At 44.6% G+C, this 115,343-nt stretch carries 115 protein-coding genes, 1 pseudogene and 1 riboswitch (1 of these 117 only partly in view); of the genes and pseudogenes, 24 read left to right on the plus strand and 92 right to left on the minus strand.

The window, feature by feature from the left end:
* Positions 1-58: 58 nt before the first annotated feature.
* From JSY36_RS08890 to JSY36_RS08925, 8 genes are all read right to left on the minus strand, one after another.
* Positions 59-1,996 (minus strand): stage V sporulation protein D, encoded by a 1,938-nt coding sequence (locus tag JSY36_RS08890; protein WP_205166420.1) that lies wholly within the window; start codon positions 1,994-1,996, stop codon positions 59-61.
* Positions 1,997-2,738: 742 nt separating this feature from the next.
* Positions 2,739-5,009: a penicillin-binding protein gene (locus tag JSY36_RS08895; RefSeq protein WP_205166115.1), complete on the minus strand. Its 2,271-nt coding sequence runs from the start codon at positions 5,007-5,009 to the stop codon at positions 2,739-2,741.
* Positions 5,010-5,026: 17 nt separating this feature from the next.
* Positions 5,027-5,392: a cell division protein FtsL gene (gene ftsL, locus JSY36_RS08900; protein ID WP_205166116.1), complete on the minus strand. Its 366-nt coding sequence runs from the start codon at positions 5,390-5,392 to the stop codon at positions 5,027-5,029.
* 221 nt (positions 5,393-5,613) lie between these two features.
* Positions 5,614-6,546 (minus strand): 16S rRNA (cytosine(1402)-N(4))-methyltransferase RsmH, encoded by a 933-nt coding sequence (gene rsmH / locus JSY36_RS08905; RefSeq protein ID WP_205166117.1) that lies wholly within the window; start codon positions 6,544-6,546, stop codon positions 5,614-5,616.
* Between the two features lie 46 nt (positions 6,547-6,592).
* Positions 6,593-7,024, minus strand: a complete 432-nt coding sequence (gene mraZ / locus JSY36_RS08910; RefSeq protein ID WP_122897210.1) for a division/cell wall cluster transcriptional repressor MraZ — start codon at positions 7,022-7,024, stop codon at positions 6,593-6,595.
* A gap of 477 nt (positions 7,025-7,501) precedes the next feature.
* Positions 7,502-9,133, minus strand: coding sequence for a bacillithiol biosynthesis cysteine-adding enzyme BshC (bshC, locus tag JSY36_RS08915; RefSeq protein ID WP_205166118.1), 1,632 nt, complete (start codon positions 9,131-9,133; stop codon positions 7,502-7,504).
* Positions 9,134-9,226: 93 nt separating this feature from the next.
* Positions 9,227-9,610: a DUF3397 domain-containing protein gene (locus JSY36_RS08920; RefSeq protein WP_236784699.1), complete on the minus strand. Its 384-nt coding sequence runs from the start codon at positions 9,608-9,610 to the stop codon at positions 9,227-9,229.
* Positions 9,600-10,511: a 2-dehydropantoate 2-reductase gene (locus JSY36_RS08925; RefSeq protein WP_205166120.1), complete on the minus strand. Its 912-nt coding sequence runs from the start codon at positions 10,509-10,511 to the stop codon at positions 9,600-9,602. Before JSY36_RS08925 ends, JSY36_RS08920 begins: the two co-directional genes overlap by 11 nt.
* Before the next feature lie 198 nt (positions 10,512-10,709).
* On the opposite strand from JSY36_RS08925, the gene JSY36_RS08930 reads away from it, so the two are divergent.
* Positions 10,710-11,192 (plus strand): N-acetyltransferase, encoded by a 483-nt coding sequence (locus JSY36_RS08930; protein ID WP_122897214.1) that lies wholly within the window; start codon positions 10,710-10,712, stop codon positions 11,190-11,192.
* Between the two features lie 89 nt (positions 11,193-11,281).
* On the opposite strand, the gene JSY36_RS20670 is transcribed toward JSY36_RS08930, so the two are convergent.
* From JSY36_RS20670 to JSY36_RS08950, 4 genes are all read right to left on the minus strand, one after another.
* Positions 11,282-11,842, minus strand: coding sequence for an RsfA family transcriptional regulator (locus JSY36_RS20670; RefSeq protein WP_205166121.1), 561 nt, complete (start codon positions 11,840-11,842; stop codon positions 11,282-11,284).
* Between the two features lie 948 nt (positions 11,843-12,790).
* Entirely contained in the window at positions 12,791-13,540 is a 750-nt protein-coding gene (locus JSY36_RS08940; protein WP_336511475.1) for an enoyl-CoA hydratase/isomerase family protein, read from the minus strand.
* 215 nt (positions 13,541-13,755) lie between these two features.
* Positions 13,756-13,929, minus strand: a complete 174-nt coding sequence (rpmF, locus tag JSY36_RS08945; RefSeq protein ID WP_026690012.1) for a 50S ribosomal protein L32 — start codon at positions 13,927-13,929, stop codon at positions 13,756-13,758.
* 49 nt (positions 13,930-13,978) lie between these two features.
* Positions 13,979-14,482, minus strand: coding sequence for a YceD family protein (locus JSY36_RS08950; protein ID WP_122897217.1), 504 nt, complete (start codon positions 14,480-14,482; stop codon positions 13,979-13,981).
* A 285-nt stretch (positions 14,483-14,767) separates the two neighbouring features.
* On the opposite strand from JSY36_RS08950, the gene JSY36_RS08955 reads away from it, so the two are divergent.
* A complete protein-coding gene (locus JSY36_RS08955; protein ID WP_205166123.1) occupies positions 14,768-16,012 on the plus strand; it encodes a nucleotidyltransferase in 1,245 nt (414 codons plus the stop codon).
* Positions 16,013-16,032: 20 nt separating this feature from the next.
* On the opposite strand, the gene JSY36_RS08960 is transcribed toward JSY36_RS08955, so the two are convergent.
* Together JSY36_RS08960 and JSY36_RS08965 are read right to left on the minus strand one after the other, a co-directional pair.
* Positions 16,033-17,082: a SepM family pheromone-processing serine protease gene (locus tag JSY36_RS08960; protein WP_205166124.1), complete on the minus strand. Its 1,050-nt coding sequence runs from the start codon at positions 17,080-17,082 to the stop codon at positions 16,033-16,035.
* Positions 17,054-17,863 (minus strand): patatin-like phospholipase family protein, encoded by an 810-nt coding sequence (locus JSY36_RS08965; RefSeq protein ID WP_122897220.1) that lies wholly within the window; start codon positions 17,861-17,863, stop codon positions 17,054-17,056. The genes JSY36_RS08960 and JSY36_RS08965 overlap by 29 nt, the downstream gene beginning before the upstream one ends.
* A gap of 120 nt (positions 17,864-17,983) precedes the next feature.
* Between JSY36_RS08965 and ylbJ the strand changes: the two genes are divergently transcribed.
* Positions 17,984-19,213, plus strand: coding sequence for a sporulation integral membrane protein YlbJ (ylbJ, locus tag JSY36_RS08970; RefSeq protein WP_419466036.1), 1,230 nt, complete (start codon positions 17,984-17,986; stop codon positions 19,211-19,213).
* A gap of 84 nt (positions 19,214-19,297) precedes the next feature.
* On the opposite strand, the gene coaD is transcribed toward ylbJ, so the two are convergent.
* The 11 genes from coaD to JSY36_RS09025 form a co-directional block, all read right to left on the minus strand.
* Positions 19,298-19,780: a pantetheine-phosphate adenylyltransferase gene (coaD, locus tag JSY36_RS08975; protein WP_122897222.1), complete on the minus strand. Its 483-nt coding sequence runs from the start codon at positions 19,778-19,780 to the stop codon at positions 19,298-19,300.
* Positions 19,773-20,345 carry a 16S rRNA (guanine(966)-N(2))-methyltransferase RsmD gene (rsmD, locus tag JSY36_RS08980; RefSeq protein WP_205166125.1) on the minus strand — a complete coding sequence of 191 codons (573 nt, stop codon included), beginning with the start codon at positions 20,343-20,345 and terminating at the stop codon, positions 19,773-19,775. The genes coaD and rsmD overlap by 8 nt, the downstream gene beginning before the upstream one ends.
* Positions 20,346-20,984: 639 nt before the next feature.
* The gene (locus JSY36_RS08985) at positions 20,985-21,260 is read right to left on the minus strand and encodes a YlbG family protein (protein ID WP_026690020.1); all 276 of its coding nucleotides are present in this window, start codon (positions 21,258-21,260) and stop codon (positions 20,985-20,987) included.
* 82 nt (positions 21,261-21,342) lie between these two features.
* Entirely contained in the window at positions 21,343-21,783 is a 441-nt protein-coding gene (locus JSY36_RS08990; RefSeq protein ID WP_122897224.1) for a YlbF/YmcA family competence regulator, read from the minus strand.
* 40 nt (positions 21,784-21,823) lie between these two features.
* Positions 21,824-22,780 (minus strand): UV DNA damage repair endonuclease UvsE, encoded by a 957-nt coding sequence (gene uvsE, locus JSY36_RS08995; protein WP_205166126.1) that lies wholly within the window; start codon positions 22,778-22,780, stop codon positions 21,824-21,826.
* The gene (locus JSY36_RS09000; protein ID WP_205166127.1) at positions 22,777-24,345 is read right to left on the minus strand and encodes a hypothetical protein; all 1,569 of its coding nucleotides are present in this window, start codon (positions 24,343-24,345) and stop codon (positions 22,777-22,779) included. Before JSY36_RS09000 ends, uvsE begins: the two co-directional genes overlap by 4 nt.
* Complete coding sequence (locus JSY36_RS09005; protein WP_122897227.1) at positions 24,342-25,988, minus strand: DNA repair helicase XPB; 1,647 nt, start codon at positions 25,986-25,988, stop codon at positions 24,342-24,344. Before JSY36_RS09005 ends, JSY36_RS09000 begins: the two co-directional genes overlap by 4 nt.
* A 409-nt stretch (positions 25,989-26,397) precedes the next feature.
* Positions 26,398-26,637: a YlbE-like family protein gene (locus JSY36_RS09010; RefSeq protein WP_122897228.1), complete on the minus strand. Its 240-nt coding sequence runs from the start codon at positions 26,635-26,637 to the stop codon at positions 26,398-26,400.
* A gap of 14 nt (positions 26,638-26,651) precedes the next feature.
* The gene (locus JSY36_RS09015) at positions 26,652-27,080 is read right to left on the minus strand and encodes a YlbD family protein (protein WP_205166128.1); all 429 of its coding nucleotides are present in this window, start codon (positions 27,078-27,080) and stop codon (positions 26,652-26,654) included.
* A 543-nt stretch (positions 27,081-27,623) separates the two neighbouring features.
* Positions 27,624-28,814, minus strand: a complete 1,191-nt coding sequence (locus tag JSY36_RS09020) for a CAP domain-containing protein (RefSeq protein WP_205166129.1) — start codon at positions 28,812-28,814, stop codon at positions 27,624-27,626.
* Positions 28,815-28,988: 174 nt separating this feature from the next.
* Positions 28,989-29,417 (minus strand): CBS domain-containing protein, encoded by a 429-nt coding sequence (locus tag JSY36_RS09025; protein ID WP_122897231.1) that lies wholly within the window; start codon positions 29,415-29,417, stop codon positions 28,989-28,991.
* Positions 29,418-29,615: 198 nt separating this feature from the next.
* Here JSY36_RS09025 and JSY36_RS09030 point away from each other — a divergent pair, with 198 nt between their 5' ends.
* Positions 29,616-29,972, plus strand: coding sequence for a YugN family protein (locus tag JSY36_RS09030; RefSeq protein ID WP_205166130.1), 357 nt, complete (start codon positions 29,616-29,618; stop codon positions 29,970-29,972).
* Between the two features lie 18 nt (positions 29,973-29,990).
* Here the strand turns inward: JSY36_RS09030 and JSY36_RS09035 are convergent, their stop codons facing one another.
* Positions 29,991-30,365, minus strand: coding sequence for an Asp23/Gls24 family envelope stress response protein (locus tag JSY36_RS09035; protein WP_205166131.1), 375 nt, complete (start codon positions 30,363-30,365; stop codon positions 29,991-29,993).
* A gap of 94 nt (positions 30,366-30,459) precedes the next feature.
* Between JSY36_RS09035 and ytvI the strand changes: the two genes are divergently transcribed.
* Complete coding sequence (gene ytvI, locus JSY36_RS09040) at positions 30,460-31,521, plus strand: sporulation integral membrane protein YtvI (protein WP_205166422.1); 1,062 nt, start codon at positions 30,460-30,462, stop codon at positions 31,519-31,521.
* A gap of 458 nt (positions 31,522-31,979) precedes the next feature.
* Here the strand turns inward: ytvI and JSY36_RS09045 are convergent, their stop codons facing one another.
* The 6 genes from JSY36_RS09045 to cyoE all read right to left on the minus strand — a co-directional run bounded on the left by JSY36_RS09045 (position 31,980) and on the right by cyoE (position 37,442).
* The gene (locus JSY36_RS09045; RefSeq protein WP_205166132.1) at positions 31,980-32,438 is read right to left on the minus strand and encodes a DUF420 domain-containing protein; all 459 of its coding nucleotides are present in this window, start codon (positions 32,436-32,438) and stop codon (positions 31,980-31,982) included.
* Between the two features lie 163 nt (positions 32,439-32,601).
* On the minus strand, positions 32,602-32,952 hold the full coding sequence (locus JSY36_RS09050) for a cytochrome C oxidase subunit IV family protein (protein WP_205166133.1): 351 nt from the start codon (positions 32,950-32,952) through the stop codon (positions 32,602-32,604).
* Between the two features lie 16 nt (positions 32,953-32,968).
* Positions 32,969-33,580, minus strand: a complete 612-nt coding sequence (locus tag JSY36_RS09055; protein WP_205166134.1) for a cytochrome (ubi)quinol oxidase subunit III — start codon at positions 33,578-33,580, stop codon at positions 32,969-32,971.
* 2 nt (positions 33,581-33,582) lie between these two features.
* Positions 33,583-35,409, minus strand: a complete 1,827-nt coding sequence (gene ctaD, locus JSY36_RS09060; protein WP_122897238.1) for a cytochrome c oxidase subunit I — start codon at positions 35,407-35,409, stop codon at positions 33,583-33,585.
* Positions 35,410-35,436: 27 nt separating this feature from the next.
* On the minus strand, positions 35,437-36,459 hold the full coding sequence (gene coxB, locus JSY36_RS09065; protein WP_205166135.1) for a cytochrome c oxidase subunit II: 1,023 nt from the start codon (positions 36,457-36,459) through the stop codon (positions 35,437-35,439).
* 47 nt (positions 36,460-36,506) lie between these two features.
* Positions 36,507-37,442 carry a heme o synthase gene (gene cyoE, locus JSY36_RS09070; protein ID WP_205166136.1) on the minus strand — a complete coding sequence of 312 codons (936 nt, stop codon included), beginning with the start codon at positions 37,440-37,442 and terminating at the stop codon, positions 36,507-36,509.
* 453 nt (positions 37,443-37,895) lie between these two features.
* On the opposite strand from cyoE, the gene JSY36_RS09075 reads away from it, so the two are divergent.
* Together JSY36_RS09075 and JSY36_RS09080 are read left to right on the plus strand one after the other, a co-directional pair.
* Positions 37,896-38,786 carry a COX15/CtaA family protein gene (locus tag JSY36_RS09075; RefSeq protein ID WP_122897241.1) on the plus strand — a complete coding sequence of 297 codons (891 nt, stop codon included), beginning with the start codon at positions 37,896-37,898 and terminating at the stop codon, positions 38,784-38,786.
* 302 nt (positions 38,787-39,088) lie between these two features.
* Positions 39,089-39,652: pseudogene (locus JSY36_RS09080) on the plus strand (transposase); the annotation flags it as partial.
* Between the two features lie 175 nt (positions 39,653-39,827).
* On the opposite strand, the gene JSY36_RS09085 reads toward JSY36_RS09080, so the two are convergent.
* From JSY36_RS09085 to glsA, 10 genes are all read right to left on the minus strand, one after another.
* On the minus strand, positions 39,828-40,274 hold the full coding sequence (locus JSY36_RS09085) for a Dps family protein (protein WP_205166137.1): 447 nt from the start codon (positions 40,272-40,274) through the stop codon (positions 39,828-39,830).
* A 122-nt stretch (positions 40,275-40,396) separates the two neighbouring features.
* A complete protein-coding gene (gene pyc / locus JSY36_RS09090) occupies positions 40,397-43,843 on the minus strand; it encodes a pyruvate carboxylase (protein ID WP_205166138.1) in 3,447 nt (1,148 codons plus the stop codon).
* A gap of 427 nt (positions 43,844-44,270) precedes the next feature.
* Complete coding sequence (locus tag JSY36_RS09095; protein ID WP_205166139.1) at positions 44,271-46,082, minus strand: IucA/IucC family protein; 1,812 nt, start codon at positions 46,080-46,082, stop codon at positions 44,271-44,273.
* Positions 46,079-47,476, minus strand: a complete 1,398-nt coding sequence (locus tag JSY36_RS09100; RefSeq protein ID WP_205166140.1) for a lysine N(6)-hydroxylase/L-ornithine N(5)-oxygenase family protein — start codon at positions 47,474-47,476, stop codon at positions 46,079-46,081. Before JSY36_RS09100 ends, JSY36_RS09095 begins: the two co-directional genes overlap by 4 nt.
* Complete coding sequence (locus tag JSY36_RS09105; RefSeq protein WP_205166141.1) at positions 47,473-48,033, minus strand: GNAT family N-acetyltransferase; 561 nt, start codon at positions 48,031-48,033, stop codon at positions 47,473-47,475. Before JSY36_RS09105 ends, JSY36_RS09100 begins: the two co-directional genes overlap by 4 nt.
* Positions 48,023-49,822, minus strand: a complete 1,800-nt coding sequence (locus JSY36_RS09110; RefSeq protein WP_205166423.1) for an IucA/IucC family protein — start codon at positions 49,820-49,822, stop codon at positions 48,023-48,025. The genes JSY36_RS09105 and JSY36_RS09110 overlap by 11 nt, the downstream gene beginning before the upstream one ends.
* Complete coding sequence (locus JSY36_RS09115; RefSeq protein ID WP_205166142.1) at positions 49,797-51,341, minus strand: pyridoxal phosphate-dependent decarboxylase family protein; 1,545 nt, start codon at positions 51,339-51,341, stop codon at positions 49,797-49,799. The genes JSY36_RS09110 and JSY36_RS09115 overlap by 26 nt, the downstream gene beginning before the upstream one ends.
* Before the next feature lie 4 nt (positions 51,342-51,345).
* Positions 51,346-52,695 carry an aspartate aminotransferase family protein gene (locus tag JSY36_RS09120; protein ID WP_205166143.1) on the minus strand — a complete coding sequence of 450 codons (1,350 nt, stop codon included), beginning with the start codon at positions 52,693-52,695 and terminating at the stop codon, positions 51,346-51,348.
* 563 nt (positions 52,696-53,258) lie between these two features.
* Positions 53,259-53,549, minus strand: coding sequence for an Fpa/YlaN family protein (locus JSY36_RS09125; RefSeq protein WP_122897250.1), 291 nt, complete (start codon positions 53,547-53,549; stop codon positions 53,259-53,261).
* A 99-nt stretch (positions 53,550-53,648) separates the two neighbouring features.
* Positions 53,649-54,578 (minus strand): glutaminase A, encoded by a 930-nt coding sequence (gene glsA, locus JSY36_RS09130; RefSeq protein WP_205166144.1) that lies wholly within the window; start codon positions 54,576-54,578, stop codon positions 53,649-53,651.
* 100 nt (positions 54,579-54,678) lie between these two features.
* Between glsA and JSY36_RS09135 the strand changes: the two genes are divergently transcribed.
* Positions 54,679-55,173: a peptidyl-prolyl cis-trans isomerase gene (locus JSY36_RS09135; RefSeq protein ID WP_205166145.1), complete on the plus strand. Its 495-nt coding sequence runs from the start codon at positions 54,679-54,681 to the stop codon at positions 55,171-55,173.
* 226 nt (positions 55,174-55,399) lie between these two features.
* Here the strand turns inward: JSY36_RS09135 and JSY36_RS09140 are convergent, their stop codons facing one another.
* On the minus strand, positions 55,400-55,588 hold the full coding sequence (locus JSY36_RS09140; protein ID WP_205166146.1) for a YjzC family protein: 189 nt from the start codon (positions 55,586-55,588) through the stop codon (positions 55,400-55,402).
* 201 nt (positions 55,589-55,789) lie between these two features.
* Between JSY36_RS09140 and JSY36_RS09145 the strand changes: the two genes are divergently transcribed.
* Complete coding sequence (locus JSY36_RS09145) at positions 55,790-56,695, plus strand: manganese catalase family protein (protein WP_205166147.1); 906 nt, start codon at positions 55,790-55,792, stop codon at positions 56,693-56,695.
* A 623-nt stretch (positions 56,696-57,318) separates the two neighbouring features.
* Here the strand turns inward: JSY36_RS09145 and JSY36_RS09150 are convergent.
* Both JSY36_RS09150 and JSY36_RS09155 read right to left on the minus strand, forming a co-directional pair.
* Complete coding sequence (locus JSY36_RS09150; RefSeq protein WP_205166148.1) at positions 57,319-58,230, minus strand: YVTN family beta-propeller repeat protein; 912 nt, start codon at positions 58,228-58,230, stop codon at positions 57,319-57,321.
* A 4-nt stretch (positions 58,231-58,234) separates the two neighbouring features.
* Positions 58,235-58,378, minus strand: a complete 144-nt coding sequence (locus JSY36_RS09155; protein ID WP_205166149.1) for a winged helix-turn-helix domain-containing protein — start codon at positions 58,376-58,378, stop codon at positions 58,235-58,237.
* Positions 58,379-59,103: 725 nt separating this feature from the next.
* Here JSY36_RS09155 and JSY36_RS09160 point away from each other — a divergent pair.
* The 3 genes from JSY36_RS09160 (at position 59,104) to JSY36_RS09170 (ending at position 61,115) form a co-directional block, all read left to right on the plus strand.
* Positions 59,104-59,478, plus strand: a complete 375-nt coding sequence (locus tag JSY36_RS09160; RefSeq protein ID WP_336511465.1) for an NAD-binding protein — start codon at positions 59,104-59,106, stop codon at positions 59,476-59,478.
* A gap of 137 nt (positions 59,479-59,615) precedes the next feature.
* The gene (locus tag JSY36_RS09165; RefSeq protein WP_236784724.1) at positions 59,616-60,032 is read left to right on the plus strand and encodes a DUF5643 domain-containing protein; all 417 of its coding nucleotides are present in this window, start codon (positions 59,616-59,618) and stop codon (positions 60,030-60,032) included.
* A gap of 417 nt (positions 60,033-60,449) precedes the next feature.
* Positions 60,450-61,115: a hypothetical protein gene (locus JSY36_RS09170; RefSeq protein ID WP_205166151.1), complete on the plus strand. Its 666-nt coding sequence runs from the start codon at positions 60,450-60,452 to the stop codon at positions 61,113-61,115.
* A 70-nt stretch (positions 61,116-61,185) separates the two neighbouring features.
* Here JSY36_RS09170 and lpdA (JSY36_RS09175) read toward each other — a convergent pair whose 3' ends face one another.
* The 7 genes from lpdA (JSY36_RS09175) to JSY36_RS09205 form a co-directional block, all read right to left on the minus strand.
* Positions 61,186-62,619 (minus strand): dihydrolipoyl dehydrogenase, encoded by a 1,434-nt coding sequence (lpdA, locus tag JSY36_RS09175; RefSeq protein ID WP_205166152.1) that lies wholly within the window; start codon positions 62,617-62,619, stop codon positions 61,186-61,188.
* A complete protein-coding gene (locus tag JSY36_RS09180) occupies positions 62,620-63,873 on the minus strand; it encodes a dihydrolipoamide acetyltransferase family protein (protein WP_205166153.1) in 1,254 nt (417 codons plus the stop codon).
* Between the two features lie 13 nt (positions 63,874-63,886).
* Complete coding sequence (locus JSY36_RS09185; protein WP_236784701.1) at positions 63,887-64,894, minus strand: alpha-ketoacid dehydrogenase subunit beta; 1,008 nt, start codon at positions 64,892-64,894, stop codon at positions 63,887-63,889.
* The gene (gene pdhA, locus JSY36_RS09190) at positions 64,891-65,955 is read right to left on the minus strand and encodes a pyruvate dehydrogenase (acetyl-transferring) E1 component subunit alpha (protein WP_205166426.1); all 1,065 of its coding nucleotides are present in this window, start codon (positions 65,953-65,955) and stop codon (positions 64,891-64,893) included. The genes JSY36_RS09185 and pdhA overlap by 4 nt, the downstream gene beginning before the upstream one ends.
* Positions 65,956-65,986: 31 nt before the next feature.
* Positions 65,987-67,093, minus strand: a complete 1,107-nt coding sequence (locus JSY36_RS09195; RefSeq protein ID WP_205166154.1) for a Leu/Phe/Val dehydrogenase — start codon at positions 67,091-67,093, stop codon at positions 65,987-65,989.
* A 78-nt stretch (positions 67,094-67,171) separates the two neighbouring features.
* Positions 67,172-67,576 carry a thioesterase family protein gene (locus tag JSY36_RS09200; protein WP_205166155.1) on the minus strand — a complete coding sequence of 135 codons (405 nt, stop codon included), beginning with the start codon at positions 67,574-67,576 and terminating at the stop codon, positions 67,172-67,174.
* A gap of 312 nt (positions 67,577-67,888) precedes the next feature.
* Positions 67,889-68,836, minus strand: coding sequence for an NAD(P)H-dependent flavin oxidoreductase (locus JSY36_RS09205; RefSeq protein ID WP_205166156.1), 948 nt, complete (start codon positions 68,834-68,836; stop codon positions 67,889-67,891).
* 64 nt (positions 68,837-68,900) lie between these two features.
* On the opposite strand from JSY36_RS09205, the gene JSY36_RS09210 reads away from it, so the two are divergent.
* On the plus strand, positions 68,901-69,416 hold the full coding sequence (locus JSY36_RS09210; protein WP_205166157.1) for a gamma carbonic anhydrase family protein: 516 nt from the start codon (positions 68,901-68,903) through the stop codon (positions 69,414-69,416).
* Positions 69,417-69,481: 65 nt separating this feature from the next.
* Here JSY36_RS09210 and JSY36_RS09215 read toward each other — a convergent pair whose 3' ends face one another.
* From JSY36_RS09215 to JSY36_RS09330, 24 genes are all read right to left on the minus strand, one after another.
* A complete protein-coding gene (locus JSY36_RS09215; protein ID WP_205166158.1) occupies positions 69,482-69,646 on the minus strand; it encodes a hypothetical protein in 165 nt (54 codons plus the stop codon).
* Positions 69,647-69,668: 22 nt separating this feature from the next.
* Positions 69,669-70,268 (minus strand): hypothetical protein, encoded by a 600-nt coding sequence (locus JSY36_RS09220; protein ID WP_205166159.1) that lies wholly within the window; start codon positions 70,266-70,268, stop codon positions 69,669-69,671.
* Positions 70,269-70,642: 374 nt separating this feature from the next.
* Entirely contained in the window at positions 70,643-70,849 is a 207-nt protein-coding gene (locus tag JSY36_RS09225) for a hypothetical protein (RefSeq protein WP_205166160.1), read from the minus strand.
* Positions 70,850-70,922: 73 nt separating this feature from the next.
* Positions 70,923-72,095: a glycoside hydrolase family 32 protein gene (locus JSY36_RS09230; RefSeq protein ID WP_205166161.1), complete on the minus strand. Its 1,173-nt coding sequence runs from the start codon at positions 72,093-72,095 to the stop codon at positions 70,923-70,925.
* Positions 72,096-72,132: 37 nt separating this feature from the next.
* Positions 72,133-72,957 carry a carbohydrate ABC transporter permease gene (locus JSY36_RS09235; protein ID WP_205166162.1) on the minus strand — a complete coding sequence of 275 codons (825 nt, stop codon included), beginning with the start codon at positions 72,955-72,957 and terminating at the stop codon, positions 72,133-72,135.
* Positions 72,958-73,839, minus strand: coding sequence for a carbohydrate ABC transporter permease (locus tag JSY36_RS09240; protein WP_205166163.1), 882 nt, complete (start codon positions 73,837-73,839; stop codon positions 72,958-72,960).
* A 65-nt stretch (positions 73,840-73,904) separates the two neighbouring features.
* Entirely contained in the window at positions 73,905-75,146 is a 1,242-nt protein-coding gene (locus tag JSY36_RS09245) for an ABC transporter substrate-binding protein (RefSeq protein ID WP_205166164.1), read from the minus strand.
* 90 nt (positions 75,147-75,236) lie between these two features.
* Positions 75,237-76,370 (minus strand): response regulator, encoded by a 1,134-nt coding sequence (locus JSY36_RS09250; RefSeq protein ID WP_205166165.1) that lies wholly within the window; start codon positions 76,368-76,370, stop codon positions 75,237-75,239.
* On the minus strand, positions 76,371-78,065 hold the full coding sequence (locus JSY36_RS20830; RefSeq protein WP_205166166.1) for a histidine kinase: 1,695 nt from the start codon (positions 78,063-78,065) through the stop codon (positions 76,371-76,373). It lies immediately after the preceding gene.
* A gap of 277 nt (positions 78,066-78,342) precedes the next feature.
* Positions 78,343-79,848, minus strand: a complete 1,506-nt coding sequence (locus JSY36_RS09260) for a phytoene desaturase family protein (RefSeq protein WP_205166167.1) — start codon at positions 79,846-79,848, stop codon at positions 78,343-78,345.
* A gap of 238 nt (positions 79,849-80,086) precedes the next feature.
* Complete coding sequence (locus JSY36_RS20835; protein ID WP_205166168.1) at positions 80,087-80,644, minus strand: methyltransferase; 558 nt, start codon at positions 80,642-80,644, stop codon at positions 80,087-80,089.
* 92 nt (positions 80,645-80,736) lie between these two features.
* Positions 80,737-81,615 (minus strand): phenylacetic acid degradation operon negative regulatory protein PaaX, encoded by an 879-nt coding sequence (paaX, locus tag JSY36_RS09270; protein ID WP_205166427.1) that lies wholly within the window; start codon positions 81,613-81,615, stop codon positions 80,737-80,739.
* A 128-nt stretch (positions 81,616-81,743) separates the two neighbouring features.
* Entirely contained in the window at positions 81,744-82,943 is a 1,200-nt protein-coding gene (locus JSY36_RS09275; RefSeq protein WP_205166169.1) for a thiolase family protein, read from the minus strand.
* Positions 82,940-83,812, minus strand: a complete 873-nt coding sequence (locus JSY36_RS09280; RefSeq protein WP_205166170.1) for a 3-hydroxyacyl-CoA dehydrogenase — start codon at positions 83,810-83,812, stop codon at positions 82,940-82,942. The genes JSY36_RS09275 and JSY36_RS09280 overlap by 4 nt, the downstream gene beginning before the upstream one ends.
* A gap of 30 nt (positions 83,813-83,842) precedes the next feature.
* Positions 83,843-84,235 (minus strand): hypothetical protein, encoded by a 393-nt coding sequence (locus JSY36_RS09285; protein WP_205166171.1) that lies wholly within the window; start codon positions 84,233-84,235, stop codon positions 83,843-83,845.
* Positions 84,236-84,265: 30 nt separating this feature from the next.
* Positions 84,266-85,783 (minus strand): aldehyde dehydrogenase family protein, encoded by a 1,518-nt coding sequence (locus JSY36_RS09290; protein ID WP_205166172.1) that lies wholly within the window; start codon positions 85,781-85,783, stop codon positions 84,266-84,268.
* Between the two features lie 20 nt (positions 85,784-85,803).
* A complete protein-coding gene (locus JSY36_RS09295; RefSeq protein WP_205166173.1) occupies positions 85,804-86,577 on the minus strand; it encodes an enoyl-CoA hydratase-related protein in 774 nt (257 codons plus the stop codon).
* 15 nt (positions 86,578-86,592) lie between these two features.
* Positions 86,593-87,369, minus strand: coding sequence for an enoyl-CoA hydratase-related protein (locus tag JSY36_RS09300; protein ID WP_205166174.1), 777 nt, complete (start codon positions 87,367-87,369; stop codon positions 86,593-86,595).
* Positions 87,359-87,670 (minus strand): EthD family reductase, encoded by a 312-nt coding sequence (locus tag JSY36_RS09305; RefSeq protein WP_122897284.1) that lies wholly within the window; start codon positions 87,668-87,670, stop codon positions 87,359-87,361. The genes JSY36_RS09300 and JSY36_RS09305 overlap by 11 nt, the downstream gene beginning before the upstream one ends.
* Positions 87,671-87,699: 29 nt before the next feature.
* Entirely contained in the window at positions 87,700-88,197 is a 498-nt protein-coding gene (gene paaD / locus JSY36_RS09310) for a 1,2-phenylacetyl-CoA epoxidase subunit PaaD (protein ID WP_249414027.1), read from the minus strand.
* An 83-nt stretch (positions 88,198-88,280) separates the two neighbouring features.
* Positions 88,281-89,102 (minus strand): 1,2-phenylacetyl-CoA epoxidase subunit PaaC, encoded by an 822-nt coding sequence (gene paaC, locus JSY36_RS09315; protein ID WP_122897286.1) that lies wholly within the window; start codon positions 89,100-89,102, stop codon positions 88,281-88,283.
* 12 nt (positions 89,103-89,114) lie between these two features.
* Positions 89,115-89,438 (minus strand): 1,2-phenylacetyl-CoA epoxidase subunit PaaB, encoded by a 324-nt coding sequence (paaB, locus tag JSY36_RS09320; RefSeq protein WP_205166175.1) that lies wholly within the window; start codon positions 89,436-89,438, stop codon positions 89,115-89,117.
* A complete protein-coding gene (gene paaA, locus JSY36_RS09325) occupies positions 89,439-90,413 on the minus strand; it encodes a 1,2-phenylacetyl-CoA epoxidase subunit PaaA (RefSeq protein ID WP_236784702.1) in 975 nt (324 codons plus the stop codon).
* Between the two features lie 518 nt (positions 90,414-90,931).
* A complete protein-coding gene (locus JSY36_RS09330; protein ID WP_205166176.1) occupies positions 90,932-92,263 on the minus strand; it encodes a PhoH family protein in 1,332 nt (443 codons plus the stop codon).
* Between the two features lie 168 nt (positions 92,264-92,431).
* Between JSY36_RS09330 and JSY36_RS09335 the strand changes: the two genes are divergently transcribed.
* Positions 92,432-93,055: a YhcN/YlaJ family sporulation lipoprotein gene (locus JSY36_RS09335; protein ID WP_122897289.1), complete on the plus strand. Its 624-nt coding sequence runs from the start codon at positions 92,432-92,434 to the stop codon at positions 93,053-93,055.
* 131 nt (positions 93,056-93,186) lie between these two features.
* Here JSY36_RS09335 and JSY36_RS09340 read toward each other — a convergent pair whose 3' ends face one another.
* Complete coding sequence (locus JSY36_RS09340; protein WP_122897290.1) at positions 93,187-93,642, minus strand: pyridoxamine 5'-phosphate oxidase family protein; 456 nt, start codon at positions 93,640-93,642, stop codon at positions 93,187-93,189.
* Between the two features lie 111 nt (positions 93,643-93,753).
* Here JSY36_RS09340 and JSY36_RS09345 point away from each other — a divergent pair, with 111 nt between their 5' ends.
* Positions 93,754-94,107, plus strand: coding sequence for a DUF5665 domain-containing protein (locus JSY36_RS09345; protein WP_205166177.1), 354 nt, complete (start codon positions 93,754-93,756; stop codon positions 94,105-94,107).
* 298 nt (positions 94,108-94,405) lie between these two features.
* Positions 94,406-94,612 (plus strand): YlaI family protein, encoded by a 207-nt coding sequence (locus JSY36_RS09350; protein WP_122897292.1) that lies wholly within the window; start codon positions 94,406-94,408, stop codon positions 94,610-94,612.
* Between the two features lie 16 nt (positions 94,613-94,628).
* Here JSY36_RS09350 and JSY36_RS09355 read toward each other — a convergent pair whose 3' ends face one another.
* From JSY36_RS09355 to JSY36_RS09370, 4 genes are all read right to left on the minus strand, one after another.
* Positions 94,629-94,991, minus strand: a complete 363-nt coding sequence (locus JSY36_RS09355; protein WP_122897293.1) for a YlaH-like family protein — start codon at positions 94,989-94,991, stop codon at positions 94,629-94,631.
* 194 nt (positions 94,992-95,185) lie between these two features.
* Positions 95,186-95,920: a glucosamine-6-phosphate deaminase gene (gene nagB, locus JSY36_RS09360; protein ID WP_205166178.1), complete on the minus strand. Its 735-nt coding sequence runs from the start codon at positions 95,918-95,920 to the stop codon at positions 95,186-95,188.
* The gene (nagA, locus tag JSY36_RS09365; protein WP_205166179.1) at positions 95,907-97,097 is read right to left on the minus strand and encodes an N-acetylglucosamine-6-phosphate deacetylase; all 1,191 of its coding nucleotides are present in this window, start codon (positions 97,095-97,097) and stop codon (positions 95,907-95,909) included. Before nagA ends, nagB begins: the two co-directional genes overlap by 14 nt.
* A gap of 194 nt (positions 97,098-97,291) precedes the next feature.
* Positions 97,292-98,011, minus strand: coding sequence for a GntR family transcriptional regulator (locus JSY36_RS09370; RefSeq protein ID WP_205166180.1), 720 nt, complete (start codon positions 98,009-98,011; stop codon positions 97,292-97,294).
* 143 nt (positions 98,012-98,154) lie between these two features.
* Between JSY36_RS09370 and JSY36_RS09375 the strand changes: the two genes are divergently transcribed.
* A complete protein-coding gene (locus tag JSY36_RS09375) occupies positions 98,155-98,334 on the plus strand; it encodes a DUF5325 family protein (RefSeq protein WP_122897297.1) in 180 nt (59 codons plus the stop codon).
* Between the two features lie 494 nt (positions 98,335-98,828).
* Here the strand turns inward: JSY36_RS09375 and JSY36_RS09380 are convergent, their stop codons facing one another.
* On the minus strand, positions 98,829-99,611 hold the full coding sequence (locus tag JSY36_RS09380; protein WP_205166181.1) for an inositol monophosphatase family protein: 783 nt from the start codon (positions 99,609-99,611) through the stop codon (positions 98,829-98,831).
* A 169-nt stretch (positions 99,612-99,780) separates the two neighbouring features.
* Positions 99,781-99,969 (minus strand): hypothetical protein, encoded by a 189-nt coding sequence (locus tag JSY36_RS09385; protein ID WP_026690079.1) that lies wholly within the window; start codon positions 99,967-99,969, stop codon positions 99,781-99,783.
* Between the two features lie 252 nt (positions 99,970-100,221).
* Between JSY36_RS09385 and JSY36_RS09390 the strand changes: the two genes are divergently transcribed.
* The 4 genes from JSY36_RS09390 to thiE all read left to right on the plus strand — a co-directional run bounded on the left by JSY36_RS09390 (position 100,222) and on the right by thiE (position 103,446).
* A complete protein-coding gene (locus tag JSY36_RS09390; protein ID WP_122897299.1) occupies positions 100,222-100,857 on the plus strand; it encodes a YktB family protein in 636 nt (211 codons plus the stop codon).
* A gap of 9 nt (positions 100,858-100,866) precedes the next feature.
* Positions 100,867-100,967, plus strand: a riboswitch (TPP riboswitch).
* Positions 100,968-101,146: 179 nt separating this feature from the next.
* Positions 101,147-101,959, plus strand: a complete 813-nt coding sequence (gene thiM / locus JSY36_RS09395; RefSeq protein ID WP_122897300.1) for a hydroxyethylthiazole kinase — start codon at positions 101,147-101,149, stop codon at positions 101,957-101,959.
* Positions 101,960-102,802: a bifunctional hydroxymethylpyrimidine kinase/phosphomethylpyrimidine kinase gene (gene thiD, locus JSY36_RS09400; RefSeq protein WP_122897301.1), complete on the plus strand. Its 843-nt coding sequence runs from the start codon at positions 101,960-101,962 to the stop codon at positions 102,800-102,802.
* Positions 102,790-103,446: a thiamine phosphate synthase gene (thiE, locus tag JSY36_RS09405; protein ID WP_205166182.1), complete on the plus strand. Its 657-nt coding sequence runs from the start codon at positions 102,790-102,792 to the stop codon at positions 103,444-103,446. Before thiD ends, thiE begins: the two co-directional genes overlap by 13 nt.
* Positions 103,447-103,547: 101 nt before the next feature.
* On the opposite strand, the gene JSY36_RS09410 is transcribed toward thiE, so the two are convergent.
* The gene (locus tag JSY36_RS09410; protein ID WP_236784703.1) at positions 103,548-103,838 is read right to left on the minus strand and encodes a UPF0223 family protein; all 291 of its coding nucleotides are present in this window, start codon (positions 103,836-103,838) and stop codon (positions 103,548-103,550) included.
* Between the two features lie 145 nt (positions 103,839-103,983).
* Between JSY36_RS09410 and JSY36_RS09415 the strand changes: the two genes are divergently transcribed.
* Entirely contained in the window at positions 103,984-105,471 is a 1,488-nt protein-coding gene (locus JSY36_RS09415; protein WP_205166183.1) for an aminotransferase class I/II-fold pyridoxal phosphate-dependent enzyme, read from the plus strand.
* A gap of 43 nt (positions 105,472-105,514) precedes the next feature.
* Here the strand turns inward: JSY36_RS09415 and JSY36_RS09420 are convergent, their stop codons facing one another.
* The 5 genes from JSY36_RS09420 to JSY36_RS09440 all read right to left on the minus strand — a co-directional run bounded on the left by JSY36_RS09420 (position 105,515) and on the right by JSY36_RS09440 (position 109,193).
* Positions 105,515-105,646 (minus strand): GapA-binding peptide SR1P, encoded by a 132-nt coding sequence (locus JSY36_RS09420; protein WP_122897304.1) that lies wholly within the window; start codon positions 105,644-105,646, stop codon positions 105,515-105,517.
* Between the two features lie 173 nt (positions 105,647-105,819).
* A complete protein-coding gene (locus JSY36_RS09425) occupies positions 105,820-106,113 on the minus strand; it encodes a DUF3055 domain-containing protein (RefSeq protein WP_122897305.1) in 294 nt (97 codons plus the stop codon).
* Between the two features lie 68 nt (positions 106,114-106,181).
* Entirely contained in the window at positions 106,182-106,619 is a 438-nt protein-coding gene (locus JSY36_RS09430) for a hypothetical protein (protein ID WP_205166184.1), read from the minus strand.
* Between the two features lie 539 nt (positions 106,620-107,158).
* Positions 107,159-108,268, minus strand: coding sequence for a M23 family metallopeptidase (locus JSY36_RS09435; protein WP_205166185.1), 1,110 nt, complete (start codon positions 108,266-108,268; stop codon positions 107,159-107,161).
* Between the two features lie 55 nt (positions 108,269-108,323).
* Complete coding sequence (locus JSY36_RS09440; RefSeq protein WP_205166186.1) at positions 108,324-109,193, minus strand: polysaccharide deacetylase family protein; 870 nt, start codon at positions 109,191-109,193, stop codon at positions 108,324-108,326.
* A 327-nt stretch (positions 109,194-109,520) separates the two neighbouring features.
* Between JSY36_RS09440 and JSY36_RS09445 the strand changes: the two genes are divergently transcribed.
* A complete protein-coding gene (locus tag JSY36_RS09445) occupies positions 109,521-111,038 on the plus strand; it encodes a glycine betaine uptake BCCT transporter (RefSeq protein ID WP_205166187.1) in 1,518 nt (505 codons plus the stop codon).
* A 479-nt stretch (positions 111,039-111,517) separates the two neighbouring features.
* Entirely contained in the window at positions 111,518-111,937 is a 420-nt protein-coding gene (locus JSY36_RS09450; protein ID WP_122897311.1) for a thioredoxin domain-containing protein, read from the plus strand.
* Between the two features lie 188 nt (positions 111,938-112,125).
* On the opposite strand, the gene lpdA (JSY36_RS09455) is transcribed toward JSY36_RS09450, so the two are convergent.
* The 3 genes from lpdA (JSY36_RS09455) to JSY36_RS09465 all read right to left on the minus strand — a co-directional run.
* Complete coding sequence (gene lpdA, locus JSY36_RS09455) at positions 112,126-113,535, minus strand: dihydrolipoyl dehydrogenase (RefSeq protein ID WP_205166188.1); 1,410 nt, start codon at positions 113,533-113,535, stop codon at positions 112,126-112,128.
* Positions 113,536-113,539: 4 nt separating this feature from the next.
* Complete coding sequence (locus JSY36_RS09460) at positions 113,540-114,844, minus strand: dihydrolipoamide acetyltransferase family protein (protein ID WP_205166189.1); 1,305 nt, start codon at positions 114,842-114,844, stop codon at positions 113,540-113,542.
* Between the two features lie 95 nt (positions 114,845-114,939).
* Positions 114,940-115,343, minus strand: partial view of an alpha-ketoacid dehydrogenase subunit beta gene (locus tag JSY36_RS09465; protein WP_205166190.1) — the 3' portion only. 574 nt of this gene lie beyond the right edge of the window; 404 of the gene's 978 nt are visible here — the last part of the coding sequence; its start codon lies beyond the right edge, outside the window; its stop codon occupies positions 114,940-114,942.

Raw genomic sequence — 115,343 nt, forward strand, 5'->3', positions numbered from 1 at the left:
CTTTCTGTATAGGAGGAGTCCCATTAAGACCCCTCCGTGGAAAGACACCGTTTCTATTTTACTGATTCTCTTCTGTTTTGTCATCCATATATATACGCACAACCGATCCTGCCTTTACTCTTGTTCCCGGGTCCGGAGATTGGAGAACTACTTCTTCTCCTTCCCCGGATACATCAAGTTTAAGCTCATAATATGCCTGGTTTATATCTTTTACAGTCCGGCCGATCAGATCAGGCACCTCAAGGATGGGTTCATCATTCCACATCCGCTCCTTTTCAATCTGATGCTCCCGTTTTTTCACTCCCATGGCAGGCAGTGCATCTTCTATAATGTTCCCAACAATAGGCGCGGCTACAATTCCACCGAACTGAAGGGTTTCTTTCGGGTTGTCTACTGCTACATAAACAACGATTTGAGGGTCATCGGCCGGAGCGAACCCGATAAACGAGACGATATGGTTATTTTCAAGATAGCGCCCGCCTTCAGCCTTTTGTGCTGTACCGGTTTTTCCGCCGACACGGTAGCCGTCTACAAACGCCCCGCGTCCGGTTCCTTTTGCTACAACGTGCTCAAGAGCATCCCGGATCTGGGCTGACGTCTCTTCTGATATCACATCTTTTTTCATTACAGGGGAGCTTCGGGAAACGACTTCTCCCGTGTCCGGATCTGTCCATTCCTTTGCGAGATATGGTGTATATAAATACCCTCCGTTCACTGCCGCAGCCACTGCTGCAACCTGCTGGATCGGCGTTACACTGACCCCCTGGCCAAAAGCGGTGGTTGCCTGCTCGAGCGGTCCGACGTTATCAAGATCAAACAATATTCCCTTAGCCTCGCCCTGAAGGTCAATTCCTGTTTTTTCACCAAATCCGAAGTCATGGATGTAGTCAAACAGTTTTTGCTTGCCCAGTCTTTCTCCCAGGACTACAAACCCCGGGTTACAGGAGTTTTGTACGACTTCAAGGAACGTCTGGGAACCATGTCCGCCCTTTTTCCAGCAGCGGAGCCTGTGTCCTGCCACTTCTATGGAACCCGGGTCATGAAAATGATCGTTTTTCAAATCGACTTTTCCTTCTTCCAGGGCGGCTGCCAAGGTGATTATTTTGAACGTTGATCCCGGTTCATACTGGCTCCAGACCGGTTTGTTCTGGTTGTAGATCTCCGGGGGGACTTCATTAAACCTTCCCGGGTCATAGTCCGGTCTCGAAGACATCCCGAGGACTTCTCCCGTATTCGGGTTCATGGCGATGGCGATGGCCCCGTCCGGGTTATAGGTCGCCTCTGCTATGTCCAGTTCCCGTTCGATTATGGTCTGAATGTTGGCATCAATGGTAAGCGTCAGATTCATCCCGTCCAGCGGCGGAGTGTATTCATCTGCCAGGTTCGGCATCCTTCTTCCCTTTGCATCGGAATAAAAAGAGACATGCCCTTCCTCTCCTTTAAGGTACTGGTCATAATACAACTCAAGGCCTGTAAGTCCCTGGTTATCAATACCTGCGAAGCCAAGGACGTGGGAAAGATATTTCCCGAAAGGATAGTGTCTGCGGTTATCTTCAGCAATATAGACGCCATCAAGCTGGAGAAGTCTCACTTCATTTGCAAGTTCATTGGAGATCTTTCTGCCCTCCGGATTGATTCGTACTATCGATTCCTTTTTTGTCACCAGTTCATACGCACGCTGGATGTCAATATTCAATACTTCTGCAAGTCCCGCTGCTGTTTTATTCGGATCCTCTACTTGTCTCGGCACAACAAGAACGCTCGGAGCACTCACATTCGTCGCCAGTGCTGTTCCGTTTCTGTCAAGAATCTCTCCACGCTTCGCTTCAAACGGAATGTTCCTGCTCCACAAGTCTGCAGCTTTTTCACTCAGTTCCTGCCCGAGCACGAGCTGGACATAACCGAGTCTTCCCGCAATGACTGAAAACACAACCAATCCGATCATCAAAGATACGATTAACCGCCTCCGCACGGTCACATTAGATACCCGCTTCATTTTCATATATGAACCTCCCACTCTATTCAAAGACCGGCTTGGTTCAGTTTTATGAAAATAAAGGACAGGTTAGAACCTGTCCTTTATGGCAGTTGATAAAGATTTTTTCTCTGTGATGGAGATTGTTCGGACATTCGGGCTTCATTTCTTTCTGTTCGACCCAAAAATGTTTGTGAAAACCACTTTCTATTTTATAACTCACGCTTAAAGAATACGTAGATTTATCGACAATCTGAAAGAGGCTGGGACATAAAGAATGTGTTTAGCTCTGAGAATCCGAACAACGCACGAACATAGCGGATGAAATATACGCAGACTCCTGCGGGATTAAAAGAAGCCACTGAAAAAGTACAAAACAACTTTTTCAGTGCCTTCGATGAAAAGCAAAGGTGAGATACCGCTGTGACGAGCCTTTACTTCATGACAATGCGACGAGTTGCTTCGACCCAGACAGCTGCAAAGGTTAGCTGGCAGAGGAAGAAGCAGGTATGCTGGAGGAGGGTAACCCGCTTCCCGCGGGAAGCGAAGTATATTTCAGGAGCGATTTATTTGTACCGCAAATGATCCGTTCGGATGCTCGTTGGCTAAAAAACTTCTGTCCCAGCCTCTATAAAGATGGATGTATCCAATTACCTTATTTCCCGAAAATGGACTGTGGGTCTGACTGCGATTCCCGCATGCTGGAGATGAGCCGCCCCACACTGTGCTGTATTTTTCAGAGCCAGTCGAAAGAGGTCTGGTGTTAATCCATAAAGAATTCGTCTTCTTCGTCTTCTTCGTCTTCTTCGTCTTCTTCGTCTTCTTCGGTTTCTTCCTCTCCGGCGCTTTCTTCGTTTTCTTCTTCCGTTTCGTACTCAGTTTCATCACCGGTATCTCCCTGCTCCGCTGCAGGTTCATCCCCGCTTCCGAGCTCCACACTTAAGTGCTGGCCCGACGTCACTTCTGTCCCCGTAGGCACACTCTGGCTTATAACAAAGCCGCTGCCGTCTATGGTAACTTCCATATCCGCCAGACGGGTCCAGGCATGTACCTGCCTTCCGGACCAACCAGACATGTCCGGAATGAGGAATTCTTCCTCATTTGTCCTCATGAATACTTTCTCATAAGGGAGAATGGACATTTCCGGGTTAGGGAACTGGGAGATGACTGTGTTTCCTTCCCCGATAATAACGGGATCGAGCCCGTAATTCTTCAATGTTTCTTCTGTTTTTTCAACGGATTCACCACTGAAGTCTTCCATAACAATACCAGCTTCCTCCACATGCTCTTCTTCCACACTTTGAGGAGTGATGTTCAGGTACTGAAGACTTTGCTGCATGACAGGTTTGAATACTTTTGACACCGGCATGGCTCCAGTTTCGTGCAGCTCAATATCAGGGCGATCCACGGCAACATAGACAATTACTTCAGGATCATCTGCCGGTGCCATTCCCATAAAGGAATATATGTGATTCCCGTGGCCTGTAAGCCTGCCAGGTCCGTCAGGGTTATTAATCTGTGCTGTACCTGTCTTACCGGCGATATCAAATCCGTCAATGGCGTATGGCTGCCCTGTTCCTGCTGATGAAGAAACAACCGTTTCAAGAAGACCGAGAACTTCCGCTGCCGTTTCTTCTGATATCGGTTCACCGACAACTTCAGGCTCAGTCTCAGAAACAATTTCACCTGAGTCTTTGTCATAAATTTTGTCAATTACGTAAGGTTTCATCATCTTACCGCCATTTGCAATAGCTGTAGCTGCCTGGACCTGCTGAATCGGAGTAATCGCCGAACCTTGTCCGAACGCGGTAGTGGCTGCATCAATCGGTCTGAAATCAGCGATGGAGCTGCCTGATTCGTTAGGAATATCAATCCCTGTAGGTTCTCTCAGCCCAAAGGCATCTACATAGTCAAAGAAGGTGTCCGGGGTGAGCTTTTCAAGTGCAAGTTTTGAAAAGGCAACGTTTGACGATCGCTGGAATCCTTCATCATAGGTGATTTCCCCCCAGCCTCTCCCGCCGTTATGGTCCGGAATACGGTCCGGACCGATCTGATACGTACCGGACTGGTAGAGTTCGTCGCCGTTGTAGACGCCTTCTTCAATCGCTGCTGCAAGGGTCAGTGCTTTAATGGTTGACCCCGGCTCAAACCGGGAGCTTACAGCATAGTTTGTGTAATTGCTTATAGATTCATAGTTGTTCGGGTTAAAGCTCGGCCGGTTACTCATAGCCAGTATTTCCCCAGTCTTCGGATCTGCAACGATACCGATCATCCGTTCCGGAGAATATTCCTCATCCACCTGAGAAAGAGCTTGTTCAAGTACCATCTGAATTTTCTTATCGATCGTTAAGTACACGTCGTTCCCATTTCGGGCCGGATTAATCAAATCCTCTGTATTAACTAGAGCCCGTCCAGCACCGTCTCGCTGATATGTGATTGATCCGTCTTCAGAACTAAGGTATTCATCAAGACTCTGCTCAAGACCCATTCTCGCTACGCTCATATCACGCTCGGTATATCCGATGAGGTGAGAAGCGAATGTCTGATTCGGGTAATAGCGCTTTGGATCCTTTCTGAAAATGATGCCGTCGATTTCAAGTTCCTCCAGGGCATCCTTTTCTTCGACACTTAAGTATCTCGCACCAGGGATCTCCACCTGCACTAAATCCTGAGAAAGACGTTCTGCAACTGCATTCGTATCGAGATCGAGGACTGAGGTGATTTTTGCCGCCGCTTCCTGCGGATCACTTACATAGCTGCCATAGCTGTCGTCAAGCACAGCAATAAGCGTATAGGATGCCACCTCTTCGGCAATTGCTTCACCTTCCCGGTCAAGTATCGATCCCCTCTTCCCTTCAATGGTGTGAGTCTGTGACCACCTTTGTTCAATAAGCGCCCGGAGGTCCTGCCCCTGAACTTCTTTCGCTGCCTGAATGTAGACAAACCTTCCGAATACAATACTGATAAAGAAAAGGAAGATTCCGAGAACCCATAGGGCACGCACGGTAATCTTCCTGTTTTTTGTAACTTCCATTTCACAACACCCGCTTATTAATCCTGATTTTGGATTACTCTTACATTTTGATCATTCAATTCCATGCCAAGCTCCGCCTGGGCAATATGGAGAATGCGGTCAGGTTCAGACAAGTCCTTCACTTGCAGGGAAAGACCTTCATTCACACTCGACTGCTCCGTAATGCTACGCTCTGTTTTCTGAATTTCGTGGTTTGCAATATAAATCGTAGCATAGTTTGATAACATCACGTAAGCCGCAAAAACGACAGCAAGAAATGCCAATGGATAAATGATCTTCTCTCCCCGTGTAATCCCGCCTTTAAAAACACGCTGTTTTTTCTGTTTCAGCTGTCTTTCAGGCTGGTGCAGCGGCTGCTGAATTTGCTGTTTTGCAAGGCTCATAGTTATACCCCTCCCAGTTTCTCTTGTCTCTTTTTTTATCTCTTTTTTATATCTTTTTCTCTTTTGGCCCTTTTAGGCCTCTATGTTGACTTCTGCTACTTGTACTCCCTTTCCACAGGCGGCTGGGAGACTGCTATGCGCTTTTGAATTCTCTTTCACGATCACGGTATTTCCCCACGAGTGTTACTCATATGCTCCAGTCAACAACGGCCTTTAACACGTCAATTCTTTTCCGCAACTCTCAGCTTTGCTGATTTCGCCCTTGAATTTCTTTCCAGTTCCGATTCGTTCGCAAGAATTGGCTTTCTTGTTACGAGTGTCAGTTCAGGTTCAAATCCTTCAGGAATGACAGGAAGTCCTTTAGGCAGCTCCGGCATAGCACTTCTCTCTTTGAACACTTTCTTGCATAAACGATCTTCTAATGAATGAAACGTAATGACGGCCAGCCGGCCTTTCGGTGCTGTGAGGTCAATTGCATCCTTCAGAGCTTCTTCAAACACGGTCAGTTCATCGTTGACAGCGATCCGGATTGCCTGGAACGTCCTCTTTGCCGGGTGCCCGCCTTTTCTTCTGGCAGGAGCCGGTATCGCATCCTTTATGACGTCTACAAGCTCTCCCGTCGTCTCAATCGGCTTCGCCTCACGTGCAGCTTCAATCTTCCGGGCAATGTTTTTGGCAAATCGTTCTTCACCATACTGGCTGATGATTTTCATCAGATCCTGGAAAGACCATTCATTTACAACTTCATATGCTGATAATTCCCGGGTCTGATCCATTCTCATATCCAGCCTGGAATCAAAGCGATAGCTGAATCCTCTGTCCGCCTCATCAAACTGAGGGGATGAAACACCAAGGTCGAACACAAATCCGTCCACGTTCGTGATGCCGAGGTTATGGAGTTCTTCTTTCAAATGGAGAAAATTCGAACGAACAAATGTGATACGTTCCCTGTAAGGTGATAATCGTTCTTTGGCAAATTCAAGTGCCCGATCATCCTGATCAAAACAAATCAATCTGCCACTTTCCCCCAACTGCTTCACAATCTGCTCACTATGGCCTCCGCCTCCCAGTGTACAATCAACATAAATCCCGTCAGGGCGGATATTAAGGCCATTAACCGTTTCTTCTTTAAGTACCGTTTCGTGTTCAAACATTTCTACACCTGTCCTTTAACTGCTTGTACAACCTTGCGTATATCTATTACAAGTCAAAATCTACAATGCCTTCGGCTATTTCTGCAAACGAGTCTTCTGATTCAGCAACATATTCTTCCCAAATCTCTTTACTCCATATTTCCACACGGTTTGAGACACCGATAATTACACATTCCTTCTCTAACTTTGCGTATGAACGGAGAACAGAAGCAATATTCGCACGCCCCTGTTTATCCAGTTCACATTCAGTAGCACCGGAAAAGAAGAATCGTGTAAAGGCCCTCGCATCTTTTTTTGTGAATGGCAAGGTTTTAAGCTTTTGCTCTAAGTGTCTCCATTCTTCTTCAGGATAAACAAACAAACATTGGTCTAACCCTCTTGTAACTACGAAGGAGGAACCGAGATTCTCACGGAATTTAGCAGGAATTATCATCCTGCCTTTCTCGTCAATATTATGGCGATATTCTCCCATGAACATCCCGGCTCACCCCCTCCCCCACTTCTTAATACTAATCTACCACATCCCCCCACTTTCCTCCACTTTCTTTTGAAAAAAGTTTTTAAACTGTAATAATCCCTCTGTCTGGACTTAGTCAAAATCCTTTGATAATGCTGTTTGACAGTGTTTACAGGGGCTGGTGGGGGATTGTGGGAGGAATGGTGGGAGAGCGTGGGGGATTTCTGGAGGGGTTAAAACAAAGGCGTTTTTTTGAAAAATGGAGCTGGTTTGTGGTGCGAAGTGGGGAGGGTTTTTTCAGAATATTTTTTTCAGGCGTCGGTTGTTCAGGATAACTGAGAATTTGTCAGACCACCATTGTCCAAAGATAAAATGAATTTCCCAAAGCACCTGAGCGAAAACCAACACTTGAATTTAACAATAATCAACTAAAAACCGGCATCAAAAGGAAATTCCTTTTGATACCGGCTTTGTAAAGTCACTATTTTTGTAAAATCACTATAAAATAACAACCGTATGCTTCTTTGGGTCGGGTCCGTTTTCCAAGACCCGGGCAGTGAGCTGCCTGATCACATCTGTGCCATAGCCATTCAGAAACGGAAGAACATTAATCGTCCGTTCCTGAAGTCCGTCCTGCGGGCGCAGAACCGTGTTAACGTAATTAAAATGATTCATTGACGGTGCAAGGGTCCGGTTTACCTGCCTGTCAACCTGGCGTTTATACCGATCCAGGACACCTTTGCCCATCCTTTGAAAACGCTCATGATCCACATCCGTTGAAGCGTGCTCCCGAAGATTGGCTGCCATTTTCTCCATGAGCGACTCAAACTCTTCTTCCGCTTTTTCAAATACCGGGTCATAATCAGCCGGCCTGTTCCAGCCATACCACTCGTCTCTTTTTTCGGAAGCTCCCTGTTCAATCGTTTTCCTGATGGAAAGGTCCCTCTTTCCAGCACGCTTTAATGCCCCTCTGTCAACAAGGGTAAACTGCATTCTTGGAATGAGGGGCGGGATCTTAAAATCAAACTCCCGAAAAACACTGCTCAGCGTCCCCCAGTATTTAATTTCACCTGCTCCTGAAATAAATCCGAGAACCGGAAGAAGCCATTCCTGCATTACAGGCCGGGAGACAACGTTATTACTCAGTTTAGCCGGATCTGTTTCAGCAATATGATGAAGCTCGTCTATCGTCCAGGATCTTGTCTTTTCTTTATTCGTAAATGCTCCTTCCCGGTCATCACTGTATAGAAGCGTTCTCTCATTGTGATCATCGAGAAAAAGGTGGGAGAGGCGCGGATCAATTGAAACAGGCTCACCAAAGCCGGCAGTTTTAAACCGTTTAGCCTGCTCTTCAAAAGCCAGACGTAATTTTCCATTCCGTTCGATCAGTTCATTGAAGAAAGGTCTCTCCAGCTTACGGACCGCTTCATCCTGGGCATCCATCAGAACGATCCCTGTTCCTTTAAAGAGGTGGTGAATCAGCTTCCCGAAAAAATCAACATAAGTTTTGGATTCATCGATCAGCTTTCCCCAGTCGGAAGCGATTATTTTTGTATCCTGGGTTTCCTGCAGGTGACGGATCGTACTCAGAAGGACCTTCTTCGCTTCTTCACGATTGAGGTTCCTGTTCGAGGCAGGTATTTTCAGATCGTTCCTTTCCTTCATAGCAAAGCGTTTCAGGTCCTGTTTATAGTAAACAAAGATATGGTTGATCTCATCAATATCGTGATCTTCTCCGGCAATCCAGAATAATGGAATGACCGGGACCCCGAGATCCTTTTCTGCTTTATCTGCATGAGCAAGTATCGAGATCACTTTGTGGACCGTATAAAGGGGTCCCGTAAATAAACCGGCCTGCTGTCCTCCGACAATCATCAGGGAACGCTCACTGGTTAATTTCCCGATTTGAGTGAAGGTTTCTTCACCTGCTCCCATCTTTTTATTAAAAGAATAAAGAACGTCCTTTAACGAACCACGGTTAAATGACCGGGCAGCCAGTTCTTTTGCCCGTTTTTTAATACTTTCATCATCATAACCGTAATCGTAAAAGGACATAAGCCGGTCGTCTGCATTTATGTATTCATCTAGGAACGGGTTCAAACCCCGTACATTTTCGTATTGGATATGCATAGGTAACAACCTCTCGCCTTCAACATTTCAGATATAACGACTCTTATTATAGCAAAATTTAAAAAGATCACCAAAGAAACAGTCTCCGGTGGGCTACGCATACATTTTCGCAGCAAAACCTACAAACATAAGCACGAAATGAAGAACGAAGAAGAGAACAAACTGAAAACGCCAGACACCTTTCATTATTCTTATAAACTGAACATCCGTATACATCCGCCAGTGGGCAATGGTAAACCCGATGGCAGTAAGAAAGAGCAGTGCAAGAACGTATCCGATTAAAGAAATACCCCAGATTTCCAGGATAAAGAAGTGCACAGAAAGAACAAAAAAGATCAGGCTGACATCTACAGCAACTTTAAGAGCAAAGACTTTATTACGCGTTACTTTAACACTGATAAGATAGACAAGATAAAGGCCGATCAGCGGCACAGTAATCAATGTAGCTATGAACCCTGCCAATAAATTACCGATCATCGTCATAACTCCTTTCAACCCCTTTTATTGAATGATGAAGAAAAGACACCAAGGGCATTGTGACTTGTCTTTTTTCCGCTAATGACAGGAGGTAACCGGTAATAGCATCAACTTCCGTCTCGCGGCCGAGACGAATATCCTCGTGCATGGATGAATGATTTTTTCTTGTATTTACGATTACCCGCTCCACCGTCTCCCACTTGAATGGGATCACTTTGGTTACTTCGTTAAATACAGCACGGGCATTTTCCTTGAATAATGGATTATCCAGGAGAGATCCGTTTTTAACCTGATAAAGGGCAGTGAGAGGGTTAATGACTGCATTTACTGCAAGCTTTTCCTCCATTAATTTTTCAATGTTTTCTTCACAGGAGCTAAAAAACCCTGCTTCCTGAAGTTTTTTCATCAAAAATTCTACAGTTTCACTTTCCCCTCTCCAGGAACCTGCCTTCCACGTGCCTTTTCCCGTATGAATGACGCCTTCATAATCGGTCGATCTTTTTGCGCCGTGTGTAAGTACACTTCCATAGAGCGGTGCATCCTTTATAGAAACCTGTGCTTTTTCCATATGACCCATCCCGTTGAGGGCAAAAATAACCGGTACCTTTATTCTCTTCTTTGAAAGAATACCGAGAACTTCATCCAGGTGCAGCTGTTTAACAGAAACAATCACTGCGTCAAGCCCTTCCGTTGTCCAAGATGATATCGGTTTAGCCGACAGACCTCTTGAGAGTGTTTCAGGGTTGTCCTGATTACTTTGTATAAGAGTCAGCCCGCTATGATTGAGCCGTATGGACTGCTCCTCACGTTTTGTAAAAAGACTGACTTTAATTCCTGCTTTCAGGGCAAAGGCAGACAAGAGCATTCCGACAGCCCCAGCCCCGATAACCGCAACCTTCATACCGCACACCTCCACTGCACCGGAACCTTTTAATTTTCAATCCGGGACTTTTACTCCATTGATTTTATCATAAATTCCATCTGTGCACGTTTTTACCTTTTTCTCGGTAAAGATTTCATGAAAGTTATAAAAATATATAGATTATTCAGTCGACATTATAGTAGAATATAAAGTAATCGATATGTTGGAGGGACAGCTATGGTTGATATTCAAGAAGTTAAGCGCTTACGTATAAACTTTAAAACCCTGGAGGAATTCGAGAACTTCCGTGAGTATGGCTTGCAGGAGTTGTCTATGAAAGAGGATCTGCAGGGAAACATCATTGATAACGACAGTGAGTCACCTTTCTATGGTGTCTATTACGGGGATAAGCTCGTAGGAAGAATGAGTCTTTATAAAGTAGATGCAAAATATGACCGGTACTTTGAGCCGCCTCAGGAATACTTCGAGCTGTGGAAGCTGGAAGTTCTGGAGCCGTATAAAGGCCGCGGTTTCGGTAAACAGCTTGTTGACTACGCAAAATCACTCGGCCTTCCTTTAAAAACAAATGCACGCCAGCGTTCCGACACTTTCTGGGAAAGAATGGGCTTTGAGCCTCTCACCTACGATACAGACCGTGACCGGGGCGAGAACCCATACGTTTGGTTTCCGCAAGGGGTAAAAGAACAAAAGCCGGAATAACACTGAAGCTTTCTGAAAACGCTTAAATGAAAATTCATCAAAAAAGAACGGTAAGGTGCGAAATACCTGACCGTTCTTTTTTAGTGGACTTAAGACGGAGACGAAGCGGTCGTTCTGTTTCGCTTCGCTGCACGCTCCACTACGTTAATCATCAGCTGATAATCATTTTTAATGAGTTCATAATCGTCTTTCATTTTTGCGAGCTCCTGACTGAGCACTGCATTTTCCTGCTTTAACGCTTCAATGGCTTCCATAAATTCCTCTGGTTCAGAAACCCCGCCATTCGTTTCAATGCATTTTTTCTGTTCGTGCAAAAACGTGATCACTTCATCAAAAGCTTCTACAACACTTTTCGAAGCCCCGTTGTCCGCTTCAGTCCGGTTTTCCGTCGCCTCTGCGAACCGCACTCCAGGTTCACTGTTTTTCACTTTCATCGTTTTTCTTTGTTTCTTAGCAAGCTGGATTGCTGTATCGTATTTTTTCCTGATCGCTGAATTCCACCGGAAACCGCACGCAGCCGGGGTTCTCGAAAGCTTATGACCAACTTCCTCAAAAGCCGCGAGCTGGGTGCTGCCTTCCCTTATGTGACGCAAAACCACCTCTGCCAATGTCAAGTCTTCATCGCTGTTCCAAGCATCCTGGCGTACCAATCGTCCGACCCCTCCTTTACTCTTCTCAATCGTTCATCCTAACTATATGCAGATGATAGAAGAGATAGACTCTTTTCTCTTATTTTCAGTATTCACCGATTATCGGTGAGTATACAAAAGGCCGGCTGCGGGGAGGAAGTACATAATAGGTGAACTTTGATAATAATTCTTGAGGGCTTCATCAATTTATGCTTCGTTGAAGGGAAGATACTCGGACTCGTCCCGAGCCATTCCATCAAGCCTTCTTCTACATGAAGTAAAGCTCGTCACTGCAGGGTGTCGTCTGTCTTACACTTCCGCAGGAGTCTCGCACCTGGATTGTTGCTAATTTCCCTTTCTATAGATTACAGGAAATAAAGGCAGTATCGGTGTGCCGGCAAGCCTCCTCAAGCTAGAGCGAGGACACTGAAAAGTGTCCATTTTTTTAAAATAGGCTCTGTTAAAGGCAGATGTTGATTTTCGCTCCTTTGGCTCCCTTTCCGCGGAGGCGCCGGTGAGCCTCCAGGAGGTTTATTCCTGCTTCTTCCTCTACCAGTAACGCTACGCAGATATGTGCGTCGAAACAACTCTCAGCTTACTTTTGGTGCGACCGCTCGTTGCTCCAACAGGAGTGTCGCCCAGTCGCTGCAATCAATGATCTTTTATATCAACAATAACTTGTAACACATCATAATAAACATAGCCCATTTATAAGCTGTTTTTGCGAAAAAATAGCATAAAAAGCTGACATTCATTTCGGATTTTGACTTTTCAGTGGCCTTCTAGAGCTTTACGGAGTCTTGTCTGGCCCTCACGGCCATAGGAATCTCAGGCACTGTTGCTTCATTACCTTTTTCAGCAAAAGCAACAATCTTTGCTAAAACAGCCCTGAGCAAAGAAAAACAGACCGTTCCCTTACGAAGGCACTGAAAAAGTTCGGTTTTAAACTTTTTCCAGTGCCTTCTTCCCTTACCGGCCTGTTTTTGATAGAAAGGCGTTAACAGCATAGTGGTGTTCGTCTTTTGCCCACAGTTTTGCACAAGCCTTTACTTCTTTATCGATATCGTTAAATAATGTATCTCTTTCTTTTTCTGTTCTCACAGCCTCTTTATATGCTCCGAGAACACTTCCAGAAACCCCATTCCACTTGCTGAGCCATTCCATAAGTTCACTCTCACTATTCAAAACCGCCTGAATCCAGCCCATATTCAGTCCCTCTTCTGCTGTAAAAAGGCGGGCTGTCGTAAGCAGCGTCAAAGCCTGCAGATAAGGAACCTTTTCTTTAAGAAGACTCGCTCCTCCCCAGCCGGTTGTAATCTGGAGTCTTCCTTGTATAAAGCCTGTTTTTGCTCCAGGATCCGCCACTCTGAAGTCACACGCTGCAGCAAGTTCGCACCCGCCGCCGACAGCATGACCGTTTATGTACGCAACAGTGAGATACGGCAGTGCAGCAATTCTTTTTAGAAGACGGCTCATAGGTACAAGCATTCCGAGAGCTTCATCCTCCGTTTTCAGGGAATGAAATTTACCGAGGTCCCCTCCGGAACAGAAAGCACTCCCTTTTCCTGTGAAAACGAGAATTCTCGTGCCCTTATCCTCTTCCAGCTTATCAAAAATCGCATTAAGTTCGTTCATGACGTCAAAATCGACCGCATTTTTGACTTCAGGTCTGTTTAGGGTAATCTTTGAAATACCATTCTTCTCATAAGACAAAATCACCTTTTTCAAAATACCGCCCCCCTGCATTGATTATGCTCATCCCTGATCAGAGGGTCAGACCCTCTGATCAGGGATGAGCATAGTTTTAACTTTGGGAGTGAAGTCTGTAATCCTTCACTTTCATCAACATTTGGATTAGAAATCACTACTACATACGTCCCGGGATAAAAAAAGGCAGGGAGGAAATGGCATCCTCCCTGCGTCAATTACGACCATTATTTGTTTACAACGTCTTTTCCTTTGTAGGATCCGCAAGCTTTACATACACGATGGGAAAGCTTAGCTTCACCGCACTCCGGACAATTTACCATGCCAGGTACGCTCAATTTGATGTGCGTACGACGCTTGTTTTTACGGGTTTTACTCGTTCTGCGAAAAGGTACTGCCATGACTGACACCTCCTTGAATATTCGTTCAATAGATAAAGCACAAACTTGGTTACTTGTCGAAAAACTTCTCCAGGTCTTTCAGCCTTGGATCGACCTTTTTTGCCTGTTCCTCGGAAGAGACCATTTCCCAGTCTTTCCCTTCGGCAGGTGCAGGGCCTTCCTTAGCTTCACTGAAAACCTGCATCGGCTTTTCAAGCAAAATACGTTCTTTTACGTAAGGCAATAAATCTACCGTGTTATCTTCCAACTCATGAACGTCATCTTCCTCTTCGAAGGTGGCCCATTCTTCCAACTTGAAAATCTCGTTGGCTTCGATTGAGAAAGGATACTCAACATCATTCAAAGTCCTTGCACACGGAAGTGTCATTGACCCGTCAATCTGCAGACGAAACGTCACAGAATCCCGGGCAAAGACGGCTTCGCCTTTCACGTGAACCGGGGTGATTTCCCGGATTTCACGATCTGTCGTTTTTACATCCGAAACATCAACCGATTCGTCGATGTGTAATCCTTTTTCCTTATAGGATAACAACTGTTGAACCGACCATTTCATTCTTTTTCACCTCAAGACAACAAATGTTATTATATCCTTGCAAAAATCGTTTGTCAAGGTAACTTCTTTACATCGTACTGATTTTTTATCATTTACGAAATCCCATCATAGCAAACATTTAATCAAAATAAAACGATTGACCACAGTATTTCACCTTCCCCGTAAAAAAACGGTTTAAACCAGCCTGTTTTTTGCTTATCCTTATAAATAGACAAGTTTTAACATGAAAACCCGTTTTGTCTCGGTTATCCTTACACTTATCCCAACATTCAGGAGGTACTTCCTTTGAAAACAGTCGGACTTGTTGTTGAATATAACCCTTTTCATAATGGACACTTGTATCACCTTACTGAATCCAAAAGAGTAACAAACGCGGACGCGGTCATCGCGGTGATGAGCGGATCGTTTCTTCAGCGTGGTGAACCGGCCCTTGTCGATAAATGGGCACGGACGAAGATGGCTCTTCTCGGAGGCTGTGATATTGTGATTGAGCTTCCTTACCTTTATGCGGTCCAGCATGCAAGCCTCTTTGCCAGAGGTGCAGTGGCGGCTCTCGATCAGCTCAAAGTTGATACCGTTGCCTTTGGCAGTGAAGACGGCAGCATTGACCGGTTTCAGGAAACAATCAGGTTTATGGAGCAGAATAAGGCGTCCTATGAAAAATATCTTCACCTCTATTTACAAAAGGGCTTTAGCTACCCGAGAGCGTCGAGTGCAGCCTACAGTGAAATCAAGCCCCCTGCCTTTAACGGGGTCGACTTGAGCGCACCCAACAATATTCTCGGAATCCAGTACTGCGAGGCGGTTAAAGATCTGGAGAGCTCTATCACGCCTTATACCATCACGCGTGAAAAAGCGGGCTATCACGACCCGGAACCGGGGGACAGTGCTATTGCCAGTGCCACTTCCATTAGAAACAGGCTCCTTTCGGAGGAGTATTCCCTTGATGATGTCCGTCCATTCGTACCGGAAACAACATTTGACGTCCTTAAGGAATTTTACAAAACTCACGGCCAGTGGCATCAGTGGAACGATTATTTCCCTTACATCCAGCATCAGCTCATTACTAAGTCCCCAAAAGAGCTCGGGTTGATTTATGAAATGGAGGAAGGGCTTGAATACCGGTTTAAAAAAGCCGTTACGAAAGCCGGTGACTTTGAATCGTTTATGGATTATGTAAAAACGAAACGCTACACACGAACGAGGCTGCAACGCTCTTTGGTTCATCTTCTTCTCGGAACCACAAAAAAGCAGGCCGGAGAGCTTGTTCATCCTCTCAGACCTGAATACATCCGGGTTCTCGGGATGAGTGAGAACGGCAGGAATTATCTGAATGGGATAAAAAAGGAGATTGACGTTCCCCTTATTTCCAATGCCAGTAAAGGTGACAGCATCCCTGCCCTGGAAAAAGATATTCAGGCTGCGACTGTCCACTATCTCCCCCTTGTTCTCAGGGGCACCGGTTCACCTGTAAGGGAATATACAGCTCATCCAATTAGGGTAAATAAAAACGAAGAAGCCTCCATTTAAGGAAAGGCTCCTTCGTTTTTTTATCCAAGTTCCTGCTCCAGGTATTCCAGGGCTTCTTCAAACGAATCAACTCCAACTACCTCCATGTCGGTACCGATCGATTCTGCTGTTTCCAGTGCAATATCGTAATTTGACCCTTCCAGTCCGTTTTCATTGGGAGCAAAAAACACTTTCGCACCTGCGCGGTCTGCTGCAATCACTTTTTGCTTGACACCGCCAATACGTCCCACTTCTCCTTCTTCACTGAGGGACCCTGTGCCGGCAATCTGGTTTCCTTTTGTAATGTCCTCTTCCACCAGCTGATTATATATCTCAAGAGCAAACATCAGACCTGCAGACGGCCCCCCGATCTGTGCAGTATCGATTGACACATCCGGATTTCTCACCAGTTCACGGTCCGTTACGGGATGTGCAATTCCGATCCCTCCCCGCTCCCCTGTCGGATCAAGCTCTTCCGGGAACTTTTCTACGGTTAAGGTTACGTCCTGTCTTTCTTCTTCCCGTTCGATCACAAGATCAACTTCGTCTCCGATATCAACTGACCCCAGTTCTTCCAGAAGATCTTCTGCCTTCAATGTTTCTGTTCCGTTCACTTCGACGATCCGATCACCAACTTCCAGTTTTCTCTCGGCATCCATTCCTTCTACGAAGCTTGTAACAAGAACACCGTAGTTTTCAAAGTAGGCTTCTTTTCCAGCCGCATTGTAGGCAATTAAAACAGCCACATCCTGAGAACTTGTCATCATCACAAGCTGACGTTGATGATACTCTTCATCTGACTCACCTTCAGGGCGGATCAGGTTCTCTGCGATCAGATCACGATCATCAGATAACAGGGACCATACATAATTTATCGTATTCGCCCTTCCCATCCTCACAGTGGTAAGGCTCAGTGTTCCTTCATAATCGTACCCTTCCTCTACTTCAATCACTTCACTGAGAACTTTTGCATCTCCCGGAATGCTGAAGTAATAGGGAAGCTGATAAAAATTCACGAACAAAAGCACCAGTATAAAGATCGTCCACCGGAAAACCGACCCTTTAATCGTTTTCCCTCTCGTCTCTCTCATGATGTTTCTCCTTCCATGCGGCTATTCTCTCTTTAAAAACATCGAGGTTTTTTTCCATCTCTTTTTCACCCTGCAGGATAATTTCTTCCACATCCGTAAACTGTGTTGCTTTAATGTGTCTGAAGATGGGCCTGATCATCAGATCCGACTCTATTTCCCGATATCTTACCATTTCTTTTTCCATGATGTCCATACTCTGGATAATCACATCGTAAATGGAAGTGATCTCGGGTTCCGTATTAAAATACGACACATCCACGGCAATGACCATGTCAGCTCCCATGCTCTTCACAACACTGACAGGGACCCTGTCAATCACACCCCCGTCAACAAACAGCCGACCGCCGATCCGTTCAGGTACGAGGATGCCGGGTATAGCAATACTTGCACGGACAGCCTGGGTAACATCCCCGTCCTTAAAAACAACTTTTTCCCCTTTTTTGAGATCCGTTGCTACAATCGCCATTTCAGGGGAGAGCTCTTCTATCTTTTTCTGCTTAACGAGCATTTTGATGATGCTTTTTGCTTTTTCCCCTTTAATAAAGCCCATTTTCGGCACAGTAAAATCAAGGAAATACTTCCGTCTGAACTGCATTGCCATTTTTTCCATCGTCTCAGGTGTATGGCCTGCTCCGAACAGGGCACCGACGAGGGCTCCCATACTGCTGCCGGCGATGTAGTCCACCTGGATGCCTTCCCGCATAAGTACCTTTAATACACCAATATGGGCAAACCCCCTCGACCCGCCTGAGCCAAGAGCCAAACCAATCTTCGGGTTCATGTCTTTCCCCCTGTTCCGTCCCGGTCGTATGTGACGTTTAAGGTCTAAACGCACTCAGTAAACGTATATTTAACCGAGGACAAGTTTATGATGATTCTGCCTGAGAGGAGGCCTGATCTTTTGACAGCCTCATCGTTTAAAACAATGGTTCTTGGAGGTACGGCCACGTTTCTGGCTGTCTCTTTTATATTGTTTCCAAAAGATGCCTATGAAGCCTCCATACGCGGCTTGAACATGTGGTGGGAGGTGGTCTTTCCTTCCCTGCTTCCATTTTTTATTATGAGTGAATTTCTTATCAGCTTTGGTGTCGTTACCTTTGTCGGTGCTTTGTTTGAGCCTGTGATGCGGCCGTTATTCAGAGTTCCCGGTGTGGGCGGTTTTGTGTGGAGCATGGGGATGGCTTCGGGTTTTCCCGCCGGGGCAAAGCTTACGGCACGTCTTCGCAAAGATAAAAAAATCACCAGAATCCAGGCTGAACGACTCGTTTCATTTTCCAATGCTTCCAACCCCATCTTTATTTTCGGAGCCATCGCCGTAGGTTTTTTCCATAACCCTGCACTTGGTTTCCTCCTCGCCGTCTGTCACTACGGAGGCAACCTTCTCGTAGGACTTGCTATGCGATTTTACGGTACGGATGAGGAGAAAGAATCCAAACAGACCACACCCCGCTTCTCACTCCGGCATGCCTTCAGGCTGATGCACCAAGAGAGAAGGAAAGATACGCGGCCTCTTGGAAAGATGATGGGTGATGCCGTTTCATCTGCGGTCACAACATTGTTAATGATTGGCGGGTTTATCATTTTATTCTCAGTATTGAATCGTCTGCTTACGGTTATGCACGTTTCTGAAATGTTAGCGATATTGATTACTATTATACTTACTATCCTTCATATTCCCAACGAATTAAGTCCTGCTCTGATCTCCGGGCTGTTTGAAATTACGCTTGGCAGCCAGATGGCCAGTGTCGCTGCAGGCACCTCTTTGTATCACCAGGTGCTCATCACAAGCTTTATTCTTGGCTTTAACGGTTTCAGTGTTCAAGCTCAGGTTGCAAGTATCCTTGCTGAAACAGACATCCGGTTTAAACCGTTCTTTTTTGCTCGTGTCCTTCACGGGTTTCTGGCTATGGTTCTGGCAGCCTTTTTATTCGAACCTTTATATACAAACGGCACAGGCCGTACAGCAACAGAGGTATTTGCTCCCGTAAATACTGAGCACGTGAACACATTTTTCATTTCTGTATATGAATGGCTCACTCATTTCGGCGGTCTGGTTACGCTGGGTGGTCTCCTCCTGTTTGTACTTCTTAAAGCAGGGCGGGCCCTAAAGGAAACGAAGAGTATTATGTAACTTCCATAGCTCTCACAGCTTAACAATGAAAAAGAGAGAGTGATTCAAGGTGGCCTTATACCTTACGAGTCACTCTCTCTTTTTTCAGCTGTTCAGTTTTTCACGCAGGGCAGTCTGCACCTGTTCAGGAACAAGATCGCTCACATCTGCATCATACTTAGCCAGTTCTTTTACAATACTTGAACTGAGATAGGAATAATGATGATTGGTCATCATAAAAAACGTTTCGATCTCTTCATCAAGCTTGCGATTGATTGAAGCCATCTGAAGCTCATACTCAAAATCAGAAACAGCACGAAGTCCTTTAATAATCGCACTCGCCTTTTTTTGCCTCGCATATTCGATAAGAAGACCATCAAAACTGTCCACTTCTACATTTTCAAGGTGAGAAGTTGTTTCCTTGATCAGCTTTACCCGCTCCTCCACAGAGAACAGGGGCTTTTTACTGCGGTTATTTAAAACGGCAATGATTACTTTATCAAAAATTTTGGCGCCTCTCGTTACAATATCGAGATGCCCCACTGTAACAGGATCAAAGCTTCCGGGGCAGATTGCAATTTTACTCATCTTCTTTTTCTCCCTTCCCGTGCATGTAAATGGATATCACTGTGTCACCGTATTTCTCCTCTCGTACTTTCACAAGTGTTTCGTATGTATCATCCAGGCTCACCCTTACATCGTGCTCTGCAATGATCTTCCCATTCTCTTCAAGAAGGTCATTGTTTGAGATAAAGCTGAGTTCTTCAGGGATCTGCTGTTTTGCATAAGGCGGGTCGAGGAAGATAAACGTGAATTGCTTTTCCCGCTTTACAAGAGCCTGAAGGGCACGTCTGGCATCATTTTTATAAACTTCAGTCCGGGATTTCAGCCCGCAGGCAGCGATGTTGGCGCGTATGGTCTGAATCGCCTTAAAGTCTCTGTCGACAAACACTGCTTTTTCAACTCCACGGCTCAGGGCTTCGATGCCAAGCCCTCCTGCTCCGCCATAGAGATCGAGAACCGTTCCCCCTTCAAAATAGGGTCCGATCATATTAAATATGGATTCTTTTACTTTATCTGTTGTCGGCCGTGTCGAATCACCAGGTACGGCTTTTAAAGACACACCTTTATTTTTACCGCTGATCACTCTCATGTTCCTGCTCCTCTGTATTGGTTCTTGTTCAGGCGACGGAATGTTTTTCTTCCGTCTCCATTATTCGTGCTTTTATCGTAGCACAAAACAGATTGAAGCAAAAATTTCCTGATACAGCATTTGTCAATCTATGTTAATTTACGTGTATAAAGATTGGGTACTTGACCATAATAAGGATAGCAACATGATACCAATGTTGCTGACAACCGCGGAGAAGACTTACGTTTCCCCATAAGTTCTTCCTCCGGTTTCTCCTCTCCCATTGCCCTGGTAAGTGTGAACCGGCTTTACGGCCGGGTGCTTATTATAGGGTACCCGCAGAAGGTTGCTTCTGCGGGATTTTTTTGTTGTTAATTCTATAATGCAGGCTACTCTGAAAAAGAATTCAAACTCAGCTTCATTGAACGGAATATACTCCCTTTCCGCGGACTCGCGCCGAGCCTCCTCTGGGCTTCTCCCATGCGGGGTCTCGCCTGTCTCGCGCTTCCGCAGGAGTCTCGTGTATTCCGTTCAACTACAATGCGCTGTAAAAATCAGAAGAAGAGGATAACTCAGTCGAGAAAAAGATCCGAGCCCGCTTGCGGAATTGAATACGAAAGTAAATACGAAATTAAAAAACCTCCGCCCAAAGGCGAAGGTTTATAATCCCATTTTATAGTCATACTCTTTTGCTTTGTCAGGCTTGGAATTTTGAAATTCCGTGTTGAGCCAGGGGCGCATGGACATGGAGACACGTTTGACAAAGTGGTAGGATTCCAGCTTTTCCATCGTCTGTTCCACTTTTTCCCCGTCGCAATACAGCACAACGTATTTCATTTTTCTTGAAACGTAATGAATGTTTCCAAATCGCCGCAGCTGTTTCACGTGCTTCAGCGACTGAATCCAGACAGCCAGTCCGACACGATTTCCAATCACGCTCTTCCCCGTCCCCTTTTCCTGTATATGTTAACGTAAGTGTAGCACTACTCCTAAAAGGTGGCAAGCGTTCCCGGTGGGATCAGGAGCAGCCGCAGCTGCCTCCGGAACCACATCCGCCACTGCACCCGTCCTGGTCAAAGAACGGATTTCCTGTAGGCACCTTCACGCTTTTGGATACCGTATCAGCGATAATCAGACTTACGTCGCGGAGCATACTTTCAAGCTCTTTTTCCGCTTTTTTATATTCTGCAATCGAATCATGCAGATCCACCATTCGCTTAGCTTCCCGGACTTCTTTTGTCACCCGTTTGTAGTCAGGGTGGTACTTCCCAAAACGTTGGACTTCGTCGTAATCTTCCTTGAGTTTCAGGAATTCACTGACGAGGCGTGCCGCCTCTTTATCCTTATCCATCCGTTTTTTTGCATCTATATAATCAACGTACACTTCTGATGAAGTAACAAAGTCTCCGAGATCGTAAGCAGAATGGAGGACGTCTGCACTTGTTGCTGTAGTAATCATAGTAAAACACCTCCGTTACCATTATAGCACGTTCCGGGTGTTACATTTCAATACTTGATTGGTTCGCCATCTTCACACCCGGATATCCCTTGATCTCAGTCATAAGCCTGAACAGGGCTTCATCCTTTTTCTTTGCTTCAATCATCACATCCAAAACGTCCACACTCCCGTTGATTTCCTGCAGGAAAGACCAGATTCTGTTTACATCAATATAATCTGCGTGACTTTTGTCCATGGGATGCTCTCTTGGACTGGATATGTGTATCTTAACTGGGAGATCACTTCCGTCCCACGTGCCGGCAACCCGGTCCCAAAACGTTTCAACCGGCGTCCCTCCGTTTACATCATGATGGTGAAGATCGAACACAAACGGTACTCCAAGCTTCTCCCCGAGATAGAGGGCATGCTCTACCGTATAATTCGTATCGTCATTTTCAAGGATCAGCATCTCACTAAGGGTTACCGGTATGTCCTGAAACCGTTCAATAAACGTTTCAAGTCCTTTTTCCACTCCTTGTTTCTTCCCGCCAATATGAAGCACACACCTGTGACGGGGGGCTTGATTCATCCCTTTTAAAAGACGGTAGTGATACATAAGAACCTGAAGTGAGCGTTTGAACACATCATCGTCGGTCGTATTAAGGACTGTGTAATGATCCGGGTGAAACCCTGTACGGATCCTGTGCCTCGTAATCAGCTCTCCCAGCTCCGCCAGTGCAGGGCGAATCGCCCTATCCCACTTCCACCCTTCAGTCAGAGGGTGTCCTGCCAGAGGAACGAGTCGGGATGATAGACGAAATAAAGCGATATCATGGGCTGCGTTATGTTTAATGAGCCTTTTGCAGTTCTCAATATTTTTAATCGAAATTCTCTCAAGCTTACGGATAGCAGCATTCCGGTTATCCAGCTTCTCAAACTGGGCGGCCGTCATCGTATGGGAAGGGGAAGCATTTGTAAGAGACATACTCATTGCAACGTATCCGAACCTGACAATCATGTAGCTTCCTCCTCTGAAAGATTATCTCCAAGTTGATCAGGGTGGATAAAGGCAATTCGTTCAATTGAATCGATCTGGATCTTCTTCTCATCAAGTGTGTGAATGTATGGCCTTCCTTCACCAAGAGCATGGATCGATTCAATTTCAATGACCGATTGCCGGCCTGCCGGATCTTCAATCAGCACAGCCGCTTCCATGATAAGTGCCTGTCGCACCAGACGTAAAAGCATTGTTTTATCATAGCCTAAAAGAGAAAACCACTGCCTCGGCAGCTGCCCGATATCTTCTTTATATGGATGCCTGTGACCGCCTGATTCCTGCACAGTCCATCCTTTGCTTCCGGTCTCTTTTTTATGTACCTTTGGAACGGACTTCGTTTCATTGAGCAGTCCTGCTTTTTTCAGAAATCCTGCTGCTTTACGCCCGTCCTGCTGAGAAACAAACAAATGATCCTGGAGGGAAAAATAATCAACTTCCTTTTTATCAAGCAGAGACATACATGTCTCCGCAGCATGGATGTCCTGGATATGGAAACAATGAAAGAGTCCCTTTTCCTTCACAGGCGTTTTCTCGTTGATCCACCGTGCAAACTGCTGCTCATAACGCTTCGGGTCAATAAAAACCCCTCTGAATTTTTCAAAGAACGTTTCCACCTCAGGACCTGCCTGAACACTTTCTTTGTTAAAAATAACATGGGCTCCCCCTGATGAAAACACTTCAGGATTTACTTGCAGACTCCCCCACCTGAGAAGATGCCAGATAACCCCGGGATTAACCCCGGAAGGTATAATCATTTCAAAGTTCCCAAGATCCATAATGTACTGTTGATCATAAAGATCAATCAATTCCAGACCACAGCCGGACAAAACGCGCCCGTCCCCCTGAATCATGACACCGTAGGAAATTAGGTCATCGTCTTCCTCACATTCAAGGGGAGTGCCGTGAATAAATGCATGGACATCCATTTTATCTTGTTTCGTTTTCAATGAAAAAAGAGCGGCTTGTTCCATGACGTCATCAAAGCGGTTATGTAAAAAAGAAAGGAGCAGGTCTTCATTCCATCTGTTATTATCAATGCAGCCGAGACGTTTCATGGCCGCAAGAACCCATTTCTCTATTGCCGTGTGGTCCTTTCTCACTTTCGTAACGTTTTGCGTATACAGACGGTTCAGGGCATTCATTGTATTCCAGAAAAAGAGCCCCGGTTCTCCGGGAGGAAGAGACCCTTCTTTATTTAAAAAAGCCCTCTTCCATTCTCTCGGGACGAGCTCGCAGTGGTGATTTTCATAGGAAAGATGAAAAATAATCCCCGCTGCTGAAAGCCGCTCCCCCGCTCTTTTATCAAGGTAGGATTCACGTTTCGCGCTCGCACCTGCATCACCGAGGTCTTTTTTTAACAGGTGTGCAAGAACATTTTTCTCGCGAACACTGAGCTTAGCCATCACAGCAGCTGCACTTTCGTGTGAAACATCTTGAAGGGGGGGAATTCCTCGGTGTTTCCTCTCTTTTTCAACAGATTCTATTTTTTCATTCCCGGTTAATGAAAGTATTGTAGCGAGTTTCACGATGTCCACTCCTCTGATTCATACTCATAGCCTTGCTCGATCATAAAAAGCTGCCGGTTTCCTGCCCTTTCCTCTTCCTTTGTGCCCGCGGTGACCAAGGAGTAAAACGTTACACTCCTGCCTTTGTCAGACAGCCGCAAAAGTCTGCCGATACGCTGTGCTTCTTCCTGACGGGACCCGTACGCCCCGGAGAGCTGAATCCCAACCTGGGCATCGGGCAAATCGAGTGCAAGGTTGGCTACTTTGCTCAGAATAAGCGTTGTGACTTTTGAATCCCTGAAAGCCTGAAACAGCCGTTCCCGTTCTTCTTTAGGCGTCTCCCCTGTAATAAGAGGAAAGCCAGTACGCTCTCTCACCTGTTTGAGCTGGTTGAGATAGCTCCCGATAACGATTATTTTTTCTCCCTGATGTCTTTCAAGAAGTGTTTCCAGAACGTCAAGTTTCTTCAGGTTTTCACTCGCATGTCGGAACTGTTCACGCTTACTTTTATACCAGTGTGCCACTGCGTCTTCTTCACTGAACTGTACTCTTATTTCTTTACATACAGGCTTTGCAATCCAATGATTTTGTTCAAGCATCTGAATCCCTGCCTCATACCGTTTCGGGCCGATGAGACTGAAAATATCTTTTTCTTTTTTATCCTCACGTACACACGTTGCCGTCAGCCCCACCCGCCTTGTGCTGTGCAGAAGAGCCGCAAAGCGAAACAGTGGTGCCGGAAGCAGGTGGACTTCATCATAAATAATCAGTCCCCACCTGCGATTCTGAAAGAGGGGAAGATGAGAAAAGCTGCCGTTCTTCGATTTCCTGTGGGTCAGCATCTGATACGTTGTAATGGTAATCGGGAACATCGTCTGCTGCCCCGGTCTGTATATGCCGACTGACCCTTCCTTTACTGTCGTTTTGTTTTTAATTTCCCTCTCCCACTGCCTGAGAGATGTATCATTAGGTGTTAATACAAGGACTTCCTGTTTGATCTCTGCCATGATTGCTAAACCGACGATCGTTTTTCCGGCACCGCATGGAAGAACGATCACCCCGTTCCCCCCGTCCAGATGCCTTCTCTTTATCAGGGATTCACAGGCTTCTCTCTGATAGGGTCTTAACATGACTTCCGGCTTAAGGCTGATGGAAGCTTCCGTGCCTTCTTCGTATCCTCCGGAATCTCTGACCGGGTACCCTGCGTCCATAAGTGTCTGTTTTATTCTGCTTCTGTCAGCAGGCCGGATGGCCATGGCTTCGTAACCGTCTTTTGTGATAAGAACCTCTTCTTTTTCACAGAACAAAGAAATAAGTAATCCCTTTTTCTTTGAAACGATGTACAGCTTACCTTTTTTTCCTTTAATTATTTCCAAAAGGTTAAAACGTTCACACTGCTCTTTTATCCAGTCCAAAAGCGCATGTGGGGGATTCACCTTGGAAAAATCAGTTAAAAAAGAAGCCAGTTCTTCATAGGTAATTCCCTGCTCGCAGGCATACCAGATAGAATATTCACTCATCCGGTAAACATGAATAGCTGAAGGTGTTTTTATAAGATCAGCAATTTCCTGAATGACAGGATGAATGATTTTGTATTCTCTGTGGTTTGTCTGAACATAGATCATCCTGTCAGCTTGTACTAAAAGGGGCCGTTCCGGATTCATTTCTATCACCCTGCTTGTCGTGACTTCTATCTGTTAATGTCTGTGATTGGTCCGATTTTTATACAGTGACAAAGTTCTTGTATGTGGTGGAAGTATTGTTTGTGCGGGGTCAAATAGTTAAGGAGATATTAAAAAGTGCGGGCCTTCTGTCGGCTGGTATAGAGGGTTAAAAAGAGTTTAAATTCCCACATATCCGGAAGGAAATCTGGAATTCTTAATATAAAATTCCCAATCCTTAATATTTGTACCTTTATTATTAACATAAATCCCCAAATAAAGATCGTTCCGAGTTGTGCCGACCAACAAACAGCAAGCAGAAAACTCTTTTCCATTTTAAAGTATTTCAAATCTTTTTAATTAAAAAAGGGAGACCCCCCTCATCTCCCCGAATTGCATTTACGTTAAATTCCTACTGCTGCTGTCCCATTTGTCTCACCATATCAAACAGCATAGCTGCCAGATTGACATTGTTTTGAATACGGTCCATTCTCTGTGGAAAGGTTTTTCCGTAGAATACCTTTGCTTCTTTTTCCATCTCACTTAATAAACCAGGATTTCTCCCTAATTTCCTGTACCATTCCGGGTGCATTCTCAAGTACTTCCATAGTTCGGGCTGGGTCCTGATATGCTGGATGACTTCTGTTCTCATTTCCACGCCTCCTTTTAATCTTCTTTATAAGAAAACGGGGACGATGAGGTATTCGTATTGGAAGGTCCGGATGAATCGGGCCTGAATGTGGATAAGAGCTGCTGGATGGATGTAAGGGCACCGTTAAATTGTGTAAGCTGATTTTGCAGATCATTCATATTCATTGATTTAATCATTGACAGAATACCGGCAGCGGTTACTGCTGACTTTGGTGAGGCTGCACCTTCTTCAGACTCCTCCTCTGGAGTTTGACTCGTTTTGGTCCCGGTAACAGATCCGGTCTTATACTCATCCCAGACCGGGTCGTCCTCTCCGAATAACACCCATTCTTCATAAAGGTCCTGAAGTGTTTTTTCCTTTGCTTTCACATCCCGCAGCACGTGTGGGTTTTCTTTAACAAACGCTTTAAATTTCAAAACATCAGGATGCAATGACTTTCCCAACGTACTCACCTCCTAAGCGAATTCCTGTTCCTTATTACTATAGTAGTAAAACGCCTATGAGAATGTGAGCCTAATTTTTTGACTGTGTTAAAGAACATTGCAGAATACACGACTAAGGGATCAAGTTGGCAGGCTGAGACTCCGGAGTGGGCTTTTCCCGGAGGAGTGTCGCACATTCGCTCCAATCACGTTTTTTAAAATAAAAATGCTCTTTTAACCAGCATACAAATAAAGCTAATTAATAATCGCTTTGAATAGCGGTTGCTGTTCAACAACAGAGCCTGAATTAATGAGATCACTTGACTTTTTCAGTGCCCTCACGGAGCACGAGGGGGTCACCGCCGCTCCGTGGGAAATGGAGTGCGATATACACAAATCAACACCCGAGTTTAACATAGCAAATTCTTAAGTGTACCAACCTGAATTCCTGGAACAAAGAGCTCTCAGGCATCTGGTTGCTGCTTATCCGAAGTGAGCTTTTGTCCATCAATCAAAAAGAAGACACTTCGAGGAATGCTCTGAAGTGTCTTCTGGTTCATCAATTTACCAAGGTGTCATAAAGTTCTGTGTGTAAAAGTCGCGGTGCACGCCGACTCCGAGGTGGGAAAGGTCTTCATTCATCAGGTTTACCCGGTGTCCTTCACTGTTCAGCCAGCCTTCCATAGCAGAAGCTGCATCAACATATCTTGCAGCAATATTTTCAGCTGCCCGCTGATACTGAACACCCCCGTTTGTAAGGCGTTCGCCAAGATCTCCCCGTGTTGGTGACTGGTGGGAAAAGTAGCCATTATCCCGCATGTCCTTACTGTGCCCATAAGCAACAAGTGACGTGTCTTCATCCCAATCGAGGGGAGGCAGGCTGTGTTTTTCCCTGAAATTGTTGGTCAGATCAAAAATCTGTCTGGCCATTCCTTCTTCAACCTTCTCCCATTCCTCTTCACTAAGAGCTGGTTTCTCGGGAAGAGACCCTCTGTAAGTAAGGGAATAGGGCTGCTGCTTCACCAGTGTTTCCGCTTCAATAAAACGGATTGAAGAGAGTTCCTCTTCAAAGGTGTCAAAATACAGCTGAACCCAGACGCCATCAATTTCAACGAGTGGGTGTGACTGAATCTCCCGTGGTGAGAGCGTAAATTGAAAGTCGCCGGAAACAGCTGCTTCCCTTTCAAACGTCCACTCTTCTTCAAGCCGGTCATAGGAATCTCCAAGATTAAACGGAGCAGTCTGGTCGTTTGGTACGTTCGTATAAATCGTAACGATACGCCCTTCTTCCACTCCTGCCTGCACATACCGGTCACTTTCATTCCATACATACCAATTATAACCATATTGGGAAGGCTCAGTACGGTCGGGTTCACCGTATTGATTAACAAGTACATCGGTATTTTCACCAATCAAATCATAAAAAGGCTCCCCCGGCGTCTCCCCATTCCGGGATTGTTCTTCGTCTGGCTCCCCATGAGGGTCGGCTGTCACTTCCTCAGATTCAATCTGCTCTTCTTCAGCATCTTCTTCGTGAAGCTCCTCTTCCTCTTCAACAGCTTCCGAGTTATTTTCAGGCACCTCTTCTTCAGGTGCATCCTCTTCGATATAGGAAGGCGTATCATCACCTACCGTGGGCATTTCTTCAGGCATTTCTTCAATTAAGTATTCTTCGGTTTGTTCATCCAGAAATAACATAAATGCAATAAGTCCAAGTCCGAATACAATAAAAACCAGTTTCAATATAATCCGCATAGTTACTCCTCTCTGATGACCCCTTACTTTAGCTCACTTCTTTTTGTTTCCAGTTAAATCCTGCCTCAAACGTAAACCTTACAAAAAATTATACATTTTGGCAACTGTCTGTTTAAATCAGCCGGCAAAAAAAGAGGCTCCCTAAAAGGAACCTCTTTTTTGGACAGACTGATTTTAATGATGAGCTTCCGGTCGCTCAGAAATTTCATTCAGTGCAAAGCTTGCTTCGTCAGTCGTTGACGTGTGGGTAGCCAGGTCTCCGAGCGACACGATACCAACCAGCTTTTGTCCGTCAACAATCGGAAGGCGGCGGATCTGTTTTTCAGCCATCATCTGAGCCGCCTGATCAACAATCATACCTGAATCAGCTGTAATGAGGTGTTCACTCATCACTTCTTTTACTTCGCAGGAGTTCGGACGTTTTTCCGCTACACCACGTAATACAATGTCACGGTCTGTAACCATGCCTAGGAGATGATCACCTTCGCACACCGGGATAGCCCCAACATCAAGGTTCTTCATTTTCGTTGCTGCCGTGTAAAGATTATCGTCCGGTTTGCAACATTCCACTTCCGCTGTCATAACGTCTCTTAAGCTTTTCATACCTTTTACCCTCCATGATCAAAATGTCATACACCGTTACTTTAACCATGAAAGCTGAATTTATTTATAAAAAGGTAGTAAACCGTGTCAAATCAGTGAATTATACATTAAAAACAGGAACGTTTCGTTGCATCCGGCGCCAATTCGTAATATGATTATAAGGAATGAACTTGAGACCGCTTTTGGGAGGTAAAACAGATGAAATTTGAAGCACATGAACTGGAAGGCCTTGAAATTGAATTTCAGGCACTGGAAAACGTTATGGACGGATTAGGTTTTACGCACGTTTGGGATTATGAGCGTGTTACCTTTGATTATAAGATTGTTGATCAAGTGCGCGATGACGTATACTATTTCCGTGTTCAGGGTTATGCCATTGAAGGTGAAATTCCTCAGCCTCACAGCATTGTGAAGATTATGAAGACATTCCTTGGCAAGCACTACTATCCACACGGTGTTGAGTATGATAACGAAGAGTTTCCAAAGCATATCGTAGAAAAGTGCAAAAAGAAAATTGCAGGTGTTCAAAAACAGCTCGCGGAAGAAGTAAACTAAGGTACATAAAACAAGCCGTTACCGAACATTACGTACGTTGCAGGACACAACACGTACATTGACTTCCTGTACAGCTACAGAAGTCATGTCGTATAAGTGATCTGCCATGTATACCTGGAGCTTTCGACACACTGAATGGATGGGATAGCCGTCTTCGATGACGACCTCCAGAGTGATCGAAAGCTTTTCTTTTTCTTCACCGCCGCAAAACCGGAGTTTAACCGATGATAAGGAATCTTTTAACCTCTGGTCCTCATTCACTAATTGTAAAAAAGGGTTTGTGGATGTCCATTCCTTAAAAAGATGGTACACGTACTGTCTGAGAGCTTTAATGGAAATGGATACATCTCCTTTAGACTTTTCGTGCGAGAGGATATGCACGTTTTTTTTCATGAAAACACTCCTTCCTGTTTTTGAATTACGACTGTCAATGACCAGGCTTTCAGTCTATAATGAGGTAGAGAGTTAAGAGCCGGAAAGGGGTTTACTGGTGACACTGAAAAACTATAAAAAGTACGTTTACATTGGTATCGGAATACTGGTTGCAGCCCTTTTTTTCTACTTCATTATGCCGGTATCAATACCTCTGATCCTAGCGCTTGTAACGGCTCTGTTTTTAACACCGGCCGTCACCGCTTTAAGTACCCGGACCCGCCTGAAGCGTAGTATATCTGTGTTTGCGGTCTTTATGATATTTTTATGTATTATCAGTTTGTCCACATACATCCTAACAACAAAGGCCGTTACCCAGGTGAACCAGTTTGTTGAAAGTCTTCCCCATACGGTCAATGAGATCGCCTTTGCATGGAACGGCTTTCTGGATAACCTGAACGAACAGCTTGGTGAAATATCCCCGGACCTTGTAAGGGAGCTTGACAGACAGGTTACCTATACGCTCGGGAACTTTCGGACGTATTTTGAAGATATCAACTTTGTGAATCATGTGACCAATTTTGTGATTAAAATACCGTCATACCTTGTTTCACTGATCGTATATTTAATTGCGCTTTACTTGTTTTTACTGGAACTGCCGCGTCTTAAGAAAAAAATGTTCTCCTATATGACTGAAAAGACGCAGGAAAAAGTCCGCTTTATGAGTTCCCGTCTATCCTATGTCATCTTCGGCTTTTTCAAGGCACAGTTTCTGGTTAGTATCATTATCTTTATTGTCACCTTTATCGGGCTTCTGTTTATAGCACCTGAAGTTGCCTTAATCATGTCCATCATCATCTGGATCATTGATTTTATCCCGATTATCGGATCGATTGCAGTACTTGCTCCATGGGCCTTGTATCACTTAATTGCAGGAAATACCATACTTGCCGTTCAGCTGCTTATTTTGGCTGCTGTACTTCTTATTATCAGGCGTACAGTGGAACCAAAGGTTATGGGACATCATATCGGGCTTTCCCCCCTTGCGACCCTGATTTCTTTGTATATTGGACTTCAGCTTATTGGAATCCTTGGTTTTATTCTCGGTCCTCTCGTTGTTATTCTGTTTACGAGTGCTAAAGAAGCCGGGATCATAAAATTTAATTTCAAAGTGTAAAACCGTTCGCTCCTTCCCCTCCGGGAAGAAGACGAACGGTTTTTTTGGTCCTTTTCCTTGTATTTTCATGCTCATCTTCGTGAACAATTTACTATTTAGGAAGAACGATGGTGTTTGCTTGAGTTATTAAAGAGTTTGCTGGGCTTTACGGAAAACTTTTCTCCGGTTATGCAGAGTTTATTGGACTTTATGGAGAACTTTCTGCCTTTTATGCAGAGTTCAAAGGACTTTATGAAGAACTTTTCGCCATATATGCAGAGTTTTAGATCATTTAAAGAGAATTCGTCATATTTCGATAACGCTCTCATTGGTCTTGATCCAGTGTTAAACTCGGATAAGGATACGTTACCTTTCTACGCCGTCCCCGCGGAAAGGGAGTGTAATCAGCCTAAATCAACACCGTGTTTAATAAAGCCTGCAAAAAAACCGGCAGTCCACTAAGGAACTGCCGGTTCTTATTAAATGCCCAGAATAGCGCGCCACACATTGGTTGTTTCACCAGGCGGGAAAATAACGTAAAGAAGGAGATACACCATAACACCGGAGCTTGCCGAGATAAACCAGACAACGGATGTCACAGGACCAAGACGTCTGTGGACACTGAGCTTGTTTTTATAGCCTGTAACAAGCGTCCAGATTCCCATTGCTGCCGCAACAGTTGCAAGGACGATGTGGAACAGGAGAAAAATTGTATAATAGATCCGGATATCGTCAGGTCCGCCGAAAGCGGTGCTGCCGATAAAGAATGTTTTGGACAAGTACGTGATAAAGAAAATAACAGCTAATACAGCCGCCCAGAACATAGCTTTCTTATGTGCTTCTATTTTACGTCTGGCAACAAGATACCAGCCCATGGCAACAAACAGTGCACTTGCTGCAATAAAGATTGTACTTACAAAAGGTAAAAAGGTATCCACCGTTTACCCACCCTTCTCATTCTTCAATTACCTCTATCATATCGAATTTTGACGAATAGCCCCAATGCTTATTGTGACAAATTAATGACAGAATAAAACCGAAAAATGTTCATAAACAAGGAGCCCGGCTTGAAGCAGGGCTCCTTGTTTTCAATTGGTTCTTTTAGTACTTTGTAACACCGATTAAAAGCATCAATGTGGCTACTGTTATTCCAGCTACTAAAAATCCTGTCCAAAGCATAATGTTGGACCAGCCGTTACCTCTTTCATTTAAGTGCATGAAATAGTAAAGCTGCATAATTACCTGAACCCCTGCGATAATCAAAATAAATGGAATCGCAAAACGGTTAGGAATGGTGTCACTTGCCACTGTCAAAAAGGCAATGGAAGTTAAAAAAATCATAAACACAAATGAAATAATTTGCTGTTTTCCTTCTCTGGCCAGTTGACGCTCCGCTTTTTTGGAAGGTTTTCCTTTAAGCGGTGCGCTTGGATCAGTTACATGTGGATCCATATTTTATTAACCCCCCTTAAACTCCCATCAAGTATACGACGGTGAAGATGAATACCCATACGACATCAATAAAGTGCCAGTACAGGGATGCTACGTAGAATTTCGGTGCGTTTGTAAGCGTTACACCAGCTTTTCTGTAGCGGATTAACAAAGTTGAAATCCAGAGAATACCAAAGAGTACGTGACCACCGTGTGTACCTACAAGGGTGTAGAATGATGATGCGAAGGCACTCGTTGTAAATCCGAGACCGTAGTTGACATACACAACAAACTCATAAATCTCAAAACCAAGGAAACATGCTCCGAGGAAAACTGTTGCCCACATCCAGATGATAAGGCCTTTAAAGTTTCCTTTTTTCATATTGATCATCGCAAATACACTTGTAAGTGAACTTGTTAATAGAAGCATTGTCATGATAAACACAAGGTCAAGGTGGAAAAGGTCAGCGGAGGTTGGACCGTCCGCTACACCATTTCTAAGACCAAGATACGTTCCGAATAAACTTGCGAACAGAACCGTCTCTCCACCGAGGAAAAACCAGAATCCAAGAAACTTGTTTTTACCTTCGAGTGTTGCTTTTTCCGGATGTGAAGGAAGGGTTTGCTCATGTTTTACTGTTTCAGCCATAATTACCCAACCCCCTCTTCTTTCTTAATGTCTTCTTTATGAATGTGGTAACCATGATCTTCCTTGATGGAACGGATGAACATGGCCCCAAGTGTAATACCGAGCCCGATTACTGTCACCGGAATTACGTGATAGATCAGTCCGAACGCTGCAATAAACAGACCAAGACTCATAAAGATCGGCAGGATTGAGCCATTAGGCATATGAATATCATCAAGTGGTTCAGCAGCCTTCAGCTTACCGTTACCGTGCATCTTTTCGTACCATAGTGCGTCAAGCTCACGAACAAGCGGAGTCTGGGCAAAGTTGTACTCAGGAGTCGGTGTAGGAATACCCCACTCAAGTGTACGGCCATCCCAAGGATCTGCTTCTGATTTGTTCTTCACAGATACAACAACGTTTACCAGGAATAGAATAAACGCCACACTCATCAGGATTGCCCCTACTGAACTTACAAAGTTCAAGCTGTCAAGTCCCTGACCCGGAAGGTAGGAAGCCACTCGACGAGGCATACCCATCAGACCAACAAAGTGCTGTACGAAGAATGTTAAGTGGAATCCGAAAAGGAATAACCAGAAGAACCACTTTCCGAGTGTTTCGTTCAGCTTGTAACCGAACATTCTTGGCCACCAGTAGAATGCACCGGCGAAAAGACCAAGTACTACCCCACCGATAATAACGTAGTGGAAGTGGGCAACAACGAAGTACGTGTCATGGAACTGGTAGTTCGCTGCACTTGTTGCAAGCATAACACCAGTTACCCCACCCATTACGAATGATGGGATGAAACCTATTGCGAAAAGATTCGCAGTTGTAAACTGGATACGTCCGCCCCACAGGGTGAAGAGCCAGTTAAAGATCTTAATACCTGTTGGTACGGCAATGGCCATTGTTGCTACTGCGAAGATCGCGTTGGCAACAGGACCGATACCCACTGTAAACATGTGGTGAGCCCAAACCATGAATCCAAGGAAACCGATGATCAGTGTAGCGAACACCATCGCAGAGTAACCGAACAGACGCTTCTTGGAGAACGTAGCCAGGATTTCAGAGAAAATACCGAATGCCGGTAAAATTAAGATATATACTTCCGGGTGTCCGAAGATCCAGAATAAGTGCTGCCAGATAACAACGTTACCGCCAAAATCAACTGCGAAGTACGTTGCACCGAACAGACGCTCAAGCATAAGGAGTAAAAGACCAACTGTAAGTGCCGGGAAGGCAAAAAGGATAAGGGCAGATGCAACAAAGCTGCTCCATGTAAACAGAGGCATACGCATCATGCTCATTCCCGGAGCACGCATGTTGATGATCGTTACAAGGAAGTTAATCCCTGATATTAATGTACCAAGACCACTGATCTGAAGACCGAGTACATAGTAATCAATACCAGTACCGGAGTATTCACTTGAAAGTGGTACATAAGCGGTCCAGCCGGCATCAGGTGCGCCGCCCAGGAACCAGCTCAGGTTAATTAAGATTCCCCCGAACAGGAACAACCAGAAACCAAGGGAGTTCAGGAACGGGAAGGCAACGTCCCGGGCTCCAATCTGGAGGGGAACGATATAGTTCATAAATCCGAATAAAAGCGGCATAGCAGCCAGGAAGATCATGGTCGTACCATGCATCGTCAGTAGTTCGTTAAATGTTTGTGCTGAAACAAAGCCAAGATTTGGGAACATTAGCTGAATACGCATTAGTATTGCTTCAAGCCCACCAAGGGCGAAGAAGAAACCACCGGAAACCAAGTAAAGAATACCGATCTTTTTATGGTCAACGGTCGTCAGCCAATCCCAAAGCACGCTTTTTTGTGCTTTTGCATTTGACACGTTGTTTACCCCCTTAAACTGTGGACATTATTCGTCGTCTAGTACTTTTAATGAGTTGAGATATTCAATGAGAGAATCCATTTCATCATCGTCAAGCTGATCGAAACCTGGCATTAAGTTACCTGGTTTTTGTTCTTCAGGATGACGAATCCATGCTTCAAGACTCTCGTCGTCGTACTCCATGAATCCTGCAATAACTGTACGTTCACCAAAGTTGGTAAGGTCTGGTCCCCCTTGTGGGTTTCCGCCTTCTCCGCCAACTGCGTGACAGGCAAGACAGTTTTGCTCAAATACTTCACGGCCTTCAGCTGCAACTTCTTCTGTAGGCTCGATAAGTTCAGAATCAGGCTCGGCCATTCCCTGTGCCCACTCATCAAATGTATCAGGATCAACGGCCACAACTTTAAAGTCCATCAGCCAGTGAGCTTCACCGCAGAGTTCTGTACATTTACCGAAGTAAACGCCTTCCTCCGGGGCTTCAATCCACATGTCATTTGTAATTCCAGGTACATTATCCTGCTTACCCGCAAGCGCCGGAATCCAGAATGAGTGGATAACATCAGATGCTTCAAGGTTAAAGACAATACGGGTATCCGTTGGGATGTAAAGATCCTGACCTGCAGTGATTTCAAGGTCCGGGTACTCAAACTCCCACCAGAACTGGTGTCCTGTAACGTTGACAACTAGTGTGTCATCATCCGTTTCTGTATCAGCCAGTGTAAACGTATCCATGACGTTCGGTACAGCAAGGATGATTAATAAAAGAATAGGAATAGCAGTCCAGATAATTTCTAGATTTTTGTTACCTTCAACCTGCTCTGGAATATGGTTGTCACCTGGTTTTTCTCTGAAGCGGATTAGTACAAAAATGTAAATTGCCGCTACGACCACGATGACAAAGACCATAATTAACAAGCTGAGTCCGATTAAAGAATGTTGCATGTCTGCCACGGGACCACGCGGATCTAAGGCAGACAGGTTTTGTTTTCCACATCCGGCTAAAAACAGCAGAATGAAAGAAAATGGAAGCACTCGCCACAAGTTCTTCATCGCGTCATAAACCCCTCTTTCTCTGTTTACTTAGTTCTTAAGAATTTTTAGAACATATGAACAATGACCATTACAGCAAAAAGAACCATCAGGTACACAAGTGAATAGATAAACATGTGTGTGGCCCACTTAATGTCATCGTCATATTTTTTATAACCAGCAAAGCCAAGTACAAGCCACCCTGCTCCAAGTACGACGGCGACTGTCGTATAAACAGCACCGAAATTGAACAGAGTAAGTGAGACCGGAATCAGTGCAGCCGTATAAAGTAGGATTTGGCGCTTAGTCACGCGGAACCCTGCTACGACCGGAAGCATTGGTATCCCGGCTGCTCGGTACTCCTCACATCTTCTCATCGCAAGGGCGAGAAAGTGAGGTGTTTGCCAGACAAACAAAATTAAAAACAGTGACCATGCGTACGGATGAAGTGAAGGATCAATCGCTGCCCACCCTATGAGCGGCGGCACCGCACCTGCAAAACTTCCGACAATCGTATTGAGTGTCGTTGTACGCTTTGTCCACATTGTGTAAAACACAACATAAATAATCAGACCCGATAAACCAATAACAGCAGTTGTCATGTTCACGGCGGCAAGCATAAGCGTACCCAGCCCTGAAATAATCAGGCCGTACCAAAGTACCTGGGATGCTGTTAATTCACCTGTAACAGACGGTCTCTCCTCTGTTCTGATCATTTTGTGGTCAATGTCGCGGTCAACATAGTTATTAAGAGCACATCCCCCTGCAATAACAAATGCAGCCCCAAGCAGTGCGAGCAGAATCGTGAGTGGTTCCTGGGAAAGTGGTGTCTGCGTGTAGTAGGCTGCAAGGAAAAGACCTGCAAACATCGTAATCAGATTGGATTTAACAATTCCCGTCTTCGAAATTGCCATATAGGAACGCCATGTTACTTTCTGGCCTGCTACCTGCTGCTCTTCAGTTTCTACAACCTCTGATGATGAAATTGTACCGGATTTATTCATTCTTTCACCCCCCGAGTCTGAGTCAGAATCTGTGTTGTACTGTAATACCCCATACAAGTCTAATCGTTTCCGGCTGCGCAGTCCAGATTAAAATTAATTTCATAATCTTCTAAAATCGGACACAGACCGTCATTGCCGGTCACAACCAGACTTCTATCTCACATTATATAGCAAGACACCATGATTTTCATCATAATATGGCGATTACATATAAGTTCCACCACACATTTTACCATATCCATCTTTCGTTATCATACGTATTTCAAAGAAACAGTTCATTTCGCTCAATTTGTTACAAATTATTGAACATGCGTTCATAATAAATTTACAGCACTGAAATCTATGAGATAATCAATGAGAAATTGACAACCGACTTATTTCTCCATAAAATGAAAAGCGGTATGTCCTTATTAATAAACCATTGAATTTATAGTATAGAAAGCCGGTGAATACATGAACAAAGGATTAAAGGTCTTTGGCATTTTTGCATCTTTGGGAATGCTTATTGTACTGATCCAGGGAGCTCTCGTTACCCAGACCGGATCCGGTGATGCATGCGGAACGTCATGGCCTCTCTGCTATGATCAGGTCATTCCGCAGTCACCAACCATTTCCACATTAATTGAATATACACACCGTCTCGTTTCAGGTGTTATGGGCCTTGTTGTTATTATTTTATCTGTCTGGGCATGGATAAAACTCGGTCATCTCAGGGAGACAAAGTTTCTTGCAGTTCTCGCTATTTTTGCTATCATCTTTCAGGGGCTGCTCGGTGCCGCAGCTGTCGTCTGGGGGCAGTCCGATGCAGTAATGGCTCTTCATTTTGGCTTTTCACTCGTATCCTTTGCCAGTGTTGTGCTGCTTTCGCTGCTTGCCTTTGAAGCAGATCAGACAGATGGACCTGTAACGGTTTCTCTGTCCGGCAGAATGCGTGGGTATATCTATTTTGTTATCACTTATATGTATTTTGTTGTGTACACCGGGGCTTTTGTAAAGCATACAGGAGCAAGCTCAGTCTGCAGAGGCTGGCCATTATGTAACGGACAGCTTATTCCACCTCTTGAAGGACGGGTAGCCGTTCAATTCGGCCACCGAGTTGCTGCAGCCCTGTTGTTTATTGTCATTTTGATTATGCTCGTGCAGCTGTGGAAAAAATACAAAACAGAAAAAGTGATTCTCTGGGTCGGTATCCTGTCATTTATCCTCGTATCGATACAGGTTGCAAGCGGAGCCGTTGTCTTATTTACCGGCTTTACTCTGTGGGCGACGTTGTTCCATGCTCTGTTTGTAAGTTTATTGTTCGCCGTTCTCAGTTACGGTGTTATGATCGTTTCAAGAAAATAAGCGCCAGAGGCTGGGACAAAACCCAGCTAAATAGAAATGGCCCTCACTTGGTGAGAGCCATTTCTTTTTTACATTTACACGGGCGTTGATTGATCAAAAATACACTCGCTTGCCGCGGGCAAGGCTTCAGCTAATCGGGGAAAGGTCACCCCGATGGATCTTCAGCTCTTGCTTTCCCGCAGGCGTCTCGTGATTTTTGTTCAATCAACTGATCTATCTTTAAGTTTGAAATTGTGTACACAAAAAGGATACCTTCTGATAAAGTTAAGTCACCACAACACAACAGAATCGGAGGTATCCTTATGTTTAAAGATTATAACATGAATCAAGTCGTTCTGCCGATGGACCTGACCTATAAACTTCAGGAAAATGATATTGCTTTTGCCGTCAATGATCTCGTCGAAGCCATACCGGAAAAAGCTTTCAGTGGTTTCCTGCGCTCAACCGGCTGCCCGGCCTACCATCCAAGAATGATGATGAAGCTGATTCTGTGCGCGTACACACAATCCACTTTCTCAGGAAGAAAGATTGAAGGACTGTTAAAAGACAGTATCCGAATGATGTGGCTGGCTCAGGGGTATGAACCAAGTTATCGTACGATCAATCGCTTTCGGGTTCATCCTGAAGCCCAGGAATTACTGCGCCAGTGCTTCGTCCAGTTCAGGTGCCAGCTGGTTGAAGAAAATGTGATTGAAGATGAGGCAATCTTCATTGATGGCACGAAAGTGGAGGCGAATGCAAATAAGTTTACGTTTGTCTGGCGCAAATCCGTTGAAAGGTACAGCTCCGGCTTAGTTGAAAAGTCCAATCAACTTTATGAGGAACTTTTGGAACAAAATATCATCCCCGCCATCGAACGGGATAACCTTCCAGTTGCTTCGACCCATTGGCTTCGAACCTGTTTGTAAGAGGAAGAAGCAGTATGTCGAGGAGGCTCCCGAACCGCCCGCGGAAAGTGCAATGAGCGGAAATCAACACCAGAGTTTAACAGAGCCATTTAAAAAGACCCGCCACTCCGGCGGGTCTTTTTGATTATTTTAGTTACTGCCCCATGTAGGAGCGCAGCATCCAGTTATGTTTTTCAAACGACTGGCGTACACCAATGAGCATGTCGGCAGTTGCTTCGTCTCCAACATGTTCTTCAAGGGTTTCAATGTCGCCTTTAAGTTCTTCAACAAGAGTGTCAAAGTCCTTTACAAGAGCTTCCACCATCTCATTCGCAGAAGATTCCCCCTCTGCTTCCTTCACGGTGGCAGTCTCAAGATATTCACGCATCGTTGCTACGGGCTTCCCCTGAACTGCAAGCAGACGCTCTGCAAGCTCGTCAATGTGGCCTGCCACTTCATTATAGAGTTCCTCAAACTTTACATGAAGGGTGAAAAAGTCAGGGCCTTTTACGAACCAGTGGTAATTATGCAGTTTGACAAAAAGGACGTTAAAATTGGATACATGCCTGTTTAAAATCTCTGTTTGTTGTTCATGTGCCATCTCTGAATCATCTCCCTTTCTCATTCCTACTTAGTTAGTTCCACTGGAAGCGGAAAAATAAACGCTCCCTTACTTTCAGTATAAACGAAAGAAGAGGCTGCCAGGCCTCTTCTTTGTGTCTGTTATTCGAATTCAATCAGGAGGTCACCCGCCTGAATACTCTCTTCATTTACAACCTGAAGGGCAGCAATTTTCCCGTCATACGGTGCCTGTACTGTCGTTTCCATTTTCATGGATTCCGTAATAATCAGGTGATCGCCTTTTTTAACTTCATCCCCTTCACTTACGAGGGTTTTGATGACCGTGCCGGGCATGGATGCGCCGATATGACGGTCGTTGTTTTTATCTGCTTTCACTTTCATCTTCACATCAGACTCAATGCTCTGATCTGTGACATACACTTCCCGGGGCTGCCCATTGAGCTCGAAGTAAATTACACGCGTGCCGTCGCGCTGTGCTTCTCCCATTGAAACGAGCTTTACAATCAGCGTTTTCCCCTGCTCAATCTCAATTTCGACTTCCTCGCCGACTCGGAGGCCGTAGAAGAAAGTTGGCGTATCCAGGACGGAAATGTCACCGTATTGCTCTACAAAGGTTTCGTTATCAAGATATACCTTCGGGTAAAGAGCATAGGAAATCAGATCATGGATGGTAACCTGCCGTCCGAGTTTTTGATAAAGTGTTTCCCTTAGTTTATTAAAATCAACAGGCTCAAGAAGCTCTCCAGGCCTTACCGTTATCGGTTTTCGGTTTTTCAGAATGACTTCCTGGAGTTTTTCCGGAAATCCCTGATACGGCTGACCGAGATAGCCTTCAAACAGTTCAATTACGCTGTCCGGAAAATCGAGGCTCATCCCTTTTTCATAAACAAGTTTTTCTGTCAGTTCGTTTTGAACCATGAACAGGGCCATATCCCCGACAACCTTTGAGGAAGGTGTGACTTTAACAATGTCGCCGAACATCTCATTTACCCGGCTGTACATCTCTTTTACTTCATCCCATCTCTCACCAAGCCCAACGGCTTTGGCCTGCTGCTGCAGGTTGCTGTACTGACCGCCCGGCATTTCGTGGGCGTATATTTCCGAGTGCGGTGCGATCATGCCGCTTTCAAAATCCTGATAGAAGTGACGGATATCTTCCCAGTACCCGTTTAAGGCATCAGCATTTTTGATCTGGAGGTCCGGCTGGCGCTCGTGCCCGCTCATAGCGTGATAAAGACTGTTCATGCTCGGCTGGCTCGTGAGGCCTGCCATCGAACTGATTGCCGTGTCCACGATGTCCACTCCTGCTTCTACTGCTCTTGCGTAGGTGAAAAGACCGTTACCGCTTGTGTCATGAGTATGAAGGTGAATCGGAATATCGATATTTTCCTTTAAGGAAGAAATCAGTTCATAAGCAGCTTTTGGCTTTAGGAGACCTGCCATATCTTTAATACCGAGAATATGAGCACCGGATGCTTCCAGCTCCTTTGCCAGGTCAATATAGTATTGGAGACTGTACTTTTGACGGGCAGGGTCCAGGATATCCCCGGTATAGCACATGCTGGCCTCAGCTATTTTACCCGAATCCCTAACTGCCTGGATGGCCGGACGCATTCCTTGAACCCAGTTCAGGCTGTCAAAAATACGAAACACATCAATACCGGCGTCTGCTGATTTTTCAACGAATTCTTCAATTACATTGTCCGGATAGTTTTTATAACCCACAGCGTTTGAGGCTCTTAGAAGCATCTGGAACAACATGTTCGGTGCTTTATCTCTTAAGATGAGCAGGCGTTTCCATGGGTCCTCATGAAGAAAGCGCATACTCACATCAAACGTTGCACCGCCCCACATCTCCATGGAAAAGAGATTTGGCAGGAGACGGGCAGTCGGTTCAGCAATGTTTTTCAGGTCCTGAGTACGAAGGCGCGTAGCCAGTAGAGACTGGTGGGCATCCCGGAACGTCGTATCTGTCAGAAGCACCTTCTTCTGTTCTTTAACCCAGTTCGCAACCCCTTCAGGCCCTTTTTCATTCAGGATCTGCTTGGTTCCATCCGGAATCGGGCTCAGCAGATCCACATCCGGTATTCGTGGCTCGTCTGTAACCGGCTTCTCTTTCCGTCCTATACCAGGGTATCCATTTACGGTTGTATATCCGATGTAACTGAGCATTTTTGTCCCCCGGTCTTTACGCTTCGGAAAGACAAACAGTTCAGGTGTTTTATCAATAAAGGACGTGTCATACTGCCCGTTAACAAATTTTTCGTGACGTACAACGTTTTCCAGGAATGCAATGTTCGTCTTTATCCCCCGGATCCGGAATTCCTTCAGGTTACGTACCATTTTATGTGCGGCATTTTCAAAAGAAAGTGCCCACGTTGATAATTTCACCAGCAAAGAATCATAGTGGGGGGAAATAACGGCACCCTGAAAACCATTACCTGCGTCAAGTCGTACGCCGAATCCACCACCGGTTCGGTAGGCCATAATTTTCCCCGTATCCGGCATAAAATCATTTACAGGGTCTTCCGTTGTAACCCGGGACTGAATGGCAAAGCCATGGGTATAGATATCTTCCTGCTTTGGGATTCCAACTTCTTTTGAATGCAGGCTTTTTCCATCTGCAATCAGAATCTGGGACTGGACAATGTCAATTCCCGTAATCATCTCTGTAATCGTATGCTCCACCTGTACACGGGGGTTAACTTCAATGAAGAAGAACTCTCCATTTTCCGTGACTAAAAATTCAACTGTTCCTGCATTCACATAATTGATGTTTTTCATAAGCTGAAGGGCTGCATCACAGATCTTTTCCCGGTTTTCATTGCTTAAAGCGACGCTTGGTGCCACTTCTACAACTTTCTGGTGACGGCGCTGCACGGAGCAGTCCCTTTCGTAAAGATGAACGATGTTTCCTTCATGGTCTCCGATAATCTGTACTTCAATGTGCTTTGGGTTTTCAACGAATTTCTCCACATACATCTCATCGCTGCCGAAAGCGGCTTTCGCTTCAGAGCGTGCACGCTCAAAAGCTTCTTTAAGATCTTTTTCAGACCGGACGATCCGCATGCCCCGTCCGCCTCCACCAAGAGAGGCTTTAATCATAAGAGGAAAGCCGTTTTCCTTTGCAAAGTCCTTCACTTCGTCAAGACCTGATACAGGGCCGTCTGTTCCGGGGATGACAGGGATACGTGCTTCAATCGCCTGCTGACGAGCCTGCACTTTATCTCCGAACATGCGGAGGTGCTCTGTATCGGGACCGATAAACGTGATCCCTTCTTCTTTACAACGCCGTGCAAATTGAATGTTTTCAGATAAAAAACCATAGCCGGGATGAACAGCGTCTACATCATTCCTCTTGGCTGTTTTAATAATGTCTTCGATATCCAGGTAGGCATCAATCGGCTTCTTTCCTGCACCTACAAGATACGCTTCATCTGCTTTATACCGGTGATAGGACCCCGTATCTTCCTTTGAGTAAATCGCTACTGTGCGGATATCCAGTTCTGTACACGCACGAAAAATACGAATCGCAATTTCTCCGCGATTGGCCACCAGTACTTTCTTTATGTTTTTTAACCGTTCCATCTTATGTAGCCTCCTCTGTTATGTTTTCTGTATGAAGTGCAATGCTAAGATACCCCGGCCGGTGTTTTCTCATTCTGCCAGGGCGTTTAAAAAACGAACTCCTTTTATACTTATACAAAATTCGATAATATCCTCTAAATTAACAGAATAAAAATACGATGGCTTATGCTTAGCAACCGAAAAAACGCATGGAGCGTCCGTCAGGGTTTCCGCAAAAAATTTCGTACTTTCAATATTCTTTTCCCTTGACGGTTCGCTCCATGCGTGTTTGACGATTCGCAGGCAAAAAGAAAAAATCCATAAAAAAAGAAGCAGCAGCAACCGGATGCTTTCCTTATGTTACTGTGTCCCCTTTCTCTAATGGGCTTTTTTTAGTACCGTAAAAAAAAGGCACAGTCTGATATTGACCATGCCCCTTAAAACATCCTTAAACAAGTACCTTTTCTTTAAATTTCGCTAACGCATTTGTCACCTTTCCAAATTCGGACGCATGAGGACGATCATCACCATCACCGTAGCCATAGTCGACCATGCGATTCCGATTTAAGCACAGCTTTGTGAGCTTCGGCTTGAAGAAATCAAACAGCTTAAAACGTTCTTTTAAGTGAGGGAAACGTTTCTGATAATGGGTTACAGCATCAGCAAGAAGTCCCCAGAAGTCTTCCTCTTTCAACAAGTTATGGTTGACGGTTATATTACTAAGGTAACGTAAGTGACAGATAAACAATCCTGTGAAGATAAACTGCGTCAATCCTTCAGGCGGCTCAGTTCTTAGAACCTCTTTAAGTTCATTCGTTACGTGCTGAATCTCCGGGAAGTTTTGGTCCGTGATATTCACGTCATCAACAAAATCCTTAATGGCAAGACGGTGTGGCTTGGCATCCTTCAAGACAAGAATCGTGTTTTGTCCATGTGGTGAGAAGACAGTTCCGTATTGGTATAAATAATGAAGGAGAGGATCCATTGTCACTTTGAAGAACTGTTTGAGCCACTCTTCCGGCTCGAGTCCTGATGCTTCAATTAAGCTCAAAACAAGCGGATGATCTTTATGGTCTTCATGAAGAAGAGCTGCCAGGGTAATCGCCTGCTCGCCATCTTCCAAATACGTATAAATACTTTCTCTCCATATCGCGCCAAGCATCTCCAGGTATTGATAAGGTACATTTTGAACCTTACTGTAATAAGGGTGATCAACATTCACACTTGCATTTTCTCCAGGTAAAACAACCCTGCATTCATCTCGCAGAAACGGGTCATTGTTACAAATGCCCTTAATGAGCTCTGTCACTTGCGGAGCAATAACAGTCCGCTCTGATGGAAGCCCTCGATAAACCAATGTATTCAAAATACTCATGGGAAGTTTCACATGATGTTTTTCTTTATTGCTTTGGTTCGCGAAAGTCCGGATCGATTGCTGAGGAAGATATACATCATCTCCTTTCCCTAAAGGAATAATTCTTTCTTTTGCGATTTCCTCAGGGAAATGTTGAATCAGCATGTTTTTCCATTGCCACTCATGAACCGGCAAGTAATAATAGTTTTCGGGATTCTTACCCTTCTTAATTAAACGATCTGAAAATCGCTCCTGTTCTTTTTCACTCAGCTCCCCGCTGATCAGTTTTTCATATGTGACATGGGAGACAGATTGAAAGCTGGCAATATCTCTATGGACTGCAGTCCATGACAATGACACTTCGTTTTGCTGCTCAGGGGCATAGGAAAGATAGTCATCATAGCCAAAGCCGATTCTCCCTTTATTATAGGTAATCCAAGGGTGTCCCTTCATGTACCCTTCCAGGAGAGCATAATCTGTCTCGATTAACTCCTTTGACGTCTTTGATGTTTTTTGCAGTAAATGGGCATCTGCAATCAATGTCGCTTGGATCTCTTTGATTAAATGGCCCGTCGTCTCAGGAGACATACCGATAATCTGCTGGAGATCAGTCAGAAGCTCAACAGCACTGTCCGCCTCTCTTACCTGTCCTTCTTCAACAACTCGTATGGTCTCCCATTTCACATCATAGCTGTCAAATAACCGCTTCTCTGCTGTAAACGCATAGTCTTTGTTTTTTCCTGTGCTAAGCTCATAATCCCCTGTCACACCTGATTCACCCGTAAGAACAGGGTGAATCATTTGCTCATAAAGATATTCGGAAAGCATTTTACCGATCAGCTTCTTATTTACCTTTTTCCAGCTTTCTTCATGAAGAACGTTAGCGACATCCTTGGAAAACATCATTTAATCCCTGCTTTCTTTTCGATTTTGTTATTAGTCGCACTGACAGGCGTAAGCGGACGCTTAGCATGTTCATGGAGACCAAACGTTTGAAACACGTTTTTTGACTGAACAGAATAAACTTCCTTCCCGGCGATTTGATTAATAATAACAGCATTCCGATGTGCCCCGAGACCGAGGTCCGGTGCGCCGACGCCGTGGGTATGAAATTCTCCGTTTTGAACAAAAATGTGATTTTCGGTTTCTAAAAACGTCTCTAATCGATAATCTTTTTTTACCCTGTACCGTCCCTGATCGTCCCAGGCAATCCAATTGTGCATCTCTTCTAAAAAATCCGGGATCTTCGGCTTGTAGCCCGTCCCTAAGATGACGCGGTCAACATCCACTTCAAAATAGCTTTCACTTACATGGTGGCAGCCGGATAGCCTGAAGTTCTCCCCCTTCTTTTCAATACCGATTATTTCTGTCATTGCTTGAAGCTGAATGTCCGAGCTATCGCTTGTGACAGAGCGTTCGTATAAATGATCGTAAATATCGGCAATCGTGTCAGCGCTTATCCCTTTATAGAGAAGGTCCTGCTCTTTTAGCAGCTTGTCCTTTTTTGATTGAGAAAGCTCGTAAAAGAAATCAGTATAGTCAGGCGAGAAATACTCGAGACCTAACTTTGAGTATTCCATTGGGAAAAATCCCTTCGACCGCGTATACCAGTGGAGGGATACGTCCGGGCCGGACTGTGCTCTTGCCAGGTCTAAAAATACTTCTGCTGCACTTTGTCCTGAACCAATAATGGCAACTTTGCCCCCCTCCTGACATTGCTCTTTATATGATAAGTATTGTGAGGTATGGAAGACAGACTCTCCTAAATACGGTTTAAACGTCTTTGGAACTGCAGGGACAGATCCGATACCGATGACAAGCTGCTTTGTCAAAAATGTCTCGACAGATAATGTTTGTTCATTTAAAACCGTCACTTCATAAATGGTCTGCCGCTCATTTTTCCCCTCAACCTGGGTCACCTTTTGCACATTCATTCCGAATCGGCATGCGTTTAGCTTCTTGCTGACCCAGCGGCAATATTGGTTGTATTCTTTACGAGGAATATGAAATTTCTCGAAAAAATAAAAATGGTACAACCGGTTGTGAGCTTGTAAATAAGCAAGGAAGCTGTATGGGCTTTGCACATCAACCATACTTACCAGGTCGGCTAAAAAAGGAACTTGCAGCGTTGTACCTTCAATGAGCATATCCGGATGCCATTGAAATTCCGGTTTCTTTTCCAAAAACAGAGCATTTATGTCTTCAATCGGTTCCAGTAATGCGGCCATCCCTAAATTAAAGGGACCAACGCCAACTCCAATCACATCAAAGACAGGCTGTTGCTCATTTATCAGGCTCAAACGTGCCACCTCCCTTCAAATTCCTTTCTTTCACAAAACATCAAAAGTCCCGTTTTATCTGGCAGTTCAATTGGTTTAATCGGCTTGAAGCCGCACTTTTTAAATACGTGAATCATCTTTTCATTTCGAATATCCGGCTCTGCCACGATCTTCTTCGTATCGTTCACTTGAAATTGAAAACGGACCATCGCCCGGAGCAAAGGAAGGGAATAGCCTTTGCCGAGGTACCTTTTTTCACCCAGAAGAAGATGTACACCTTGATCATAGGGATGTGCTGTATACGCCTTTTCAACGACATCCCCTTTCACCCAATATGCTTCCCAGTAACTTACCGCCTGGCCGTCCAGGAAGCCTAAATAAAGACTCTGATGCTTGTCCGCTAACGCCTTTTTCAAATGGGACTTAAAAGCCTTCAAAGTGATATTTAGATTCCAGAAGGGATGGACGTGTTCTTCGTTCATCCATTTGTGAATGAGCTCATCGTCATTCTCCGTTACTTGTTTGAAGGCTATCTTTTGACAGATTGAATCATCCAGGTATTCAAAATCATAAAGCATAATGAAGCTTCACCTCATTTTCCAGAGGGTTTGGAACCTTTGTATACACCGATTGCGCCTCCATTGGACCAACGAGCTCATCCATATCGTATAACCGGGTTAACAGATTGGCTTTACAAGGGAGATCGGACTCCTCCAGCAGGCTTTGCAATAATTGGCTTCCCTCTTTTGGTTCATGCTTTTCCAGCTCTGCTCTCAGTACACCAATCAGCCTTTCTTCTTTTACAAGACCATTTGCCCCGAAGGCATTGATTAACCCAAACAAATGGTTAAAGAAAAAATAATAACGAAAACGCTCGTCGGCTACATGATCTTCACATACCGTATCACTGTCTTCGTTTAACCCGGGCACCAATGCCTTAAGCTTTTCAGCAGCCGATTGACAGAAGTAGTATCCTTGGTTATCACGGTAATAGAATGTATCCGGATAGCCTCCCTTCATCTGGATAACCGAGTTTTGCTGATGGGCTTCTAAGGCAATACCGTATGTTTTATACAGCCAGAGCATGGGATCGAGGGTAATCGATAAATAATGCTTAAACCAGTCAACGCTTACTTCAGAGACAGGCCGTCCTTCCCTTTTTGCAAGATCTGTGATGATCGCATGTATCCTTGCTTTCCCTCCGTATGCATGATCCTGACATAAGGCTGCTATTACACTCGTATTTTCGCTCTTTTCATAAAATGGATTTTCCCGGATAATCATCTCAAAACCTGACACATACTCTGTTGTCTTCACATTCATGTAAGCCGGATCGTTTATAATTTGAAAGCGAGGAAACGCATCATGAAGCCTCTCGCCTACTTCTGTATTAAGAAGTCTCGATACTTCGACTCCCCTTGCCAGCTCTTTTGGCTGATTCACCCGAAGGGAATTCGTCACTTTAACAGGGACGGAAAACTTGTACATGAACGGTGACTCCGGATTGTAAACAGTACGAAATGAGGACGTGGCTGTATAAGGCTTTCCAAGAGGTCCCAGATACGTTACAGCGCCTGATTTCATCAGCTTTTGTACTTCTTGTTTTTCCAACAGAGTCTCTATTTGAAGGGGATGAGCCGGGATTAATGCCCGCCCCTCCTCTTCATTTTTTTCAAGCCACTCTTTATCAACATTGTCTGATTCATAAAGCTCATGATAAACAGCCTCTGATGCCGCTATGGATAAAGAGGAATCTTGAAGAATGTACTCTTTATCAACGCTAAAATAATGAAGGAGAAAAGTTCCTTTATATTCAGGTGAGTATTTTTCTTCTTGTTTTTCTGTCATTCCCTGCTTGCTTTTAGGTGTCGGGTGCATTAAATGACCAAAGAGCAGTGATTGCTCAGCATCAATAAAGTCAACATCTTTATTTGTCAAAGCTTCCTTATCTTTCAGCCTGTATTCTATGCTGCTCTTCGTTGTCTGACAGCTTAAGATAACCCGATGAATAAGCTCATCCTCTGCTCCTTCTTTCCCGTTTCCAATAAGCCACTCTTTGACGATAAGCGTAACTGCTGTGACATAGTCAAGTTGTTGCCATGTTTTTCGGCCTGCTGCCAGGTAATAGAGTGGAAAAGCGAACAAATGGCGCCCCGTCAGAGACCAATACTGAATTGGGAGGAGTAACGTCACTCCTTGCCTGTCCAGATCCACAGTAATGACATGCTCCCATTTCCCGGCTTGCAACGACGTGACTGCTTCCTTAAGAACGTCAGGTGCTTCCTTGCCGTTGCCCGTCTCTCTTAAATAACAATTCAAAAAGCTTTGCATCGTCGCATTTTCAGCTATCTCTTTCACATTTATCAAGTCGGTAACCTCCCAGTGCGATTTCCCTTCCGATTTCTTCAACATCGTTAATGACCTCTTTTATGTCTTGAAGATTTGTTCTTGGATTAAGCAAGGTAAACTTCAAACCTGTCCTGCCGTTAATGGATGTTTTACTAATAGCTGCTTTACCCTGGTACAGCAACTCCTGCTGAATGAGTCTGTTTAATTCATCCGTGTCCTTCACGGTTGTTTGCGGCTGAAATCGAAACACGACCGTATTCAGCTCCGGGAGAGGGTTTTCAACCAGGAATTCAGCTCGTTCATCAAGCTGTTTTGCTGCTTCACGGGCCACTTCGATGGTGTCGTCAATCATCTTTCCCAACAGGCTTGTCCCAACTGTTTTAAACGTCAGCAGCACCTTCAATGCATCAAACCTTTTCGTTGTCTGCACTGATTTATTTACGAGGTTCGATATCCCTTCTTCCTCATCTTCAACCGGATTTAAATAATCGGCGTGGTGTGAGAGGTAACGAAGGTTTTGGCGATCTGAAACGAGAAACAAGCCGCAGCTTATGGGCTGATAGAAAAGCTTGTGGAAGTCCAGTGTGATCGAATCGGCTAAGGAAAGTCCGTTCAATTTTTCCCTGTGGCTGTGACTGAACAAAAGACCACCGCCAAATGCTGCATCTACGTGCATCCACAACCCATGCTGTCTGGCCAGCCCTTTCAGCTCGATAAGGGGATCAATGCTTCCGTAATCGGTCGTTCCACAGGTAGCAACGATGGCAAAAGGAAGCAGTTCCTTGGCTTTAAGCTCTGTTAATGTATCTTCAACGTCCTCTATTTTCATGCGGTGCCTGTCATCGGTTTTTATCGTGACAACAGCCTGCTTTCCTAAACCAAGCTGTGCCGCTGACTTTTGTACTGTGAAATGAGCTTCCTCTGAGCAAAGAATCCGCAGCCTCTCAAACCCCGGTGGTAACCCTTCTTCTTGAACCAGATGATTCAAATTCCGGTGGCAGAAGTGGTCCCTTGCAAGCAAAAGACCCATATAATTAGACTGCGTCCCGCCACTCGTAAATGTGCCATCCGCTGTATCAGGAAGCTCTGCTTTTTCCGCTAATTGCCTGACCAGCTCTTTTTCTACATAAGTGGCAGCTGTGCTTTGATCCCATGAATCCATTGATTGATTTAATGCTCCGATAATAAGCTCTGCGGCAATACCGGATATAAGGGGCGGACAGTGCAAGTGAGCTATGCTTTTTCGATGCGATATGTGTAAACTGTTCTTTAAGATAGGGCCTTCAATATCATCAAGTGCTTCTTCCAGAGAATAGCCGCCATTGGAAAAACGCATCATAAACTCCACTTCATTCTTTACTTGCTGCGGGCTTTGACCGTTAAACGGTTTATCTGAGACACTGAAGACTTCTGTGAGCTTTTGAACCACGAGCCCCATTTGCTCTTGAAACGCTTTGCGTCCTTCGAAACCATGGTGGAGAAACAGGGAGTCGTAATTGTTCACGGTCTTTTGTAAATGTGATTGTAAAGCATCCATCTCCTTACCCCTTTACAGAAGCGGCAACAGCACTTCTGATAATAGCGGCCACTTCTTTTACTTGTTTTTCAGTAATAATGAGCGGAGGAAGAAGCCGGATAACTGCGCCGTGCCTTCCTCCTACTTCTAAAATCAGGCCTCGTTTAATGCATTCACTTTGAATCCGGGTTGCCAGCTCAGGGTTTGCCGGCAGACTTCCTGATGGAGACGGTGAAAAGGCCGGATCAACAACTTCTACACCGAGCATTAAGCCTCTTCCCCTTACGTCGCCGATCACTGAAAACTCTTCTTTTAATGGTGTCAGCTCTTCAATAAAAAGCTCTCCCATTTTTTTTGCATGCTGATCGAGACGTTGTTCTTTAATGTATTTCAGGCTCGCTGTTCCCGCTGCCATCGCCAGCTGATTTCCTCTGAACGTCCCAATATGAGCACCTGGTTCCCAAGCATCAAGGTCCTTATCGTAAACAACGACGGAAAGAGGAAGACTGCCACCGATTGCTTTAGATAGGACAAACACATCTGGTACAATACCGGCATGTTCAAAGGAAAACATTTTTCCTGTTCTTCCAATGCCCGTTTGTACTTCATCGATAATCAGCGGAATTCCCCGCTCTTTCGTAATTCGTCTCATTTCCTTGAGCCACTCGATTGGTGCAGGAATCGAACCGCCCTCTCCTTGTACCGTTTCAAAAATCATTGCAGCCGGTGGAAGAATCCCGCTTTCAGGGTCGTCCAGCATGTTCTCAATGTATGCACTGCTTAGGAGATGACTTTCTTCCCCTCCTTTTCCAAAGGGACAACGGTAGGTGTAAGGGTATGGTAAAAAATGTGTATCAGGCATTAGTCCTTGTACGTTTTTTTTCGGTTCCAAATTTCCGCTCACAGACATCGTTCCATGAGTCGAACCGTGATACCCTCCATGAAATGTGAGAATGCTTTGACGCCCTGTTGCTGTTTTAACCAGCTTCAGTGCTGCTTCAATCCCATCCCCTCCAGTCGGTCCGCAAAACTGAACCTTGGCCCGTTCACGAAATCCGTCTGGTAAAGAAGCGAACAATTCGTTTACAAATGCTTCTTTTACAGGCGTTGTCAGGTCTAATGTATGTAATGGTGTCTGGTCTTTCAATACCTTCTCTATAGCTTCAATTACCACGGAGTGATTATGCCCTAATGCGAGTGTCCCTGCCCCCGCTAAACAATCCAAATACTGATTCCCATCCACATCCGTCACATGAATCCCTTCTGCCTTATTCAAAGCTAACGGAATTCTTCTCGGATAAGATCTTGCATTTGATTCTCTCAGCTCCTGCTGATGAAGCAGCTCACTATTTAAACTTTGTTCCTGAACGTTCATTCTCAACATCTCCAATCTATAAAAGGGATTTAGCTTTCTTATATGGTGCATACTGCAATGTTAATTGATAATGATTCTCATAATCAATGGTAATTGAGAACTATTATCATTGTTATTTGTTAAACCAGCGTCAGTCACTATGTCACATTTCTTCACTAAAGTGTTGCTGTGATAGGAATTTGCACGAACAATAAAATAGCCACCACGATAAGATTTTAATAAACAAAACAAGTACAAAGGCCCAGGAATCAGAAGGGTATTCTTTTCCCTCTTTCGACTTGCAAAAAGTGAGCCGCTCTCTCTGGTTTAATCCATCTTTTTCATGTGCCGCATTAAAATGGAGGAAGATTAATGTTTTTTGTTATCGCAGTCGCGTAGGAAAGTTTAGGAGGAAGGTTCTCTTTTCTAACGGAGAATAGAGAAGGAAGGGTCGGGGGCGTTTTGGGTTGTACAGCCGAAGATTGCATAAACAAGTCAATGAGGTTCTTACCTTTTTATAGTTAACAAATAAAAAGACCAAGCCTGTCTTTTGACAGGCTTGGTCTTGGAATTCGTTCATGCTGCTACTTATTCTTTTCGCGCAAGCAGGCTTCGTGCAAGGCAGATAACTCCTTTTCCAGCTGATCGAGTAATCCTTTTCCCTCTTCCTCTTTAATAAGGTTCAGGCGAATGGCAAAATCGATTTCGCGGGAAAGTCCGAACATCTGTGTATCTAAAACTTCCTCATAAAGAGGACATTGAGGCATGGTTAAGTTTGACATCTGCACTTCAATGAGATTCAAAATTTTCTGAGCATCTTCTTTTAGAAGGGCATACGCTTTTTCACTCTGTCCGGATAACGTCTCAATTGACATTGTCATCCCTCCTATTATCCAAAAGAAACTATCCCTACTTATTTATATTATCTTCTACGAATAGAAAATGCAATAGTTTCGCCACCCTTTAAAGATGAATCAGAAGATGCTCAGGTCGTATCTTGATGACAGTGCTTCCAGGAGCTTCATGCCTGCAATGCTGTTTCCTTTATCATCAAGTGCAGGTCCGTAGATGCCGATTCCAAGTCCGTGGGGGATGGATGCCATGATCCCGCCGGACACCCCGCTTTTTGCCGGAATACCAACACGAATAGCAAATTCACCGGAAGCGTTATACATCCCGCAAGTAACCATAAACGTTTTTAGAATTCTCGATATGTGAAGGGGAATAATGGGACGGTGAGATTCCACGTGCCTCCCTTCATTCGCAATAACATAGCCGATTTTAGCCAGGTCCTGACAGCTCACTTCAATCGCACATTGTTTCGTGTAAAGATCTAGGAGATCTTCAACGTCATCATCAAACACACCGTGCTGTTTCATAAAGTAAGCAAGAGACCGGTTTAAATGTGCAGTAGCCAGTTCCGAATTTGCCACATGTTCATCATAGTGGATTTTCGGATTGCCTGTGAGCTCATGGATGAACGATAAAAGCCTGCCTAGTTTTTCTTCCGTTGTAGTTCCGGCAATCATGGAAGTAACAGCAAGGGCCCCCGCATTGATCATTGGATTTAACGGTTTATTCGGCTTATTTGTCTCAAGCTTAATAATGGAGTTAAACGGATCTCCCGTTGGTTCCATCCCAACCTTTGAAAAAACTTCTTCCACACCTTGATCCATTAGGGCCAGAGCCAGACTTAACACCTTGGATATACTCTGCAGTGTAAAGGTCTCCTCTACATTTCCGACTGCCGCGCACGTCTTCCCGCCATCGTATATGGCTAAAGAAAGGACAGAGGAATCCGCTTCCTTCAGTGCAGGAATATAGTCAGCTACTTTCCCATCCTTTGTATATACCCTCGCTTCTTCAATCATATAATTTAAAACTTCTTTGTCTTCACAGATCATGGATATCCCTCCTGAAAAGAATCGATATGTGACAAATCATGCTATAGCTTTTATAATTTAGAAAGTAGATCCGTTAAACCGTATTTTAGGAGTGAGTTATATGAGTCAGCAGGAAATGATTGTTACGATTACCGGAAAGACCAAACATACAATCACACTCGACCCGGGTGCGTTTATGTTTGATAAACGAAAAGTAAATATGGATGAATATCTGCAGGCGGAACCATCTGTCTATGAAGAAACAAAAGACGAAGACAACCGGTCTGCGTTGGCATGGGACAGTCACAGAAGCGGCATGAAAATACGAAACGAAAATGATATCAACGTCGACCGCAATGCCCTTAAGTCTCAGAGCTTCGGGATTCCTCTTACACCATTTTTAGAAAACGCTTCCCCCAGTCAGGAAGCTGAAACGATTGTATTCGAAAAACAAGATGGATCAGAAGTGGAAGTACCTTATGAAACACATAAGACCACAATCTTAAAGTTTTCCCACAAAGGTGGTCCGCTGAAAGAAACAGGGCCCGTGCATGTTTATGACGGAACAAACAACGAGAACCCTTACACACACGTGGTAAAAATTGTCGTACGCTGAATTAAATGTATCAATGATTTAATATTACCTAATTAATAAGTACGTAAACGTAAAGAGGTTGACTCAAAAGGTCGTTTCTTACCTTTCGAGTCAACCTCTAACCAATTAGCGGAGCCGCTGCCCTCTTTAAAGAGACCGGCAGGAGTGGTTTCTCTCCTGCCGGTCGAACAGCGTGCGCAGCTGTTGCCACTCTGCTTTGGCCTCTTGAAACCAGCCTCTTACCTTGTTACTTTACCTTCTTCCAGTACGCTGCTTCCTGACTTGATCTGAGCGGTGGAAACGTATCGCCTGATTCAAGGGTGATCTGTGATTCATGCTCGGTAGGTTCAGATTTCTTCCTTCCGTCTGTCAGACCATCAAACTCATACTTTCCATTTGCCGGCGCCTTCTCTCCTGTTTTGTAACGATCCGCCATTTTAACACTCTCCTTATAAATAGTATTGACACTCATCCTATTGCCGGGCCTTTCTGCTATTAAACCCTCAATTTACCAAATCCTTCGACAGTCCCTAGACTTTTGGATGATTTTTGAATTTTCAGGATTTTTCCGTTTTTCATACGGACAAGTCGGGAAGGTCAACCTGTGTAGTTAAATCGTTTTTAGGAGGTTTTTTTATTGTTTAAACGCATTGACCGGCTTCAAATTGACCTGCCACGCCCAAAGCACCCGGATCCTGATTCTGCCGGCGCGATTCAGGAGCTTCTCGGCGGCCGCTTTGGTGAGATGTCCACACTTAACAACTATATGTTTCAGTCCTTCAACTTTCGGAGCAAAAAGAAGTTGCGTCCCTTTTATGAGTTGATTGCCAGTATTACAGCAGAAGAAATGGGTCACGTGGAACTCGTCTCCAATACGATAAACCTCTGTCTTGACGGATCGATTGGCAACGGAAGTACAAATCCGGACGACACCCCTCTTCGGGATGCTCTTGGAATGGGAAACAAGTTTAATTTTATCTTAGGGGGACAAAATGCTGTTCCTGCAGATTCAGCAGGAAAAGCCTGGACCGGAGATAATGTTTTCTCCAGTGGTAACCTTGTAGATGACCTCCTGCATAATTTTTATTTGGAATGTGGAGCCAGAACACATAAAATGAGGGTTTATCAGATGACAGATAACGAGGCTGCCAGGGAATTAACCGGCTACCTTCTTGTCCGGGGAAGTGTTCACGCAGTTGCGTATGCAAAAGCACTTGAAACGGTAACAGGTGTAAATATGATGAAGATGCTTCCTGTCCCAAGCCTCGATAACTCCAAATTTGACTACGCCAAAAAATATGAAGACGAAGGTTCACACTTAAAGCTGTACCGCTTCAGTGATGATGACTACAACTTGCTTGACCGTATATGGAACGGTCCTACCCCGATCGGGCCTGCAGGTGAACTTGAAGTGGTTGATGGAACCCCTGAAGGCGGAGAGATACCGGATCTTCAGCAAATCCCCGAAGAGTTCGCTCCAGGGTTTGATGAAGAACAGTTCCGAGAGCTGTCCAAAAAACTAAAATATGAAGCAGGAATGTAAGAACAAATCCGCAAGCGCCTTGATCACGAGCGATAAAGAAAACTTGGCTTTTCCCAATGGTGGCGAAAGCCTTAGTTGCCCTAATGGTTTAGTACAGACATTTGAGGGAGTCCATCAGATTGAAGCCGCTATGCAGGCTTCAGCTACGAGCTTAACCTCCTGAAAAGCGGTGAGTTGCTTCGACGTTTCTCTAACCTTCCATGTATTGTCGATAGTAAATGTTTGGCTTAGTCCACGATCAATTAACCACACAGGTATAAAAGTACGATAAAAGTTAGTAAAAAAACTTCCTATTTGTGATAGGATAATTTGTTCTTCAATCAAAAAGGTATTTATTGGTTTTTACATCCAATATACCTTTTGTCATTATATTTTAAATAACAATGAGCTTCAGTAAGAGATTTCAATCCATGTAACAAAAAACGCCGTCCTTAAGATAAGGAAGTTCTCAAACTAAAGGATGCTTATCTTCCTTAAAAATGGATCTAAACAAGCCAAAAATATCCAAGTTCTTATACATAACTTGTATTTTTGGCTTGTTACTTTTTCACGATTCAAAACCTCATTTACTTATGATAAGGTTCACCTTAAACAGGGTAATATCTTGAGGTACAAATTCTCACCTAATTTAGGATCGGTGGAGAAATGACCACACCGAAAGGTGCATCCCCAACCGTAACAGTGTCAACAACAGTATTAGTAGCAGTATCGATGACCGATACCGTAAAATCAAAAAAGTTTGCAACATAAGCGCGGGTACCGTCAGGCGTAACGGCGATAATAGCCGGTACTTCACCCACTGGTATCGTGTCAATTACCGTCTCAGTTGTTGTGTCGATGACCGAAACGGAATTATCAAAGCTATTTGTGACATAAGCTCGAGTGCCATCGGGAGTGAATGCGACATAAAGCGGGAAGTCACCGACAGTTATCGTGTTATTGACCGTTTCAGTTGTTGTATTAATGACCGATACCGTATTATTAATAGAATTTGCTACATAAGCTCGAGTGCCATCGGGAGTATACGTTACACCTGTCGGTCTATCCCCAACCGTAATTGTGCCAACAACCGTATTCGTCACCGTGTTGATGACAGAGACATTATCATCTGCACTATTCGTGACATAAGCTCGAGTACCATCGGGATGAATAGCTATACTTAACGGCTCACCGCCTACCGTTATCGTATCAACGACAGTGTTGAATGTCGTGTTAATCACTGAAACAGTATTATTGCCGTTATTTACGACATACGCTCGGGTCCCATCGGGTAAAACAGCAATATCAACCGGTGCATCCCCAACCGTTATCGTGGAAAAGACTGTATTAGTAGTGGTGTCGATCACCGAGACGGTATTGTCATCCAAATTTGCAACATAGACCCGAGTACCATTAGATGAAATCACGATACCTCCGGGTAAGTTACCGACTGGTATAGTGTCAATTACCGTATTGGTAGCGGTGTCGATCACCGAGACGATATTTTCAAAAAAGACTGTCACATATGCAAATACAGATATTGGTACAATGCCCATTTTATCACCTTCCTGTTTTCATTTTTCTTATAATAACCTCTACGAGAGGAACTGGTATTTTACATTTCTTAGCAAGATCTAAATTGCTGATTTTCGGATTTTCCTTAAGTTCTTTCTCAATATTTGTGTACATGTCTTCTTTCTTCAAGTTATCCATCTCCCTATTAAAAAGTATATAATTGCTTATTACTACATTTCATTTATTTCAATATTGAAAACACACCGGCCTCATTGTCTAAAAATCATGGAAGTTGTAATTTAGCGATTTCACAAGTAGAGAATGCAACATTCACGATGGTCCCAACGTCAATATCCAATTGTCCGTAAACGATGCCAAGGACCACTCTTTTAATGGAAACCTCTTGAGCAAAGGAAGCTTGCCGCGTTCTTAGATTAACGATGGAAGTAATGAGGGTTTCCATTAACTCTCTCATCTGTCCCTCGACACTATGACATTCGCCCGGGAAATCCATCGGAGGTTCAAGCTGATTTCAGGACGGGGGAGAAACAGCTGGCCGGTAACAGGCGAAATGGTAACGACCAATGTACCGTTCGTCTCATCGGTGACAGATACTAAAAAGTCGTCCACATTGTCAATCGTGACTAAAAACAAAAATGGGAGTTCATTCGGTTAATCAGCGACCGTGGCAAGAATGACCTACTGATTGCATTCTGCATGGAGGATACAGCAGTCGCAAAGGCTGGCTTAAGGGCCGGTTGGACCAGGGATTCCGTTATGTCTGCCCATAGAGCTCACTCCTTTTGTTTATATACTGTTATTAATATGTTTTTATAGTTCAAACGTTCAAATGACCCATTATTAGAAAGGTTTAGTTTATCTGTGTTTACATACGTCTGAGAGTCTTAAGCCTCTTGACCCCTTCTCTGGCCGACTTGGTTATTGGCAGGAAAGGTTCGGGTGTCCTGCCTGCCGAAAGCAGTATAGGAATCGGCAACTTTGAACATGTGGTGGTTGCCATTGGTGATAACATACAGGCAAGTATCTTCACCACACTTGTATTAAAAGAAATAGGTGGAACGAGGGTCTGGGTAAAAGTACAAAACATGTATCATAAGAAAGTGCATGAAAAGATCGGCGCAGATCTCGTTGTTCATCCGAAATTTAATTTAGGCAAACGAATTGCCCACAATATGTCCTCGGAAAAGAACATTGATTTCATTGATTTGTCTGAGGATTACTGCATAGTGTCAGAAGCTACGGCTGGAACGGGACTGGAACTTATCTGAGCGGCTTATACGCAGGAACGATCAGTAGCCGCATAGATGACCTACCCGACACTTTTGATCTGGGCATCAGACCATTCGAAGGAAATGCCTGGTTTGTTAAAATACCTGTTGAAAAGAAAGGAGAATCAAAGACGGTACTGGTTAACACAGTGAAAGAATCTGGTGAAACCTCTCTTTCCTATAACACAGTTACCTTTCACCCTACTTCAACAGCGATTTCCATGAACAGCACCTACCATGAAGAATATAATGAGGAGTTCCACTTGCTGGACTTTCACATTATCGATGAGAGCGGCCGTAGTATTCAGCATGCAAGCGGGAGTCGCAACCGTCAGGTGAAAAAGGGCTTATACCTGAATGAATATACGTTCTTCTATGATCCTTTAAAAGAGAAGCCAGAACAACTAACCATTACACCTTTTCTTTTCGATACAACTGAAAAAACGATCACACATGTGCGTGCAGACTGGGAAAGTAAACCTGTCACTCTCTCGCAGGGAGAAGTGGGCAGCGTACCTGTTCTTGATGTTGTATCAGAAGACCATGCTACTTAATCACCTACAAGCTGGACGCGTAAACACGTTTCTTACCAGAGCCAGTCTCTGTGGATGGAAGATAAAGAAGGGAATGAATACGACGCTTTCAGTCCCCAGAGTTCAATCAGGTTACCCGGGAATACAGACTGGCATTGGAGAAGGTTACCGATCTTGATGGCAGCCGGATCGTCACAATCGAACAGGTCCGCGTTCAATTTTCCGAAGACTTACAAGTGACTATCACGATTGAATAACATGTTGCCCGGTGTGCATCAGACACCGGGCATATATTCGCACACAAAATAATCCATATTTATCCATTTTTAAGGGTATTTATTGCATTTCGATAAACAAAAAAGGAAATTCCCCCGATGGAAACGAATGGTCATAGTTAAAAAGAACTGCAACAAATTCTGTCAAAGGGAGACCGATATCATGACAAAGCTGTCGATTAATGGAAAGGCCATTACGATTTTTGGATTTATCCTCTTTCTTGCCATCACCCTCACTTACGCATTAACCATGCATTTTGCAAATGCAGATTCATCTGAGACTGCTGCGACAACCTATCCGGACAAAATTATGGAACAGGTCCGCCAAAGTCTTGGCGAAAGAAAACATTCCACTAACCTCGATGAAGAAATTATGGCTCTTCCAAAAGCCGAGGTAATGGACCTTTATTTTGATGCTCACGGCCGGACAAAAGGCTTCGGGCCCGAGATGCGGGAAGTTGTCCTGATGATTTTCGGCGTGAATCTTGATGCGATTTCGTCTATGGAAAAACTCGGTGTTTCCATTTTCTCCAAAGGCATATGGATCACCCGGCAGCCCCACGACCTGTTTGTCCTTCATTCCGGTAATAATGATGTAGACGTCATGATTTATCCGACAGACTACTTTACAGAAGAAACCGGACTCGACGGGCTGCCTGAAAAATTAACAGATCGTTTGAAAGAGCTGGGATTTACCTATAATGAAGAACTTGAAGCTTATTATTATGAGCATCCGGACGGGGTTCCGATCCCGGACGAAGAAAAGCACCCGATCATGGGAGCCATACTCAAGACGATCGAAGAAGATTACAGCCACTTACTGAATTAAGTATGCCGGGAGAGTTGTGCACAAAAAAGGTAACATGAAAGGGTTTGTTCCCTTTCATGTTACCTTTTTGCTATTTTCCGCTTTTCGCCATCTGACGTGCAGGAGGAGCATGGATTGCTTTACCAGTCAGTCCTTCCACAGCTTCGAGCCAGTTCTCATTCAGGCTTGGGTGAGGATAATAAGGATAGCTTAAATCCTCATCTCTCGCTGCCATTTCAAGGGCAGTAACGCCGTTGGAGATGAGCTCAACAGCTCCTTTGCCGATCGCATGAAACCCTAACAGAACATCGTTCGTCTCATCCACCACGATTTTTGTTTTTCCATCTTTGCTGCCAGTAATGCTTGCGAACCCGTTTCCGCCTGATGCAAATTCGCTTACCTTCACCGAATATCCCTGCTCTTTTGCCTCGGCTTCTGTTAAACCGACCGAAGCTACAGGAGGATTCGTATGAGCCACTTTCGGAATAAAATGAAGATCAAAAACCGAATGGCTGCCCCCGGCGTTTTCTGCTGCCACTTTCCCCTGTTTAAGGGCTTTGATGGCAAGTAGCGGACCAGGTGTAATATCACCGACTGCATAAATGGAGGGAACATTGGTCTGTGCCCGGTCACTCACTTCAATATAGCCTTCGTCGTTCACTTCCACGCCCGCTCTGTCGAGACCGAGATCCTGAATACGGGGCCTTGGAACAGAAGAAACAAACACATGACTCGCTGTTAGTTCTTCTCTTCCTTTTACTGATTCATAGTTTAGTAAAACCTCGTCCCCTGCATTTTCAATGGAAGTGACCTTTGCTTTTTTCACAACAGCAATTTTCTGCTTTTTCATCACTCTCAGCAGTTCCTTATCAATGCTTGCATCGAACCCGAAGTTATCTGCTTCAAGCACCACGGTCACTTTCGCCCCGAGCTCCCGGTAACCAAACGCGGCCTCCAGGGCAATATAGTCGTTGCCTGACACGATGAGGTGCTCAGGTACTGTTTCGAGTTTGAATACCGATGTTGTATCCAGGATGCACTTGTGGTCAGGTTTGGCCCAAATCGGGGCTTCATACGTGCTGCCGGTTGCCAGGATCACCTGTTTAAAGCGGTACGTATCAAACTGGTGACCGTGTTCCACACCAATTCTGTCATCAGATAAAAATGATGCTTCCCCATAAATAACATCGATTTTGTGAGCTTTACACAATGCTTCTACCCCTTTTCGGAGGCCTGTGACAACCTGATCGCGCCATGCGTGCATCTGATGGAAGTGAAAAGTCACTTCCCCGGTCTGGATTCCAAACTGGGAAACCTTACGTGTATCAGCCAGGGTGGACGTGCTGTGGGTGAAGACTTTCGAAGGAATACATCCTTCATTGAGACATACGCCCCCCAGATGTTCTTTTTCAACCAAAGTGACGTCAAGACCGAGCTGGGCTGCGCGGATTGCTGCTGAATAGCCCCCTGGCCCTCCCCCGATGACAATGAGATCTCTTTCCTGAATCAGTTCTCCCACAACCATTTACATCATCTCCAGCATCATCTTAGTAGGATTCTCGATAAGTTCTGCAAACCGGCTAGTAAAAGCAACAGCAGTCGCTCCGTCTGCAACCCGGTGGTCAAAACTCATACTCATGTTCATCATCTGGCGGATCACAATCTCATCATTGACCACAACCGGCATTTTTTTCGTTTTATGAAAAGCAACAAGAGCCACTTCCGGGTGGTTGATAATCGGTGTAGCACCTGTACTTCCCAGAGGTCCTACATTACTCACTGTAAACGTTCCTCCGGTGAGGTCTTTTTTGCTGAGCTTATTTTCTTTAGCGAGCTGCATGACACGCTTCATCTCATCGTTAATCGCTGTAATGGACAGCCGGTCAGCCCCCTGCACGACAGGAACAATAAGGCCTTCATCTGTATCTGCGGCAAGACCGATATTGTACTCCTCTTTCAAGACGATTTCCTCTTTTTCTTCATCGAGGACAGCGTTGAATACAGGGTATTCCTTTAAGGCAAAAACAAGGGCTTTAATAAAGAAGGATGCTACACTTACAGGTTTTATCCCTTCTGCCTTCAGCTCTTCACGAAGCTTCATGACATTTGTGACATCCACTTCATCAAAGTGGGTAACGTGAGGGATTGTCATAAGGGAGTGCGTCATTTTCTTTCCGATCTGCTTGCGCCGTCCGCGGTAAGGAATCGTCTTTCCGGCACGGACAGGAGCAGCTTCTTCCTTTTTCTCTGAGACCGGCTCTCGGGCTTGCGGCGCTTCCTCATGGGAGGTCTCCTCAGCTGTCTTTGTCGGTCCTTCTTTCATAAAGCGGATTACATCTTCGTCCGTTACCCGTCCTGCAGGGCCGGTCCCGGAGACCTGTTCAATATCCACCTTATTTTCAAGCGCAATCCGTCTTGTGTACGGAGTAGCAAGAACCCGTTCTGACTGTCTTTCGGCCCGGCCTTTGTTGATTTTCATTGTAAAAGAAACAGGTTCTTCTTTTTCCTGTGAGGCCTTGCTTTCGTGAGGTAGTGCAGCAGCCCCCTCTTTTTCAAGAACAATGACCGTTGTCCCGACGGTAACAACTTCCCCTACTTCAGCAAGGATTTCTTTTACCGTCCCGGCTACCGGGGATGGAAGTTCGGCGCTCACTTTATCTGTCTGTACTTCGACAAGCGGTTGATCGATTTTCACCTGATCGCCTACATTCACAAGGTACTGGGTAATTTCTCCTTCAGTCATTCCTTCTCCTACATCGTGCAGTTTTACTTCGACCATAGCCATTCCCCTCCTAAAACGTGACCGCTTCTTTAATTGCGTGCTTCACTCGTGCCGGTGTTGGCAGATATTCTTCTTCCAGGGCAAAAAACGGAAATGGCGCGTCAAACCCTGCCACTTTTGTCATTGGTGCACGTAGATATAAAAACGCTTCATCATTAACCAGCGCCATCACATCATTGCCGGCGCCTCCTGTTTCAGGAGCTTCATGAACAATAACGACCCGTCCGGTTTTTTTGACAGACTCAACGATCGTTTCCCGGTCGAGGGGGTACAGCGTTCTAAGATCGATAAGCTCACAGGAAACGCCCTCCCCGGACATTTGTTCAACTGCTTTCTGGGCAACGCTCACCATGTTTCCCCAGGCAATAACCGTCACATCCTCACCTTCAGTGATCGTCGCGGCTTTGCCGATTTCAACCGTATATTTAGATTCAGGAACATCTGCTTTAAAAGCCCGGTAGCTCCTCATGGGTTCCATAAACAATACCGGATCCGGATCTTCAATGGCTGCGATTAACAGTCCTTTTGCATCGTACGGATTCGAAGGTACCACAACCTTGATCCCCGGCATGTGTGTAAAAAGAGCCTCTACACTGTCCGAATGAATCTCAGGTGCCCGGATGCCTCCCCCGTATGGTGCCCGGATGACCATTGGCACACTGAACTTACTCAAGGTTCTGCTGCGGATCCGTGAAGCATGAGTCATGATCTGTTCATACGCAGGATAAACAAACCCGAGAAACTGCATTTCTGCAATCGGGCGGAACCCGTTAATGGCAAGACCGATGCTCGTTCCGACAATCCCTGCTTCCGCAAGGGGCGTGTCAATCACACGGTCTTCACCGAATTCATGGACAAGGCCTTCAGTTGCTCTGAACACACCGCCATTTTGTCCCACGTCCTCACCAAGCACGAGGATGTCGTCATGTTCTCTCATCATCGTCCTCATCCCGTCCGTTACAGCCTGAACGAGAGTCAGTTTATTTGTTTTTACTTCAGTCATCGTTTTTGTGGTCATACCGTTTCACCCCGTTTTTGAGATAGGTACGCTTCTTTTTGCCGCTCCAGCGGCCAGACAGGCTCCTTGAATACGTGATCAAAAATATCGTTCACGTCAGGCTCTGGGTAATTTTCCATTTCCCCTACCGCTTTTTCGATCTCTTCGTCACACTGCTTTAACATCTGTTCCTTCCAGGCCGCATCCCACATACCCTGTTTTTCCATATACCGCTCCAGTCTCAGGAGAGGATCAATTTGATTCCGCTTTTCAAGGCTCAGTTCCTGGTCCCGGTATTTAGTCGGGTCATCGGCTGTCGTGTGAGCCCCGTACCGCCATGTAACAGCTTCAATGAGTGTCGGCCCTTCACCCCTGCGTGCTTTTTCAATCGCTTTTTGTGTTTCAAAGTACACAGCAAACACATCGTTCCCATCCACTCGTACTGAATTCATATCGTAGGCAAGCCCTTTTTGGGCAATGGTTTTGGAGTTCATCTGCTTCTCGATCGGGACACTGATGGCATACCCGTTGTTCTGGTTAAAAAAGACGACCGGTGCTTTAAAGACACTGGCAAAGTTCAGCCCTTCATGAAAATCCCCTTCACTCGTCGCTCCGTCACCGAAATAAGCAATGGCAACACGGTCTGTGCCTTTTCTTTTTTCAGCCAGGGCTGCCCCTGTAGCATGGGGGAGCTGTGTGGCGATCGGAACCGCCGGCGGGAATATGTTTTTTCCATCCGGTGGCACACACCCTTCGACACGGCCTTTCCAATAAAGCATGATCGTTGAAACAGAATGCCCGAATGTAAGTGTTGCAGCATGATCCCTGTATGTAGGAAACATCCAGTCTCCTTCTCCAAGGGCCGAGGCACTGCCAACCTGGGCCGCTTCCTGTCCTTCGAATGGTGCATAGGTACCGATTCTTCCCTGCCGCTGGAGGTTCACACTCTTTTTATCGAGCGTTCGGGCTCTGAGCATTTTTGTGTACATTTCTTTAATCAACTCTTCTGTCAGGTGATACGATGAATCAGTGAGGTTTCCCTCTCCATCCATGACCTGCCTGATTGGGAACTTGTTTTCCATTTCCGTCATCTTAATCCCTCCAAAGGCTTTTTTAATTGCGCACTTGCCACTTCAACCGTTTATTATGAGAAAAAAAGCTGTTTCGTTTTTTGCGGCTTTCGATCCTTGCTTCGCAAAAGTCATTTGCCGCCTCATTGGTGGAAATACCCCGGATGTCTGATTGCAGGTAGATTTCTGTGAGGGTTTCATAAATCGCCTTCGTGCCCCGGAGAACACGTTCTTTATTAGGTCCGTACAGTTCATCTGCCACTTGAATAAGACCGCCGCTGTTCACGATGTAATCCGGTCCGTAAAGAATTCCCCGGTCACAAAGCATATCTGCGTGTTTCATATGAAGGAGCTGGTTGTTTGCAGAACCTACAATCGCTTCAAACTTAAAGCGCCTGATGGTTTCATCATTAATAATTCCTCCGAGGGCGCAGGGTACGAAGATATCTGCTTCTGCTTCGTAAATATCGGGACCCGAAACAATTTTGACACTTCCCCCGAGCTGCTCGGATCGCATGCTGATTTGAAGAAGCGCTTCCTGATTGATGTCTGAAACAAAAAGCTCGGCCCCTTCGGCAAGAAGGGCTTCGGCTACTTTAAAGCCGACTTTTCCAAGACCTTGAATGGCATAACGCTTCCCTGCAAGAGAATCTGTACCATAAAGCATTTTGCACGTGGCTTTCAGTCCGTAAATAACCCCCAGTGACGTCGGCACAGAAGAATCCCCGCTTCCCCCGTAGGCTTCCGGGACACCGACAATGCAGTTCGTTTCTTTTCGTGCATGAACAAAATCGTCTGGCGTGGTTCCCATATCTGTTCCTGTATAAAAACGTCCGTTCAATGACTCTACAAACTGTCCGAATGCCCGAAACAATTCCGGCGACCTTTCTGTGTCCGGATCACCGATAATGACCGCCTTACCCCCGCCGAAATCAACGTCTGCTGCGGCACATTTGTAAGTCATCCCTTTTGACAGCCGTAGAACATCCTCCAGTGCCTCATCCACACTTGCATACGGCCGCATACGGCATCCGCCCAAAGCCGGGCCAAGTGTTGTATTATGTATGGCAATAATTGCTTTTAACCCTGTGTCTTCATCGTTACAAAACACCACCTGCTCGTGTTCACTGATTTTTTCAAATGATAGCATCGGTCTGCCCCCTTTTATACACCCTTTGAGAGTCTTCTAATCTCTTTAGTACAGCAAAGTAAGTAAGCGCTTTCATAATCAGACAGACTTGGTTTTCGCCTGCTCGATTTTCTCCCTCAGGTCTTTTTTCGGTAAAATAAACTGTGTAACTTCACCTTTTCCTGCAAAGGTGTCGCCATGCTTCACTTCAAGCTCACAAACGATTTTATTTTTGACCAGTTCCGTGAGTGTTGCTTTGACAGTGAGTTGCTCTCCTGCAGGTGTAGGCGATAAATGTCTTACTTTCACTTCAGCCCCGATTCCTTCCTCGTGCGCTTCAATGTATGGCAGAATGATCTGTCTCGCTGCCCATTCCATATGATAGACCATCGTCACTGTTGAATAGGCCGGATGAACAACGTTCCCCTCAAATTGCGCATACATTTCAGGCGTGACAACCACATCGATTGCCGCCTCCTGCCCTGCTTTCATACCAGGTTTCATCGCTTAACCTCCTTTACACGGAAATGACGATTCTATAACGTTAGAATAACACCGCGTTATAAAAACGTCAATTACATTTCACAATTTTCAGAATCGCGGGATAAAAAATCAGAATAATTTCTCAAAAGAATCCAGAAACAAAAAAACTGAGAACATTTCTGTCCTCAGCCGGATTTTAACTTATGATTTCGTCTTGTTTGTTCGAAGATAAATCCCGCATACCCTTCGCTTTCTTCGCTAGTGCTGGTGCTCTCCAGGCAATCCGCCTCCCTCAACATACCCGGAGCAGGATGTTAAAAAGGAGCGTTATCTTTATAAATTCTGATTAATCCCTTCTATTACGGTTCTGTATTGTGCCATCATCAGGTTGAGAAGCTCTTTAACTGTTGGGACATCACGTATAAGACCTGCAATCTGACCGCCGTTGATATGCCCTTTTGCAAGCTTCCCTTCCAACGCTCCGCGGATATGGCTTGCTTCATCGGCTATTGTATCAAACTCCTCCAGAGTCGTCCCTTCTTTTTCAACTTCAGCCAGAAGTGATGCATAGGGCGTTTTAACGAGCCGTCGTATTTTACCCACTGAGCGGCCTACGATGATTGTATCCACATCAGTGGACTCCAGAAGCTTCTTCTTATAAGCCTCGTGTACAAGAGCCTCTTTCGTTGCAATAAACCGCGTACCCATCTGGACACCTTCTGCTCCGAGGCAAAGGGCTGCAGCTAGACCTCTCCCGTCACCAATGCCTCCGGCAGCCACTACGGGCACACTCACAGCATCAGCGATTTGCGGAATAAGTGTCATCGTTGTCGTTTCATCATTGGAGTTGATTCCGGCAGCTTCGTATCCTTCTGCAATAACAACATCAGCACCTGCTTCTGCTGCTTTAACCGCCTGCTTAACAGAAGCAGTCACAACCATCACTGTAACGCCAGCTTCTTTCAAAACGGGAACGAGGGGCTTGGGATTGCCCGCCGATAATGAAACTGCCGGGACGTTGAAATCCAGGATAAGTCTGAGCATCTCTTTCACATCGGGCTGTACGCGGATCGGAATATTTACGCAAAACGGACGGTCCGTCAGTTCTTTCATTCTTGCAAGCTCCGTTCTCACGTGATCTGTTGAGAATGTACCAACGCCGAACGTTCCAAGTCCCCCCGCTTCCGAAATAGCCGCTGTAAGCTCTGCGTGACTGATGTTCCCCATTCCCCCCTGGATAATCGGGCAGTCGATATGTAATAAATCTGTAAGTCTATTCATATTTTTTCTCCCCTCGTTAAAAAAATGTTATACTCAGCTTATCATAAAAACAGGAGGCGTTCCTATGATTTATCCGTATAATAACAAAACACCGCAAATTGATGAAAGTGTATTCCTGGCCCCCGGATCTCAAGTTATTGGTGATGTAACGATCGGGAAAGGATCGAGTGTCTGGTTTAATGCCGTCCTCCGGGGGGACGAGGCACCTATTCGTATCGGTGAACGATGCAATATCCAGGACAACTCCACACTTCACCTGTATGATGAGTTTCCTCTTATTTTAGAAGACGAAGTATCGATTGGACATAATGTCATCCTCCACGGATGTACAGTAAGAAAAGGATCGCTTATCGGGATGGGTGCAACGATTCTGGACGGTACGGAGATCGGTGAATGGTCACTCATCGGGGCCAACACCTTCATCCCTTCAGGCAAAAAAATCCCTCCCCGTTCACTGGTTATCGGCTCTCCGGGAAAAGTCGTACGGGAGTTAACAGCTGATGATTTTGCTCTTATCCGTCTGACCATTGATACATATTACCAGAAGGGCAAGGAATTTAAGGAACAGCTTGTACGCTGAATTAACAAAGAGGTCAGTTCCAAAAGAATAATACCATTGGAACTGACCTTTTTTTAATCTGTATATTACAGCTTGTCCTCATCCAGATGCTCGGCAATCATATCTTCAACGTCGTGCATTTCGTTTACATCGATAAGATTCGTTTCTTCTGCGATTTTAACCATTTGAACAGAAAACATAGAATAGTAGTGGTTGCCCTCGGACAAGTCTTCATAAAAATCATCAACCACAGCCCCGTCATGCTGTTCATTTTCAATATCGTCGAGGTGCGTGCGGCTCCAGTTTTTCAGCTGCGTCCCTGTGTGACTCGATCGCTTTTAGATACTCCTGACGTGCAAAATCCCACTCATCTGTTTCCAGCTCAAGCCGCTGTAAATCACGGTGAGCCTTGGCCACAACTTCTGCAAATCTCTCATAGTGATAGTTTACATTAACATTATTCTCCAATGATTTGCCCACGTTTTCCAAATTAAAGGTATATTCATGGCCGTTTTCACCCTCAATAACTTCAATGAATTTAATCATATCATTCTCTAAATCTTCTTCACTGGATTCCACAGCAATTCCGATTCCAGGGTAGGCACCTTCATATTCAAAACGTTCAAATCCATTATCCTCTTCGTTTTCTCCGGATGCCTCTTCACCATCTGATCCAATGGTGGATTCTTCGCTTTCTTCAGGTTGAGTATCATCTTCTTCAGAAGCTTCAGCTGACGCCTCATCTGATCCCTCACTGCTCCCGGGCTTGTCATCTTCTGAAGTCATACTCTCTTCTGTCTGATCATCCGTTTCGTTTACAGCAACTTCTTCCTCACCGCTTCCGCAGGCGACGAGTGCGAGCACCGCTGCCATTGATATCCCTAACCACTTTTTTTTATCCTGAACCCTTCCTTTCTGAGCAAACCTATCCGTATCTTACAAAATTTCACCTGGAAAATAAACAAAAAAGGAAATTTTTTTAATTCAAGTAACAGGACTCATAATTCAGTCATAACTATTAAAGAAATTGTCAGTTAGTATCGAATGACTATCAATGAATGAGTTAATAATTTCTATTACAAGGTATACTGAGAACCCCGGCTGTTAAACATTGAAAGCGTTCATCTGCTTCTTGTTTGCACCCACCACCATCCTCGTTCCACATATTTTTCGGTTCGCCAGCTTTTATACCCGTAAATGCAGTTAAAGGTGCCAGTCCCTGTATATACAGCCCCTGCCACCTTTATTTATCCGTATACCCCCAATAGGTGTAAAAATGAAACACCTGCTATGGAAACGGTAACTCCTGCAGCCAAGGTGATGAGTATTATCTTCGTATCTCTCATCTCAAGCCAGATCAGAACACTGACAACTACCGTACCTAAAATTCCGAAAAACAGTGCTGCCAGAGGATTGGTCGGAGTAATCCAGTCATACCAGCTGATAAAGTCCACCTGATCACATCCTTCTTTATGATTGATTACGGGAACAATCGGTGCTATGGCATTCGAATTCTTCTGCTTATTACTAAGAAAGAGTTCCTTGAAACGTTTCTTTTATTTCATAAGCAGCTATCTCAAAGCCTGCAACAAGGCCCTGATAAAGACCGTCGCGGTATGTTTGACCCTCCCCTCCTCCTTTTTTTCTGTTTGATTTTGCAGACCCCTCGAGAGCTTTGATAAGTTCCTTGATTGTCTCCGGCGTCTTTTCGCCGTCACTTTCAATTAAAATTCCAAGATCTTTTACTGTTCCTTCATAGCTCATGGCAATCCCCTCAAACATGCCTTGCTGAAATTCCTGGGGGATATTGTTTATCTCTGCTTTTGCTTCTTCAGGGATCTGGTCATAAAAAGCATTATCGGCCTGGAGACCAACACTTTCCCTGCTTTGTTTCATCGCTTCTTCAGCTTTTTTCAAAAACATCGTTTTAATATTTTTCAATTCGTAAATCAAAGCTTCATCTCCTCTTTTATAATCAAATTCCCTTGCAAGACGGTTTACTACAAACGTAAAAGCTGCGTTCATTCCCGCATTAAACAATGCTTCATCTGCATCTCCCTGCTGTTTATCCCTTGCTGTTGTCCGGGCCATCTTAGAAAAGTCCAAAATACAGTCTTCTATTTTTGCCCCGCGAAACATTCTCTTACGATAGGCTGTCATTTGGTAATAAAACCCTTCTTTATTTAATTTTACCATTATATGTAAACATATGTAAACAAAAATCACACAATATTCCATGTGTGATTTTCCCTTTCTATCTATAATCTTGGTATTCTCGGAGAGACAGCCTTCTCCCATCACAAAATGAATTCCGTCCTCAGAAACAGCTATACACTGTACTTCTTTAGGATTTTTTTCCTCATTATGCCCTGTATAGATCAAGTACAGTTTATCTTGAAACACAGCAGCACTTCCTGAAAAGCATCCACCTTTTTCGTAATCAAACTCAGGAGCCAGGGCTACAGGCAGTGCCACCCAGTTAATAAGGTCTTTGCTCTTTGCATGCCCCCAGTGCATGGGTCCCCATTCAGCTTCATAAGGGTAATATTGATAAAAAACGTGATACTCCCCTCTGAAAAACACTAAACCGTTAGGATCGTTAATCCCCCCTATTGGAGCTGCGATATGATACCCAAGACGATATTTAGTATTCTTGACCTCATTTTCATTTTTCTTTAATAAAGTGATTTGCTTGTTCAATTGAGTATGTCCTAGTATTCAATTTACTGTCCTCCCGTTACTTGACTGCTCCGTCAGAAACGCCACCAATGATATGACGTTGCAAGAATAGGTAAATAATGATTACTGGCAACAGAACCATTAAGTAAGATGCAAAAGCTAAATTGTAGTTAGCTGCATACTGTGATTCAAATACGTACTGCATCAGAGGTAAAGTCCAATCACTTGATCGTTGTAAAATGACTAATGGCATTAAGAAATCGTTCCAAATCCAAATAATGTTTAGTACTAAGAGTGTCACAGTCATTGGCTTAAGCATTGGGAAAATAATATACCAATACATCCGAAACACACCACACCCGTCAATTAAAGCTGCATCTTCAATTTCTCTAGGTATGGATTTAAAATATGCTACGTAGAGAAAGACACATTGGAAAAGTCCATATGTTGCATACAGAATAATCAGACCCCATTTGTTCAACAATCCAAATGTGCTAAGTTGTTGGACGAGTGGCAGCATCATAACTTGAAAGGGAACAAACAATCCACTTACAAAAAAGTAGTACATAATACGATAAAACATTTGGTCTTGATTTCTAGCGATTGCAAAAGCAGCGATCGAACCCAAAAATATGATTAAGACAACAGAAATACTCGTGATGAAAAAAGAGTTCAAAAATGCGCCAAAGTAGTTTGACATTTCTGCTGCCTGTATAAAGTTACCAAAGTTTAAACTGCTCGGTAAAGTAAAGAAGGATCTGGATGATTCTTCAGGTGTCTTAAATGCCGTTACGATTGTTAAATAAAGAGGGAACAGAATGAAAAGCGCACCAACTCCAATGAACAGATATAGCCCTATCTTACGTAAGGTATTGGATGACATTTACAACTGCACCTCTCTTTTTCTTAAAATACTGATCTGAATAACGGAAACAACGATGATGAAAATGAATAATACGATGGCGACTGCAGACCCATAACCAAAACGGTTATTTAAAAAGCCCAGGTTATAGATGAGTAGTGTGACTGATTCAGTCGCAAATCCAGGCCCGCCTCCCGTCAAGGCTACAATGTAGTCATAGACCATCAGATGCTGCTTCATCGCCAAAATAAGGCATATTGTAATTGAAGGAACAATCAACGGTAAGGTGATTTTAAAGAACTTTCTTAGCCCACTTGCTCCGTCAATGGCTGCAGATTCATAGATATCTTCAGGTATTGTTTGAAGACCAGCCATGTAGATAACAATTAAGATAGCCGCTCCTTGCCATACAGTAACTACGACCAATGCCCAAAACACAGTATCTTGATTACCAAGCATATTCATTTGAAGTGCTTCAATATTTAACCGATCACCTAAATAAGGAATGACACGGTAATAAATTTGCTTCCAGATATACCCTATAATTAAGAGACTTAAAACTGCCGGCACGAAAAAGATAGCTCGAAATGTGTTACGAAATTTAATCTTCTTGACCAATGCCATTGCAAATGCTAACGCGATTACGTTGGAAAGTACAGTGGAAACAAATGCATATTTCACAGTAAACATTAATGCATTTAAAAATCGATTATCTTGAAGGATCGTGATGTAATTGCTAATTCCTATGAAATCCCTCGTCCTACTCACGCCATCCCAATTCGTTAAACTCATATAGATCGCACTGAGTACTGGATAGACATAAAATAACATGAGTAAAACCAGTCCTGGGATTAATAGAAGAAGGTACCCCTTTTTTAAGCTTGTATAAGCGCTGTTCTTCATTATTTTTACCTCCAGGTGTTAAGTAAAAGCCCTCTCACTACCGATCATGAGAGGGCGTGTTTACGTTAATTTCGATAGCTTTCAAACATGTTGTCTAAGTCTTCCAAGTACTGATCTATGTCTTGATGATTAAAGAAGTTTTGAGTATGGCCACGGAAGTCCGCTTCCGCCGCAGTTCCACCTGCCCAATAATGATTTGGCCAGTTTGTAATTTGGTCGTTCTCTACATGTGGAAGGAGTCCTTGTAAGATTTCGTCATTGACCTCCACACCTTCCACTGCACTAAAAGATCCATCCATATCAGCGAATTGTTGGGCCTCATCAATTAAAAACTCAACAAACTTTAACGTTTCTTCAGGATGATCTGTGTCCGCTGCAATAGATAATCCTACGTCTACCCCTGAAATTGTAACGTTTTCCTCTGGGTTATTCGTTTGAGGGAATGGAAAGTAACCAAACTCTTCATCAAAATTATCATTCATGTCTCTTAGAGTTGGCAGTATCCAAGCACCCATAAAGTACATAGCTCCTTGACCATTGGCAAATAAGTCGTTACCTTGATCATAGTCTGTTCCCATATGATCTCTTTGAGCATACTGTAGAGCTTCTAACATCTTCTCAGACGCTTCTTCCCACTCAGAGCTGCCAACTACATTTTCTTCACCATTATTGAAGCGCTCCCAATAATCTTCATCGAATTGTTGAGCAATAAAGTTCAGATTAAAAATTGATGTCTGGTCAACATTCTGGTTACCCATAATGACTGGGGTAACATCATTTGCATCCAACTCTTCCATTACTTCAATAAGTCCGTCCCATGTTTCTGGAACCTCTAAATTGTGGTCATCAAAAATAGTTTTATTATACAATACTCCATTGGCATTCAGAGATAAGGCGGCACCATACATTCTGTCATCTACAAGGTATCTATCTTGAATTTCTGGATTAATCTTTTCTATAAAGTCCTCATCCGTGATATCCAACAGGTAATCGTTGTTTGCTCGTAATACATAGTCTTGCTCAACAGGATAAGTAATAAAAATATCTGGGACATCGCCTGTCGAAAAACGTGTTGTTAAAACAGTCATCCCGTCTGGAACAGTATTTTGCTCTACCTTAATACCTGGATTTTCTTCTTCAAATTGATCAATTAACGTGTCAAAAGTATTAACTGCTTCCGCTTTCACCTGGAAAAATTCAATTGTAGTGGCACTTTCCGCACCTTCTGTTGGTGATTCAGTATTGTTACAAGCAGCTAAAATAAGGGCTGCGCCCATAACCGATAATAACGAAAAACTCTTTCTCATTTGTTATCTCCTCCTTGGTACTATCATACTTTCTGGAAAACGCTTTCATAAGGAGGTAATCATTTGTTTAATGTTTAATATTATTTGATTTTATGAATTTGAATACTTCCTTCTATACTCACTCGGGGTTACATGCAATACTTTTTTGAATACCTGACTAAAGTATCTTTGGTCTTCATATCCTACTAAATTTGCTATCTCATAAGCTGGCTTATTAGTTTCAGCTAAAAGCCTGCAGGCTTGATTAATACGAACGGTTTTAAGGTGTTCAGAAAACGTTATTTTGTGAACCTTCTTATACAACGTACTTAAATAACTACCATTAAACCCAAACCGATTAGCAACGACTTCAATGGTTAAAGGCTGATCGTAGTGGGTTTCGACATACTTCTTGGCCTCTCGAAGTGCATTTACCGTTTCACTTTCATTCTTTTGATATTCTTTGAAAATACCTTCAGTTATCAATGGCTTATCTATAAACTCTTTTTTGCTTAAATAGTGAATAGCACATTCATAAGACTGAGTGATCTCCTTTAATTCATTAACGGTTGGCCCAATTGCAACCGTGGAGACCAGTTTATCCTCAAGGTATGTCATTGCAATGTTTTCTATCTTTTCACGTGATGACAGTCCACCACTTACATATATTTTCTGTTCATTCCCAAGAGGATAAATATATACAAATTCATCTTTTGTATGTATTTCTTCAATCGTTCCAATTTTATCTTTATCCGTTATCATGAGGGTATAACTTGGATATTCAGTCACAAGATTTATATCTTTAATATCTTCTTGAAATATTAAATCTAATGCCAATTGCTTAAGGGTAGATTTCTGAATTTTAACCTTAGCTTCAATTTCAGTTATTGCTTTTTTAATTACAGTAAAAAATTCATCCCGATCTATTGGTTTTAACAAGTATTGAAATGCTTTAAAGTGAAGAGCATCACGAACATATTCAAACTCGTCGAAACCACTTAGTACAATGACTTCATCTGTCGATCGCTTCGAAGATATTCGTTTTAAAAATTCAATGCCACTCATATCTGGCATCTTAATATCAGTAACAATAATGTCTGGTTTTAGTTCTTCATAAAGCTCTAATGCTTCCACACCTGAAGTTGCCGTCCCTGTTACATAGCAATTAAGAGACTTCCAAGGTAATGTGGTTTTTAAACTCTCCATGATTAATTCCTCATCATCAACAAGCATTACCTTAAACACTTAACCCTCTCCTTTTATAGGAATAGTGATCTGAATGGTCGTTTGACCTTTGGTACTGCAAATTACGAGTCCGCTATTGCCTGAGTAATACATTCGAATTCGATCGTGTACATTTAATAGTCCAAGTCCAGTGAAAGATGATTCATGGCGATTATTCAACTGAAGTAATATGTCTTCAGTGAAGCCAGGCCCATTGTCAGTAACATGAATGACGATCCTATTTTCCTTTCTTTTAGCCTGAATTGAAATATGGTTAAACGTCTTGTGTTTCTTACCATGTTCAATACTGTTTTCCACAATCGGCTGTAGAATGAGTTTCAAAACGCTGTTGTTCTGCACACCTTGATCAACCTCAACGTCATAATCAAACCGATTCATGTGTCTGATCTTCTGAATCTCCAAATAACTGCAGACGTGCTTTATCTCTTCTTGCAATTGGATTTCATAAGGCCCTTTTAAGCTAATTCTAAGAAGCTTACCCAGGTTTGTAACTAGGTGTTGAACTTCCTTAGTTTTTTGTAAACTTGCCAAAGCATTAACAGACTCTAATGTGTTATATAAAAAATGAGGGTTAATTTGATGCTGAAGAACCTTAAATTCAGCAGCCTGTTTTTTGTTTTGTTCCTCTTCTACTTTCTTTATCATATCTCTTAACTGGCTAACCATATCATTGAAACTTGTGGTAAGTGTAGTAAACTCTTGTTCTTTATAATCCTCCATACGTACATTCAGGTCTCCACCAGCTGCTTCTGTCATCCCTTTGTTGAAGGTATTAATAAATAGGATTAACCTTTCCGAAAACATACGGTGAAACAATACGAGTAATAAAAATAACGCAACAATGATGCCAATTGTAAATAAACGTACTGGAATTAAAATATTGTTCACACTCTCCATACTTTTCATGGAAACCAGTGTCCAATCCTGAAATGTTGATTCTTGTGCATAAAGAAATTCTCGCCCGTCACTATCCGTATAAATGCCTTCTGTATCAATGAGAGATCTTGTATCAACAGGACCAGTTAACTTATCAGGGGCACTTTGGTGAATGACTCGACCCTCTTCATTGATTATCAACCACTCACTATCACTGTTACTACCTAATGTTGTTGTTTGATTTAATATCTCGGGCTTTACCAATAAAACAAAATGACCTAATTCTTCTAACGTTCGGGGATCAATAATACTTCTTCCAACGGTGAAGAAGGTACTGTTCTCTTCAATTAAGTCATCACTCGCTGGTCCAATCCAATATGGCCCCCCTCGTCTTTTCGTTACTTCTTCAAAGAAAACAGACCCCTCCAGGTCTTGAAATCGTTCTTCTGGAGCAGCCAGAAAATATAGAGGGTCATTATTTTTGCTTAGAATAAAAAAATCGAATGTATTTTGGTTATTAAACACTAGTCGTGAAATGGTACTTTCATTGTTTATCCTATCTAATGTGGATGGCCATTCTTCAGTAGTCAAATAGTTGTACACGGATGGGGATGTTGCTATATATTCAGTGAATGATTCAACTTCACTCAATGTAGCGTTAACATTTAAATCAATGGCATCCAAAGTATCCAGCATATGGCTACTAATTTGATCTCTATAGATATTGGTTGAAAACTCATAAGAGATCCAGCCTATAAGAACGAGAGGAACTACTATTGTAAGAATAAATAACAGATAGAATCTTTTTCTTATGCTCACTTTCAAACTCCTTTTGCTACATAGCTGAAGCAATTTTCTTACAATTCTAACATAGTTTTAAATTGATTATCTTAAACTACATCTCATATCATAATTAAGAAGAAAAATTAAGTCCCCTTTGATGTTCAAAGAGGACTTAATCATAACTTAGTATAAAATTGGTAGTTCAGGTGGCAATAAAGAGTCTCCCCTAAAGCACGTAAGTTTGTTTCAAATTATACAAAACATGTGTTCCTTACGTCTGGTTATTCTGAGCAAAGGGGATAATCATATTTGTTTATTGATTTACATTAACCTTAGAAAGATTCTTTTTAATCAGGTCAGCAGTAAGCTGCCCGCTCAGGGCCACCATGGGTACCCCGCCGCCAGGGTGGGTGGAGCCGCCAACAAAGTAGAGGTTTTCATAGAGTTCACTCTGGCTCGGAATTTTAAAGCCGCCGTTCTTTTTCTTATCTGCAGCAATTCCGTAGATGGAACCGCCGTTCGGCCCGTAAAGGTCTCTTAAATCATCGGGGATGAACTGGTATTCAAATTCAACCGCTTCTCTTAAGCCGGTAAGGCCCTGCCGCTCAAGTTTGGCAATGACCTTTTCACGGTACGCTTCTCTGTACTTTTCCCATGACTCCCCATCTTTAAGAGCAGGGACATGAGTGAGGACAAACAGATTCTCTTTTCCTTCAGGCGCCTGGCTCGAATCTGACTTTGATGATATGCCCACATATACTGTCGGATCATCAGCAGGTACTCCCTGATCATAGATCTGTCTAAACTCCTGCTCCATGTCATTGGCAAAAAAGAAGTTATGATGTGCCAGCTTCGGAAACTTCTTATTTACACCAAGGAGTAGGACGTGACCGGATACAGACGGGATAAACGACTTCTCGAGTTCATAGGATTTATTTACCGCTTCTGGCGAATGTGTCAGGTTTCGGTAAGCCGGGATTGCTTCCAGGTTTGAAACAATCACATCTCCCTGCACAACTTCCCCGTCCGCAAGCTCAACACCTGTTGCTATTCCGTCTTCTGTCTGAATGCCGGTCACTTCAGCCTCTGTACGCACTTCCACTCCCTGCTCTTCCAGGAGCCTAAGCATTCCCCGCGCAATATTGTACATCCCGCCTTCCACGTAATGAACCCCGATTCCAAGCTGTACGTAGGCAAGCTGGGAAAGAACAGCAGGTGCGTGATACGGTGATGAGCCTACATACATCACAAGGAAATTGAACATCTGCTGAAGGCGCTTGTCTTTAAAATACCTGCTTGTACCATCTGCAACCGTTCGCATCGGATCAAAACCAAGAAGCTCCTTTAAGGAATGAAGCTGTCTTAATTCAGACAAACCGGAGATGCTCTCCTTGTAAAAACTCTTCCTGCACAGCTCATATAAATCCTGAGCGTATTGTAAATAATCGAAGTATTTTTTGGCATCATCAGGATTTACCGACCGTAATTCATGTAGCATCTGAGGTATATCTGCCACCATGTCTACTGTTGTGCCATCTTCAAAAAAGGAACGCCAGCCCGGTTCGATCCGGGTAATCGTCATGTAGTCGGAAATGTCCTTTCCTGCACTTTTGAACAGTCTCTCCAGTACCCATGGCATTGTCAGAATCGAAGGGCCTGTATCAAATGTAAATCCCTGTCCTGAACGCTGGTTCAGCTTTCCTCCGGCACGCTCATTCTTTTCAAGTACGGTCACGTCATGCCCGTCTGCTGCAAGCCTGACCGCACAGGACAGACCTCCCAAACCTCCACCAATAACTACTGCACGCCGTTGTCCCATCACTGATTCCCCCTCGAACTTCAATTTTAATAAGCTGGGTTAAATTTAAGTGTTCATTTCCTCTCACTACTCTCTTTTTTCGCGGATTGTTCGGAGGTGGTTCCCTCCATAGGCTTCAAGTTAAGGAGAAGTAAAAAAGAGGTAAGAGGTAGCCCTCATGTCCTGCGCTTTCCGCTGCATTTACATCTCTATCATTAATGATGAAAATATCTTAATAGCAAAACATTTAAAAAAGCAGTTAATAAAGATAAGGAATAAACCGGTAGCGCTTCTGGCACCAGGATTTATATCCGTTTCCGAGTTCACCGGCAAGCATACGCTCCTCAATAATCATGCGAAATAGAAGTGCGGGAACGACCGTTACCGCAATGGACAGAAGACCAATGATGCTGCCCATAAACAGAGCAATCCCTGCCACACAAAGAAAAATGGCTGTATACAAAGGGTGCCTGAGCTTACGGTACGGGCCTGAACTGACTAAGTCCACACTTGATTCAACGGCTACATCTCTTGAAAACATTTTGCCGAGCTCCAGAATCCCCCAGTACCTCAGAGCCACACCCAGTGCGTAAACAACAAGGCCGGACAAGTGCATTCCGGTTGTTTCGGGAAAGACGAGGAAAGACCCTTCCCTGCTCATAACAGAGGCCCCAATGGTAAAGACCAGAGCCGCTACAATCCAGTAAAAGGAGCGTTTTTCCCTTTTTGTACTGCCTGATGGCTTACGGTCCCGGAAGAAGACAAACTCCAACAGCCAGATTGCTGTTATAACAAAAAATGCAATGTCTAAGATCACACCCGCCCTCCTTTGTTTCATTTAAAAAGGAATCCTCAACGTATTCGATAACGCGAATGAGGATTCCTTCGTAGAAGTTTGTCGTATTTTATTTAATCGTTCACCATCAGCGGATGGGAAAAAGCATTGTATTCCTTGTTTCTGCGGGTCAGTTCGTTACCTTCACGGAATACCGATTCAAAAAAACGGCTTGCCGGCTCAGCGAGGGCTTTGTAATAGTCCGCAAATAACGAGGCTGCGTATTCACCGAGCCATTTCTTTGGAAGGAGCTCTTCAGGAAGGCCCGGATCCACGAAGAGGAATTTTCTGTACTCATGGACGAGTTTCGTCCGCTCAACAAAGCATTCCCCGTCTGTAATTTCCCCTTTTGCAATCTTGTTTTTATCAATAATGTACTTTTCACTGTACGTTGATATAAATGCCTGATAGCGATCATTGATATCACTCAGGTTCCAGCATTCCTCAATTACCTGATGATGGTCCCTGGGTCCTTTATAGTCAGAAACAAAAAAGTGCACATAGCTGGAGATATCGTATTTCTTAATCAGGTCGTCCACCTGCTTGTCCAGAGGGTTGGGTGAAATCCAGCAGCTGTTGGAAAGCGTACCAAACCCGCTCCACACGAGTTCTTTTCTTAACTCATCACGAATATTGCGCTTCGTTTCCGGGATCGTATACATAAGCATCCGCCATTTCCCGTCCCAGCTTTCATTTTTAAGCTTAAAAATACGGTCCGCTGCTTCCTCAATCCGGTTAACACCGCGCTCAGTAAGGAAATAGTAGCTTTTGTTTCCTTCTTTCCGGGACTGAACCCACCCCTGTTTGCTCATTCTCGATATAGCGGCACGGATGGACTGCTCGTTATGCCCGAACTCCTTCAGCAGTGAAATCAGGCTGCCAATCCATATTTCGTTTCCGTAATGCCGGATATAATCCCCGTAAAGGGTAAATATCATTGATCGTGTATTCATATTCTCTTCCATTGCAATAACCTTCTCTCTTCATACTCCCCCTGTGTCGGAAAAAGCTGATTATCCGCATATTATAGCGAATAATGGATGCAATGTAAATTTAACGACCCTAGAAAAATTCGTAAGGCTTATGGCCGTTTCACAATTGTACTGATCCCCTGTCCAACCCCTACACACATCGTTGCAAGACCGTAATCGGCCTCCCGCCTCTTCATTTCGTGCAAAAGCGTAGTCAGTATCCGGGCTCCGCTTGCCCCAAGCGGGTGTCCGAACGCAATGGCCCCTCCGTTCACATTCACAATTTCATCATCCAGCTCAAGCTGTCTCATGCACTCAAGGGATTGCGCTGCAAAGGCTTCATTCAACTCAACGAGTCCTAAATCCTGAACAGTTAGCCCTGCTCTGTCTAACGCTTTACGGGTAGAATAAATGGGTCCGACGCCCATAATCGACGGTTCAAGACCAGCTACAGCCGACGTTACGTATTCACCCAGGATCTCCACTCCGAGCTCCCCTGCTTTTTCCCTGCTCATTAGAAGAAGTGCAGACGCGCCGTCGTTAACACCGGAAGCATTCCCTGCCGTTACCGTCCCATTCTCAAATAACGGACGAAGCTTCCTCATTTTTTCAAGTGTTACTTCGGGTCTTGGATGTTCATCTTTATCGACGGTAACCGTATTTCCTTTACGGTCTTTATACTCCACAGGCACAATCTCATCTGCGAACCGATCTGCTTCCATAGCTGCTTTCGCCTTCATCTGGCTGTTATACGCAAACTGGTCCTGGTCTTCCCTTAGCACGTTGAATCTCTCTGCCACGTTGTCGGCTGTCTGTGGCATCGAATCCGTTCCATACATTTCTTTCATCCTGTCGTTTACAAAACGCCAGCCGATCGTTGTATCATGCATGCCAAGATCCCCTCTGGGGAAATCACTTTCGGGTTTAGCCATCACAAAGGGCGCACGGGTCATGCTTTCTGTTCCCCCGGCAATAAAGATGTCTCCTTCTCCTGCCATAATTGCTCTCGCAGCATAGTTGACTGCATCAAGACCTGAGCCGCAAAGACGGTTGATCGTTGTTCCTGCTGTTTCTACCGGCAGGCCCGCCAGGAGGGCACTCATCCGTGCCACGTTACGGTTGTCTTCTCCTGCCCCATTGGCATTGCCGAAAACCACTTCCTCAATCTGATCAGCCGGAACACTTCTGTTTCGCTCAACCAGGGCTTTAATGACAACTGCTCCCAGGTCATCGGGGCGAACCGATTTTAACGCCCCTTTGTATTTTCCTATCGGGGTCCGGACTGCATCTACTATGACGACGCTCTTCATCTGACCACATCCCTTTGTTCCGAATAGTCGTACACACCTTTACCGGTCTTTTTCCCAAGACGCCCCGCCTTCACATACTTCACAAGAAGAGGGCATGGCCGGTACTTTTCCCCAAGGGTTTCATGAAGATAGGTGAGGTTGTTCAGACGGGCATCAAGGCCCACCAGGTCCCCGAGTTCAAATGGCCCCATCGGATAATTCAGACCAAGTTTAATCGCACGGTCGATTTCCTCCGGCGTTCCGACACCTTCCTGCAACATGTAAAACGCTTCGTTCCCCACAAGTGCACTGATTCTGCTTGTTACAAATCCCGGAAATTCATTTACAACAACCGTTTCTTTTCCCATCCGTTCAGCGACAGTCTTAGCCAATTTAACTGTCTCATCGCTCGTTTCAAGACCGCGGATAATTTCAACCAGCGGCATTTTCTGTACAGGGTTAAAAAAGTGCATGGCAATGGTTTTTTCCGGGCGATTCGTAAATGAACCAATCTCTGTAGGGCTCATTGTGGAAGTGTTGGTGGCAAAAAAACAATGCTCCCGTGCATGCTCCTCCAGAGTCTCAAAGACCTGCTGTTTAATCTCGAGCTTCTCCGGAACCGCTTCGATTACGAGATCAGCCTGCATCACGGCTTCTTCCATGCTGGAACTGTAAAGAAGTCGATCATTTGCGTCTGATGCCTCAGTTTCAGAGATTTTGTTGCGTTCCACGCCTTTCCGGAAGATCCCGTCAATATCACGGCGGGCTCCTTCAAGAGCCTCAGAGTTAATATCCACGAGTGTTGTTTTATATCCTCCAACGGCACTTACATAGGCAATACCTCTGCCCATCACACCGGAACCGATTACGGCAATGTTGTTGATGTTCATCTATGTAACCTCCTATAAAATTCCTTAGATTTATGCAAATGAGGGCGGATTTTGTCGAACGGTCGATATATTGTACTTAAGGATCGATATATCCTGATTAAGGGTCGATAAACTCGCGTTAAAGGTCGATAAATCCCAATTAAAGGTTGATAAACTCACAGTAAGGGTTGATAAATCTCCCCTGATACCCGAAGCACCACCGGGGAAAGCAATACACACCGGCTGCATTCCTTTCTCAATCTTTCCGTTTTGAAAAAAAGGCGAGGCGCGCTTGTCAACGCCCTCGCAAAAGGATGGTTCAGGTGAAAACACAGGTATTTCAAACTGGCAATGGCTCCGCACGCTGCTCGCCCGGCAGATGCCGGGCTCTTTAGCTGCGGCTCCGCTCATTGCTTCGAGGGTGACACATAAGGTAAAATCCAAACTTCCGGATCAACCTCTTCATCTTCTATCCTACAGTCCGAACGGGTTTAACGGCCGGTTTCCAACGTAGGAAAGCACACTTTTTGTTTCTGTATAAAGGTCGAGGGTTTCCACACACAGCTCACGTCCGAATCCGCTCTGCTTATACCCTCCAAACGGTGTACCAGGGAATGCTGAGAACGGACAGTTGACCATGACAATACCAGCCTGGATACCGCTGGCTACACGGTTTGCACGGCCGTTGTCTTTCGTCCATACTGCAGACCCGAGGCCGAACTCAGTATCGTTGGCAAGCTTGAGCGCTTCTTTCTCATCCTTAAATGTCATCACAACCACAACCGGACCAAAAATCTCTTCCTGAGCAATTGTCATGTCATTTGTTACATCAGTAATGACTGTTGGTGCATACCAGTATCCATCCTCAAATCCTTCAGGATGGATTTGCTCTCCTCCTGTAATTACAGTCGCACCATCTGCCACTGCCTGTTTCACATAGCCGTCAATGACATCAACCTGCTTCTGATTAACGATAGAGCCGAGGTGAGTCCCTTTGTCCATCGGATCGCCAAGCTTAAGCTGCTTCGTTTTAGCTACGAACTTTTCCATGAACTCGTCATACACATTTTCATGGATAAACAGACGGGAGCGTGCTTCACACGACTGACCTGTGTTGTAGAAGATTCCAAACAGTGAACCGTCTACTGCTGCATCGATGTCTGCATCATCAAACACGAGGTTTGGTGACTTCCCTCCAAGTTCAAGAGTCACGCGCTTTAGTGTTTCAGACGCTTTTGCCATAATGTCTTTCCCGGTACCGGTTTCACCGGTAAAAGCTACTTTGTCCACGCCTTTGTGCTCTGTAAGTGCAGATCCGACAGTCGATCCCGGTCCTGTTACAACGTTAACGACACCTTCAGGAACGCCGGCTTCGTGGCAGATTTCAGTAAGAACAATGGCCGTGACAGGTGTAAGGCTTGCAGGCTTTAGTACAACTGAACAGCCAACCGCAATCGCAGGAGCGATTTTCCATGCGGCCATCATCATTGGGTAGTTCCACGGAATGATCTGTGCCGCAACACCTACCGGCTCTTTCTGTGTGTAGTTGAAAAATCCGCCTGGAACGTTGTTTACAGAACCTGTATGACCTACAATAGCACCTGCATAGAATTCAAAGTCTTCGATTGACTGCATAACCTGACCCTGGGCAGCACCTACACTTTTACCGCTGTTCAGTACTTCAAGTTCAACGAGTTCATTGAATCGGGAGCGCATAATAGACGCAATTTTGTTCATGACACGTGCACGTTTCCCAACCGGATAACGCTTCCACTTTCCGTGATCAAACGCGTTTCGGGCAGCTTCTACTGCACGGTCCACATCTTCCACGCCTGCTTTTGCAATCTCAGCCAGCGGCTTACCCGTTGCCGGATTGTATGTGACAAACGTTTCTCCGCTGAGACTGTCCACGGATTCGCCGTTGATTACCATCTTATAAAGATCACGCTTCATGACTTCGTTATCAAGCTTTTTCTCTTCTACGCTTTTCATTTCATTATCCCTCCAGTAGGTTATTTTCCTGAATAACTTGGCTGCCTTTTATCAAAAAAGGCTTTCATTCCTTCCCGGTGGTCGTCGGACTTACCGGCAGTGCGCTGGGCATAAGCCTCGTATTCGAGCATGTCAGCGAGATCATGGTCCCAGCTTTTATATAAGTATCGTTTGATTAACCCTATCGCCTTCGTAGGCATATGGGCTAGGCGTTCGGCGTACGCTTTTACACCTGCCTGAAATTCTTCCTCGGAATACACGTCATTTACGAGCCCAAGCTCTTTTGCCTTCTCTGCCGGCACCTTTTCACCAAACACGGCAAGCTCCATGGCTTTTGCATGGCCTACAAGCCTCGGCAGGTAGTAAAGAGTACCGGAGTCAGGTACGAGGCCGATATGAATAAACGCTTCAACGAACGCAGCTTTTTCTGAAGCCAGACGGAAATCAGAAGCCAGAGCAAGACTCATCCCTGCACCTGCAGCAACACCGTTAACGGCAGCGATGACCGGTTTTTCCAGTGAGGCCAGTTCACGAATCATCGGGTTATAGCGTTTTCGTAAAAATTCAGCGTGATCGGTGTCTTCGTTTACACCAGCCAGATCTTCCCCGGCACAAAAGGCTCTGCCTTTCCCTGTAAGTACGACCGCTCTCACTTCAGTGTCTTTTCCAGCTGACTTTAAAGCTTTGATAATCTCTTTGTTCATTTGTTCAGTAAAGGCATTGAGCTTGTCCGGACGGTTCATTGTGACCCAGGCAACATTGTTTTCAACCTGATAAAGAATGGTTTCGAACATCCTTCATTCTCCTCTCTACTTCCCTGTAAATCGAGGTTTCCGCTTCTCCAAAAACGCCTGCATGCCTTCCTTCTGGTCAAGTGACGAGAACAGCAGATAGAAGTTTTTCCGTTCCAGTTCCATACCTTCTTGCAATGGCTGATCCACGGCTTTGTTAGCGGCCTCCTTAATGAGCCTTACTGCCAGCGGCGGCTGCTCGGCGAGGCGTTTTGCAAACTTCATCGTCTCTTCCATCACCAGTTCCGGTGCGATTAGACGGTTCACAAGCCCGCACGCCAGTGCTTCTTTTGCCGGAATCGTATCCCCTGTCCAAAGGTATTCAAGCGCTTTTGTTTTCCCCATTGCTTTTGTGAGCCGCTGTGTTCCCCCTGCACCCGGCATCACTGCGAGGTTTACTTCCGGAAAGCGGAAATCGACAGTCTCGGAGGCAAAAAGGAGATCGCAATTCAACGCAAGCTCAAAGCCGCCCCCGAATACAAAACCGCTTACAGCCCCTATGACCGGTTTTTTCACATACGCCATCCGGTCCCACTGGGCAAATTGATTGAGAAGCTCAAGACTGACCGCATCATCATTGGCCATTTCTTCAATGTCTGCACCTGCTGCAAAAGCACGGTCAGAGCCTGTGAGCACAATGACGCGAATCGTGTCATCCCGGTCATACACAAACAGCTGCTCAACGACCTCATCGACCATTTTCCGATTCAATGCATTGTAGACGTCCGGACGGTAGAGCTGAATGACGCCAACCGGGCCTTCCGTCCAATGCCTGATCGTCTCTTTAAGACTCATCGACTTCTTCACCGATCATCATAGTCACAAGACTGCCGGCAAATCCCATAAGGTCTTTCCCGCTTGCTTTAGCTTCATCGGTTTTCATCGCTTTTCTTAGTGACTCATGATCGTCGTAGTACATTTCGCAAAGAAGGTGATAGTCACTTTCACCGCCCATCGGTGAGCCAACGATTTTTGTTACTTCCATTTTTCTCAGACCCGGGATCTTCTCTGTAATTGGTGCGTGTGTGTTAAAGTAGTGCTCATCAAATTCCTCTTTGTTTTCCGGATTCTTGTAAAGTGCGATTAGTTTTACCATGTTAAACACCCTTTCAGATTTTAGTAGTTTTATATATTTGCAACCGGCTTCATGGCTTCAAAAGGATTCTTGCAGCTCCGGCAGTACAAAATACTTCTGCATGCTGTCGGACCGAAGATGTTTTCCATCGTCGTATAGGTCGATCCGCAATAGGGGCAGTCAATATGCCACGGCTCACCAGGCGTATGTTCTGACGGAGGAGGCGCAATGCCGTATACTTTCAGCTTTTCTTTTCCTCCTTCAGAGATGGAATCCGTCGTCCAGGGAGGGTCATATACATATTTCACTTCCACCTCGTCGATCCCTTCTAATCCAATGACAGCGTTTACAATATTCTTTTTAATAATATCAAGAGCCGGGCAGCCGACAAAGGTCGGTTTTGCCTGAATACGAGCTTTCGTTCCTTCCACTTCCACTGTATCGAGCATCCCCAGCTCAACGATGCTGATCGAGGGGATTTCAGGGTCTTTCACTTCCTGAAGCACTGCCCTAATTTCTTCAACCAGTTGTGCGCGTTCAATGACCACCTTACTTCCCCCTCTCATTTTTACAGATGTCAGGCTTTTGCCTCAGTGCCATTCGCTTCTCGCGCTGGTGACTGCACTCACTATTACCAGCTTGTGACCGGATCTGTCCTGTACACTTCTGAAAGGATGGATAAAGCCTGGTTAAGATCTTCTGTATGTTCGCCCATCCGGCCGTTTCCGCTTTTCATTCCCGGCTTCCGCTCAATCTTGTAGTCAACTTCGCTAAGAATATGCTGTACTTTCTCCACCCATCGGTCTCTAAGATTCTGTTCACTTGAAATGAGGCTGTACTCATTCATGGCTTCACCTTCAGGTCCGAGGGTCAGCACACCATCAAATTCATCCCATACCCGCTCAATCGCCGCTTCCATCCGCTGTCTCGCTTCCGGAGTGGATTGCATTAGCTGCTTAAACCACAGCTCCCAGTGCATCAGGTGATAATATTCTTCTCCGATCACCCGGCGTGCAATGTGGGCGAGGGGCTTGTAGGAAGAGTCTTTCAGGCTTTGAAGGCGGATCGTTTTGGCATAATCGTAGAAAAGGTTGCGTACAACTGCGAACGCCCAGTCGTAATCAGGCTTCTCCAGGTACGTTCCTGTTCCGTTCTTTTCTTCCAGAATGATCGCGTTCCGGTATTCCACAGGGTTACGGAGATGACTGATATCGTCTGCTTTTCCCTCCCCCAGTTCTTCAAGGAGCTGATAATACATAACAGCGTGGCCCATTGTATCCTGACTTATGGAAGAGAAAGCTACGTCTTCTTCTATGTGCGGGGCAAGACCGAGCCATTCGGAACCGCGGTATGCAATCATGAAGTCATCATCGGCAAGCTGGTAAAGAAGGGCTTTGGCCGCTTCATATGCTTTCGTATGTTGTTTGAGTTCTTCTTTCGTTTCAAAAATCAACGCTTCCACCTCCTATTTGAGAAGATTCTTTTCTGTAAATTGTTCCTGCTCGTACTCACGCCATTTTTTCTTTAAATAGCCGTATCCTTTTGTTTCACGGTAGCTCTTATTATCAAGGCGGGTCAGCACTTGGCGTTCCTCTTCACCAAGGCTTGAGATATCACTGCGCTTTACGACCCAGATGTTTACGCACGGCTCTCTTCTGAGGAAGTTTTCCTTCGCCATGACCATGGCCATCTCCTTATTCGGGGCAAGAAGGCTGAACTGGTGCTGAAAAGGAGCCATCTGATTTCGCTTGCTGAACACTTCGTATTCTTCGTAAAATTCATTGCTCATTTAGTGCGCCTCCTTCACTGCCGGGTTTGCAAGGGCATCACGGACCCACGCTGTATTTTCATAGGACGCAGTGCGAAGATCAAGGCGTTCTTTTGACATCGGCCCATGACCGGTAACGATTTTTTTGAATTCTTCCCAGTCAGGCTGTTCGTAGATCCACTCGCCTTTTTCTTCATCATAATGCATTGTTTCATCGGGAATCTTGAGGCCGATTGATTTGATTCTCGGAACGTACTTATTAAAAAATTCCTGACGGAGGTCTTCATTCGTTTTCGTACGGATTTTGTATTTAATGTTTTTGTTTACGTGTGACTTCCCGACGTTTTCCTTCGAGCGCGGCCCGAAGAACATGAGAAGTGCAGGCCACCAGTCATCAAGGGATTTTTGAATCATGGCACGCTGCTCTTCAGAACCTTCTGCGAGTGCCAGAATGATGCTTTCCCCGTGCTGGGCATGGAACACTTCTTCTGCACAGATACGCTGGAGCGCTCTTGCATATGGTCCGTATGAGCTGTTTAACGACATGCTCTGGGTAATAATTGCTGCTCCGTCGACAAGCCAGGCAATAATCCCAGCATCACCCCACGTCGGTGCCTTCATATGAAACACATTGTGGAATTTGAGACGGCCGCTGAACAGGTCCTTTAAAATATCTTCACGATTTCGTCCAAGTGGCTTCATCAGATCTTCCGCAACACGCAGAAGAAGCTGGCCGTGGCCCATCTCGTCCTGAACTTTTGCCATGATGGCGAGTTTGCGGTGCAGTGTCGGTGCTTTAGGAACCCACTCCTTTTCTGGAAGCGCTCCCATAATTTCGCTCACTGCATGCATACTGATCAGTCTGATAAGTGCTTCTCTATAATCGTCTGGCATCCAGTCATCTGCTTCAATCCGCTCTCCAGCTTCAATTCTTTCCATGAACCGCTGGTACTTTTCCTCGTAAGAGAGGTCTGTCGTCATCAATTTCAACACCATGCCGGCTCCTCCTTTATATAACGTTTATTTAACGTCATTATATATTTGTGTAATAAATAATGCAATAATTATTTGAAAATTCTTAACCGGGAGGGTGATTTTATTGATATTAAGGATGTTTCGGGACATCTTGCGGGGCGATTCGAGCTGATTGACGGATTTCTTTCAATTATTAACGGGTTGGGGTTATTATTTAACGGGTTGGGTAGTCAGGGGGCTGATTCAGGTGATTGAAAAAGCAGAGAAGCGTTCGTAATAAGGATGTGGAAGTTTTTATGGAGAACTATTTGTGTTTTATGCAGGACTTTAGTGGATTTATAGAGAACTTGGGCTTGTTTATGCAGAACTATCAGACATTTATGGAGACTTCGACACCACTTAAAGAGAATTCGTCATTATGCGACACCGCTTCCGCCCCGCCTCTCCTCCTCACTAAAAAAAGTTTCTCTTAAAAGGAAAAAACGACCCTTTAATGGGGCTGCCTCACTAAAAAAAGCGGGGCTCCATGCCCCGCGCTTCTACAACAAATCCGCTGCCATCTGGGCAAGGCCGGACCGCTCGCCTTTTTCCAGCTTCACGTGAGCCGTCTGTCCCTGGGATTTCAACCGCTCAGCTACATACGTCAATCCGTTGGTATATTCATCAAGATACGGATGGTCAATTTGTTTCGGGTCACCCATGAGCACAATCTTACTTCCTTCGCCGACACGGGTAAGAATGGTCTTCACCTCATGCTTCGTCAGATTCTGGGCTTCATCGATAATGATAAACTGGTCCGGAATACTGCGTCCCCGGATATACGTAAGAGCCTCAACCTGAAGAGATCCCATGCCTGCAAGAATTTTGTCCAATTCTCCAGGCTTCTTCGCATTGAAGAGATACTCAAGGTTATCATAGATTGGCTGCATCCACGGCCGGAGCTTTTCTTCTTTTTCCCCCGGCAGATAACCGATGTCTTTCCCCACGGGAACAACCGGGCGGGCTACTAGCAGCTTTTTGTACTTCTGCAGGTCCTCAGTCTGGTACAGTCCCGCTGCCAGAGAGAGGAGTGTTTTCCCGGTACCCGCTTTCCCTGCAAGCGTCACGAGCGGGATGTCATCCCGGGTTAAAAGGTCCAGCGCCATTCGCTGCTGCACGTTTCGAGCTCGGATTCCCCAGATCGGATCCTCATTTGCAATAAACAGTTCCACATAATCATTATCTTTGTCCATTTTTCCAAGGGCGGAACGGGAAGGAGCAGATTCGTCACGGAAGATAAAAAACTGATGGGGCTGGGTAATTGTCCGTGTAAAGTCCTTCTTTCCGAGCTTACGTTTCTCAAACAGCTCATCCATCTTTTTCGGTGCAAGATACTTTTCTTCGTATCCTTTATACATCCGGTCAAACTGAACAACACGGTCGCTCAGGAAGTCTTCTGTAGGAAGCCCCAGAGCATCAGCCTTTACCCGCATCAGCGCGTCTTTACTCACAAGGACAACTTTTCTGCCGCCGGTTTTCTTTTCTTCTTCTTCTATTTTAATATTCAGCGCCACAGCCAGGATTCGGTTATCATTGGTCATTTCCAGAAAGGTCTGTTTCATTTTCTCAAACGAACGGTGGTTAAGTTCGACGGTGAGTGTTCCCCCGCTCGGCAGACTCACACCAAGGTGCAGCTTTCCTTTTTCTCTGAATTCATCAAGCAGTCTCGCAACCTGACGAGCATTCCTTCCTATTTCATCCATATATCGTTTCTTTGAATCGACTTCCTCCAGCACAACGGCGGGGATGACGATATCATGTTCGTGAAAGGAATAAATCGCAAGCGGATCTTGAAGCAGGACATTTGTATCGAGGACGTAAATGTTTTTCAACTTCTCGCCTCCTGGTTTCAATTGGAATGCAGAACATCAGCCGGAAATAATAAAGCGGTCTCTTCTACTTTTCAGCCTTTCCTTTACTCCTAATGTATGTGAAAGAGAATAAAGATAGACGCTAAAACAAACAATAGGTAAAACACCTTTTGAAATGAGGGATTCCCTTTGAAGAAATGGATAATAACACTACTTGTTCTCTCCATTGCCGCAACGGGCTGTCAGCCGGCCGATGACGGGCAAAATGATGAAGATCCGCTGGAAGGACAAAGTTATAATGAACCGACTGAAAACCCGTATAACCAGTGGGGTGGCCATAACGCTAATGTGATTGCCAACCACCTCGCACACCTTTGTACCCAGCTTCCGGAAGTAAGCCATGCAACGGCTGTTGTCCTGGGCCCTTATGCTGTAGTAGGGCTGGACATTGAGCCTGATATGGACCAGAGTGATGCCGGACAGGTTAAATATGCTGCCACTGAGACTCTTGCCGATGACCCATACGGAGCCGAGGCCCTTGTAACGGCAGACCCTGACATCACCGCCCGTCTTAACGAAATGCAAAAGGATATTGCAGACGGGAAACCAGTATCAGGTATTATGGAAGAACTGGCTGCCATTGTCGGCAGGCTGATGCCGGTTACTCCAGGACCCGAGCACCGTAAAGATACAGAAGGCGACCCAAGTGACGTAAACGATGACCGCCTTAACAATCAGCGTCAGAATGAACTCGAAGACGTACAGAACAAGCAAAGTAAAGGACGTAAAAATAAGCTGAAAAAAGGCGAATAACTAAATGTTTGAAAAAGGTGTCTGAAACAATCGTTTCGGGCATTTTTTCTTATCTTCGTTTTCCGTATCGACTTAGGGTACATCTAAAAAAACTGCCCCAACCAGAATGGTTATGAGACAGTTTCTATAAATCAAAGGGTACGGACCGCTTCCAGTACCTGACGGTCAAGTTTATCCGCAGCTTCTTTATCATACGTTTTTTCATACTTAGGCTCTTGTGAAATCCGTGATCCGTAAAACATCACATCACGAACCTCTTCAACCTGAATTTCAACGAGAGCAAGCTTTAGAGGTACACCTTCCATTTTTTCACTGAGGATCTTTGCACTGCCGGCAACGGAGTATGTAGAGCCATTGCCAACAAGAGTGAGTGTCACTTTCGGCTGCTGCCGGATGTTTTCTACAATTCGGGAACGGTTATCGACTGCAAAGCGAATGGCTTCCCTGTGCGGCGCAAATACCCAGCTGATGGCATTCACATTCGGTCCGGCTGTTTCATAGTCCACTGTAGCGAGTGTTACATAGCGCTCCTGCTGCAAGAGAGGAAGTAATTCTTCGGTTAAGGATGTTTCTACTTGATTTGCCATGAATATATCGCCTCCTTTGTCCATTATAATACTACTATACCTAGATTTTCATGAAGATAAAACTGCAGTTTCATTAAACCCTGGTAAAAATCCGTAACCGGAGGGGAAAACATGAGTGGGCCGTTTAAAGATAAAAGCGAGATCGAGCATCTCGTAAAAAAACTCGAGTACTATACAAGGCGCCTTGAGAAGCTGGAACACCTGGATCATAATATGGACAAAATTAATTATGCCCTGGAAAGGGCAAAAATACGGGATATCCTCTTAAATTACACAAATCCGAGGCGTGTTTTCATGATGAACATTCTAGTCGGTATTGGACGGGGGCTCGGGTTGACCATCGGAACGGTTGTGGTCATTTCCCTTGTCGGCCTTATTCTGCGCCAGTTTGTGGACCTGCCTCTTATCGGCGACTGGATCTCCACTCTTCTCCAGTACGTGGACTCCCGGTCAAATCCGTCGTAATTTTTGTCTGATTATCTCTATCCCATCTCTTTAACCGAAAGCTCTGTTTTAAACTCAGGTGTTGATTAACGTTGTAATCTCTTTCCGCGGGGTGCCGGTGTTCTCCCTGGGCATAAGCTGTGAAGTGTGTTGGGCACTCCGCGTTGATCATTTTAAAGACATAAGTCCCCATGTAAAAAGGGCGTAATTTTTTTGATACAATCGTTCAAGTACACTGATTCTGTTATACTGTAAAGGAAGACTCAAATTATCCAACTTCACTTTATAGTATAAAAAGTCAAAAAAATAGAGGTGTCGCATGAGAGTTCAATGTGTAATGTGTAACATCGTTGAAGATATCGATGATTACTCACCCTTGGCAAAGAAATTAAGAAACCGGCCTATTCATACCTACATGTGTGACAAATGCCACAACCGTATTGAAAAACGGACGAACGAACGGAAAGCAACCGGCAATTTCAAAACATATGAAGAAAAAAAAGACGAAGACGAGTGGCTCATCTGAGCATCGTCTTCGTTTTTTACTGGCGGTTCTCTGCCGGTTCTCCGGTTTCCCCGTCCTCTTTCTTTCTGCGTCTCATTTGGATTCTGTAGACACCCAGGACGACAGCTGCAACGAACAGTGATTCAATAATCGGAAGAGAAAAAGCCAGGAACGTGATAAACAAGTTACCAAAGAGCATCATCACGTAGACCACAACCATTTTCAATACAGGCAATTTCCTTGCAAATCCGAGGTTAAATACAAGAACAGTCATAATATTGATAAGTAAAAACAGCATCCAGTATGCGAAAAGGAAATTCTCCGGATTTTGTGCACCAAACAACTCCGCAATAGGAGTGAGGTTAAATTCACCAGGCGTTTTCTGAGTAGCTAAAAGCATCAAAGACATTCCTCCAGTTTTCACAAAACGTACATCAAAACACAGCTATTATACCACACATAATGCGTGCTAAAAACTACCGGAAATCGTTTCTCACAAAGCCGTAACAATCTTGCGGGCCCTTGTTCGATGAACAACCGGCGAAAATCGATGAAGAAAATCCATAAAGTGTTAAAGTGAAATCACTCTAACCATCAACAATCAATTAAGGCTAAAGCTTCTTTATCTGCAATAATGGTCAGGTTCGGGTGTTCTTTTAATACCGTGGCCGGAATATCCTCTGTCACCTTATTGCTGCAAATAAGGTGATAAAGTGCTTTTGACTTATTTTTTCCTGAAGCGAGCAACACGATTTCCTCGGCTTCCATAATGGTCTCTATTCCTATTGTAATGGCATGGGTTGGCACTGCATCAATACCGGAGAAAAAACGGGCATTGGCTTCCCTGGTAGAGGGAGTGAGCTCAATGACATGAGTTCTGGAATTAAAGGAAGTACCCGGTTCATTAAATCCTATGTGTCCATTTTCCCCAATGCCTAAAAGCTGAATATTGACCTTTTTCAAGTCCCTTATAAGCTGCTCATACCGCTCGCATTCTGTTTCAGGATTCCCGGCGGCTCCGTCAGGTAAGTGAACGTTTTTTTCCGGTATATCAATATGATCAAATAAATGCCGGCGCATATAAGTGTGATAACTGTGCGGATCGTCTGCACGTAAACCAACGTATTCGTCAAGGTTTACGGTGTGGATATATTTAAAGGAAAACCCTCTTTTCTTTGACTCTTTGATGAGCTCTTTGTACATCCCCTCAGGGGTGCCCCCTGTAGCAAGTCCCATCACATTCACTTCTTCGTCTGACAGCTTGCCTATAAAATGGAGAGCTGCACACCTGCTCATTTCAGTGTAATCTTCTACTTTAATTACTCTCACGGTCTTCCCTCCCCCCGTTGTATGTATACACTCTTTTACCCAGACAATAGGTTTCAAGAATCGTAAAATCACTCCCCAGTACGGCAAAGTCAGCATCCTTCCCTCTTTGAATACTGCCTTTACGGTCGTCAACACCGAGCTGTCTGGCTGGGTTTAAACTGGCCATCGTTATTGCCTCATTAAAGGAACATCCGCTGAATGTGACCATGTTCCTTACAGCTTCGTTCATTTTTAATACACTTCCTGCAAGAGTACCGTCACAGAGCTCTGCTTTTTTACCTCTTACCGTTACTGCCTGTCCCCCCAGGTCGTACTGTCCATCAGGAAGTCCTTTCGCCCTCATGGCATCTGTAATAAGGATGATACCGTCTGCTCCTTTGTTCTTGTATGTGAGCCTGATCATTTCCGGGCTGACGTGAATACCATCGGCGATTAATTCAGCTTTAATACTGTCGTGGAGAAAAATCCCCCCGGCTGTACCTATGTCCCTGTGATGAATCCCTCTCATTCCGTTAAACAAATGAGTGGCGTGGACAGCTCCCTGCTCGGCTGCTTCCCTCACTTCCACGTATGTGGCATCAGAATGGCCAATCGAAGGAATCACATTATTTTGTGCCAGAAACCGAACGAAACCCATCCCTTCTTCCGGGGCGATGGTGGCCAGTTTAATTGCACCTCCTGACGCCTCCTGAAATTCTTTGAACAAAGATACGTCAGGTTTATGAATGAATTCTTTCGGCTGCGCTCCCGCTCTTTTTAAAGATATAAATGGTCCTTCAAGGTGTATGCCCAAAAGTTCGGCTCCCAAGGTAGTAGGCATACTCATATAGGAGGCTGCATTTTGAAGCGCCTGTATCTTTTTTTCCTTGCTCTGGGTAAGGGTTGTAGCAAGAAATGCTGTTGTACCTTCCCCGGGAAGATGACGAACCATCGTAGGTATCGTATCTTCCTTCGCATCCATTACGTCTGCTCTGTTCGTTCCATGAATATGGAGATCGATAAATCCGGGGACAATTTTCGTGCCTAGCGGATAAGAGATTACTTCGGCACCGGTCACCCCTGATGGAGAAGCTGATCCTATCTCTTTAAAGATGCCTTTGTCCATCGAAATTAACGGATCTTTTATGACGCCTTCATCTAAAACCAATTCACAACCTGGATAAAACAACGTTTTCATATATTTTCTCCTCTCATACCCGCTTTTTTTCCATGGTTATGTTCATGACTCCCATCTATCTTTCCACTCAAATTAGTATTTTCCTGATTAAGCACTACTTTGTTATACAAGCGTAGCACCATAATGTACAGTTGTCTATACCACCTGTCTGCGATTAAACCTGTTTATATCAGTACGCCTCCGACTGTTAAAATTCAGCGCCTCATTTCTGTAAAAAATTTGTATCGGTCTCCCCTGTAAACAGATTTTACAAATTCAAAAGGTACACCGTTATCCAGGCGGCTCACTCTCTTCATTAATAATACCGGAGACCCATTATCTATACCCAGAAGACGGCTCTCTTCTTCTTTAGCGATAGAAGGTTCTATGGTTTGTTCTGCACCACCAATGACGAGACCGAGGCTTTCTACGTACTCATAAAAAGAGTTGCTGATCCGTTTTGGGGAGAGTTCAGAGAAGATCGTTTCAGGAATTGAGAGTACTTCATAGGCCATTGGCAGTCCATCAGCAAGCCGAACCCTCTTCATTTGATACCCTCTCCCGTCCGTTTCCAGTTTTAATTTTTTACACACTGATGGAGGGAATGTTGTTTCTTCAAACTGGATAAGCTTTGTTCCCGGGTCCATCCCCCTGCTTCTCATGTCTTCAGAAAATCCGGTCAACGTTATGATCGGCTGTTCAACTTTCCTTTTTGCTACAAACGTCCCTTTTCCCTTCTCCCTCACTAAGAGACCTTCGTTTACAAGGTTTGTCACAGCCTGACGAATGGTCATTCTGCTGATCTCATACTTTTCGGAGAGGGCTCTCTCGGAAGGGATCAGATCTCCTTCACACAGGTCTTTGCTGTCAATTTTGTTTCTCAGCAACTCTTCCAGCTGGTAATAGATCGGTACAGGAGAGCTTTTATCAATCATGCTCACGCCTCATTTCGTATGTATTGTCTTTTCCCTGTTATAAATTGTACAGATTACTTGCCAAGTTGTCTAGACCACTGACCTTTTCATCAATTTAGATTTCATGTAAAATGAGTCTAGAGAAGGAAGGAGTGTACGCTATTATGAAAACGTTTAACTGGCCATTATTTATACTTTCTGTTTTTGCAGCCTGTGGAATTGCAGGCGTTGGAATCGGTCTTGCTGAAAGCAGCATACTCATCATCCTGATTTCGGTTGTTGTAACCATCGCTGCTGTGGGCGGAGGATTCTCGATCCGGAAGAAAATTCTTGCAGAAGATTAGGTAACGAGTTCAAGTCACGTGAGATAAAGGTGAGCAGTCAGGGATTTCGGCATTTGAGGCAGATGCAGGACGAGCTTTACAATCGATCAGAAGCATATCTCTTTACACGTTGACTTGATCATCATAAAACCGTCCTTTTCTTTTTGAAAGGGGCGTTTTTTTGTATCTCATCCCTCGTGAAGTTCAGGTTATGCAGACTATTTGATTTTTATGGATAATTCCAGGAGGATAAGCAGAAGTTTGGACGGTTTAAGGAGGCTCGGGGCCGGGGTTTGGAGACCCGGGCATGTTTTATGCAGAAGTTTGGACGGTTTATGGAGAACTTCGGCCCTTTTATACAGAACTTTGGTCGTTTTAAAGAGAATTCGTCATATTTCGACACCTCTGCTCCGAAACCACCCACAAAAGAATCAGCCGCCATCTTTAACAACCCTGCATCCTTCAAATGCAGCACAAAAGCTGTCCGAAAAGGCGAACCTTCTCGGACAGCTTTACTATTTTCCGTGTATTTCTTTCATTATGTCTTTGTAAATAGCCGGGTTTGCAGCAAGAAGGGTATCTTTATTAAGAAAGGTGAGCTTGTTTCCTTCATAGTTTGTCGCGATCCCGCCTACCTCTTCAAGAAGGACATATCCCCCTGCCATGTCCCAGGGAGCGAGGTTGAAGCTGATATAGGCTTCGATCCTGCCGCATGCGACATAGGCCATTTCCAGTGAAGCCGCACCGTATGAGCGGATGCCGCGGGACTGATTCACGAGAGCTTCCAGACGGCGGTCTTTCATGACCCAACCTGCGTTGAAGCTCAGAAGTGACTCGTTCATTGTGACGTTCTCAAGCCGGGGCAATGGTTCCTCGTTCAGGAAGGCACCTTCACCATTAAGGGCAGTAAAAATCTCGTCCGCCATCACATCATAAATGATCCCTACCATACCTTTACCTTCGTGAAAAACCCCAATAGAGATCGCAAAATAGCATTTTTGATGGACAAAGTTTACCGTGCCGTCAATCGGATCAATGATCCAAACGGTACCGTCAAGGTCGTCAACTACATCTCCAAGCCCCTCTTCTCCCATAATTCTGTGGGTTGAATATTTTTCATTTATTTTGTTTTTAAAGAATAATTCCGTTTCCCTGTCCACATCGGTTACGAGGTCGTGCTCGTTTACCTTAGTATGGATTTCGTATGTATCATCCATCATTTTCCGGATGCTTTCACCTGCTTCTTTCGTCCACGAAATTGCAGTCTCATAAATGCTTTGCCACTGTTCCTGTGTCAATGTGATTCCTCCTCGGTTCTGCTATGAACAATCTATACCATAAGCCATGTTGTGTTGCAAACATCTGTCACCGTTTGACAGGACCTGTCAGAACGTGACATTAATCTCCAAAAAGGCTCTGAAACCAAAAAAAATGAACCATTGAGGCTCATTTTTCTTCATTCACGTTTTATCCTTCCAATCGTTGAAGTTCATTGCGAAGCCTCTCCAGAATGCGCTTGCTTTTCTCAATCTGCTTCTGATCGCTGGCTTGCATGGCATCAAAGAGCGTCTGGAGTTCGTAGTCAATTTCCATCTTTAAAACCGGAATACGTCTCTCACCGTCTCTTCGTTTTAGTGTTTGAATGACTTTTTCCATGTTCTCCACACCCCTTCTCGTTTGGTTACATTCTCGCGATCAACGATTTATGTCCGCGTCTCCTATGGATTACTATAAGTTATGAAAGGTCTTCAAAAGTTGCAACAAATTATTTGATTTATTTTTTTCATTCCACCAATTTTCTATTTCTAAACCAATAGAGCCTCGTCAAGCGGTATTTTTTTATTTTCCCTACCCTTATGATAAACTATCGGCATATAACTATTGACGTAAAAGGAGCGACCGCTGACAATGAGTTTTAATGGATTTTCAAAAAAAGACTTTGACGTTTTTACCATTGATGGCCTTGAACCGAGAATGGAAGCAATAAAAGAACAGGTAAGACCGAAACTCGAAGACCTTGGCGAGCATTTCGCCGCCTGGTTTACAAAAAGAACCGGTGAGGAAATGTATCCGCATGTGGCCAAGCATGCCAGAAGAAAAGTGAATCCCCCTGATGACACATGGGTAGCGATCGCTGAAAGTAAAAGAGGTTACAAAAAGCTGCCTCATTTTCAGATCGGCCTTTGGGAAACCCACGTGTTCGTATGGTTTGCCGTCATTTATGAATCTCCCATCAAACAGGATTTCGCAAAAGCACTAAAAGAACAAAAAGAGGAAATCACAAGTAACATCCCGAATACCTTTGTATGGTCCCTGGATCATACGAAGCCCGAAGTAAAAAAACAGAGCGAGCTTTCGTCTGAAGATTTTGACCAGATGTTTGACCGTCTCGAGAATGTAAAAAAAGCAGAAATCCTCTGCGGCATTCAGCTTTCAAACGACAGTGACGTTGTTTCTGACAGTGAGAAGTTCATCCAGACAGTAGAACAGGCTTTTGAAACCCTTATGCCTTTGTATCAGATTGCGAAGCGCGTCGGGGAATAATTTTATATACAAATCCACTAGGGGTGCCGCTTGGGCTGAGACAAACCATCGTTTGATCCCTTTGAACCTGTTCAGTTAATACTGACGTAGGAAAGTGGCGTAAACTAATACATCTTTACTGCGCTGTTTTCCATTATGAAAACGGCGCTTTTTATTTCGCTGAAATCGTTCGCCTGGAGCAACTAAAATACTTATAAGAGGATCAAACGTTCATTTCAAAACAGTTTTTTGTTTTTATGTCCGGTTGTACGGGAAAAGATAAAGACAGTGTTATTACGGAGGGATAGAAATGGAAGAGAAAGTAATAAAGCTCAGACAGGCCGTTGAAGAAGCATCACCGCTTATTCATAACATCACCAATGTCGTTGTCACGAACTTCACAGCAAACGGCCTGTACGCCATTGGAGCATCACCTGTCATGGCTAATGCCAGAGAAGAAGTGGGGGAAATGGCATCCATCTCACAGGGACTCGTGCTAAATATCGGAACGCTCAACGAAACCCAGGTAGAATCCATGTACTTGGCCGGGAAATCCGCCAATGAAAACAATGTTCCTGTGGTCCTTGACCCTGTCGGTGCCGGCGCAACTACATACAGAACCGAGACAGCAAGAAATCTCCTGAACGAAATTAACGTGACACTCATACGTGGGAATGCAGGTGAAATCAGTAATTTGATCAATGAAAAGGTGGACATGAAAGGTGTGGATTCCAAGCAGGAACTCACAGACGCCGTAGTTGTCGCTGGAAAAGCGGCCAGGGAGTTTGGCACTTTCGTTGCATTAACCGGCAAAACGGATGTGGTCACTGACGGAGAGAGAACTTACTATATCAAAAACGGCTCGCCCCGCCTGACCAAGGTTACCGGCACTGGCTGTCTTCTCTCTTCTGTTACCTCTGCCTTTTTGGCTGTAGGTGAAGATGATCCTTTGGAGGCTGTTGCCTCTGCCATTGCCTATTACGGAATTGCAGCAGAAGTAGCTGCGGAAAAAGCACGGGATTTTGGAATCGGACATTTCCAGCCTTTCTTTTTTAATGAACTTGAAACCCTTGATCATGAAGAAATAAAACAGAGGCTGTCCTGCAGAGAGGAGGAGATATAAATGCGCAGAACGGCATTAACCATTGCCGGCTCCGATTCCGGGGGCGGTGCAGGTATACAGGCTGACTTAAAGACTTTTCAGGAACACCATGTATTTGGTATGAGCGCACTGACAGCAGTAACCGCACAGAATACACGTGGCGTTCAGGGGGTATTTCCTGTTGAGGTAAAGGGGCTGGAAGAACAGCTCCGCTCGATCGGGGATGATATGCCCGTCCATGCGGTAAAAACAGGAATGCTCTTTGACGCGGACCGGATCAAAGCGGTTGTGAATGCGATTCACCGCTATGAGTGGTCCAATATCGTGGTTGATCCCGTCATGATCGCAAAAGGAGGCGACAGTCTCCTCAGTGAATCCGCTCATGAGTTCCTGATGAAAAACCTTCTTCCAATCACCGATGTAATTACACCGAACATACCGGAGGCGGAAGTACTTACAAACATGACGATTCATACACTGGCTGACCGAAAAGAAGCGGCAATCCGCCTGCACAAAGCAGGCGCTTCCCACGTTGTTATTAAAGGCGGTCATGATGATGGAGCCGAAAACGTCATTGACCTTTTATATGATGGCAGTGCTTTCACTTATTTCTCACTGCCGCGTATCCAATCGGAAAACACACACGGTACAGGGTGCACATTTGCTGCTGCCCTGGCTTCAGGGCTATCCCACGGTTCTTCCGTTACTGAAGCTGTTAAAAAAGCGAAGATCTTTGTCCAGATGGCAATCCAGCATACAGTACCTATGGGAGACGGCCATGGTCCGACGAATCACGGTGCTGTGAGGCAGTACCCTGAAGAAGCGATATCTGTAACTGAAGAGGTGAAAATATGGGACGAATAGATCTAACACTTCTGTCTGATCAGCTGAACGTTTACTTTATTGCCGGAAGCCGTGACTGCACCTCCCCTCTTCCCCTTGTTCTTAATGAAGCCATTGCAGGGGGAATCACGATGTTTCAATTTCGTGAAAAAGGTCCGGGAGCACTCGAAGGTCAGATGAAAAAAGCCTTGGCCCTCCAGCTCTTTACCCAGTGTAAAGAAGCTGACGTTCCTTTTATCGTAAATGATGATGTGGAACTCGCTTTGCAAATTGACGCAGACGGAATTCATGTCGGGCAGGAAGATGAAGATGCGGCAAGTGTTCGAAAGAGGATTGGAAAAAACAAAATACTCGGCGTTTCCGCCCATTCTGTTGAAGAAGCATACAGAGCCATTGAAGCCGGGGCTGATTATCTCGGTATCGGACCGATATATGAAACGTCATCCAAAGATGATGCAGAAGAGGTGAAAGGACCCGGATGGATCCGGGAGCTGAGGGAAAATGGTGTGGACCTTCCGCTGGTAGCAATCGGAGGGATTAACACGGATAATGGTTCTGATGTTCTTCATGCCGGAGCAGACGGCTTGAGTGTCATTTCCGCAATTTCAAAAGCAGCGTCTCCCTTTGAAGTAGCAAGGGAGCTCAAAGCCCTGTTTGACCAATAACAGAGAAGGCGGCTCCCCGGGTGGGTAAATACCCGGGAGCCGCCTCTTTTTTTTTCGGCTGGATTATTGCAGGTCCTGACAGGGCCCGCAACTTACACCGCCTACATTTTAATGATATTCTCTTCAGATTCCCTTGCTTTTTTTACTGCATGGTAGGGGCTCTGACCACTTTGCTTTTCATATTCCTTAAATGCCTGTTTTTCTTCAGACTTGGACGGGACAATCTTTTTATATCGCCCGTAAAGGGTTTCAAGAAGGTCTTTTTCCACACCTTTCGTGTATGCCTGATCGATCGCTTCATAAAAGTTCACCACATCGATCACTTCTTCTTTTGTCCATTCAACTGATATGGGAATGTTAACCTCATCTTTCATCCGGACCACCTCTTTCATTCGTTATAAAACCTCTTCAGGTTAAAATAAGACTTCCCCTTCAAAGGTTAATCTGGTATACTCTGTTTGTTTTATACTAAGGATACCAAAGAGTCCACCTCTTTGAAACGTTCCAACATTGATTATACAGTAGAGGTGAATACGCGTGTACAAAAAAGATCAGAGCCTCACACCGTTATTCGACGGTTTATTAAACCATGCAGCAACCAACCCCACTCAGTTTCATATTCCGGGCCACAAAAAGGGCTCAGGAATGGATCCTCGGTTTTGTGAATTTATCGGAGAAAATGCCTTATCCATAGACCTCATCAATATCGCACCACTGGACGACCTTCACCACCCCCAGGGAATGATTAGAGAAGCCCAGGATCTTGCGGCGGATGCCTTTGGTGCAGATCATACATTCTTCTCTGTCCAGGGGACTAGCGGAGCCATTATGACTATGATTATGAGCGTCTGCGGACCCGGGGATAAAATTATTGTGCCACGAAATGTGCACAAATCCATTATGAGCGCCATCGTCTTTTCTGGTGCTACACCCATCTTTATCCATCCGGAAATTGATTCTGAGCTCGGGATATCTCACGGCATTACGACCGGGGCTGTTAAAAAAGCCCTCGCCGCTCATCCTGACGCAAAGGGACTTCTCGTCATTAACCCGACCTATTTCGGCATCTCTGCCAACTTAAAAGAAATTGTAAACCTTGCTCATTCTTATGACGTTCCCGTACTTGTAGACGAGGCACACGGTGTCCATATCCACTTCCACGAAGACCTGCCCTTGTCTGCCATGCAGGCAGGCGCAGACATGGCCGCGACAAGTGTTCACAAGCTTGGAGGTTCACTGACCCAGAGCTCTGTATTAAATGTCAAAGACGGGCTCGTAAACCCGGACCGTGTTCAAAGCATCATCAGCATGCTTACAACGACATCAACATCCTACCTTCTCCTTGCTTCACTTGATGCGGCCCGTAAGCATCTTGCTGTAAATGGACACGATCTTGTTGATGGCGCCGTTAAACTTGCTGAACGGACCCGGGATAGAATCAATGACATCCCTGGCTTTACGTGCTACGGCATTGAGATGCTGAACGATCATGCTATTTATGATATGGATCCGACCAAGCTCACGATTTCCATTAAAGACCTTGGTATCAACGGATACGACGTGGAAACGTGGCTTCGTGAAAAGTATCAGATTGAAGTGGAACTTTCCGACCTGTATAACATCCTGTGTATTATTTCTTTTGGGGATAACGAGGAAACCACCGATCGCCTCATTGAAGCACTGACTGCCCTTTCAGAAGAGCAGCTCAGTCATATCAAAAAAGGGGAAAGAAAGCATGTGTCCGTACATGTTCCGAACATCCCTACACTTGCCCTTTCACCACGGGACGCTTTCTATTCCGAAACGGAATCCATTTTACTGAGGGAGTCTGCGGGCCGTGTAAGTGCAGAATTTGTTATGGTTTACCCTCCCGGAATCCCTATTCTGATACCAGGTGAAATTATCGAAGAAGAGAACCTCTCCTATATTGGAAAAAATATGGATGCCGGACTTCCTGTCCAAGGACCTGAAGATGCAAGCTTAACGTACATCCGGGTCATCCGGGAACACAAACCGATTACGTAAAACGAAATACAAAAAAAGCTGCCCACTAGGGGCAGCTTTTACATTATTCCTCGTTATTCATAAGTGATGCTTCATCAGCACACTGCTCACAGCAGTTTCCGTACAGTGTTGAAACCTTCTCATTTTCGTAATGCTCAATAACCTTCTCACAGCTCTGGCAAACAATGACACCCATTCAGCTCCACTCCTTCATTTTAATTGTAAGCGCTTTCGCTAGTTTTAATTATAGTATGACACATTAAAACTGTCAACTACTTTTCATATATTATTGTATGTCTTTTAAACCAAATGTGACATACTAATAAACAAAAAAGAACACGCATCTCCAAAAAGAGACGCGTGCCCACTTTAATATTGCTCAACGATGGTTACGGGTGGCAGTTCACCTTGCAAAAAAGCACCAATCTGTTCTGCTTCATCCAGCTGCTTAATATGAAAGGCCTTCTGAATTGCTTCTGCTTCCTGGGTATCATCCAGACACAGTAGAGTCGACCGTCCTGTCTGCATACAGGTGACGAGGGCTTTGCCAAAGAACATGTTTGTGTACATGATTGCAAAGTCATAGCGATGGTATTCAGTAGCAACGCCGACAAAACGTACGTTCACCTGTTCGACCTCATCATAAAGCCGATCCCATTTCACCGTAACCGCCTCCTTATTGAATTATTCATAATTATATGAAAATTAAAGGATCTTAGCAACTAATTTGCTTATAGCAACTTACCTTTGGCTTCAATAAAGTTCGCCAGTTCCTCTGTAAAAAGAAGATCCTGATCGGTAATGGCATACAGATCGGTTGAAATGCGCAATGAAAAAATATAGGACAGTCTGTTCTTATTTGTTACCGGCATGAGAATCGTCTGCTTTTTCCCTTCTTTTAAAAATACAGAGCTTTTCATTCCGCACATACCTGAAAATCCCAAGCCAAACATACATTCCTTTCCGAGACTCTCTTTTGTTCCATATAAATGTACAGGACTGACCTGGCCTTCTGCATCTGCTTTGTATACAATGACAACGATGTTTTTCATAGCACCGTCAAAAATTGCTCTGCTTACTCTGCCGATAAAATCTTCATGATTGAGTGCGTAATCATACGCACGCCCCACTTCCAACCGCAATTCGTCTAAAAGATCTGACTTATTCATTCTGTTATCACCTGCCATTTTAATCCTTTATCCGATTTTCTATATTTTTTTGAGCATATCACATGTGTTCACAAATTAATGTCGTCTTTTGTCAGATGAGTTGAATTAATTATAGATTTTTTTAGACTTTTCCACATTGTGTAATATACTGTAATACTCTTGGATATCTTAGAAAACATTAGAAATTACCGGGTACTTATACCTTTACTTATTTTATGTAAAGTCTTATGTGAAAAGCACTAAAAAAGAAAGCCACTAATGTGACTTTCCTAATACGCTCTGTTAAACTCAGGTGTTTATTTGCACTCATTGGAGGGCATGCCCGTGGCGGTTCCTTTCTCGCATTGCAGGATCTAACCTGGGTTCCCCTCCCCCGTCCATTCCCAGTGCTTCATCGATTTTAAACATCTGCATAATAGAAAAACACTGCTTTGTTGCTGTTGCTTTCATGCAGACGGTTACGCAGATGCTACCGGGATGAGCTATTCAAAGCCTGCTCGCAGGAAACCACGATAGCACGCCCACACAAAACCAGCGGTTCAGTTGCCCCAGATGCCTGTTAAAATCTCCTTCGTTTCATCTGGTGTGAATGGCTTCCAGAACAATTCCCCGTAGATGAGTAAATCATGATGCAGGTGGAGTCCTCCTCCATCGCCGTTAACAGCAAAACTGGTTCCTGAATTGCCCACATAACCGATGAGGGTATCCTTATCTACACGATCACCCGGCTTCAGGTCCGGATTAGTCCGGTCCAGATGGGCAAACCTGTTCATCACGCCGTTCTCGTATTGTACCCACACCTGTTTTCCCCGTAATTTATCCAGAAGATACTCCGGTGTCAAACCCAGCTCTGCTGTGGCAGATAGGGTATCATTTCTTATTAGTTCGGATTCAAATTCAGTATAATCATGGTCGACGCGTACAACAATCCCTTCAGCCATTCCATAAACAGGCGTATCCGTCGTAATATCAACACCTGTGGAGTAACCGTACCAGTCTATCCCTTCATGGTATCCGTTACGGTACGGACGAGGAGCACCGGGCAGGTGACTGTCAATCGTACTTACTGCTGCATCTCTGATCGGAAAATCGAGAAAGGACAAGTATTCAATCATCTCATCCACCGTCAAATCCTCAAGGATAAATCGATCCGTTTGTTCGGACAATACTTCAACGCTGGGCGTCTCCATTTTCAGCACCACTTGGTTTTCTTCCTCCACGACTATTTCCATTCCAGGAAGTTCAAGTAGAAACCCGACTGGCAGGCAAGGGTCTCCTTCTTTATTTAGCAGCAGAGGCGTTTTTGCTGAAGGAAAAAACAACCCGTCCCGTTCCATAACCGGCACGTCATAAATAAAGCCGAATGAACGGTTGCCAATAGTCATTTCAAGCTTTCGATGAATCTCATCATAAGAAAAATGCCCGCCTTGCTTTTCTATTAATTCTTCTACCTTAAATATCTGAGTCCCATCCACCTGATCTGTTGAGAGGTAGATTTCATTTTCAGCAGAATGTCTCTCATCCGGGCCTTCTGCGGGTTTTTGCTTTTCAGTGCCTTCTTCCACGTTTGTGGCAAGGTTCACTGCAGCTGCTATTACAATTACGATAAATAGGGAGAGGAATAAAACCAGCCTTTTGTTTGGTTTCATTTTTACATTTTCCTTTCTTGTTTCCCTATTCAATTGTAGACAGCAGCAGCTTGATTTATTCTATTTTTTCAGGATCAATTGGTTCATATCCCTTTTCTCTTAACCCATTCACAATGTCTTCAAGAGCTTCACTTGTAAAAGAGCGGTCATGCATTAACAGGTTCGCACCGTTTCGTAAAAGTTCTGTCTCTACCATTATTTCAGCCAGCGGGTCTGCTTCCATATAATCAGCTTCATAATCATATCCATAGGTCCAGTTCATCCACTGCATTCCTTCTTCTTCTATCAACTGCTTTGAATAATCGGTATTAACCCCGAACGGCGCTCTGTAAAATCTCGGACGCTCACCGATAATTTCTTCTACCAGCTCGTTCAGTTCAATAATTTCCGCATACTGTTCTTCCTCAGTAAGGTGGCTCATATTCGGGTGATTCATTGTATGGTTACCTATCTCAAACCCAAGCTCATGAATGCCTCTAAGCTGATCCTTAGCATCTTCAGACTGTAGAAAATGACCGTTCACAAAGAAAATAGCCCCGGCGTCGAGCTCTGCGAGAGTTTGAGCCATCTCCAGCCCGTGATCGGCTGGAGCATCGTCAATCGTAAGGAGCACCACCTGTTCACTGTTGTTCCCATCAAGGGGCTGTACAGTATGATCCGAAGCCATCTGGTGAGTAACCTCGGTCTCAGATTCTTCCTCCAGTTCTTCCTCCTCGTCTGTTTCATCATGGAGGTCCTGATCATCATCAGCGAGGTCTTCGTCTTCATCGCCTCCCTGTCCTTCTGCTCCTTCGCTCTCTTCGTTATCCGTTGTTTCTTCGTATGTATCCTCTTCAGTAACTGTTTCTTCTTCGTTTCCGTTCTCATCTCCGCACGCTGTAACCAGCAATGCAGCTACAGTCAGCCCGCCAACAACTTTTTTCACACGTATCTACTCCTCGTTTTTAATCTCGCTATTTATTTTATCAGAGCAGGCTTGGAGAAGATATGTAACCCCTGTCTTTAATCAGGATATCATTCGACAATTTTTGAAATACTACATAGAGTCAATGTCGAATTCCAGCACCTTCCAGTAGGTCAAAATTACTAATTACACGTTTTTGTTTTCATACGTAAGGGTAAGGATTAACGATGAAACGTAGTCTGACAAGGTCTAATAGTTGTCAAACAAAATGCCTTATGGTATTTTGGTTCATGTTGCCTTTTTATCCGCACTAATATTCGACAAAATTTATGAAAGGTGGAATTGATTGTGAAAAGACTCACACCAGTATTCGTTATCTCCCTTGTCATTGCCGTTGCTTTCATCATCTGGGGCGTAGCAGCCACCGAAAACATGGAACATATTACGACTGAAATACAGGGGTTCATTACCGGGCAGTTTGGCTGGTTTTATTTACTTACCGCAACCGCCTTTGTTGCTTTTGCCATCTACTTAATCTTCTCTCCTTTAGGCCGTATTAAGCTTGGGGACGAAAATGAGGAACCGGAATACAATTATCTCACATGGTTTTCATTCCTATTTACAGCGGGAATGGGGATAGGGCTCGTTTTCTGGGGCGCCGCAGAGCCGATGTATCATTTGTTTACCCCTCCTCCGTCTGAGGTGATCAACGATGATGCACAGGCAGCAGGAGTTGCCCTGCGTTACTCGTTCTTCCATTGGGGCGTTCACCCATGGGCTATTTACTCAGTAGTCGCTTTAACACTTGCTTACTTTAAATTCCGAAAGAAGTCTCCTGCCGTAATGAGCGCCGCATTTGAGCCGCTTTTGGGAGACCGTGTCAACGGACCGATCGGAACAACTATTAACGTCATTGTTGTATTTGCAACTGTCTTCGGTGTTGCTACTTCACTTGGATTTGGTACAGCACAGATTGGCGGAGGTCTGTCACAGGTATTCGGAATCAGCAACACGGTCACACTGCAGCTGATTATTATTCTAGTCGTAACCATTCTGTATATGTTTTCATCTCAGACTGGACTCAATGTAGGTATTAAATACTTAAGTAAAACGAATATTATTCTGGCTGCTTTTCTCATGCTGTTTATGTTATTTGCAGGACCGACCAACTACATTATGAACGCCTTTACCCAGACGTTCGGAAGTTACCTGCAGAACTTCGTTGGCATGAGCTTCAGAATCGATACATTCAACCCTGACAGTACGTGGGTTGAGGACTGGACTATTTTCTACTGGGCATGGTGGATTGCCTGGGCACCATTTGTAGGTACGTTTATTGCACGGGTTTCCCGCGGGCGTACGATCCGTGAGTTTATCCTCGGTGTTATAGCCGTACCCACCATCTTCGGGGCATTATGGTTCTCTGTTTTCGGTGGAACAGCTATGAACCTTCAGCTTGAGCAAGGTATAGACATTTACTCAACGATCAGTGATTCCGGTGAGGAGTCAGCACTGTTCGCTGTCCTTGCCCAATTTAACTTCGGTACAATCATGACGATCATTGCCGTGCTGCTAATCGCATCATTCTTTATTACATCTGCTGACTCAGCAACCTTTGTTCTTGGTATGCAGACGACAAACGGAAGTCTGAACCCGCCAAACCCTGTTAAATTTGTCTGGGGTGTTATTCAATCGACAACTGCAGCCGTTCTTCTCCTTGCAGGAGGACTGGCAGCCCTTCAGACAGCATCCATTATCGCAGCCTTCCCGTTTGCGATTATCATGATCTTTATGGTCATAAGTTTAATGAAAGCATTACGGCAGGAGAAAATTCCGCCTAAAAAGTTAAAAGAACAAAAACAGTAAAACTGTAAAAGTAACAGCCAGGAATGGAGGATCACTCTTCATTCCTGGCTGTTTTTATTTTTGTTGAACCTGGATGTTGAATTTCGCTTATAACGCATTATACGGTCCGTTCGTGCGCCTTTTCAGCATGCAGCTTGTTCCTCTTTTAGTGCATTGAAGTTATCTGCGTCTTTATTATGCCACTTTATGAATCTGTGCCGGTGCAGATGATTGACCTGGACTTACTTTTTAGCTGTTTTTTTAGAATTACGGTAAAAGAGAGGTTTCCAGCATATTTTTCTGTCTTCCTCAAAAACGAGCTGTTTTTTCAGTCGAACCTTCTTTTTACCGCTTTCTTTTTACACTCCTTAACATAAGGTTTTGATAAGCTTTCATTTACATAACAGTTATGTTACTTCGGTTTTTATCTTGTGCCGCCGTGTTACTATTTGACTAACCTTACTTAGCTCAGATCCTTTTTCGAGAGGAATGATCACATAATGACAGAGAAAATGTTCATCTTAACTTTTTCCATATCAGTCATGTTCCTGTCTTCCAGCTGTCAGTCTGAAAAAACAAACGCCGACGACTCCAACCTTGGAATGGACAATCAAGTTATTGCCGTGCTCTTCTCTGATGAGAGCCAGATTGAACAGGAAGTGAACTATTATGACGCCGTACTTGATTTACAACAAGACCACACTGACAAAATTGATTCTGTTAAAGTTGTCGATTCAGACGAAGAAGAATATATACAGTCATATGATATTGAATCGTTTCCCACATTGATTATAATTTCCGATCACGAGGTGAAAGTAAAAATTGAGGGAAATCTCGACAGCCGGCAGATATTAAATGAGTTCAAAACCGGTCTCGAGAGAATTGAAGTGCAGGATGTTTCTTATTTAAACAGAGGATGATCGAGTGCCAGGCTGTTTCCGCAGCCTGGTTATGTTATTTTACAGTCAGCCTGCTCTTTTCTACGGTTTGCAACTCTATGCCCCCCCTCTTTTTACGGTTAAGCCCCTCCATTCAACGGTTAACAGCCTTTTTCACAGCAACTACACAAAAACACCCCGCTCAAATGAGCGGGGTATTTAAAATGCGATTATTTTACAATGTGGATCGGCATGCCAAGGGCAACTTCCGCAGTTTCCATTGTAATTTCACCAAGAGATGGGTGGGCGTGAATAGTAAGCGCCAAGTCTTCAGCTGTCATACCTGCTTCAATCGCAACACATGCTTCAGAAATCATGTCGGAAGCGTGTTCACCGGCAATTTGAACGCCAAGTACAAGGCCGTCTTCTTTGCGCGTAATCATCTTCACGAAACCTTCTGTTGCGTTAAGAGAAAGAGCTCGTCCGTTTGCAGCAAACGGGAACTTGGCAACTTCAATGTCGTAGCCTTGTTCTTTCGCTTCTTTTTCTTTAAGACCAACAGAAGCAAGCTCTGGGCCTGAGAATACGACTTCAGGAATCGCTGTGTAGTCAATTTCAGCTGGCTCGCCGGATATAGCTTCAGCAGCTACCTTCGCTTCGTAGGACGCTTTGTGAGCAAGCTGAGGGCCTGCTACGATGTCACCGATTGCGAAGATGTGGCTTGATTTTGTGCGGCACTGCTTGTCAATCTTGATCAAACCTTTGTCATCAAGTTCAACACCTGCCTGTTCAAGACCAAGCTCATCTGTGTTAGGCTTACGTCCGACTGTTACAAGAAGGTAATCTCCTTCAAATGTTTCTTCTTTACCTTTGATCTCAGCTTTTACTTTCACACCGCTGTCAGACTCTTCAACGCTTTGTGCGAAAGCTTCTGTTTTGATCGTTACGCCGTTTTTCTTAAGGCGTTTCGCCACAAGCTGGCTCATTTGCTTTTCGAATCCTGGAAGGATGGACTTTGTTCCTTCAAGAATGGTTACTTCAGCACCAAGGTTTGCATATGCAGAACCAAGTTCAACGCCGATGTATCCGCCACCGATAACAACGAGCTTCTCCGGTACTTCTTTAAGACCTAAAGCACCAGTGGAAGATACAACACGCTCAGTGTATTTAAATGCAGGAAGCTCAACAGGACGGGATCCCGTAGCGATAATACAGTTTTTAAATTTGTAAGTCTGGGAGCTCTTGTCGTCCATGATACGTACTGTTTCTTCGTCAACGAAGTAAGCTTCGCCTTTAACGATGTCAACGCTGTTGCCTTTCAGAAGACCTTCAACGCCGCCAGTAAGTTTTTCTACGACACCCTGCTTCCATTCCTGAACTTTTGAGAAATCGAGGTTCACTTTCTCAACACTGATCCCCATATCTTCAGAGTTGCCTGCATCGTGGAAACGATGACCTGCTTCAATAAGTGCTTTTGAAGGAATACAGCCGACATTTAAGCAAACGCCACCGAGGGTTCCTTTTTCTACTACCGTTACTTTTTGCCCGAGTTGAGCTGCACGGATTGCAGCTACATAGCCACCGGGACCGGAGCCAATGACGAGCGTATCTACTTCAACCGGAAAATCTCCTACTACCATAAGTTTAGCCCTCCATTACAAGTAATTGTGGATCGTTCAACAGACGCTTGATGTGATTCAATGCGTGCTGAGCAGTCGCACCATCAATGATACGATGATCGAAGCTTAATGACAAGGCAAGAACTGGAGCTACGACAACTTCACCGTCGCGAACAACTGCTTTTTCAGCAATACGTCCAAGACCGAGGATCGCAACTTCAGGGTGATTGATAACCGGAGTAAACCACTGTCCGCCTGCGGATCCGATGTTGGTGATTGTGCAGGAAGCGCCTTTCATTTCATCAGAACCAAGGGAACCGTCACGTGCTTTACCGGCAAGTTCGTTAATCTGATCAGAAATCTTGAAGATGGACTTGCGGTCCGTATCTTTAACAACCGGTACAAGAAGACCTTTTTCAGTGTCTGCAGCGATACCGATGTTGAAGTAGTGCTTGTGTACAATCTCGTCAGTTGAATCATCAACAGACGTATTAAGTGCCGGGTACTCACGAAGTGCTGAAGTAAGGGCCTTAACCACGTATGGAAGGTAAGTCAGCTTGATGCCTTTGTCAGCAGCAACCTGCTTGAACTTCTTACGGTGTGCAACAAGCTCGGTGACTTCGATTTCGTCCATCAATGTTACGTGAGGAGCTGTGTGCTTGGAATTAACCATCGCTTTGGAGATGGCTTTACGGATACCGGACATCTTCTCACGAGTTTCAAGCTCTTCGTTAGCCGGCTGGTAAGAAGCAACAGATTTTTTCTCCTGCTTGCTTTCCTGAGCAGTTTCTTCTTTAGCAGGCTCTTCCGCTTTGCCCTGGTCTCCTGAAAGGAAGCTTTCGATATCTTCTTTTACAACACGGCCGTTTTTCCCGGAGCCGCTTACTTTGCGGATATCCACTTCTTTTTCACGGGCAAATTTACGTACAGAAGGCATTGCGATTACGCGGCGGTTCTCATCCACTTCTTCGTCCTGGGCTGCCGGCTCAGATTCTTCTGTGTCCGCTTCTGCTTTAGCTTCAGATTTTTCTTCCGCTTTTGGTTCTTCCTTCGCTTCTTCCTCTTCACCTTCATCTTCCTCAGGTGGTTCAGCGTCGGTTTCAAATGTAATAATTGTTGTTCCTACTGTCGTTACAGTTCCTTCATCAATATGAAGTTCTTTAACTGTACCGTCAACCGGGGAAGGGATCTCAACAACGGCTTTGTCGTTCTGCACTTCACACAGCACGTCGTCTTCTTTTACTTCGTCGCCTTCTTTTACTTCCCATTTTACGATTTCGCCTTCGTGAATTCCTTCACCTATATCCGGCATTTTAAATTTATAAGCCAATCGTAACGCCTCCGTTTCTTATCACTTGTTGCAGGAATGCTGAAGAGGGTATGAACACCCTCGTTCAGCTTAGCCTTATATGCAGGTTCTATTGATTAAAATTCGATGACTTGTTTTGATTTCTCAACAATGTCTTTGTAGCTTGGAAGCCAAGTGTCTTCTGCTGCACCGAATGGGAATACTGTGTCAGGGGAAGTTACACGAAGAACCGGCGCTTCAAGACTCAGAATCGCACGGTCACTGATTTCAGCTACAACGTTTGCTGCAACACCAGCCTGCTTTTGTGCTTCCTGTACTACGATGGCACGGTTCGTCTTTTCAACAGATTCAATAATTGTATCAATATCAATCGGGCTTACAGTACGTAAGTCGATTACTTCTGCATCGATACCGTCTTTTTCAAGCTCTTCAGCTGCTTTTAGTGAAGAGTGAACCATTGCACCGTACGTAATAATGGTAATGTCTTTACCTTCACGCTTAACATCTGCTTTTCCAAGCT

Origin of the sequence: Alteribacter salitolerans (assembly GCF_016901055.1) — a bacterium.
In the GTDB taxonomy this organism is placed as follows: domain Bacteria; phylum Bacillota; class Bacilli; order Bacillales; family Salisediminibacteriaceae; genus Alteribacter; species Alteribacter keqinensis.

Bases quoted from the DNA above. Each gene is read 5' to 3' on its own strand.
- JSY36_RS09075 (WP_122897241.1), top strand. From the start codon at position 37,896: ATGAACAAAGGATTAAAGGTCTTTGGCATTTTTGCATCTTTGGGAATG.
- coaD (WP_122897222.1), bottom strand. From the start codon at position 19,780: ATGAGTAAAATTGCAATCTGCCCCGGAAGCTTTGATCCTGTTACAGTG.
- JSY36_RS09290 (WP_205166172.1), bottom strand. From the start codon at position 85,783: ATGAAAAGCGTAGAAGAGAAAAAGCTTGATAACGAAGTCATGAAGCGT.
- JSY36_RS09235 (WP_205166162.1), bottom strand. From the start codon at position 72,957: ATGTCATCCAATACCTTACGTAAGATAGGGCTATATCTGTTCATTGGA.
- JSY36_RS09050 (WP_205166133.1), bottom strand. From the start codon at position 32,952: ATGGATCCACATGTAACTGATCCAAGCGCACCGCTTAAAGGAAAACCT.
- JSY36_RS09055 (WP_205166134.1), bottom strand. From the start codon at position 33,580: ATGGCTGAAACAGTAAAACATGAGCAAACCCTTCCTTCACATCCGGAA.
- bshC (WP_205166118.1), bottom strand. From the start codon at position 9,133: ATGCATATCCAATACGAAAATGTACGGGGTTTGAACCCGTTCCTAGAT.
- paaX (WP_205166427.1), bottom strand. From the start codon at position 81,615: ATGAATACACGATCAATGATATTTACCCTTTACGGGGATTATATCCGG.
- JSY36_RS09345 (WP_205166177.1), top strand. From the start codon at position 93,754: ATGAGTGGGCCGTTTAAAGATAAAAGCGAGATCGAGCATCTCGTAAAA.
- JSY36_RS09245 (WP_205166164.1), bottom strand. From the start codon at position 75,146: ATGAGAAAGAGTTTTTCGTTATTATCGGTTATGGGCGCAGCCCTTATT.
- lpdA (WP_205166188.1), bottom strand. From the start codon at position 113,535: ATGGTAGTAGGAGATTTTCCGGTTGAAGTAGATACGCTCGTCATTGGC.
- JSY36_RS09280 (WP_205166170.1), bottom strand. From the start codon at position 83,812: ATGAACATCAACAACATTGCCGTAATCGGTTCCGGTGTGATGGGCAGA.
- JSY36_RS09375 (WP_122897297.1), top strand. From the start codon at position 98,155: ATGAAAACGTTTAACTGGCCATTATTTATACTTTCTGTTTTTGCAGCC.
- JSY36_RS09385 (WP_026690079.1), bottom strand. From the start codon at position 99,969: ATGGAAAAAGTCATTCAAACACTAAAACGAAGAGACGGTGAGAGACGT.
- JSY36_RS09305 (WP_122897284.1), bottom strand. From the start codon at position 87,670: ATGGTAAAACTAATCGCACTTTACAAGAATCCGGAAAACAAAGAGGAA.
- JSY36_RS09125 (WP_122897250.1), bottom strand. From the start codon at position 53,549: ATGTCAATTGAGACGTTATCCGGACAGAGTGAAAAAGCGTATGCCCTT.
- JSY36_RS09135 (WP_205166145.1), top strand. From the start codon at position 54,679: ATGAGTCAGCAGGAAATGATTGTTACGATTACCGGAAAGACCAAACAT.
- JSY36_RS08965 (WP_122897220.1), bottom strand. From the start codon at position 17,863: ATGAACCCGAAGATTGGTTTGGCTCTTGGCTCAGGCGGGTCGAGGGGG.
- glsA (WP_205166144.1), bottom strand. From the start codon at position 54,578: ATGATCTGTGAAGACAAAGAAGTTTTAAATTATATGATTGAAGAAGCG.
- JSY36_RS08990 (WP_122897224.1), bottom strand. From the start codon at position 21,783: ATGATTACTACAGCAACAAGTGCAGACGTCCTCCATTCTGCTTACGAT.
- JSY36_RS09140 (WP_205166146.1), bottom strand. From the start codon at position 55,588: ATGGCGGATCGTTACAAAACAGGAGAGAAGGCGCCGGCAAATGGAAAG.
- JSY36_RS09085 (WP_205166137.1), bottom strand. From the start codon at position 40,274: ATGGCACATGAACAACAAACAGAGATTTTAAACAGGCATGTATCCAAT.
- JSY36_RS09020 (WP_205166129.1), bottom strand. From the start codon at position 28,814: ATGCGGATTATATTGAAACTGGTTTTTATTGTATTCGGACTTGGACTT.
- JSY36_RS09260 (WP_205166167.1), bottom strand. From the start codon at position 79,848: ATGGGACAACGGCGTGCAGTAGTTATTGGTGGAGGTTTGGGAGGTCTG.
- JSY36_RS09240 (WP_205166163.1), bottom strand. From the start codon at position 73,839: ATGAAGAACAGCGCTTATACAAGCTTAAAAAAGGGGTACCTTCTTCTA.
- nagA (WP_205166179.1), bottom strand. From the start codon at position 97,097: ATGAAAACGTTGTTTTATCCAGGTTGTGAATTGGTTTTAGATGAAGGC.
- JSY36_RS08960 (WP_205166124.1), bottom strand. From the start codon at position 17,082: ATGAGAGAGACGAGAGGGAAAACGATTAAAGGGTCGGTTTTCCGGTGG.
- JSY36_RS09010 (WP_122897228.1), bottom strand. From the start codon at position 26,637: ATGAGAACAGAAGTCATCCAGCATATCAGGACCCAGCCCGAACTATGG.
- uvsE (WP_205166126.1), bottom strand. From the start codon at position 22,780: ATGATTGTCAGGTTCGGATACGTTGCAATGAGTATGTCTCTTACAAAT.
- lpdA (WP_205166152.1), bottom strand. From the start codon at position 62,619: ATGGTTGTGGGAGAACTGATTCAGGAAAGAGATCTCATTGTCATCGGG.
- JSY36_RS09450 (WP_122897311.1), top strand. From the start codon at position 111,518: ATGACAGAGAAAATGTTCATCTTAACTTTTTCCATATCAGTCATGTTC.
- JSY36_RS09150 (WP_205166148.1), bottom strand. From the start codon at position 58,230: ATGGGCATTGTACCAATATCTGTATTTGCATATGTGACAGTCTTTTTT.
- rsmH (WP_205166117.1), bottom strand. From the start codon at position 6,546: ATGTTTGAACACGAAACGGTACTTAAAGAAGAAACGGTTAATGGCCTT.
- ftsL (WP_205166116.1), bottom strand. From the start codon at position 5,392: ATGAGCCTTGCAAAACAGCAAATTCAGCAGCCGCTGCACCAGCCTGAA.
- JSY36_RS09005 (WP_122897227.1), bottom strand. From the start codon at position 25,988: ATGAATCCGGAACGGCCCCTTTTAGTACAAGCTGACAGGATGATCTAT.
- thiD (WP_122897301.1), top strand. From the start codon at position 101,960: ATGCGCAGAACGGCATTAACCATTGCCGGCTCCGATTCCGGGGGCGGT.
- JSY36_RS09210 (WP_205166157.1), top strand. From the start codon at position 68,901: ATGATTTATCCGTATAATAACAAAACACCGCAAATTGATGAAAGTGTA.
- JSY36_RS09420 (WP_122897304.1), bottom strand. From the start codon at position 105,646: ATGGGTGTCATTGTTTGCCAGAGCTGTGAGAAGGTTATTGAGCATTAC.
- JSY36_RS09195 (WP_205166154.1), bottom strand. From the start codon at position 67,093: ATGCTATCATTTGAAAAAATCAGTGAACACGAGCAGGTGGTGTTTTGT.
- thiM (WP_122897300.1), top strand. From the start codon at position 101,147: ATGGAAGAGAAAGTAATAAAGCTCAGACAGGCCGTTGAAGAAGCATCA.
- paaA (WP_236784702.1), bottom strand. From the start codon at position 90,413: ATGGTGTTGAAATTGATGACGACAGACCTCTCTTACGAGGAAAAGTAC.
- cyoE (WP_205166136.1), bottom strand. From the start codon at position 37,442: ATGAATAAATCCGGTACAATTTCATCATCAGAGGTTGTAGAAACTGAA.
- JSY36_RS09300 (WP_205166174.1), bottom strand. From the start codon at position 87,369: ATGAGTCTTAAAGAGACGATCAGGCATTGGACGGAAGGCCCGGTTGGC.
- coxB (WP_205166135.1), bottom strand. From the start codon at position 36,459: ATGAAGAACTTGTGGCGAGTGCTTCCATTTTCTTTCATTCTGCTGTTT.
- JSY36_RS09430 (WP_205166184.1), bottom strand. From the start codon at position 106,619: ATGAATAAGTCAGATCTTTTAGACGAATTGCGGTTGGAAGTGGGGCGT.
- JSY36_RS09200 (WP_205166155.1), bottom strand. From the start codon at position 67,576: ATGAAACCTGGTATGAAAGCAGGGCAGGAGGCGGCAATCGATGTGGTT.
- JSY36_RS09295 (WP_205166173.1), bottom strand. From the start codon at position 86,577: ATGTTCGAAACCATTCTTTATCAGGTTGAAAACAATGTTGCCTGGGTC.
- JSY36_RS09095 (WP_205166139.1), bottom strand. From the start codon at position 46,082: ATGATGTTTTCCAAGGATGTCGCTAACGTTCTTCATGAAGAAAGCTGG.
- JSY36_RS09120 (WP_205166143.1), bottom strand. From the start codon at position 52,695: ATGAACGTTCAGGAACAAAGTTTAAATAGTGAGCTGCTTCATCAGCAG.
- JSY36_RS08930 (WP_122897214.1), top strand. From the start codon at position 10,710: ATGGTTGATATTCAAGAAGTTAAGCGCTTACGTATAAACTTTAAAACC.
- rpmF (WP_026690012.1), bottom strand. From the start codon at position 13,929: ATGGCAGTACCTTTTCGCAGAACGAGTAAAACCCGTAAAAACAAGCGT.
- JSY36_RS09370 (WP_205166180.1), bottom strand. From the start codon at position 98,011: ATGATTGATAAAAGCTCTCCTGTACCGATCTATTACCAGCTGGAAGAG.
- JSY36_RS09030 (WP_205166130.1), top strand. From the start codon at position 29,616: ATGAAATTTGAAGCACATGAACTGGAAGGCCTTGAAATTGAATTTCAG.
- thiE (WP_205166182.1), top strand. From the start codon at position 102,790: ATGGGACGAATAGATCTAACACTTCTGTCTGATCAGCTGAACGTTTAC.
- JSY36_RS08920 (WP_236784699.1), bottom strand. From the start codon at position 9,610: ATGATCGGTAATTTATTGGCAGGGTTCATAGCTACATTGATTACTGTG.
- JSY36_RS08890 (WP_205166420.1), bottom strand. From the start codon at position 1,996: ATGAAGCGGGTATCTAATGTGACCGTGCGGAGGCGGTTAATCGTATCT.
- JSY36_RS09115 (WP_205166142.1), bottom strand. From the start codon at position 51,341: ATGGATGCTTTACAATCACATTTACAAAAGACCGTGAACAATTACGAC.
- JSY36_RS09220 (WP_205166159.1), bottom strand. From the start codon at position 70,268: ATGGCAGCGGTGCTCGCACTCGTCGCCTGCGGAAGCGGTGAGGAAGAA.
- JSY36_RS09035 (WP_205166131.1), bottom strand. From the start codon at position 30,365: ATGAAAAAAAACGTGCATATCCTCTCGCACGAAAAGTCTAAAGGAGAT.
- JSY36_RS08895 (WP_205166115.1), bottom strand. From the start codon at position 5,009: ATGGAAGTTACAAAAAACAGGAAGATTACCGTGCGTGCCCTATGGGTT.
- JSY36_RS09180 (WP_205166153.1), bottom strand. From the start codon at position 63,873: ATGGTCGAAGTAAAACTGCACGATGTAGGAGAAGGAATGACTGAAGGA.
- JSY36_RS09275 (WP_205166169.1), bottom strand. From the start codon at position 82,943: ATGAAGAGCGTCGTCATAGTAGATGCAGTCCGGACCCCGATAGGAAAA.
- JSY36_RS09350 (WP_122897292.1), top strand. From the start codon at position 94,406: ATGAGAGTTCAATGTGTAATGTGTAACATCGTTGAAGATATCGATGAT.
- JSY36_RS09410 (WP_236784703.1), bottom strand. From the start codon at position 103,838: ATGAAAGAGGTGGTCCGGATGAAAGATGAGGTTAACATTCCCATATCA.
- paaB (WP_205166175.1), bottom strand. From the start codon at position 89,438: ATGAGCAATGAATTTTACGAAGAATACGAAGTGTTCAGCAAGCGAAAT.
- JSY36_RS08925 (WP_205166120.1), bottom strand. From the start codon at position 10,511: ATGAAGGTTGCGGTTATCGGGGCTGGGGCTGTCGGAATGCTCTTGTCT.
- JSY36_RS09185 (WP_236784701.1), bottom strand. From the start codon at position 64,894: ATGACCACAAAAACGATGACTGAAGTAAAAACAAATAAACTGACTCTC.
- pyc (WP_205166138.1), bottom strand. From the start codon at position 43,843: ATGGAACGGTTAAAAAACATAAAGAAAGTACTGGTGGCCAATCGCGGA.
- mraZ (WP_122897210.1), bottom strand. From the start codon at position 7,024: ATGTTCATGGGAGAATATCGCCATAATATTGACGAGAAAGGCAGGATG.
- JSY36_RS09355 (WP_122897293.1), bottom strand. From the start codon at position 94,991: ATGCTTTTAGCTACTCAGAAAACGCCTGGTGAATTTAACCTCACTCCT.
- rsmD (WP_205166125.1), bottom strand. From the start codon at position 20,345: ATGAGAGTGATCAGCGGTAAAAATAAAGGTGTGTCTTTAAAAGCCGTA.
- JSY36_RS08950 (WP_122897217.1), bottom strand. From the start codon at position 14,482: ATGAAATGGTCGGTTCAACAGTTGTTATCCTATAAGGAAAAAGGATTA.
- JSY36_RS09170 (WP_205166151.1), top strand. From the start codon at position 60,450: ATGACAAAGCTGTCGATTAATGGAAAGGCCATTACGATTTTTGGATTT.
- JSY36_RS09205 (WP_205166156.1), bottom strand. From the start codon at position 68,836: ATGAATAGACTTACAGATTTATTACATATCGACTGCCCGATTATCCAG.
- JSY36_RS09340 (WP_122897290.1), bottom strand. From the start codon at position 93,642: ATGGCAAATCAAGTAGAAACATCCTTAACCGAAGAATTACTTCCTCTC.
- JSY36_RS09435 (WP_205166185.1), bottom strand. From the start codon at position 108,268: ATGAAACCAAACAAAAGGCTGGTTTTATTCCTCTCCCTATTTATCGTA.
- JSY36_RS09390 (WP_122897299.1), top strand. From the start codon at position 100,222: ATGAGTTTTAATGGATTTTCAAAAAAAGACTTTGACGTTTTTACCATT.
- JSY36_RS09025 (WP_122897231.1), bottom strand. From the start codon at position 29,417: ATGAAAAGCTTAAGAGACGTTATGACAGCGGAAGTGGAATGTTGCAAA.
- pdhA (WP_205166426.1), bottom strand. From the start codon at position 65,955: ATGGAAAACAAGTTCCCAATCAGGCAGGTCATGGATGGAGAGGGAAAC.
- JSY36_RS09105 (WP_205166141.1), bottom strand. From the start codon at position 48,033: ATGCTTTATGATTTTGAATACCTGGATGATTCAATCTGTCAAAAGATA.